The organism is Streptomyces sp. NPDC059696 (assembly GCF_042733745.1).
Taxonomy (GTDB): domain Bacteria; phylum Actinomycetota; class Actinomycetes; order Streptomycetales; family Streptomycetaceae; genus Streptomyces.
This window is the reverse complement of the sequence record NZ_JBHWFG010000002.1, coordinates 110,276-223,435: the sequence shown is the minus strand read 5'-3', so window position 1 is coordinate 223,435 and position 113,160 is coordinate 110,276. Positions and strand designations below refer to the sequence as shown.

At 70.4% G+C, this 113,160-nt stretch carries 107 protein-coding genes, 4 tRNA genes, 2 pseudogenes and 1 riboswitch (2 of these 114 only partly in view); of the genes and pseudogenes, 79 read left to right on the top strand and 34 right to left on the bottom strand.

What is annotated here, in order from left to right:
• A protein-coding gene (recQ, locus tag ACFV20_RS02915; protein ID WP_385651976.1) for a DNA helicase RecQ crosses the window boundary here: on the top strand, window positions 1-1,012 show its end. The gene continues 1,148 nt to the left of window position 1, outside the view; 1,012 of the gene's 2,160 nt are visible here — the last part of the coding sequence; its start codon lies off the left edge, out of view; its stop codon occupies window positions 1,010-1,012.
• Between the two features lie 44 nt (window positions 1,013-1,056).
• On the opposite strand, the gene ACFV20_RS02910 is transcribed toward recQ, so the two are convergent.
• The 8 genes from ACFV20_RS02910 to fahA form a co-directional block, all read right to left on the bottom strand.
• Entirely contained in the window at window positions 1,057-3,873 is a 2,817-nt protein-coding gene (locus ACFV20_RS02910; protein WP_385651660.1) for a fumarate reductase/succinate dehydrogenase flavoprotein subunit, read from the bottom strand.
• Window positions 3,874-3,956: 83 nt separating this feature from the next.
• Window positions 3,957-4,802 carry an ABC transporter ATP-binding protein gene (locus ACFV20_RS02905; RefSeq protein ID WP_385651658.1) on the bottom strand — a complete coding sequence of 282 codons (846 nt, stop codon included), beginning with the start codon at window positions 4,800-4,802 and terminating at the stop codon, window positions 3,957-3,959.
• The gene (locus tag ACFV20_RS02900; RefSeq protein ID WP_385651655.1) at window positions 4,786-5,664 is read right to left on the bottom strand and encodes an ABC transporter permease; all 879 of its coding nucleotides are present in this window, start codon (window positions 5,662-5,664) and stop codon (window positions 4,786-4,788) included. The genes ACFV20_RS02905 and ACFV20_RS02900 overlap by 17 nt, the downstream gene beginning before the upstream one ends.
• Window positions 5,661-7,004, bottom strand: coding sequence for an ABC transporter substrate-binding protein (locus tag ACFV20_RS02895; RefSeq protein WP_385651653.1), 1,344 nt, complete (start codon window positions 7,002-7,004; stop codon window positions 5,661-5,663). Before ACFV20_RS02895 ends, ACFV20_RS02900 begins: the two co-directional genes overlap by 4 nt.
• A gap of 15 nt (window positions 7,005-7,019) precedes the next feature.
• Window positions 7,020-7,247, bottom strand: a complete 228-nt coding sequence (locus ACFV20_RS02890) for a ferredoxin family protein (protein ID WP_003992261.1) — start codon at window positions 7,245-7,247, stop codon at window positions 7,020-7,022.
• Window positions 7,248-7,280: 33 nt separating this feature from the next.
• Entirely contained in the window at window positions 7,281-8,069 is a 789-nt protein-coding gene (locus tag ACFV20_RS02885) for a GntR family transcriptional regulator (protein ID WP_385651652.1), read from the bottom strand.
• A gap of 140 nt (window positions 8,070-8,209) precedes the next feature.
• The gene (locus ACFV20_RS02880) at window positions 8,210-9,148 is read right to left on the bottom strand and encodes a M56 family metallopeptidase (protein ID WP_385651974.1); all 939 of its coding nucleotides are present in this window, start codon (window positions 9,146-9,148) and stop codon (window positions 8,210-8,212) included.
• Between the two features lie 217 nt (window positions 9,149-9,365).
• Window positions 9,366-10,577, bottom strand: coding sequence for a fumarylacetoacetase (fahA, locus tag ACFV20_RS02875; RefSeq protein ID WP_385651650.1), 1,212 nt, complete (start codon window positions 10,575-10,577; stop codon window positions 9,366-9,368).
• A 310-nt stretch (window positions 10,578-10,887) separates the two neighbouring features.
• Between fahA and ACFV20_RS02870 the strand changes: the two genes are divergently transcribed.
• The 5 genes from ACFV20_RS02870 to ACFV20_RS02850 all read left to right on the top strand — a co-directional run bounded on the left by ACFV20_RS02870 (window position 10,888) and on the right by ACFV20_RS02850 (window position 18,044).
• Entirely contained in the window at window positions 10,888-12,147 is a 1,260-nt protein-coding gene (locus ACFV20_RS02870) for a DegT/DnrJ/EryC1/StrS family aminotransferase (protein WP_385651648.1), read from the top strand.
• A complete protein-coding gene (locus ACFV20_RS02865) occupies window positions 12,140-14,407 on the top strand; it encodes a lipopolysaccharide biosynthesis protein (RefSeq protein ID WP_385651646.1) in 2,268 nt (755 codons plus the stop codon). The genes ACFV20_RS02870 and ACFV20_RS02865 overlap by 8 nt, the downstream gene beginning before the upstream one ends.
• 246 nt (window positions 14,408-14,653) lie before the next feature.
• Window positions 14,654-16,471 (top strand): glycosyltransferase, encoded by a 1,818-nt coding sequence (locus ACFV20_RS02860; RefSeq protein ID WP_385651643.1) that lies wholly within the window; start codon window positions 14,654-14,656, stop codon window positions 16,469-16,471.
• Complete coding sequence (locus ACFV20_RS02855; RefSeq protein WP_385651642.1) at window positions 16,468-16,908, top strand: hypothetical protein; 441 nt, start codon at window positions 16,468-16,470, stop codon at window positions 16,906-16,908. The genes ACFV20_RS02860 and ACFV20_RS02855 overlap by 4 nt, the downstream gene beginning before the upstream one ends.
• Window positions 16,905-18,044, top strand: coding sequence for a glycosyl hydrolase (locus ACFV20_RS02850; protein WP_385651639.1), 1,140 nt, complete (start codon window positions 16,905-16,907; stop codon window positions 18,042-18,044). The genes ACFV20_RS02855 and ACFV20_RS02850 overlap by 4 nt, the downstream gene beginning before the upstream one ends.
• A gap of 11 nt (window positions 18,045-18,055) precedes the next feature.
• On the opposite strand, the gene ACFV20_RS02845 is transcribed toward ACFV20_RS02850, so the two are convergent.
• The 3 genes from ACFV20_RS02845 to ACFV20_RS02835 all read right to left on the bottom strand — a co-directional run bounded on the left by ACFV20_RS02845 (window position 18,056) and on the right by ACFV20_RS02835 (window position 21,443).
• A complete protein-coding gene (locus ACFV20_RS02845) occupies window positions 18,056-18,811 on the bottom strand; it encodes a polysaccharide deacetylase family protein (protein ID WP_385651636.1) in 756 nt (251 codons plus the stop codon).
• A gap of 83 nt (window positions 18,812-18,894) precedes the next feature.
• Window positions 18,895-20,340, bottom strand: coding sequence for a glycosyltransferase (locus ACFV20_RS02840; protein ID WP_385651635.1), 1,446 nt, complete (start codon window positions 20,338-20,340; stop codon window positions 18,895-18,897).
• Between the two features lie 32 nt (window positions 20,341-20,372).
• Complete coding sequence (locus ACFV20_RS02835; RefSeq protein WP_385651972.1) at window positions 20,373-21,443, bottom strand: GNAT family N-acetyltransferase; 1,071 nt, start codon at window positions 21,441-21,443, stop codon at window positions 20,373-20,375.
• A 249-nt stretch (window positions 21,444-21,692) separates the two neighbouring features.
• Here ACFV20_RS02835 and ACFV20_RS02830 point away from each other — a divergent pair, with 249 nt between their 5' ends.
• A complete protein-coding gene (locus ACFV20_RS02830) occupies window positions 21,693-22,541 on the top strand; it encodes an HAD family hydrolase (RefSeq protein ID WP_385651634.1) in 849 nt (282 codons plus the stop codon).
• Here ACFV20_RS02830 and ACFV20_RS02825 read toward each other — a convergent pair.
• Window positions 22,505-23,281, bottom strand: a complete 777-nt coding sequence (locus tag ACFV20_RS02825; protein WP_385651632.1) for a transglycosylase SLT domain-containing protein — start codon at window positions 23,279-23,281, stop codon at window positions 22,505-22,507. The genes ACFV20_RS02830 and ACFV20_RS02825 overlap by 37 nt on opposite strands.
• A 5-nt stretch (window positions 23,282-23,286) precedes the next feature.
• Window positions 23,287-23,462, bottom strand: a riboswitch (cyclic di-AMP (ydaO/yuaA leader).
• A 501-nt stretch (window positions 23,463-23,963) separates the two neighbouring features.
• On the opposite strand from ACFV20_RS02825, the gene ACFV20_RS02820 reads away from it, so the two are divergent.
• The 4 genes from ACFV20_RS02820 to ACFV20_RS02805 all read left to right on the top strand — a co-directional run bounded on the left by ACFV20_RS02820 (window position 23,964) and on the right by ACFV20_RS02805 (window position 28,385).
• Window positions 23,964-24,974: a polyprenyl synthetase family protein gene (locus ACFV20_RS02820; protein ID WP_385651630.1), complete on the top strand. Its 1,011-nt coding sequence runs from the start codon at window positions 23,964-23,966 to the stop codon at window positions 24,972-24,974.
• A gap of 231 nt (window positions 24,975-25,205) precedes the next feature.
• The gene (locus tag ACFV20_RS02815; protein WP_385651627.1) at window positions 25,206-26,456 is read left to right on the top strand and encodes an outer membrane lipoprotein carrier protein LolA; all 1,251 of its coding nucleotides are present in this window, start codon (window positions 25,206-25,208) and stop codon (window positions 26,454-26,456) included.
• Window positions 26,457-26,497: 41 nt separating this feature from the next.
• On the top strand, window positions 26,498-27,487 hold the full coding sequence (locus ACFV20_RS02810; protein WP_385651625.1) for an ATP-binding cassette domain-containing protein: 990 nt from the start codon (window positions 26,498-26,500) through the stop codon (window positions 27,485-27,487).
• Window positions 27,474-28,385 carry an ABC transporter permease gene (locus ACFV20_RS02805; protein ID WP_385651624.1) on the top strand — a complete coding sequence of 304 codons (912 nt, stop codon included), beginning with the start codon at window positions 27,474-27,476 and terminating at the stop codon, window positions 28,383-28,385. Before ACFV20_RS02810 ends, ACFV20_RS02805 begins: the two co-directional genes overlap by 14 nt.
• 3 nt (window positions 28,386-28,388) lie before the next feature.
• Here ACFV20_RS02805 and ACFV20_RS02800 read toward each other — a convergent pair whose 3' ends face one another.
• The gene (locus tag ACFV20_RS02800; RefSeq protein WP_385651622.1) at window positions 28,389-28,970 is read right to left on the bottom strand and encodes a flavodoxin family protein; all 582 of its coding nucleotides are present in this window, start codon (window positions 28,968-28,970) and stop codon (window positions 28,389-28,391) included.
• A 334-nt stretch (window positions 28,971-29,304) separates the two neighbouring features.
• Window positions 29,305-29,808 carry a DUF6668 family protein gene (locus tag ACFV20_RS02795; RefSeq protein ID WP_385651620.1) on the bottom strand — a complete coding sequence of 168 codons (504 nt, stop codon included), beginning with the start codon at window positions 29,806-29,808 and terminating at the stop codon, window positions 29,305-29,307.
• Window positions 29,809-29,967: 159 nt separating this feature from the next.
• On the opposite strand from ACFV20_RS02795, the gene ACFV20_RS02790 reads away from it, so the two are divergent.
• On the top strand, window positions 29,968-31,575 hold the full coding sequence (locus ACFV20_RS02790; RefSeq protein ID WP_385651617.1) for a tetratricopeptide repeat protein: 1,608 nt from the start codon (window positions 29,968-29,970) through the stop codon (window positions 31,573-31,575).
• Window positions 31,576-31,615: 40 nt separating this feature from the next.
• Here the strand turns inward: ACFV20_RS02790 and ACFV20_RS02785 are convergent, their stop codons facing one another.
• Window positions 31,616-32,566: a M28 family metallopeptidase gene (locus tag ACFV20_RS02785; RefSeq protein WP_385651615.1), complete on the bottom strand. Its 951-nt coding sequence runs from the start codon at window positions 32,564-32,566 to the stop codon at window positions 31,616-31,618.
• Window positions 32,567-32,719: 153 nt separating this feature from the next.
• Entirely contained in the window at window positions 32,720-33,196 is a 477-nt protein-coding gene (locus tag ACFV20_RS02780; RefSeq protein ID WP_385651614.1) for a VOC family protein, read from the bottom strand.
• Window positions 33,197-33,210: 14 nt separating this feature from the next.
• Between ACFV20_RS02780 and ACFV20_RS02775 the strand changes: the two are divergent.
• Window positions 33,211-33,537 (top strand): annotated as a pseudogene (locus ACFV20_RS02775) (CGNR zinc finger domain-containing protein); the annotation flags it as partial.
• Here the strand turns inward: ACFV20_RS02775 and ACFV20_RS02770 are convergent.
• The gene (locus tag ACFV20_RS02770; RefSeq protein WP_385651612.1) at window positions 33,524-33,973 is read right to left on the bottom strand and encodes a winged helix-turn-helix transcriptional regulator; all 450 of its coding nucleotides are present in this window, start codon (window positions 33,971-33,973) and stop codon (window positions 33,524-33,526) included. The pseudogene ACFV20_RS02775 and the gene ACFV20_RS02770 sit on opposite strands and share 14 nt — an antisense overlap.
• A 92-nt stretch (window positions 33,974-34,065) precedes the next feature.
• Here ACFV20_RS02770 and ACFV20_RS02765 point away from each other — a divergent pair.
• Window positions 34,066-35,220: pseudogene (locus ACFV20_RS02765) on the top strand (MFS transporter); the annotation flags it as partial.
• 80 nt (window positions 35,221-35,300) lie between these two features.
• Here the strand turns inward: ACFV20_RS02765 and rarD are convergent.
• Together rarD and ACFV20_RS02755 are read right to left on the bottom strand one after the other, a co-directional pair.
• Entirely contained in the window at window positions 35,301-36,251 is a 951-nt protein-coding gene (gene rarD, locus ACFV20_RS02760) for an EamA family transporter RarD (RefSeq protein WP_385651971.1), read from the bottom strand.
• 186 nt (window positions 36,252-36,437) lie between these two features.
• On the bottom strand, window positions 36,438-37,292 hold the full coding sequence (locus ACFV20_RS02755; RefSeq protein WP_385651609.1) for an SDR family oxidoreductase: 855 nt from the start codon (window positions 37,290-37,292) through the stop codon (window positions 36,438-36,440).
• 91 nt (window positions 37,293-37,383) lie between these two features.
• Here ACFV20_RS02755 and ACFV20_RS02750 point away from each other — a divergent pair, with 91 nt between their 5' ends.
• The gene (locus tag ACFV20_RS02750; RefSeq protein WP_385651608.1) at window positions 37,384-37,764 is read left to right on the top strand and encodes a winged helix-turn-helix transcriptional regulator; all 381 of its coding nucleotides are present in this window, start codon (window positions 37,384-37,386) and stop codon (window positions 37,762-37,764) included.
• Window positions 37,765-37,797: 33 nt separating this feature from the next.
• On the opposite strand, the gene ACFV20_RS02745 is transcribed toward ACFV20_RS02750, so the two are convergent.
• From ACFV20_RS02745 to ACFV20_RS02725, 5 genes are all read right to left on the bottom strand, one after another.
• The gene (locus tag ACFV20_RS02745; RefSeq protein WP_385651605.1) at window positions 37,798-38,877 is read right to left on the bottom strand and encodes a 2-oxoacid:ferredoxin oxidoreductase subunit beta; all 1,080 of its coding nucleotides are present in this window, start codon (window positions 38,875-38,877) and stop codon (window positions 37,798-37,800) included.
• Window positions 38,870-40,798, bottom strand: coding sequence for a 2-oxoacid:acceptor oxidoreductase subunit alpha (locus tag ACFV20_RS02740; RefSeq protein WP_385651603.1), 1,929 nt, complete (start codon window positions 40,796-40,798; stop codon window positions 38,870-38,872). Before ACFV20_RS02740 ends, ACFV20_RS02745 begins: the two co-directional genes overlap by 8 nt.
• Window positions 40,799-40,974: 176 nt before the next feature.
• Complete coding sequence (locus tag ACFV20_RS02735; protein ID WP_385651968.1) at window positions 40,975-41,634, bottom strand: LuxR C-terminal-related transcriptional regulator; 660 nt, start codon at window positions 41,632-41,634, stop codon at window positions 40,975-40,977.
• A gap of 388 nt (window positions 41,635-42,022) precedes the next feature.
• Window positions 42,023-43,384 carry a sensor histidine kinase gene (locus ACFV20_RS02730; RefSeq protein ID WP_385651600.1) on the bottom strand — a complete coding sequence of 454 codons (1,362 nt, stop codon included), beginning with the start codon at window positions 43,382-43,384 and terminating at the stop codon, window positions 42,023-42,025.
• A 150-nt stretch (window positions 43,385-43,534) separates the two neighbouring features.
• On the bottom strand, window positions 43,535-44,743 hold the full coding sequence (locus tag ACFV20_RS02725) for a sensor histidine kinase (protein ID WP_385651598.1): 1,209 nt from the start codon (window positions 44,741-44,743) through the stop codon (window positions 43,535-43,537).
• Between the two features lie 223 nt (window positions 44,744-44,966).
• On the opposite strand from ACFV20_RS02725, the gene ACFV20_RS02720 reads away from it, so the two are divergent.
• The 12 genes from ACFV20_RS02720 to ACFV20_RS02665 all read left to right on the top strand — a co-directional run bounded on the left by ACFV20_RS02720 (window position 44,967) and on the right by ACFV20_RS02665 (window position 56,905).
• Window positions 44,967-45,374: an NADH-quinone oxidoreductase subunit A gene (locus tag ACFV20_RS02720; protein ID WP_104785621.1), complete on the top strand. Its 408-nt coding sequence runs from the start codon at window positions 44,967-44,969 to the stop codon at window positions 45,372-45,374.
• On the top strand, window positions 45,365-45,979 hold the full coding sequence (locus tag ACFV20_RS02715) for an NADH-quinone oxidoreductase subunit B (protein ID WP_385651595.1): 615 nt from the start codon (window positions 45,365-45,367) through the stop codon (window positions 45,977-45,979). Before ACFV20_RS02720 ends, ACFV20_RS02715 begins: the two co-directional genes overlap by 10 nt.
• Window positions 45,976-47,583 (top strand): NADH-quinone oxidoreductase subunit C, encoded by a 1,608-nt coding sequence (locus ACFV20_RS02710; protein WP_385651593.1) that lies wholly within the window; start codon window positions 45,976-45,978, stop codon window positions 47,581-47,583. The genes ACFV20_RS02715 and ACFV20_RS02710 overlap by 4 nt, the downstream gene beginning before the upstream one ends.
• Window positions 47,580-48,548: an NADH-quinone oxidoreductase subunit H gene (locus ACFV20_RS02705; protein ID WP_385651591.1), complete on the top strand. Its 969-nt coding sequence runs from the start codon at window positions 47,580-47,582 to the stop codon at window positions 48,546-48,548. The genes ACFV20_RS02710 and ACFV20_RS02705 overlap by 4 nt, the downstream gene beginning before the upstream one ends.
• Before the next feature lie 2 nt (window positions 48,549-48,550).
• The gene (locus tag ACFV20_RS02700) at window positions 48,551-49,201 is read left to right on the top strand and encodes a NuoI/complex I 23 kDa subunit family protein (protein ID WP_385651589.1); all 651 of its coding nucleotides are present in this window, start codon (window positions 48,551-48,553) and stop codon (window positions 49,199-49,201) included.
• On the top strand, window positions 49,198-49,884 hold the full coding sequence (locus tag ACFV20_RS02695; protein ID WP_385651588.1) for an NADH-quinone oxidoreductase subunit J: 687 nt from the start codon (window positions 49,198-49,200) through the stop codon (window positions 49,882-49,884). The genes ACFV20_RS02700 and ACFV20_RS02695 overlap by 4 nt, the downstream gene beginning before the upstream one ends.
• Window positions 49,884-50,282, top strand: a complete 399-nt coding sequence (nuoK, locus tag ACFV20_RS02690; protein WP_385651587.1) for an NADH-quinone oxidoreductase subunit NuoK — start codon at window positions 49,884-49,886, stop codon at window positions 50,280-50,282. Before ACFV20_RS02695 ends, nuoK begins: the two co-directional genes overlap by 1 nt.
• Window positions 50,279-52,273, top strand: coding sequence for an NADH-quinone oxidoreductase subunit L (locus ACFV20_RS02685; RefSeq protein WP_385651585.1), 1,995 nt, complete (start codon window positions 50,279-50,281; stop codon window positions 52,271-52,273). Before nuoK ends, ACFV20_RS02685 begins: the two co-directional genes overlap by 4 nt.
• A gap of 6 nt (window positions 52,274-52,279) precedes the next feature.
• Complete coding sequence (locus ACFV20_RS02680) at window positions 52,280-53,854, top strand: NADH-quinone oxidoreductase subunit M (RefSeq protein WP_385651583.1); 1,575 nt, start codon at window positions 52,280-52,282, stop codon at window positions 53,852-53,854.
• On the top strand, window positions 53,851-55,374 hold the full coding sequence (locus ACFV20_RS02675; protein ID WP_385651582.1) for an NADH-quinone oxidoreductase subunit N: 1,524 nt from the start codon (window positions 53,851-53,853) through the stop codon (window positions 55,372-55,374). The genes ACFV20_RS02680 and ACFV20_RS02675 overlap by 4 nt, the downstream gene beginning before the upstream one ends.
• A 278-nt stretch (window positions 55,375-55,652) precedes the next feature.
• Complete coding sequence (gene htpX / locus ACFV20_RS02670) at window positions 55,653-56,516, top strand: zinc metalloprotease HtpX (RefSeq protein WP_385651581.1); 864 nt, start codon at window positions 55,653-55,655, stop codon at window positions 56,514-56,516.
• Entirely contained in the window at window positions 56,513-56,905 is a 393-nt protein-coding gene (locus ACFV20_RS02665; RefSeq protein ID WP_385651579.1) for a YccF domain-containing protein, read from the top strand. Before htpX ends, ACFV20_RS02665 begins: the two co-directional genes overlap by 4 nt.
• Before the next feature lie 267 nt (window positions 56,906-57,172).
• Here the strand turns inward: ACFV20_RS02665 and ACFV20_RS02660 are convergent, their stop codons facing one another.
• Window positions 57,173-58,429, bottom strand: coding sequence for an APC family permease (locus ACFV20_RS02660; RefSeq protein ID WP_385651577.1), 1,257 nt, complete (start codon window positions 58,427-58,429; stop codon window positions 57,173-57,175).
• A 194-nt stretch (window positions 58,430-58,623) separates the two neighbouring features.
• Between ACFV20_RS02660 and ACFV20_RS02655 the strand changes: the two genes are divergently transcribed.
• A complete protein-coding gene (locus ACFV20_RS02655) occupies window positions 58,624-58,890 on the top strand; it encodes a GlsB/YeaQ/YmgE family stress response membrane protein (RefSeq protein ID WP_385651575.1) in 267 nt (88 codons plus the stop codon).
• A gap of 106 nt (window positions 58,891-58,996) precedes the next feature.
• Here ACFV20_RS02655 and ACFV20_RS02650 read toward each other — a convergent pair whose 3' ends face one another.
• Window positions 58,997-59,485, bottom strand: coding sequence for a YajQ family cyclic di-GMP-binding protein (locus ACFV20_RS02650; RefSeq protein WP_385651572.1), 489 nt, complete (start codon window positions 59,483-59,485; stop codon window positions 58,997-58,999).
• Between the two features lie 220 nt (window positions 59,486-59,705).
• Between ACFV20_RS02650 and ACFV20_RS02645 the strand changes: the two genes are divergently transcribed.
• From ACFV20_RS02645 to ACFV20_RS02630, 4 genes are all read left to right on the top strand, one after another.
• Window positions 59,706-59,787: transfer RNA gene (locus tag ACFV20_RS02645), tRNA-Tyr, on the top strand.
• A gap of 318 nt (window positions 59,788-60,105) precedes the next feature.
• Window positions 60,106-60,933 carry a hypothetical protein gene (locus ACFV20_RS02640; protein ID WP_385651569.1) on the top strand — a complete coding sequence of 276 codons (828 nt, stop codon included), beginning with the start codon at window positions 60,106-60,108 and terminating at the stop codon, window positions 60,931-60,933.
• A 356-nt stretch (window positions 60,934-61,289) separates the two neighbouring features.
• Window positions 61,290-62,723 carry a rifampin monooxygenase gene (gene rox / locus ACFV20_RS02635; RefSeq protein ID WP_385651567.1) on the top strand — a complete coding sequence of 478 codons (1,434 nt, stop codon included), beginning with the start codon at window positions 61,290-61,292 and terminating at the stop codon, window positions 62,721-62,723.
• A gap of 367 nt (window positions 62,724-63,090) precedes the next feature.
• A complete protein-coding gene (locus ACFV20_RS02630; protein WP_361109488.1) occupies window positions 63,091-63,303 on the top strand; it encodes a hypothetical protein in 213 nt (70 codons plus the stop codon).
• A 28-nt stretch (window positions 63,304-63,331) separates the two neighbouring features.
• Here the strand turns inward: ACFV20_RS02630 and ACFV20_RS02625 are convergent, their stop codons facing one another.
• Together ACFV20_RS02625 and ACFV20_RS02620 are read right to left on the bottom strand one after the other, a co-directional pair.
• Window positions 63,332-63,988 (bottom strand): SDR family oxidoreductase, encoded by a 657-nt coding sequence (locus ACFV20_RS02625; RefSeq protein WP_385651564.1) that lies wholly within the window; start codon window positions 63,986-63,988, stop codon window positions 63,332-63,334.
• Between the two features lie 198 nt (window positions 63,989-64,186).
• The gene (locus ACFV20_RS02620; protein WP_385651562.1) at window positions 64,187-65,446 is read right to left on the bottom strand and encodes an amidohydrolase family protein; all 1,260 of its coding nucleotides are present in this window, start codon (window positions 65,444-65,446) and stop codon (window positions 64,187-64,189) included.
• A 301-nt stretch (window positions 65,447-65,747) separates the two neighbouring features.
• Between ACFV20_RS02620 and ACFV20_RS02615 the strand changes: the two genes are divergently transcribed.
• The 9 genes from ACFV20_RS02615 (at window position 65,748) to ACFV20_RS02575 (ending at window position 70,965) form a co-directional block, all read left to right on the top strand.
• Window positions 65,748-65,820: transfer RNA gene (locus ACFV20_RS02615), tRNA-Thr, on the top strand.
• Window positions 65,821-65,865: 45 nt separating this feature from the next.
• Window positions 65,866-65,938, top strand: a tRNA-Met gene (locus ACFV20_RS02610).
• Window positions 65,939-66,026: 88 nt separating this feature from the next.
• Window positions 66,027-66,191 (top strand): 50S ribosomal protein L33, encoded by a 165-nt coding sequence (gene rpmG / locus ACFV20_RS02605; RefSeq protein ID WP_003948671.1) that lies wholly within the window; start codon window positions 66,027-66,029, stop codon window positions 66,189-66,191.
• Window positions 66,192-66,291: 100 nt separating this feature from the next.
• Window positions 66,292-66,744: a MaoC family dehydratase N-terminal domain-containing protein gene (locus ACFV20_RS02600; RefSeq protein WP_385651558.1), complete on the top strand. Its 453-nt coding sequence runs from the start codon at window positions 66,292-66,294 to the stop codon at window positions 66,742-66,744.
• 8 nt (window positions 66,745-66,752) lie between these two features.
• Window positions 66,753-67,181 carry a MaoC family dehydratase gene (locus ACFV20_RS02595; RefSeq protein WP_345661004.1) on the top strand — a complete coding sequence of 143 codons (429 nt, stop codon included), beginning with the start codon at window positions 66,753-66,755 and terminating at the stop codon, window positions 67,179-67,181.
• Between the two features lie 136 nt (window positions 67,182-67,317).
• Complete coding sequence (locus ACFV20_RS02590; protein ID WP_385651557.1) at window positions 67,318-67,872, top strand: TetR/AcrR family transcriptional regulator; 555 nt, start codon at window positions 67,318-67,320, stop codon at window positions 67,870-67,872.
• 92 nt (window positions 67,873-67,964) lie between these two features.
• Window positions 67,965-69,401 (top strand): MFS transporter, encoded by a 1,437-nt coding sequence (locus ACFV20_RS02585; protein WP_385651555.1) that lies wholly within the window; start codon window positions 67,965-67,967, stop codon window positions 69,399-69,401.
• Window positions 69,402-69,431: 30 nt separating this feature from the next.
• On the top strand, window positions 69,432-69,812 hold the full coding sequence (locus tag ACFV20_RS02580; RefSeq protein WP_385651554.1) for a DUF3291 domain-containing protein: 381 nt from the start codon (window positions 69,432-69,434) through the stop codon (window positions 69,810-69,812).
• 97 nt (window positions 69,813-69,909) lie between these two features.
• The gene (locus tag ACFV20_RS02575) at window positions 69,910-70,965 is read left to right on the top strand and encodes a UDP-N-acetylmuramate dehydrogenase (RefSeq protein ID WP_385651551.1); all 1,056 of its coding nucleotides are present in this window, start codon (window positions 69,910-69,912) and stop codon (window positions 70,963-70,965) included.
• Between the two features lie 515 nt (window positions 70,966-71,480).
• Here the strand turns inward: ACFV20_RS02575 and ACFV20_RS02570 are convergent.
• The gene (locus ACFV20_RS02570; RefSeq protein WP_385651549.1) at window positions 71,481-72,512 is read right to left on the bottom strand and encodes an adenosine deaminase; all 1,032 of its coding nucleotides are present in this window, start codon (window positions 72,510-72,512) and stop codon (window positions 71,481-71,483) included.
• 158 nt (window positions 72,513-72,670) lie between these two features.
• Window positions 72,671-73,897, bottom strand: a complete 1,227-nt coding sequence (locus ACFV20_RS02565) for a pyridoxal phosphate-dependent aminotransferase (RefSeq protein ID WP_385651547.1) — start codon at window positions 73,895-73,897, stop codon at window positions 72,671-72,673.
• 306 nt (window positions 73,898-74,203) lie between these two features.
• Between ACFV20_RS02565 and ACFV20_RS02560 the strand changes: the two genes are divergently transcribed.
• From ACFV20_RS02560 to tuf, 16 genes are all read left to right on the top strand, one after another.
• Window positions 74,204-74,276: transfer RNA gene (locus tag ACFV20_RS02560), tRNA-Trp, on the top strand.
• 108 nt (window positions 74,277-74,384) lie between these two features.
• On the top strand, window positions 74,385-74,669 hold the full coding sequence (secE, locus tag ACFV20_RS02555; RefSeq protein ID WP_104785540.1) for a preprotein translocase subunit SecE: 285 nt from the start codon (window positions 74,385-74,387) through the stop codon (window positions 74,667-74,669).
• 80 nt (window positions 74,670-74,749) lie between these two features.
• Window positions 74,750-75,574: a transcription termination/antitermination protein NusG gene (gene nusG / locus ACFV20_RS02550; RefSeq protein ID WP_385651544.1), complete on the top strand. Its 825-nt coding sequence runs from the start codon at window positions 74,750-74,752 to the stop codon at window positions 75,572-75,574.
• Window positions 75,575-75,740: 166 nt separating this feature from the next.
• Complete coding sequence (rplK, locus tag ACFV20_RS02545) at window positions 75,741-76,175, top strand: 50S ribosomal protein L11 (RefSeq protein WP_003992325.1); 435 nt, start codon at window positions 75,741-75,743, stop codon at window positions 76,173-76,175.
• A gap of 77 nt (window positions 76,176-76,252) precedes the next feature.
• Complete coding sequence (rplA, locus tag ACFV20_RS02540) at window positions 76,253-76,978, top strand: 50S ribosomal protein L1 (protein WP_385651541.1); 726 nt, start codon at window positions 76,253-76,255, stop codon at window positions 76,976-76,978.
• A gap of 128 nt (window positions 76,979-77,106) precedes the next feature.
• A complete protein-coding gene (locus tag ACFV20_RS02535) occupies window positions 77,107-77,961 on the top strand; it encodes a hypothetical protein (RefSeq protein WP_385651538.1) in 855 nt (284 codons plus the stop codon).
• A gap of 110 nt (window positions 77,962-78,071) precedes the next feature.
• Window positions 78,072-78,899, top strand: coding sequence for a DUF1396 domain-containing protein (locus ACFV20_RS02530; RefSeq protein WP_385651535.1), 828 nt, complete (start codon window positions 78,072-78,074; stop codon window positions 78,897-78,899).
• A gap of 310 nt (window positions 78,900-79,209) precedes the next feature.
• Window positions 79,210-79,740, top strand: coding sequence for a 50S ribosomal protein L10 (gene rplJ / locus ACFV20_RS02525; RefSeq protein WP_234849661.1), 531 nt, complete (start codon window positions 79,210-79,212; stop codon window positions 79,738-79,740).
• Between the two features lie 114 nt (window positions 79,741-79,854).
• Window positions 79,855-80,244: a 50S ribosomal protein L7/L12 gene (gene rplL / locus ACFV20_RS02520; RefSeq protein ID WP_385651532.1), complete on the top strand. Its 390-nt coding sequence runs from the start codon at window positions 79,855-79,857 to the stop codon at window positions 80,242-80,244.
• Between the two features lie 571 nt (window positions 80,245-80,815).
• Complete coding sequence (rpoB, locus tag ACFV20_RS02515) at window positions 80,816-84,301, top strand: DNA-directed RNA polymerase subunit beta (protein ID WP_362047083.1); 3,486 nt, start codon at window positions 80,816-80,818, stop codon at window positions 84,299-84,301.
• Window positions 84,302-84,395: 94 nt separating this feature from the next.
• A complete protein-coding gene (locus ACFV20_RS02510; protein ID WP_385651529.1) occupies window positions 84,396-88,307 on the top strand; it encodes a DNA-directed RNA polymerase subunit beta' in 3,912 nt (1,303 codons plus the stop codon).
• A 266-nt stretch (window positions 88,308-88,573) separates the two neighbouring features.
• Window positions 88,574-89,095 (top strand): DUF1707 and DUF4190 domain-containing protein, encoded by a 522-nt coding sequence (locus tag ACFV20_RS02505; RefSeq protein WP_385651526.1) that lies wholly within the window; start codon window positions 88,574-88,576, stop codon window positions 89,093-89,095.
• Window positions 89,096-89,415: 320 nt separating this feature from the next.
• Window positions 89,416-89,787 carry a 30S ribosomal protein S12 gene (gene rpsL / locus ACFV20_RS02500; RefSeq protein WP_003948652.1) on the top strand — a complete coding sequence of 124 codons (372 nt, stop codon included), beginning with the start codon at window positions 89,416-89,418 and terminating at the stop codon, window positions 89,785-89,787.
• Window positions 89,788-89,789: 2 nt separating this feature from the next.
• Window positions 89,790-90,260 carry a 30S ribosomal protein S7 gene (gene rpsG, locus ACFV20_RS02495; protein ID WP_003998848.1) on the top strand — a complete coding sequence of 157 codons (471 nt, stop codon included), beginning with the start codon at window positions 89,790-89,792 and terminating at the stop codon, window positions 90,258-90,260.
• 39 nt (window positions 90,261-90,299) lie between these two features.
• Window positions 90,300-92,426: an elongation factor G gene (gene fusA / locus ACFV20_RS02490; RefSeq protein ID WP_366710353.1), complete on the top strand. Its 2,127-nt coding sequence runs from the start codon at window positions 90,300-90,302 to the stop codon at window positions 92,424-92,426.
• A 157-nt stretch (window positions 92,427-92,583) separates the two neighbouring features.
• Window positions 92,584-93,777, top strand: a complete 1,194-nt coding sequence (gene tuf, locus ACFV20_RS02485; protein ID WP_003992342.1) for an elongation factor Tu — start codon at window positions 92,584-92,586, stop codon at window positions 93,775-93,777.
• Window positions 93,778-93,903: 126 nt separating this feature from the next.
• On the opposite strand, the gene ACFV20_RS02480 is transcribed toward tuf, so the two are convergent.
• The 3 genes from ACFV20_RS02480 to ACFV20_RS02470 all read right to left on the bottom strand — a co-directional run bounded on the left by ACFV20_RS02480 (window position 93,904) and on the right by ACFV20_RS02470 (window position 95,585).
• Window positions 93,904-94,068 carry a hypothetical protein gene (locus ACFV20_RS02480; RefSeq protein WP_385651521.1) on the bottom strand — a complete coding sequence of 55 codons (165 nt, stop codon included), beginning with the start codon at window positions 94,066-94,068 and terminating at the stop codon, window positions 93,904-93,906.
• Window positions 94,065-94,931 carry a helix-turn-helix domain-containing protein gene (locus ACFV20_RS02475; protein ID WP_385651520.1) on the bottom strand — a complete coding sequence of 289 codons (867 nt, stop codon included), beginning with the start codon at window positions 94,929-94,931 and terminating at the stop codon, window positions 94,065-94,067. Before ACFV20_RS02475 ends, ACFV20_RS02480 begins: the two co-directional genes overlap by 4 nt.
• A 201-nt stretch (window positions 94,932-95,132) precedes the next feature.
• A complete protein-coding gene (locus tag ACFV20_RS02470; RefSeq protein WP_385651518.1) occupies window positions 95,133-95,585 on the bottom strand; it encodes an ATP-binding protein in 453 nt (150 codons plus the stop codon).
• 155 nt (window positions 95,586-95,740) lie between these two features.
• On the opposite strand from ACFV20_RS02470, the gene ACFV20_RS02465 reads away from it, so the two are divergent.
• Together ACFV20_RS02465 and ACFV20_RS02460 are read left to right on the top strand one after the other, a co-directional pair.
• Entirely contained in the window at window positions 95,741-96,619 is an 879-nt protein-coding gene (locus ACFV20_RS02465) for a helix-turn-helix domain-containing protein (RefSeq protein ID WP_385651516.1), read from the top strand.
• Window positions 96,616-96,807 (top strand): DUF397 domain-containing protein, encoded by a 192-nt coding sequence (locus ACFV20_RS02460; protein ID WP_385651514.1) that lies wholly within the window; start codon window positions 96,616-96,618, stop codon window positions 96,805-96,807. Before ACFV20_RS02465 ends, ACFV20_RS02460 begins: the two co-directional genes overlap by 4 nt.
• Here ACFV20_RS02460 and ACFV20_RS02455 read toward each other — a convergent pair.
• Window positions 96,804-98,189, bottom strand: coding sequence for a S41 family peptidase (locus tag ACFV20_RS02455; RefSeq protein ID WP_385651512.1), 1,386 nt, complete (start codon window positions 98,187-98,189; stop codon window positions 96,804-96,806). The two genes, ACFV20_RS02460 and ACFV20_RS02455, sit on opposite strands and share 4 nt — an antisense overlap.
• A gap of 138 nt (window positions 98,190-98,327) precedes the next feature.
• On the opposite strand from ACFV20_RS02455, the gene ACFV20_RS02450 reads away from it, so the two are divergent.
• The 20 genes from ACFV20_RS02450 to rplX all read left to right on the top strand — a co-directional run.
• Entirely contained in the window at window positions 98,328-99,023 is a 696-nt protein-coding gene (locus tag ACFV20_RS02450; protein WP_385651510.1) for a hypothetical protein, read from the top strand.
• A 48-nt stretch (window positions 99,024-99,071) separates the two neighbouring features.
• Window positions 99,072-99,719, top strand: coding sequence for a hypothetical protein (locus ACFV20_RS02445; RefSeq protein ID WP_385651507.1), 648 nt, complete (start codon window positions 99,072-99,074; stop codon window positions 99,717-99,719).
• Window positions 99,719-100,186, top strand: coding sequence for a hypothetical protein (locus ACFV20_RS02440; protein WP_385651505.1), 468 nt, complete (start codon window positions 99,719-99,721; stop codon window positions 100,184-100,186). Before ACFV20_RS02445 ends, ACFV20_RS02440 begins: the two co-directional genes overlap by 1 nt.
• Window positions 100,187-100,342: 156 nt before the next feature.
• Window positions 100,343-104,890, top strand: a complete 4,548-nt coding sequence (locus ACFV20_RS02435; protein ID WP_385651503.1) for an RHS repeat-associated core domain-containing protein — start codon at window positions 100,343-100,345, stop codon at window positions 104,888-104,890.
• Window positions 104,891-104,917: 27 nt separating this feature from the next.
• Complete coding sequence (locus ACFV20_RS02430) at window positions 104,918-105,349, top strand: SMI1/KNR4 family protein (protein WP_385651501.1); 432 nt, start codon at window positions 104,918-104,920, stop codon at window positions 105,347-105,349.
• 20 nt (window positions 105,350-105,369) lie between these two features.
• Window positions 105,370-105,882 (top strand): hypothetical protein, encoded by a 513-nt coding sequence (locus tag ACFV20_RS02425; RefSeq protein ID WP_385651499.1) that lies wholly within the window; start codon window positions 105,370-105,372, stop codon window positions 105,880-105,882.
• Window positions 105,873-106,574 (top strand): hypothetical protein, encoded by a 702-nt coding sequence (locus ACFV20_RS02420; RefSeq protein ID WP_385651497.1) that lies wholly within the window; start codon window positions 105,873-105,875, stop codon window positions 106,572-106,574. The genes ACFV20_RS02425 and ACFV20_RS02420 overlap by 10 nt, the downstream gene beginning before the upstream one ends.
• Window positions 106,575-106,989: 415 nt before the next feature.
• Window positions 106,990-107,298, top strand: coding sequence for a 30S ribosomal protein S10 (gene rpsJ / locus ACFV20_RS02415; RefSeq protein ID WP_003948644.1), 309 nt, complete (start codon window positions 106,990-106,992; stop codon window positions 107,296-107,298).
• A gap of 17 nt (window positions 107,299-107,315) precedes the next feature.
• Window positions 107,316-107,960, top strand: coding sequence for a 50S ribosomal protein L3 (gene rplC, locus ACFV20_RS02410; protein WP_033308969.1), 645 nt, complete (start codon window positions 107,316-107,318; stop codon window positions 107,958-107,960).
• 7 nt (window positions 107,961-107,967) lie between these two features.
• Entirely contained in the window at window positions 107,968-108,624 is a 657-nt protein-coding gene (gene rplD / locus ACFV20_RS02405; RefSeq protein ID WP_234848874.1) for a 50S ribosomal protein L4, read from the top strand.
• On the top strand, window positions 108,624-109,043 hold the full coding sequence (rplW, locus tag ACFV20_RS02400) for a 50S ribosomal protein L23 (RefSeq protein WP_333932837.1): 420 nt from the start codon (window positions 108,624-108,626) through the stop codon (window positions 109,041-109,043). Before rplD ends, rplW begins: the two co-directional genes overlap by 1 nt.
• A gap of 40 nt (window positions 109,044-109,083) precedes the next feature.
• Window positions 109,084-109,920, top strand: a complete 837-nt coding sequence (gene rplB / locus ACFV20_RS02395; protein ID WP_006130778.1) for a 50S ribosomal protein L2 — start codon at window positions 109,084-109,086, stop codon at window positions 109,918-109,920.
• 12 nt (window positions 109,921-109,932) lie between these two features.
• Entirely contained in the window at window positions 109,933-110,214 is a 282-nt protein-coding gene (rpsS, locus tag ACFV20_RS02390; protein WP_053759516.1) for a 30S ribosomal protein S19, read from the top strand.
• Window positions 110,215-110,256: 42 nt separating this feature from the next.
• Window positions 110,257-110,604, top strand: coding sequence for a 50S ribosomal protein L22 (gene rplV, locus ACFV20_RS02385; protein ID WP_053674521.1), 348 nt, complete (start codon window positions 110,257-110,259; stop codon window positions 110,602-110,604).
• Entirely contained in the window at window positions 110,604-111,431 is an 828-nt protein-coding gene (gene rpsC / locus ACFV20_RS02380) for a 30S ribosomal protein S3 (RefSeq protein WP_030839666.1), read from the top strand. Before rplV ends, rpsC begins: the two co-directional genes overlap by 1 nt.
• A gap of 5 nt (window positions 111,432-111,436) precedes the next feature.
• Window positions 111,437-111,856: a 50S ribosomal protein L16 gene (rplP, locus tag ACFV20_RS02375; RefSeq protein ID WP_062928590.1), complete on the top strand. Its 420-nt coding sequence runs from the start codon at window positions 111,437-111,439 to the stop codon at window positions 111,854-111,856.
• On the top strand, window positions 111,856-112,080 hold the full coding sequence (gene rpmC, locus ACFV20_RS02370) for a 50S ribosomal protein L29 (protein ID WP_010036720.1): 225 nt from the start codon (window positions 111,856-111,858) through the stop codon (window positions 112,078-112,080). Before rplP ends, rpmC begins: the two co-directional genes overlap by 1 nt.
• Window positions 112,080-112,367: a 30S ribosomal protein S17 gene (gene rpsQ, locus ACFV20_RS02365; RefSeq protein WP_010036717.1), complete on the top strand. Its 288-nt coding sequence runs from the start codon at window positions 112,080-112,082 to the stop codon at window positions 112,365-112,367. The genes rpmC and rpsQ overlap by 1 nt, the downstream gene beginning before the upstream one ends.
• Before the next feature lie 103 nt (window positions 112,368-112,470).
• Window positions 112,471-112,839, top strand: coding sequence for a 50S ribosomal protein L14 (rplN, locus tag ACFV20_RS02360; RefSeq protein ID WP_003992364.1), 369 nt, complete (start codon window positions 112,471-112,473; stop codon window positions 112,837-112,839).
• A gap of 2 nt (window positions 112,840-112,841) precedes the next feature.
• Window positions 112,842-113,160: the 5' portion of a 50S ribosomal protein L24 gene (rplX, locus tag ACFV20_RS02355; RefSeq protein ID WP_003992365.1), read on the top strand. 5 nt of this gene lie beyond the right edge of the window; 319 of the gene's 324 nt are visible here — the first part of the coding sequence; the start codon lies at window positions 112,842-112,844; the stop codon falls past the right edge of the window.

Genomic DNA, 113,160 nt, shown 5'->3' with positions numbered 1-113,160 from the left:
CTGGATGGCCTACGGGCTGAACGACGTCATACAGCAGCGCAAGCTGATCCAGTCCGGCGAGGGCGACGAGGCCTTCCGGCGCCGGGCCCAGGCCCACCTGGACTCGATGCTGGCGCTGTGCGAGACGGCCCAGTGCCGCCGGGGCCAGCTCCTGGCCTACTTCGGCCAGGACCCGGACCCGTCCGGCTGCGGCAACTGCGACACCTGCCTGACCCCGCCGGAGACGTGGGACGGCACCGTCGCGGCGCAGAAGGCGCTGTCGACGGTCGTCCGGCTGCAGCGCGAGCGCGGGCAGAAGTTCGGCGCGGTGCAGATCATCGACATCCTGCTGGGGAAGCGGACCGCCAAGGTCATCCAGTTCGACCACGACCAGCTGTCCGTGTTCGGCATCGGCCAGGAGCTCACCGAGGGCGAATGGCGGGGCGTCATCCGGCAGTTGCTCGCCCAGGGGCTGCTCGCGGTGGAGGGCGAGTACGGCACGCTGGTGCTGACCGAGGCCAGCGGGGCGGTGCTGCGTCGGGAGCGGGAGGTGCCGCTGCGCAAGGAGCCGAAGAAGCCGGTGTCCTCGCGGTCGGGGTCCTCGTCCACGGGCTCCGGGCGGGGCGAGCGCAAGGCCAAGGCCGTCGCCGCCGAACTGCCCGAGGAACTGCTGCCGGCGTTCGAGGCGCTGCGCGCCTGGCGCGCCGAGCAGGCCCGTGAGCAGGGCGTCCCGGCGTATGTGATCTTCCACGACGCCACACTGCGGGAGATCGCCACGGTGTGGCCGACGTCGGTGCGCGAGCTCGGCGGGATCAGCGGAGTGGGCGAGAAGAAGCTCGCCACCTACGGGGAGGGCGTGCTGGAGGTGCTCGCGTCGCTGGGCGGGCCGTCGGGCCCCGCCCCGGCGGGCGACTCGTCCTCGGCCCCCACGGCGTCCGGCCAGGGACCGGCCGACACCCCCGGCCATGACGCGGGCGATCCGCATCACTGGCCGGAGATGGACGAGGAGCCGGAGCCCGACGACTGGATATAGGGCCGGGCCCCGGCCGGGTCAGACGGATCCGGAAGCCGTGCCGGTCACAGTGCCCGCCCCGCGTACGCCCTGACATCCGCGTCGGAGTCCGTCGTCGCCGTGGCGAGGGCCGCCCGGGCCTCCTCGGTGCCGCGGTGCCGGGTCAGTGCCAGGACGGCGGCCTTGCGGACGTCGGCGTTGGCATCCGCCAGGGCCTTGGCGAGCGCGGGGACGGCCACAGCGGGGTCGGCGACGGACAGGGCGGTGGCGGCTCCGGCCCGCACCTGCCAGGCCGGCTCGGACAGGGCCGCCACCGCGCGTGAGGTGAGGGGCGCCGGGCAGCCGGTGGTGCCCAGTGCTCCGTAGGCCGCTGCCCGCACCAGGGCGTCGGGGTCGTCGAGGAGGCCGGTGAGGGCCGCTTCGATGGCATCGGTGGCGGGACCGGTGTCGGCCGGGGCGTCACTCGCCGACTGCTCGGCACCCACCGTCGCGAGGCCCTTGGCGATGGCGACCCGGACCTCGCGGGAGGGGTCGGAGAGGGCCGCACCGGCCAGTTCGCCGGCGGCGTCGACCGACACCAGGGCGCGGACGGCCTCGATGCGCACGGCGATGTCGGCGTCGGCGAGGGCGGCCGCGAACAGGGCGGCGTCCCCGAGGCGCAGGGCGCGCAGGACGTCCAGGGCCGCGGCGCGGACCACGGGATCCGGCTCGGCCAGGGCGGCGGCGAGGCCGTCGCGCAGGTCGGGCTCGGCCGGGAGCGTCTCGACGAGCTCACGCAGGGAAGCGGCCGCGGCGGCCCGCACCTCCGCGGCGGTGTCGCGCAGGGCGGCGGCCAGCGCGGTGCCCGTCCCGGGCGGCAGGGTCTCGGTGAGCACGGCGACGGCCTCGCGGCGGACGGCGGCCACCGGGTCGGTCAGATACGGCCGCAGGGCGTCGAGTTCGGGCTCCTCCTCGGCGAGGGCGACGAGTTCGAGAAGGCGGGTGGAGGACTGCTCACCGGATGCCGCGGTGACCGGGGCGTGCGCTGCCGGAGCAGGCTCCGGCAGTGGGGCTCCCGCGGCGGAGGCGACCGGTGCCACGTCCCGCGAGCCGGCCGTGGCCACCTCCTCGGCATGCACCTCGCCGAGGGCACGAGGGGGGCCGCCGACGGGGTCGAAGCCGTCGACGGGGACGAGATAGGGAGCCACGGGACGTGCCGTGAACTCCATCGCACCAGAGGGGGACTTGTGCAGATCGAGATGGTGGAACCAGGACGCGTCGTCCCGCCGGGGATGGTCGAGGCGGTCGTGGTAGAGGCCCCAGCGGGACTCCGTGCGGGCCAGGGAGGAGCGCGCGGCCATCTCCGCGCAGTCCCGGATGAAAGTGACCTCGGCGCAGCGCATCAGCTCGTGCGCGGTGCGGGCACCCATCTCGGCGATGTCGGTGTGCATCCGCTGGAACGCCTCCAGGGCCAGCGACAGCCTGGCCCCGGACTTGGGCGGGGCCACGTAGTCGTTCACGAAGCGGCGCAGCTTGTACTCGACCTGGGGCTGCGGCGGGCCGTCGGGGTTGCGCAGCGGGCGGTAGATCAGCTCGTGCGCCTCGCGCAGCTGGTCGCCCGGCAACTCCCCCTCGTACGCGGAGTACTGGGAGGCGTCCGCTCCCGCGAGGTCGCCGAAGACGAACGCGCCGATCATGTAGTTGTGCGGCACGCAGGCCAGGTCGCCGGCCGCGTACAGGCGGGGCACGGTGGTGCGGGCGTGCTCGTCGACGCGGACACCGGAGGCGGAGTGGCCGCCGCACAGGCCGATCTCGGAGATGTGCATCTCGATGTCGTGGGTGCGGTAGTCGTGTCCGCGGCCGGAGTGGAAGGTGCCGCGGGTCGGGCGCTCGGTGGAGTGCAGGATCGTCTCCAGGGCCGACACCGACTCCTCGGGGAGGTGGCTCAGCTTCAGGTAGACGGGGCCCCGGTCGGACGCCACCTCGGCGGCGAACTCGGCCATCATCTGGCCCGACCAGTAGTCGGAGTCGACGAAGCGCTCGCCGTGCCGGTTGACCTGGTAGCCGCCGAAGGGGTTGGCGACGTAGGCGCAGGCCGGGCCGTTGTAGTCCTTGATCAGCGGGTTGATCTGGAAGCACTCGATGCCGGTGAGCTCGGCGCCCGCGTGGTAGGCCATGGCGTAGCCGTCGCCGGCGTTGGTGGGGTTCTCGTAGGTGCCGTAGAGGTAGCCGGAGGCGGGCAGGCCGAGACGGCCGCAGGCGCCGGTCGCGAGGATCACCGCGCCCGCGCGGACCTGGACGAACTGCCCCGTACGGGTGTTGAAACCCGCCGCTCCCACAGCTCGCCCGTCCGCCGTGAGGACCCGCACCGGCATGACCCGGTTCTCGATGCGGATCCGCTCCCGCATCTCGCGCCGCCGCAGCTGCCGGTACAGGACCTTCTTGACGTCCTTGCCCTCCGGCATCGGCAGCACGTAGGAGCCGGAGCGGTGCACTTGGCGGACGGCGTAGTCGCCGTACTCGTCCTTCTCGAACTTCACGCCGTAGGACTCCAGGCGCTGCACCATGCCGAAGCCGCGGGTGGCGGTCTGGCGGACGGTGGACTGGTCGACGATGCCGTCGTTGGCGCGGGTGATCTCGGCGACGTAGTCGTCGGGTTCGGCCCGGCCCGGGATGACCGCGTTGTTGACGCCGTCCATGCCCATGGCGAGCGCGCCGGAGTGGCGGACGTGCGCCTTCTCCAGCAACAGGACGTTCGCGCCGTGCTCGGCGGCGGTCAGGGCGGCCATGGTGCCGGCGGTGCCGCCGCCGATGACGAGGACGTCGCAGGCCAGTTCCTCGGCGTCGGCGAGGGACGGGACGGCCAGGGGGGTGTCCGCAGGGGGATTCACGGAGGTGGTCACCGGGGTGCCTTTCACGTACCGAGCGAGATTCGTGTACCGAGCGGGGCTCGTGCGCGCGGCCGGGCTGACATGCGGAGCCGGGCTCACGTACCGAGCGAGGTGAGGACGTCGCGTCGCAGGGACACGCGCGCCGGGTCGTCGTGTGCGCCGCGCTCGCGCGGGCGGGGGATGTCCCGGACGCCGACGAGGCCGCCCGCGCCGAGCAGGGCCACCCGGTCGCCGAGGAACAGGGCCTCGTCCACGTCGTGGGTGACGAAGACGACGGTGGCGCCGGTGCCCTGGAGCACCTCCACCAGCAGGTCCTGCATCCCCGCGCGGGTCTGTGCGTCGAGCGCGCCGAACGGCTCGTCCATCAGGACGGCCCGCGGACGTCCGGCCAGGGCCCGGGCCAGCTGGACACGCTGGCGCTGCCCGCCGGAGACCCGGTGCGGCAACTGCCGTGCCTGCGCGCCGAGCCCGACCCTTTCCAGCCAGGACTCGGCCTGCTCCCGGCGCCCGGAGCGGGGCACGCCGCGGATGGCGAGGGGCAGTTCGACGTTGGCCCGCAGGGTGCGCCAGGGGAGCAGGGCGTCCTCCTGGAAGACCAGGGCCCGGTCCACCGAGGGGCCGGTCAGCGGCTGCCCGTCCTGGGTGATCCCGCCCGCGAGCGGTGGCAGCAGGCCGGCCAGGGTGCGCAGCAGGGTCGACTTGCCGCAGCCGGAGGGGCCGACGACGGTGAGGATCTCGCCGGGGGCGACGTCCAGGTCGACCTTGTCCAGGGCGGTCGCGCCGGGGCGGCCGAGACAGGCGCCGGTGAGGGTGAGCCGGGTACCGCGGACGGGCGAGCCCGGGGCGGCGGTTCCGGGTGTGGTTCCCCGGACGGCCTTCGGGGAACGGGTCGGGGCAGTCACGGGCGGGCTGTTGGGAACGGTCTCAGACGAGGTGCTCATCGCGTGCCTCCTCGGATCGGGCCCCGCCGGTGACCGTGGCGGGGGCGGCCGGTGCCGGCGTCGAGGGCCGGGCGGGCCGGGGCGTCCGGGCCCCGGGCACGGACGCCGTGCGGGGCAGCCAGCGGGTGAGGCGGCGGCCCAGGAGCTCCACCGCGGTGGAGGTGAGCCAGCCGAGCACGCCGATGGTGACCATGCCGACGAACACACCGGGGTAGTCGACGACGGTGTAGTCCTGCCAGGTGCGGTAACCGACGCCGTACTGGCCGGAGATCATCTCGGCGGAGATCACACAGATCCACGAGACGCCGATGCCGACGGACAGCCCGCCGAACACACCGGGCAGCGCGCCCGGCAGGACGACCGAGCCGAGGATCCGCCACCGGCCGCCGCCCATGGTGCGCACGGCCTCCTCCCACACGGGGGTCAGGGCGCGCACCGCGTGCCGGGTGGAGACCAGGACCGGGAAGAAGGCGGCGGTGCAGGTGATGAAGACGATGCCCTGCTCGTTGGAGGGGAACAGCAGGATCGCGACGGGCACCAGGGCGATGGCCGGGATCGGGCGGATCACCTCCAGGACCGGGCCGAGCAGGTCCTCGGCGAGACGCGAGCGCGCCACGAGCACGCCCGTGGCCACGCCGAGGACGGCGGCCAGCAGGAAACCGGTGAGGATCCGGGTGAGGCTGTCGGTGAGGTCCGTCCAGTAGTCCGGTCCGGACACCCGGGCGGCGAACGCCCGGGCCACGTCGGTGACCGTCGGGAACTGCGAGAAGCGCAGCCACAGGTCGACGTCCAGACTGGTCAGCGCCTGCCACAGGCCGAGGGCGGCGGCCAGGGACGCCACACGGAGCGCGTACCGCTTCACGACGCCCGCTCCAGGGCGTCGGCGTACGGGACGACCCGCGCTCCGCCGTGCCCGGCGACGTACGCCCGCGCGGTGTCGGGGGCGACGAAGGGCAGCAGATGGTCGCCGTCGGCCACCCACACGGCCTTGTCGGCGAACCAGAGGGTGCCGGTGGTGGTGTCGGGGACGTAGGCGGCGCGCAGGTCGTCGCGGTGTCCGGCGAGGTAACGCAGCAGTTGGGAGGGGGAGTCGAACGTGACGGTCTTCGAGGCGCCTTCGGGCCAGGCCTCGCTCGTGGCCGGTGCGGGCTTCGTGGCCAGATGCCGGGAGTACGCCGCCGCTCCGAGGGCCTTCTTCACGTACTGGTCGTCGACGAAGGAGTCGACGTCCACGTCACCGGTGAGCTTCGCCGACTTGAGGACCGACACGTCCTTCTTGAGCGCGGAGACGAGCTGGGGCTTGATGGCCGGGTCGAACGTGGCGATGCCGTGAGCGCCGTTGTAGAGGTAGACGACCTCGGCGGGCAGGCCCGTCGCCTTCGCGACCTTCTCGGCGGCGTCCACCGGGTGGTCGTTCAGGTAGTCGGTCGCCTCCGCCTGGGCCTTCAGGAACGCCTCCAGCACGGCGGGGCGCTGCTTCGCGAAGTCCTCGCGGGCGGTGACGCCGTGGAAGGTGGGCAGGTTCAGCCGGGCCCCGTCGTAGAGCGCCTTCGCCTTGCCCTGGAAGGCGAGCAGGCCCGGCCAGGCGACGAACTGGGACAGGGCGTCCGTGCTGCCCGCGGTGAGGGCGGAGGCGCCGACGGAGGGCTGCTGGTTGAGCTTCTCGATGCCGCTGTCCGGATCGATGCCCGCGCGCTGGAGTGCCCGGACGAGGGTGCCGTCGGCGGCGGAGCCGACGCTCGTGGAGACCTTCTTGCCCTTCAGGTCCTTCAGGGAGGTCAGCTCGGAGCCGGGTGCGGTGACGATGGTGTTGAGGCCGCCCCGGAGGTTGTAGCCGGTGACCGACACCAGCCGGGTGGGGTTGTTGAGCTGCTTGCCGCGGGCCGCGTTGATGAGGAGCGGGAAGTCGCCCATCGAGCCGATGTCGATCTTTCCCGCGGTCATCTGGGCGGTGATGGGGGCGCCGGTGGCGTAGTCCTGCCAGTTCACCTCGTAGTGGACGCCGTCGTGCAGGGAGTTCAGCTGCTTCTCGAAGGAGCCGAGGGAGCGGAGCAGGGTGCCCGCGGTGACGGTGTTGATCGTCCGGGACTGGTAGCCGACGGTGACGGTGACCGTGGAGCCGCCCGCCTCCGCGTCACCGCCGCAGGCGCTCAGCGGCAGCAGGAGGACGACGGCGGACATCGCGACGACTGTGCGTTTCATGATGGTTCGGGCCTCTCACCGGAGCAGATAGGGCATGTTGACCGTGACGGCTCCGGTGGGGCAGCGGGCCGCGCACGGGCCGCAGTACCAGCACTCGTCGACATGCATGTAGGCCTTGCCGTTGCGCTCGTCGATGGCGAGGGAGTCCAGCGGGCACATGTCCACGCAGAGTGTGCAGCCGTCGATGCACTTCGACTCGTCGATGGTCACGGGCACGTCGGCCCGCTGGGGCGCCAAGGGCATGGCTGTCTCCAGGGATGTGCGCGAGCGGGTTGGCTATCGGTTCCGGTGCAGCAGGCCGCTCATGGTGATGCGGTCGCCGCGGAAGCGGATGAACTCCAGGTCGACCGGGCGGCCGTCCGCGAGGTGGGTGAGGCGTTCCAGCATGAGGACGGCGGCACCGCGCGGCGCCTCGAGCACGGAGGCCGAGTGGCTGTCCGCGCTGACCGCTTCCAGGGTGATCTCGGCATGGCCGAGGCGCCGGCCGGTGACGGCTTCCAGGAGGCGGAAGACGTCGGTGTTCTCCAGGTCGGCGCCGAGCAGTTCGGTGCCGATGTCGAGGGGGATGTAGGTGAGGTCGAGGGACAGGGGCAGTCCGCCGAGCCTGCGCAGGCGTTCGATGTAGAGGACGTCGGTGCCGGGCGCGAGCCGGAGGCGGTCGGCGACGGGCGCGGGTGCCGGGGTAGGGCCCATGGTGCGGACCTCGTTGGTGACGCGGCCGTGCTCGCGGAGGGTCTCCGCGAGGCCCATCAGGCGATCGAGGCCATGGGGGTACTTGTGGGCCACGACCACCGTGCCGACACCGGGCTGACGTTCCACGAGGCCCTCGGCCCGCAGCAGGTCGAGCGCCTCGCGGACCGTGTTGCGGCTGGCGCCGTACTCGGCGGCGAGAGCCGACTCGAGGGGGAGGACCCCTTCGGGGAAGGCGCCGGTCAGCAGCAGCCGCCGGAGCAGGTCGGCCAGCTGCCGTGCCCGGTCGGCGCGCAGCCGTCGCCGCGCGCGGTGGGCGGCGACGGTGGTCGCGGCTCCCTGTCCGGCGTGGTCTCGGATGCGGTCACTGGGCATGGATCGGACCATACCTATCCGATAGGAAAAGTGGTGTTGCGGGAATGTTGCGCCACCGGGAGTGTGACCGGATCGACGGTTGAGCTGCGATGTCGGCCGGCCCGCGAGGAGATCTGCCACCCCGGCACGGGCCCGCCCGGCTACGACAGCGCCGTCAGGCCCGGGGCGAAGACGATCAGCAGGGGCAGCAGCGGTACGAGCGCGGCCGTCGTGGTGGTCAGGGCCCGGTGTCGGCGTCCCAGCCGGGGCGGCGGTTCCAGCAGCCGGTCGACCCGCTCGCCCAGCAGGCGGTGGCTGGAGGCACAGGACAGCACGCCGCGGTGCTGGTTGAGCTCGATCAGGGCCAGGGCGGTGGTCAGGTGGCCGCAGCGGCGGGAGGCCGTGTCGTCGGCGGCCAGTTCGACCAGGCGGTGGGTCTGGTCGCAGAAGTGGGTGAACAGCGGGACCCGGGGGAAGCCGGTGGCCAGGGCGGTGGACAGGTGCAGCAGCCAGTCGTGGCGGGCCCGGGCGTGGCCCCGCTCATGGGTGAGGACCGCGTCGAGCTGGTGGCCGGTGAGGCGGTGCAGGGCGCCGGTGGTGACGATCAGCTGGGGCGGATGGCCGGGCATCCACCAGGCGTCCGGGTACTCGTCCTCCAGGACCAGCAGCGGGCCGCGCGCCGCGGGCAGACCGGCCGGCAGGTCGGGAGCGCGCTCGCGCAGATGGGCCCGGGCCTGGGCCCGGCGCCGGCGGGCCTCGACCAGTTCCCGCGCGAGCATCGCGGTCGTCCAGGCGGCGCCGCAGGCCAGCAGCAGGGTGAGGGCGGCGGCCCACGGCGGGGCGGCGGACAGGTCGTACGCGGCGGTCACCGCGGCCGGTGCCGGGGCGAAGAGCTGCGCGCGGACCGTGCCGAAGACAGCGGCGGCGCCCAGGGCCAGTGCCGTCACGCACGCCAGCAGGACGGTGGCCACCAGGCACTGCCACACCCACAGCGCGACCACCGGTTCCCGCTCGGGCCAGGACGCCCGGGTCAGCGCACGGGGAACGGGGACGGCGGCCGTCACGGCGACGACACTCAGCAGGAGCAGGCAGACGGTCATGGCCACGGGCTCCGGTTCCTCGTCACATGAGGGGCGGCTACGGGTCGTGCGGGGGAGGGCGGCCGCCGTGCGCACTGGCGGCCACGACGAGCGTGGCGGACGTGCGGGCACACCGCCCCGCGCCCAGTATGACGGGCCGGGCGGTGTGCGTCAGGGGCCTGGCGGCAACCCGGGAAGCGGGAGCGACGGCCGTCGGCCTGCTCCCGGCCGGGTCGCGTCAGCCCTGGACCACCCGCCCCGTCACCTCGCCGAGCCCCACCCGCACACCGTCGGGCCCCGGGGCCCAGGCCGAGAGGGTCACCTCGTCGCCGTCCTCCAGGAACGTCCGCTTGCCGTCCGGCAGTTCGAGCGGATCGCGGCCGTTCCAGGTCAGCTCCAGCAGCGACCCGCGCTCCCGCTCCGTGGGGCCGCTGACCGTGCCGGAGCCGTACAGGTCGCCGGTGCGCAGGGAGGCGCCGTTGACGGTCATGTGGGCCAGCTGCTGGGCGGCCGTCCAGTACATGGTGGAGAACGGCGGCTCGGAGATCACGTGACCGTTGACGGCGACGCTGATCCGCAGGTCGTAGCCGCCGGGCTCCTCGTCGCTGTCGTCCAGGTACGGCAGCAGCTCGTGCGTCCGTGCCGGGGGCGCCACGAGGGCCTCCTCCAGGGCGTCCAGCGGGGTGATCCACGCCGAGACCGACGTGGCGAAGGACTTGCCGAGGAACGGGCCGAGGGGCACGTACTCCCAGGCCTGGATGTCGCGCGCGGACCAGTCGTTGAGGAGACACAGCCCGAACACGTGCTCGCGGAAGTCCCCGAGGGCCACCGGCGCGCCCATCCGGGAGGGCACGCCGACGACGAAGCCGACCTCGGCCTCGATGTCCAGGCGCACGGACGGGCCGAAGACCGGGGCGGCGTCCGAGGGGGCCTTGCGCTGCCCGGACGGCCGCGGGACCTCGGTGCCGGAGACGACGACCGTGCCGGAGCGGCCGTGGTAGCCGATGGGCAGGTGCTTCCAGTTGGGGGTGAGGGAGTCCTCCGCGTCGGGGCGGAAGATCTGCCCGACGTTGCGGGCGTGGTTCTCCGAGGCGTAGAAGTCCACGTAGTCCGCGACCTCGAACGGCAGGTGCAGGGTCACCGACGACAGCGGGTGCAGCAGCGGTGCGACGGTCTCCCGGTGGGACGGCACGGTCACCCAGGCCGTCAGCGCCCGGCGCACGTCGGACCAGGCCGTGCGGCCGGCCGCCAGCAGCGGGTTGAGGGTGGGCTGCGCGAGCAGGGAGGCGTAGGGCGAGCCGAGCGCGTGGGCCGCCGCGCCCGCGTCCAGCACGTGGTCCCCGAGCCGGACGCCCACGGTCCGGTGGGACGAGCCGGGCAGGGAGAACACGCCGTACGGCAGGTTGTGCGGGCCGAAGGGGTCACCCTCGGGGACATCGAAGGGGGGCATCGGGTGCTGCCTCGCTTTCGGGTGTGCCATGTCGTCGCCACGTGTTCGTGGTCGTGCCACACGTTACGGGTGACACACCCGTCCTGGGCAGAGTCCGAGGAGACGGACAGGGGCGAACGGGGCAGGTGGGCCCGGGTGGGACCGGCCGGGGCGACTCCGGCGCGCCGGACGGGACGCCGCATTCGTACGTGCCGGAAGTTATCCACAGGACGCGACGCAATCTTGACGGAGCGGTGCGAACGGGGCGACTCTGGGCGGGTGCCGGAAGGCCTCGGGGAGGGGGCTTTCCCACGGCACATCTGGGGGGCGGATGGCCATAGGGGAGGCCGGTCCGGGTTCGGTGCGGCGTGGTGCACAGCCGAAGCGGCTGGAAGAGACCATGAGCACCCGGCTCGGCCGGGAATGTGTGTACGTACCGTCGTGCCGTTTCGGGCTGTACGTGGCGCTGCGCCACTGGTGCCCGCCCGGCGGACGGGTCCTGATGTCGCCGGTCAACGACGACGTGATCTTCTTCGTCGTGCTCGCGGCCGGACTGCGCCCGGTGCAGGCGCCGTTGAACCCGCTCGACGCGTCCATCGACATGGATGCCGTGCCGGACGAGGTGTGGGGCTCGGTGTCGGCCGTGCTCACGACGAACCTGTACGGGAACCCGGACCCGGCGCCGCGCCTGAGACAGAAGTGCGACGCCCTGGGCATCCCACTGTTCGAGGACGGAGCGCACGCGATCGGCAGCCGGGCCGGGGACCGGCCGGTCGGGGCGTGGGGCGAGGCCTCCGTGTTCAGCCTGTCCAAGCACGTCGGGGCCAAGGCCGGAGGCATGCTGTCGCTCGCCGACCCCGGCCTGACGGAGCCGGTCCGCAAGACCTGCGAGGGACTGCTCGCACCGCGCCGGACGAGCGCCGAACTCGCCTTCCTGGTCCGCCCGTACGCGGAGGCGGCGGTGCGCGGGCTGCGACTGCGGCGTGCCGCCTGGGCGGCGGTGCGGCTGCTCGGGCTGGCGGACCGCGAGGAGATCCGCATGCCGCTGCGCCCCGACGAACTCGCCCTCGCCGCACACCGGACGCCCGGGCTCGACGCCCACCACCCGTGGGTGCGCGTCGACATGCACGACTACCGGCTGGAGTCCGGCCGGCTGCGACTGCGCCGCATCGGGCACAAGCTCGACCGGCTGGACGAGGTGCTGGACGCCCACCGGGCGGGCACGGAGCTGCTGCTGTCCACGCCCTGGGCCAAGCCGCGCGAGGGCCACGGCACGCAGCCGCTGTTCCGCGTCCCGCTGTTCGTGGCCGACCGGGACGCGGCGATCGCGGCACTGGCGCGGCAGGGCCTCGTCGTCGGCTACCTCTACGACCCGCCGCTGGACGACTACGCCGGTGCGGAGTTCACCGATCCCTCGCCGGCCCCCGAGGCGGCGCGCTGGTTCGCGCGGCACGCCCTGCCCGTGGACCCGCTGCGGGCGCGGACGGTCGTCGAGGTGCTGGAGCGCTCCGGGGCGCGGCCCGTCCCGGCGCCGGGAGAGCTGCCCGGGACCAGCCCGGCACCGGGAGGGCCGGGACGGTCCCGTGGCTGAGATTCAGGTGCACGAGCCCGCCGCCGCGCGCACCGACGGCGACGGGCCGAAGCCTGCCGACGGCGACCACACCCACGACTCGCTGTTCAAGAACGCCTACTTCCTCATGCTCAGCACCGGCGTCTCCGCCGTACTGGGCCTGGGGTTCTGGCTGGTGGCCGCCCGCTACTACACGGAGGAGGCCGTCGGTCAGGGCTCGGCCGCGATCGCCGCGATGCGGCTGCTCGCCAGCATCACGGCGACGACGATGATCGGCGCCGTCGTCCGCTTCGTCCCGCGCGCGGGCCGGGAGACCGGCCGGCTGGTGTGGGGCACGTACGTGGCCAGTTCGCTGGTCGTGGCGCTCGCCGCCGCCGTCTTCCTGCTCACGCTCGACGCGTGGGGAGCCTCCTACGCCCCCCTGGGCACACCGATGGCGGGGGCGGTGTTCGTCGCCGCCTGTGTGGCCTGGGCGCTGCTCACCCTCCAGGACGGGGTGCTCACCGGCCTGCGCAAGGCGGAGTGGGTGCCCGCCGGGAACGCCGTCTTCTCGGTCGGGAAGCTGGCCCTGCTGGGCGTCTTCGCCGGCGCGCTGCCCGTGCTCGGCATCTTCGTCTCCTGGGCGGTGGCGATCGCCTTCTCCACGCTGCCGCTGGGCTGGCTGATCTTCCGCCGGCTCATCCCGCGCCAAGCGGAGGCCGACCGCGACAAGGAACCCCCGAGGATCCGGGACATGGGCCGCTTCCTCGCCGGGGACTCGCTGGGCGCCCTGTTCAGCCTGGCGATGATCAACCTGCTGCCGGTGATGGTCGCGGTCCGCTTCAGCGCCGCCGAGAACGGCTACTTCTACGTGGCCTACACCGTCGGCGGCACGATGGAGTTCATGGCCATCAACATGGCCTCGTCGCTCACCGCGCACGCCTCGCACGACCCGCGCCAACTCGCCGACGGCGTCCGGGGCGCCCTGCGGCGCATGACGCTGCTGCTGGTCCCGGTCGTGGCGGTGCTGGTCGTCTTCGCCCCGCAGATCCTCACACCCTTCAGCCCCGACTACGCCGAGCACGGCTCGACCGTGCTGCGGCTGCTCGCCCTCGGCGCCCTGCCGCGGGTCGTGGTGGAGCTGTACATCGGCGTACTGCGCGTGCAGGGGCGCACCGGAGTGCTAGCCGCGCTCCAAGGCGCCATGTGCGCCCTGGTCCTGGGCAGCGCGGCCGTGCTGTTCACACCGTCGGGCATCGCCGGCGCAGGCTGGGCGGTGCTGCTGAGCATGACGCTGATCGCCGTGGTCTCCATGGCCGGGCTGCGCGCGGCCCTGCGCCCCGGCGAGACCACCCCCGCCGCCCGCGCACCCGCCGACACCGCCTACGGCACCCGCTGGGCGAAACTCAACGCCACCGCCGGATACGGCACGACCTGGGCCCGCCGGGCCGCCTACCAGCCCAGGGAGGGCGACCAGGACACCGTCACGCTGTTCATCGGGCGCCCCGGCTACGAGCGCGAGGCGCTGCAGGCCGACACCCTGGCGCTGATCGTGCGGTCCGAGGGACCGACCGGGGAGCCATCGCGCCACGAGCCGGGGGAAGCGGACCCGCAGCCGTGGGAGCGCCGGCTGAGGGGCGCCCTGTGGAGCCTGCTCGGTGTCGGCGTCGTGTTCTTCTGCGCTCCGCTGCGGGACCTGCCGTGGCTCGACCGGCCCTCCGAAGCGGCCCTGAGCGGACGTCAGCTGCTGTCGGGCCTGCCCCTGCCGTCCCTCATGGCGGGCGGCCTGCTGCTCGTGGTGTTCGTCGCCGCCGTCACCCTGAGCACCCGGCGCGACGCGTGGTTGCCCGGCACGGCACTGGGCGCCGTCCTGTGCGCCCTGTACGCCTCCCCGATCGCCCTCGGACGGGAACCGCGGCCGGTGGACGGGGCGTTGTACGAGAAGACGGCCGGCTTCCTGGCGGACGCGGTGGGGTTCGGGGGGCCCGAGCCGTTGCTCCGCTGGGCCCCGCCGGTCTGCCAAGTGCTGTGCCTCGTCCCACTGGGGCTGCTGCTCGCGAGCGCGGGCGGCCGTCTGACGTGGCCGGGGCGCTGGGGGGTCCTGTATCTCGTCGCGGTCGGCGGCTGGGTGTGGCGTGACGCGCTCGCGCCCCTCGCGCCGCCCCTGCTCGTCGCCCTCCTGCTGCTCCTGCCGCTGCACCGCGCCGCGTCGACGTGGTGGCGCTCCCGCACTCCAGCCCCGACAGAACCGATGCCCCACCGAACGGCCGGCGGATCACCGGACGACCGGCCCCGCCACTGATCACACCCGAAGCCGAGACCGACCCGGGCCGGGCCCGGACCAGAGCCGACAGAGCCGAGCACAGCCGAAGAGAGCAACCGCCAGGGGGGAACCACCGTGCGTCCGCCAGCCACACCGAGGGAGAGATCCACGCCGGAGCCGACACCCCCACGCGACGGCGCGCACACCCCTGCCGCCGGCCCCGAGACGGCCAGTCAGTCCTCCAGCCCCTCCTCCTCGGAGTCGTCGAGCGCCGCCCATGAGCCCGTGACGGATCTGTCCGACCTGGCCCCCGCCTGGTCCGGGCGCCGCGCACCGGCCCGGCCGGCCGTTCCGCTGCTCGTCGCGCTCGCGCTCTGGGCGTACGCCGTGCGGCACACCGACGTCTCGCGGCTCGACGACTACGGGCTGCTCAGCGCGCTGCATCCGGCCTTCTGGGCGGGACTGGCGGTGCTCACCACAGGCTTCTGGTTCACCGTCCGCGACCCGCGCCGCGCGGGTGCCTGGCCGGCGGCCTACGTACTGGGCCTGCTGGTGATGGAGCGGGCCACGCAGGCCGTGCTCTACCCGACACCGCTGTACGCGTGGGCGTGGAAGCACGAAGCGGTCATCGACCATCTGCTGACGGCAGGCGGGCTGCAGACGGCCGACCAGATCGGCGACATGGCGGTGTACGACCAGTGGCCGGGCTTCTTCGCCGCCCAGGCCGCCCTGCAGCGGCTGCTGGGCGTGGACTCGGCGGCGATGTTCATGGCCTGGTGGCCCCTGGTCTCCAGCCTGATGCTGCTGCTCCCGCTGCTGCTGATCTACCGCACCTTCACCGAGGACCGGCGGCTGATCTGGACCGCGGTCTGGCTCTTCTACGTCGCCAACTGGGTGGGGCAGGACTACTTCTCCCCCCAGTCCGTGGCGTACGCGCTGCACGTGGGAGTGCTCGCGGTGGTCCTGCGCCGCTTCGGCCGGTCCGCCGTGCGGCGCGGACAGCCTCGCCAGGCGGTGTGGACGGTGGTGCTCACCGTCATGGTCGTGGCGATCGTCATCTCCCACCAGCTCACGCCGGGCATGCTGGTCGTCTGCCTGCTCGCCCTGTGCCTGAGCCGCCGTTACCGCGACTGGGTGCCGGTGGTGACGACCGTCGTGACCTTCCTGGCGTGGTGCCTCACGGCCGCGCTGCCCTTCCTGTCCGCGGCGATGCCCGACATGATCCGCTCCATCGGCGACGTCGGCGCCAACGTGGAGACGGGGTACGGAGCCACCCCGACGGGTGCCGGAGCGATCGCGACGTCCTGGGCGGCCCGGCTGCTGTCCGCTTCCGTGCTGCTGCTCGCGGCCGTCGGCGTGTGGCGCCAGCGGGTCCTGCGCTACCGCGCGTGGCCCCTGCTGCTGATCGCGGCGGCCCCGCTGCCGATGTTCGCGGCGAGCAGCTACGGCAGCGAGATGATCTTCCGGGTACTGCTGTTCATGCTGCCCGGCGCCGCCTTCTTCGCCGCCGCGGCGCTGCTGCCGGAGGTCCGCACCCTGGCCGCCGACGCCGCCGCGCAGGAAGCGGGCCGACGGCCGACCGCCGGCCCCGCCGAGCACCGCCGGTGGGGCCTCGGCACCTGGGTGCCGCTGGCCGCGCTGCTCGGCACCACCCTGGCGTTCGTCCCCGCCTACTCCGGCAAGGACCGGATCAACTACTTCCCACCACAGGAAGTGGCCCTTGTACGACAGCTCTTCGACCAGGCGCCCGACGGCTCCCTGGTCGTGGCCGCCAACCGCAACTACCCGGACGCGTACGCCTCCTACGGGAGCGTCGACCACTACTGGTTCCTCGACGACGGCCGCAGCCACGTCGACCGGATCGTCAGGAGCCCCGCCGCCACCCTCGCGCGCGACATGGCCGGAGTGGAGCGGCCGGGCCGGGCCTACTTCCTGCTCACCCAGGGGCAGCTGGCCAACTCGGAGATGAACGGGCAGCTCGACCAGGCCCAACTGCGGCGCGTCCAGCGGTCCGTCGCCGCATCGCCGCGCTTCCGGCTCGTGGCGGAGAACAGCGCCGGATGGCTCTACGAGCTGAAGCAGTCAGGGGGAGTGGAGCGATGACACCGCAGGAACTCGTGATCCGGATGCTGCCCCCGTTCGGCGGCTGGCTGGCGCTCGCCGCGCTGGCCCTGCCCGGCGGGTCGCCGCTGCGGGGCGCCGCGGTCGTGCTGTTCCTGGCGGCGGGGCCGGGCGCAGCCATGGTCAGAGTCTGTGCCCCCGCCCTGGGGGCGCGGCCCGCCGAGGGGCCCGTGGAGCGCCGGGAACCGGACTTCGCGCGCCACTCCGACCTGCTGGAGCGGCTGATGCTGACGCTGTTCCTGAGCATCGGCGCCGTGATGCTCGTCGCGACCGTGCTCATCGCCACGCACACCTTCAGCGCGCAGCGGGTGCTGCTGACGCTGACGCTGCTGACCACACTCGCCGCGTTCTGTCCGCCGCTGCGCGCCTCCCCGCCGCCGAGGACGACACCCAGGACACCGAAGGGTTCCGCTCAGTGAGGTTCGACCGTCCCTTTCGCCGCTGGCCGAGCACGACCGGAGGACAGCACCGCAAAGACCCGCAGGGCGAGGAGCGGTCCGTCCGCCCGTCGGCATCGGGCCGGCGCCGGCTGCTGATCATGTCCGTCACGGTCGTCAGCGCCGTGCTGGTCGCCGCGTTCGCCCTGCGGGACGCATCGGGGCCGGACTCGGGCGCCGCCGGCTCCAAGGGGGACTGCCGCCCCACGGCCCTCCTCGAACCGCCGTGCGGCGCCTGGTTCGGCGCGTTCGTGCCGCACGAGCGCGACGACCTGCCGGAGAAGGTGCGCGCCTACGAGAAGCGCGTGGGCCGCGAGCTGGACATCGTGTACACGTACCACGACATGTCCCTGCCCTCGGGCACCCGGCGGGAGGGCCAACTGCTCACCCCTGAGGAGCGGCGCGTCGGCGAGGACCACCTCCTGCTGCTCTCCTGGGAGAGCAAGTGGTGGGGCGGCACCGGGCGGCAGCAGCCGACCTGGAAGCAGATCGCGGCCGGCGAGCTGGACGACCGGGTGATCGACGTCCAGGCCCGGCGCATCAAGGACTACGGCAAGAAGGTGTTCCTCTCCTTCGACCTGGAGATGGACACCCGCACCCCGCGAAGCGGCATGCCCGCCGACTATGTGAAGGCCTACCGGCACATCCACGACCGGTTCAGAGCCCTGGGCGTGGACAACGTGGTGTGGACGTGGATCACCACCGGGTACCTGGACCACGCCGACGAGATCAAGAGGATGTACCCGGGCGACGACTACGTCGACTGGATCGGCTACAACCAGTACAACTACTACCGCTGTCACGACGCGGGCTGGCTCTCCTTCGCGCAGACGCAGCACGCCACGCACGACTGGATCCGCGCGAACATCTCCGACGACAAGCCGCTCATGCTCTCCGAGTTCGGCACCGCCGCGGACGCGAACCGCCCCGACCGGCAGGCCGAGTGGTACGCGCAGGTCCCCGGCGTGCTGAAGGACCTGGACGGCGTCAAGGCCGCCCTGCAGTGGAACTACCGCGACCCCGGGCCGCACTGCAACCTGGCCCTGGCCAACAACGCGGCCTGGCACAGCCTGCGCGAGGCCGTCTCCGACCCGTACCTCAACCAGCCGCTCAGGTGACCCGGCCGGGGTCACCCCGCGAACTCGGGCCCGTGCACGGCCGCGCGGGCCCGCCGGTACCACCGCCACGCGATCGTCTTCGGCCCGTCGCGGTACGGCGCCACCCGCGCGCCCGACCCGGCGAGCCAGGTCTCGACGTCGGCGACGGTGTGGGTGCGCCGGACGATGAGCCGGGCGATGCGGTACCGCTCGTCGCGGTCCGAGCTGAGCGCGTGCCGCACGGCGGTCGCCGTCTCGTAGCCGGCCCGTGCCGACATGGCCCGTACCCGGGGGCTGTTGTAGCCGTGCGGGTAGGCGAGGTGCCGGATCTCGTGCCCGAGGGCGTCCTCCAGCACGGCCTTGGAGGTGCGCAGTTCGTACGCCAGGGCCTTGGCGGGCAGGGTGTCGAGCTGTGCGTGCGTCACGGTGTGGCTGCCGATCTCCATGCCGGAACGTTCCAGCTCCGCCGCGCCGGCCAGGCTCATCATCGGCGCGGGAGGCAGCAGGCTGCGGCCCCCCGGGGCGATGGCGCCGGTGGTCAGATAGGCGGTGGCGGGCAGCGCGCGGTCGGCCAGAGCCTCGGCGGTGGGGCCGGGCAGGTCGGCGAAACCGTCGTCGAAGGTGAGCAGCACGGGCCGGGGTGGCAGCGGTGCCCGCCCGGCCAGATGATCGGCGATCGCGCTGATCGTGACGGGCGTACGCCCGCTGCGGACGACGGCGTCGAGATGCGTGGCGAACTGCTTCGGCGTGACCGTGAACTCGGCGATCCAGTCCGGCGGATCGTCCATCACCGCGTGGTAGAGGAAAACCGGGACGGCCGGGGTATCCGAGGGCGATATCGGCCCCTCGCCCCGCGCCCGTGCCGACGTCGTCATCTCGCCCCCCGACCGGTCGCCCCCCGCTGAGCCGCCTTCTCGCCCTGAGCGCTCTTCTCCTGCTGAGCGGTCTGCTCCCCCTGAGGGGTCTTCGCCTGCTGAGCGGTCTCCTCCCGCCGAGCGGTCTGCTCCCCCTGAGCGGTCTCCTCCCGCTGAGCCGTCTTCTCCCGAACCGCCGCGCGCAGCGCGTACCGCGCCCGCAGATAGCCGACAGGCCCGTAGACCATCCCCCGGCGCTGCAAGCGCGACAGCCGCCGCGGCCAGGGATGCGTCCGCGCGTCGTGGTCGCCCGGCGTGCCCGGGCCGCCCGCCCCGTCCGTCGCGCGCACCGCCGTCAGCGTGCGGGCGTGGGCGAGGCCGCGGGGCAGCCGCGCGAGGAACGCGGGCAGCAGCGCGGGCCGGTTCACGAGCACCGCGGTGAGGTAGGCGGTCAGCCCGGCGCCGTAGCCGTAGGCCTGGGTCTCCAGATCCCGCCACGTCTCCCGGTGGTGGTGCCACACCAGCGCGTACGGCGTGTAATGCAGCCGGTGGCCCTGCGCCAGGACGCGCACGAAGCCGTAGAGGTCGTCACCGCCCCGGGCTGCCGTGCCGGCCCCGGTGGCCGGGTCGAAACCGCCGACGGACCGCAGCACCGCGGTGCGGAACGCCATGTTCGCGCCCGAGCCGAACCGTCCCGCCGTGAACGGGAACAGCGGCTCGTCGCCCGGCGGGTGCGCCGGGTCGTACGTCCTTGGAGTGAAGCCTTTCGCGAAGCCGCCGTGGCTCTCCAGCAGCACCTGGGCCGGGGTGGTCAGCCGCGCGGGCAGGATCAGCCCGGTGGCGCACCCGAGCCCGGGGTCGGCGGCGAAGGGCGCGGTCAGCTCGGTCAGCCAGCGCGGATCGGCGACCACGTCGTCGTCGGTGAAGGCGACCACCTCGCCGTCGACCGCGTCCAGCCCGGCGTTGTGGGCGGCTGCGAGCCCCGGAACGGGCTCACAGACGTACCGCACGCGCTCGGCGTACTTCCGCTCGACCAGCTCCCGGGTCTCGCTCGTGACGGGCGCGTTGTCGACGACGACGATCCCGAAGCGGGGATGGTCCTGTGCCAGCAGCGAGTCCAGCGCACGGGCCAGTTGCCCGGCCCGCTCCCGGGTCGCGACGACGACGGTCGTGGACGGCGGTTCCCCGGGCCCGCCGAAGACCGCCGGCCCGCACTCCGCCTGCGCCCGTCGTGCCAGCACGGCCTTCGGATCCGCCCCCTCCGGCACCCGCCCGAGCAGCGTGCCCACGGGCCGGCCGCCCCTCCTGACCAGCACGAACACCTCTCCGTGCGTCACGGGCGGACCCCCCGGGCCGGGTCTGAGCACCGCCTCGTCACCGTCGAGGTCCAGCTCGGCGACCTGGACCGCCCCGATGTCCAGGAACCGCCGTATCTCCTCCCGCGCACGCACCGAACGGGCCATGCGCCCACCCCCCTCGTGTGTCAGGTCGTGTCTCAGGTGCGGCGCAGCCGGGCCGCGCCCTTCAGCGTCCGCGCGGCCAGCGACGCGAGCCGCGGCCTGCTGCGCACGAAACTGTGCGCGCGGCGCGCCGGTTCGCGGCTCAGCCAGTGCAGTGCCGCGCCGACCCCCGGGCGGGTCACCGCGCCCTCGTACACGGGAAGTTCACCCGTCTTCAGCGCGTCCTTGTACTCGGCCGCACCCCGCCCCAGGTCGAGCGTGCCGATGCCGGCGGCGGCCGCCGCCTCCGCCATCCGCAGGTGCAGCACCAGACCCGGCGAGAACTTCGCGAACTCCGGGTCGTAGGCCGGGAACCAGCAGGCCAGCACGGAGGCCGAGCGCAGTCCGAAGTGCGCGGCGACGGGCCGCTCACCGGCGTACAGCACGGACAGTGTGCCGCTGCACTCCGTGGCCCGGGTCTCGGCCAGCCGCCCGACGAGCCGGGTGATCCACTCTTGGGCGAACCGGTCCCGGCGGCCGGTCCTGCGGTACTGCGCGGACTTCCACTCCATGAGCGTGCGCAGCGCGGCAGGCTCGCGTTCGTCGAAGACGAACCGCAGCTCACCGGCCTGCCGGCCCAGCCTGCGCTCCTTGGCCAGCGTGGTCTTCAGGAACTTCGGCGACTGCGCGCGCAGCACCGACTCGTACGTCTCGTAGCCCTTCTCCACGTCGATGACGTAGGTGGCGTACTCCTCGGCCGCGTACCGGACGAACAGCCGCTGCTCGGCCTCCAAGTTGTCGAAGGCGAAGCTCGACAGGGAGCAGGCCTTCAGCAGTTCGCCCGTCTCCACGTCCAGGCCCGGCCGCAGGATGGCGCCCTGCGCGTCCGAGACGCCCAGGCCGATCGCCCGGCCCTGGCCCAACGGGCCCCGCTCATAGGGCAGGAATCCGGCCGGCTCCGCCCCCTCGTACACCACCGCGATCCGTGCCCCCGGCCTGACCAGACCGACGGCCTCGGTGAACTCCGGCTCCATGAAAGGGTTGCGCGGTGCCTCCGAGGCGGCGCGCAGCGCACGCCAGCGCTCCCTCTCCCCTTCGCCGAGCTCCCCGGGCCCGGCCACGCGAATGCGCCCACTGCTCAACCCGACCCCCCGATCAAGTCCCCCCTGGACACATGGAAGGTACCGCTCTATGCGGCCCCACGGGTAGGTAGCGGAGCATGTTGTTGCCAATCGGTGCAGAGGCCTTCAACCGGGCAATCGGCGTCCGCCGTGCGGTGATCGGCGTCCGCCGTGCGGTGATCGGCGTCCGCCGTGCGGTGATCGGCGTTCGCCGTGCGATGAAACGAAGGGCCGCACTGTCCGTATTCTCTGATCATGGCCGCACCCCTCGCATATTCACTCATCGCCACCGATCTGGACGGGACGCTGCTGCGCGGCGACGACACCCTGTCCGACCGGTCCCTCGCCGTCCTCGCGCGGGTGGCGGACGCCGGTGCGCAGCACCTCGTGGTGACGGGCCGGCCGGCGCCGAGAGTGCGGCCGCTCCTGGACGACCTCGGCTGCACGGGGCTCGCGGTGTGCGGGCAGGGCGCGCAGGTGTACGACGCCGGCGCGGACCGGCTGCTGTGGTCCATCACCCTGGACCGGGAGTTGGCGGAGACCGCCCTCGGCAAGATCGAGGCCGAGGTGGGACAGGTGTACGCGGCGGTCGACCAGGACGGGGTCGACGGCCTCACGCTGATCGAGCCGGGCTATCTGATGCCGCACCCGACGCTGCCCGCGGTCCGGGTCGACCGGCGAGAGGAGCTGTGGGGCGAGCCCATCAGCAAGGTGCTGCTGCGGCACCCCTTCCTGACGGATGACGAGTTGGCGGCGACGGCCCGCTCGGTGGTCGGCTCACTGGCCACGGTGACGATGTCGGGACCGGGCACGGTCGAGCTCCAGCCGTGCGGGATCACCAAGGCGACCGGCCTGGCCCTGGCCGCCGAGCATCTGGGGCTGCGGCCGGCGGACACCATCGCCTTCGGCGACATGCCCAACGACATCCCGATGTTCGACTGGGCCGGCCACGGCGTCGCGATGGCCAACGCCCATCCCGAACTCAAGGCCGTGGCCGACGAGGTCACCCTGTCGAACGAGGACGACGGCATCGCCGTCGTCCTCGAGCGACTGCTGGGCGGGGCGGCTCAGTACGGGCCGTTGACGTTGTCGATCGAGCCGTAGCGGTCGGCCGCGTAGTTGCAGGCCGCCGTGATGTTGGCGACCGGGTCGTACGGGTCGAAGGAGGTGCCGGGCACGTGGTAGGCGGCGAACGTCGGGTCGATCACCTGGAGCAGGCCCTTGGACGGGGTGCCCGCGGCGGCGTTGGAGTCCCAGTTGTTGATCGCCTGGGGGTTGCCGGACGACTCGCGCATGACGTTGCGGTAGATGCCGTCGTAGGAGCCCGGGATCCCCTGCTGCGCCATGATGTCCAGCGACTCGCGGATCCATCCGTCGAGGTTGTTCGCGTAGGTCTTCGCGGACGCCTGGGTGGCCTGCGCGACCCCGCCGGCGGGCTTGGCGGCCGGCTTGGCGGGGGCCGACGACTTGGTCGCCGTCTTCTTCGGGGCGTCCGCCTTCGCGGTCTTCACCGTCAGCTTCAGACCCGGGTGGATCAGCTTGGGGTTGCCGCCGACGGCGGCACGGTTGTCCTTGTAGAGCTGCTTCCAGCCGCCCGATACGTCGTACTTATCGGCGATGCGGGCGAGCGAGTCGCCCTTGACCACGGTGTACGTGAGGGACTTGGCGGGCTGGGCCGCCTGCTTCACGGACTGCACGGCGGGGGCGCTCTGGGGCTCGGCGGCGCTCGCGTGCGTGGCTCCGAGGAGCGGAAGGGTGAGTGCGGCTCCACCGGTACCGACGGCGACGATGCCTCGGGTGAGCGGGTTGGTTCTGGGGCGACGGTGCTTGCCTCGTCCGGCCATGGCGATGTTCCTCTCCGGCGCCTGCGAGGTGAGCTGTCGGGTTCGGGCCGGGAGGTGCCCGGCCGCGCACGGCGCTGTGTGCCGTACGCGGCTTCACCCCGAGCCGGGCCGCTGTGCGGACCGGCGACTTACCTGGGTCCCCCGCTCCTGCCACGCGTGAGTGAGTCGGTTCAGTCGGGAGTCCGGGCGGCGGCAGGATTAGGCGTCCGCCGGACAGGGCCGGAACGTATGCGAGAGCACATGTCGGGAACAAGCGCCTCAATCACATATCGCGCGGTTGACCTTGGTCGGGGCGGTTTGAGTCGCTTGATCCTTTGCGGGAGTCAAGCTTCAACTGGCTTTCGGGGCACGGTGGTACGGGTCGTCGCCGGGCAGGGGTGGAGCAGGGGGAGAAGTGATTGACCTCACTGATCACGAGCCCAGAGGGCAATTTCCGCCAACGGGAATTCACCGACTCATCACGGCAAATCGTGCATAGTTCGCTACCCCTGGGTAAGTCGATAAATATCTGTTCTTATAGGTTGATCGAAAACATAGCGGTCGTGATCGGATACCACCCGGCCTGTAACCATGGGCGCTGGCGGTGATCGAAACGTGACCGGATACGCTGACTCGAGTGAGAGCGGCGACCTATCGACAATCCGCGTAATCACCGGCAGACACAGCAGACAGGAGACCCCTCGTGACCGACGTCGGGCCGTTCGGGCTGAGCGTGCGGGACCAGGATCTGGAAGCCGACGTCCAGGCCGGGCTGGCGGCTGTCGAGGAAGGCTTGCTCGAGGCCACCAAGAGCGCGGTGCCCTTCATCACGGAGGCCGCCCAGCATCTGGTGCGGGCCGGCGGCAAGCGGTTCCGCCCGCTGCTCGTGATGCTCTCCGCCCAGTTCGGCGACCGCCACGCGCCCGGGATCGTGCCGTCGGCCGTCGTCGTGGAGCTGACCCACCTCGCCACGCTGTACCACGACGACGTCATGGACGAGGCCGCCGTGCGCCGCGGCGTCGCGAGCGCGAACACCCGCTGGGGCAACTCCGTCGCGGTCCTCACCGGCGACTTCCTCTTCGCCCGCGCCTCGCACATCCTGGCCGACCTCGGCCCGGAGGCCGTGCGGGTGCAGGCCGAGGCGTTCGAGCGCCTGGTGACCGGCCAGATCCTGGAGACGGCCGGACCGCAGGACGGCCGGGACCCGGTCGAGCACTACCTGGACGTGCTGGGCGGCAAGACCGGCTCGCTGATCGCCGTGTCGTGCCGGTTCGGCGCGATGATGTCCGGCGCCGACGACACCGTCGTGGACGTGCTGACCCAGTACGGCGAGCGGCTCGGCGTCGCCTTCCAGCTCGCGGACGACGTCCTCGACATCGCCTCCGACTCCCACGAGTCCGGCAAGACCCCCGGCACCGACCTGCGCGAGGGCATCCCCACCCTGCCGGTGCTGCGGCTGCGGGAGCGCGCGGCCCGGCTCGGGCTCGCCGAGGACCTCGCCCTGTGCGAGCTGCTCGACTCCGACCTCACCGACGACGACCGGCACTCCGAGGCCCTGCGCCTGCTGCGTGCCCACCCGGCCCTGGAGCAGGCCCGCCGGGACACCGTCCGCTATGCCCAGGACGCCCGTTCGGCGCTGGCACCGCTGCCGGAGTGCACCGCGAAGACGGCGCTCCTGGAGCTGTGCGACGCGGTGGTGCACCGGGCCGGCTAGCGCGTCCTGCCCGTACGCCCCCTACGGGTCGGGGGAGAAGCCGCCCCTGCGTGTCATACCCCAGCAGTAGGCGCAGTTGAGTCCGGGGTCTGACGTATCTCCCTGGCCGATTTGGTCAGATGGATGCACGGAAGAACACCACTCCTCACCTGTTCGGGTGAGAATGGCGGCTCAGGGACGAGTGCGTGGACGACACGGACAGCCGCCGCCGACCACGGAGGTAGGGCACACATGGCACCGTACGCATCCGACGACAGCACGACCGCCGGAGAGGTCGACGAGCAGCGCTCCGGGCGGCAGAAGGCCGCGCGGTACATCGTCCCGGTCACGGTGGTGGGGGTGGCGGCCGCGACGATCGGGCTGGTGCCCGCCCTCGCCGACTCCGGCGACCCCGACCTCCCGAAGATCACGGCACAGCAGCTCATCGAGAAGATCGCGAAGTCGGACGTGCAGCAGCTGTCCGGCACGGTGAAGATCAGCACGGACCTCGGTCTGCCGAACCTCGGCGGCCTGGAGTCCGGCCTGCTGTCCGGCGCCGCGGGCCAGGGCGGGGACGGCTCCTCGGCCGACCCGTCGGCCAAGCTCACCGAACTGGCCTCCGGCACGCACACCCTGCGCGTCGCCGTCGACGGCCCGGACCGGCAGAAGCTGTCCCTGCTGGAGAAGGCCGCCGAGTACAGCGTCGTCCACAACGGCAAGGACGTCTGGGGCTACGACAGCAAGTCCAACGAGGTCTACCACGGCACCTCCGCCGAGAGCCCGGAGCGCGGCAAGGACCAGCAGCCGCCGGCCACCCCGAAGGACTTCGCCGAGGAGGCCCTGAAGGCGGTCGACGACACGACGTCCGTGACCGTGGACGGCACCGCCCAGGTCGCCGGCCGGGACGCCTACAAGCTCGTCGTCCAGCCGAAGCAGTCCGGCTCGACGGTCGGCGCGATCACCGTGGCCGTGGACGCGAAGACCGGCATGCCGCTGAAGTTCACGCTGACCCCGGCCAGTGGCGGCGCCGCCGTCGTCGACGTCGGCTTCACCAAGGTGGACTTCGCCGCACCGGCCGCCTCGACCTTCGACTTCACCCCGCCCAAGGGCGCGAAGGTCACCGAGGAGAAGGACGCCCCCCAGGGCGGAGACAAGCACTTCGGCGAGGAGTTGGGCCGGGGCGGGGCGAAGGACCGCGCCCCGAAGACCGGGGAGAACGCCGGTAAGGGCCTCGGCGGCCCCGACGGGATGAAGACCATCGGGGAGGGCTGGAACGCCATCGCCACCTTCGACACCGGCGGCGAGGGCGTGCCCTCCGGCAAGGCCGGCGGTGAGTTCGGCGGCTTCCTCGACTCGCTCGGCGACAAGGTCCACGGCACGTTCGGCTCGGGCACGGTCTTCTCGACCCGCCTCGTCAACGCCCTCGTCACCGACGACGGCAAGGTCTACGCGGGCCTGGTCACCAAGGACGCGCTCGTGAAGGCGGCCGACGCCGGGAAGTGAGTCCCGCAGGCGTACGGGACACCGAGACAACGAGGAGGCCGATGGGCGAGGTGTCCGCCACGGAACCGGAGCAGCGCGGGACCCGGGCCGAGGCCGGCGACGAACCGGTCATCGTCACCCGCGCGCTCACCAAGCGCTACCGCGGCGGGCAACTCGCCGTGGACGGTCTCGACCTGACCGTCCCGGCGGGCAGCGTCTTCGGCTTCCTCGGACCCAACGGCTCCGGCAAGACCACCACCATCCGCATGCTGATGGGGCTCGTCGCACCCACCTCCGGCACGGCCCGGGTCCTGGGGCGGCCCATGCCCCGGGCCACCCGCGCCGTACTGCCGCACGTCGGCGCCCTCATCGAGGGCCCGGCCCTCTACGGCTTCCTCTCCGGCCGCGACAACCTCGTCCGCTACGACAGCGCCGACCCGGCCGCAGACCCCCGCACCCGGCGCGCCCGTGTGGCGCAGGCCCTGGACCGGGTGGGCCTGACGGCCGCCGCGGGCAAGAAGGCCAAGGCCTACTCGCTGGGCATGAAACAGCGCCTGGGTCTCGCCGCCGCCCTGCTCCAGCCCCGCAGGCTCCTGGTCCTGGACGAACCGACCAACGGCCTCGACCCCCAGGGCATGCGCGAGATCCGCGCCCTGGTCCGGGAACTGGCCTCGGACGGCACCACGGTCTTCCTCTCCTCCCACCTCCTCGACGAGATCGAGCAGGTCTGCACCCACGCGGCGGTGATGGCCCGGGGCCGTCTGATCATCCAGGGCCCGGTCGCCGAGCTGTCCGCCGGGGCGCGCGGCCGGCTGGCCGTGACCACGCCGGACACGGCGGAGGCGGCCCGGGCGCTCAAGGAGCAGGGCGTGGGCGACGTCGTCGTCACCGACGGCCGGGTGACCGGCGAACCACCGGACCGCGACCTCGCCGAGGTGAACGCCGCGCTGGTGACGGCCGGGGTCCGGGTACGCGGCTTCACGGTCGAACGGGCCTCACTGGAGGACGCGTTCGTGGCGCTGACGGGGGAGGGCTTCGATGTCGCGGGCTGACCTGAGCGCCCTTCAGGGGCGCGGGGAACCGCGCGAGGGGCCACGGACGGCCCGCATCCGTCGTACGACCTTCCGGGCCACTCTCCTCCGCAACGAACTCCGCACGACGTTCCGCCGCTGGCGCACCCTCGGCCTGCTGGCCGTCCTCGCGGCGGTCCCGATCCTGGTGGGCATCGCGGTGAAGCTCGAGACCGGCGACGGATCCTCGGCCGGCCCCGGAGGCGGCGGGCCGGCCTTCATCTCGCAGGTCACCAACAACGGCCTGTTCCTCGTCTTCACCGCCCTGGCCGCCACACTGCCGTTCTTCCTGCCGATGGCGGTCGGGGTCGTCGCGGGCGACGCGATCGCCGGCGAGTCCGGCTCCGGCACGCTCCGCTACCTCCTGGTCGCCCCGGCCGGCCGCAGCCGCCTGCTGCTCACCAAGTACGCGGCGGTCGTCGTCTTCTGTCTGGCCGCCACGCTCGTGGTCGCCGTGTCCGCGCTGGCGGTGGGCGCGTTGCTCTTCCCGCTCGGGGACCTGACGACCATCTCCGGCACGCGGATCGGTTTCGCCGAGGGCCTGGGCAGGGCCCTGCTGATGGCCCTGGCGGTCGCCGCCTCCCTGCTCGGCGTCGCCGCGCTCGGTCTGTTCGTCTCGACGCTGACGGGCAGTGGCATCGCGGCGATGGCGACGACGGTCGGCCTGCTGATCACGGTCCAGATCCTCGACCAGATCCCGCAGCTGCACGCCCTCCAGCCCTACCTCTTCTCCCACTACTGGCTGTCCTTCGCCGACCTCGTGCGCGAGCCGGTCTACTGGGACGACCTGACGAGGAACGCCGAGGTGCAGGCCCTGTACGCGGCGGTGTTCGGGTCGGCGGCGTGGGCGCGCTTCACCACGAAGGACATCACCGCGTAGCGGTCAGTCCTCGTACAGGAACCTGGCCGGCGGTGCCTCCTGGGCGAAGAAGGTCTTGGCGCGGGTCAGGGCCGCGTCGTCGCTCAGCACGTCACCGGGCTTGCTGCCGTTGCCGAGCAGCACCCCGCCGAAGCGCATCCCCATGTACGCCGCCGAGTTGTGCAGCGTCCCGACGAGCGGGTCGGCGACCACCTCCTGCGTGTGCGCGAGGGCGGTGACGCCCCACAGGGTGCGGCCGGCCAGGGTCTCCTTGAAGTCCAGGCCGGGTGTGCGCAGCCAGCCCGACCAGTAGTCCAGGTAGCGCTTGGTCTGCGCGGAGACCGAGTACCAGTACAGGGGCGAGACGATCACGATGTCCGTCGCCGCGAGCGTGGCGTCGAGCAGCCGGGCCACGTTGCCCTCGGTCGGGCGGACGTGGTCGCTGTCGTGCCGCAGGTCCTCGAAGTCCGGCACCGGGAACTCGGTGAGGTCCAGCCACTCCTGCTCGACGTCCGGGGGGAGTTGTTCGGCGGCCCGGCGGGCCAGCAGCTCGGAGTTGCCCTCGGCGCGAGCGCTGCCCAGGACGAAAAGGAAACGGCGGGTCATGGGTGCCCCTCAAAGTCGGCGTACATCAATTACACGCGTGTGCATCATATGCGCACGCAAGTAAATGTGCCAGGGGTGCCGCACCGGCGCCCAGTGGCCCGAAGCCGCGCCCCACCGGCCGAGCAGCGTGTCCAGCTCACGCGCCCGCCGCAACGCCTCCTCGCCCCCCCCACCTCGACGAACGCGCACAGGTGCGGATCGGCGCGCTCGATCCGGTCCGGGGCCGCCGCGACCACGTCCGTCGCGCGCAGCTCCCGGGCCCGGACGGTCGCCGCGATCTCTCCCGCGGGCCGGGGCACGGCCGACGCGTGCACGTCCGCCGGGGGACCGGCCGTCAGCGTGCCGCTCCCGTCAGCCGGGCCAGGTCCTCCGTCTCACGGGGCGGGCGGCCCGGCTCGCCGAGCCGCCAGGACGGCACCCACGGCACGCGGTACACGTCGATGACCGACTCCAGGGACTTGACCCGCTGGGCGAGCGGGCGCGGCAGCCGGCCCGGCGCGTCCGCCACGAGGACGACGGCGTCCAGGTCGAGCCCCGGTGGGGCCTGGCCGCGCCGGAAGAGCTCCACCGCTCCGGCGACCGTGTCGAGTCCGGCCGCATGGGTCCGCGCGACCAGCAGCACCGACGGGGGATCGCCGGGCCCGGGCCACGAACGGCCGCTGTCGTGGCCGCCGTAGACCGCGGCGAGGGTGGAGACGCCCGCGCCGCCGTGTGTGCCGACCCAGGAGAAACGCCGCGCCGCGGCATGGGCGTGCGCGGGCTCCGGCGGCCCCGGCTCCGGGGTCGTCACCGGGCCGCGCAGCCAGATCTCGGGCCCTTGTCGCATGCCTGTGTGCATGCCCCTCTCCTCCCTCGTACGCCCGGTCCTCATGCCCTCCCCGACGTCCGTGCCGGGGCCGACGGCCCTTGGGACGAGCCTGTGACACCGTGGTGACGTGAGAAACGGGGGCGAGCGGACACACTCGACAGTAGGTGTACGACGCCCAGTGAGGGGACGATGTCGCGACTCAGCCGCGAGAAGAAGCGGGAACAGAAGCAGGCCGCGCACGCGGCGACCCCGGCGGCGCCGATCGACGTCCATGTCCCCCGGGCCGGTACGGACGTGGGCGGGGGAGCGGCCGGGGGGTCCGACGGCGCCTCCGTCGGCGGGGTCCCGGTCTTCGCGGCCCCCGGTGAGGAGATCCAGCGGGCCGTCCTGAACCGCCTCCACCACATCGCCCTCGCCACCGGCCATCCCGTCCTCGCCACGATCCGCGACGAGCGCATCGGCTACGTCGTCCCGCTCCAGGTCGACCCGGACGGCTCCAGCCACTTCACCTCCGAGCCCATCGCCACACCCCCACGCCCCCAGCAGCACCCACGCGGCCCCGAAACACCGACCGCGCAGGGACCGCAGCAGGCCGGGGTCGCCGAGGTCGCGTCCGCACAGGGGCCGCAGCAGGCCCGAGTCGCCGACACGGCGAGTGCGCAGGGACCGCAGCAGGCCGCAGTCACCGACTCGGCGTCCACGCAGGGTCCGCAGCAGGCCCGACTCGCCGATCCGGCGCGTGCGCAGGGGCCTCAGCACACTCCCGGAGCCGGCATCACGGCGCCGCCGGCCGAGCCGCCGCACCCGCCGGCCGAGCCGCCGCACTCGCCGGCCGAGCCGCCGCACCCGTCGGCCGAGCCGCCGCACCCGCCGGCCGAGCCGGCCCACCCGTCGGCCGAGCCGCCGCACCCGTCGGGTGACATGGCCACGCATGTGCTGCGTCCCGCGTCCGCGTCCGGCCGCGGCTCCGCCCCGACGTTCCGGTTGCGGGCCGTGCCCGAGCCGCAGCCGGCCGCCGAACCCGTACCGACCTTCGAGCTGCGAGCCGTACCCGAGTCGACGACGGAACCCGCGCCGCAGGACGCGCCCCCGGCCCCGGACACGGCGACGCCGCCCGGCACCGTCGCGCCGCCCACCGGCGCCTTCGGCCCGCCCCCGCCCATGGACGCCAGGCCGCTCCCGGTCCCCGAGGCCCAGCCGGCTCCGCGCCCCGCACCGGCCCCCGAAGACGCCCTGATCGCCGCCGACCCCGACCCCAAACCCACCCCTCCCCGCGGCTTCGACGCCGTCGCCGAGGCCGTGCTCGGGGACGAACCCCTCACCGCCCCGGGCGCGTCCGACGCGCCCGCGCTCCTCGCGGAACCGGTCGGCCGGATCAACGAGGCCGTGAAGGAGGGCAGGATCGAAGCGGCCGCCGGTCTGGCGGAGCAGACCCTCGTGCAGGCGTCGGGGACGCTGGGGCCGGAGCACCCGGAGGTGCTCCGGCTGGGCGAACTCACCGCTTACATCGCCTACTTGGCCGGTGACCCGCTCCGCGCCTTCCGGCTGTCGCTCGACCTGGCCGGTGCTCGCCGGCGCGCGGGCGACGCGGAGGCCGCCTACGGCAACGTGGAGAGCGCGGCCACCGCCTGGCGCGCCGTGCGCGACCCGGCGCTCGGGCTGGACCTCGGGCGCGACCTGATCGGCCTGTGGACGGAACTCGCCGCCGAGGACGGCCCCGCCGCCGAGGAGGTCGAGCAGCTGGAGTCGGCCCGCGCCCGCATGGGCCGCCTCACCGCACGCGCCCGCAACCGGTAGCTGTCGTAGCTGCGGTGGCCGTGGTGGGTGGGCCAGAGAGCTACTCCGACAGCTCCCACACCGCGTACGCGAGAGCGTCACTGTTGCGGTCCAGGGCGGTGTCGTTGATGTTGGCGGTCGTGTCGCAGGAGGAGTGGTAGCACCGGTCGAAGGACTGCCCGGCCGTACCGCCCCACTTGGCCGCCTGCGCCGCCGTCTTCGTCCGGCTCGCCCCGGTGAACAGTCCGCCCACCGGCACGCCCGCGCTCTTGAAGGGAGCGTGGTCGGAGCGGCCGTCGCCCTCGGTCTCGATCTCGGTGGGGACGCCGATGCCGCCGAAGTAGTCCTTGAAGGTCTTCTCGATGGCCGGGTCGTCGTCGTAGACGAAGTAACCGGGGTTCGGGGAGCCGATCATGTCGAAGTTCAGATAGGCGCTGATCCTCGAACGGTCGCCGGTGGCCAGCCGGTTGACGTAGAAGCGGGAGCCGACCAGGCCCAGCTCCTCCGCTCCCCACCAGGCGAACCGCAGGTGCGCGGTGGGCTTGTACTGCGCCCGGGACACGGCCAGGGCGGTCTCCAGGACGGCGGCGGAGCCCGAGCCGTTGTCGTTGATGCCGGGCCCGGAGGTGACGCTGTCGAGGTGCGAGCCGGCCATCACGACCCGGTTCGCGTCGCCGCCCGGCCAGTCGGCGATCAGGTTGTAGCCGGTGCGGCTGGAGGCGGTGAACTGCTGGACCGTGGTGGTGTACCCGGCCGCGTCCAGTTTGGCCTTGATGTAGTCGAGGGAGGCCTTGTAGCCGGCCCGGCCGTGCGCCCGGTTGCCGCCGTTGGCGGTGGCTATGGACTGCAGCTGGGCGAGGTGGGTCTTGACGTTCGCCACGGGTATGTCCGGGGCGGCGGCGGATCTGGAGGGAGCGGATGACGCGGCGTCCGCCACGGCGCCGCCGGTCAGGAGCATGGCGGTCGCCATGCCGCCTGCGGCGACGGCGCGCGCGGAAACGGAGAGCTTCATGTGGGGGCTCCGGATTCCGTCGGGCGGCCCGTGGGGTGTCCACGGGCCGCCCACAGTGAATGGGGTGCCTGGATGGTGAAGCTGTTACTGACTCTCCGTCAAGGTGCCTATTCGGCCAGGGGCGTTGCGGAGCGCCGACCGCCGCCGCGCGGGTCAGTGCACGCAGAACTCGTTGCCCTCCGGGTCCGTCATCACGACCCACTCACCGCCCTGTTCCCTCACCCGCCGCAGCACGCCGGCCCCGAGTCCCTCCAGCCGCGCGACCTCCTCGTCGCGCCGGCCCCCGCCCGGGTGCAGATCGAGGTGCAGCCGGTTCTTGACCGTCTTCGCCTCCGGCACCCGCTGGAAGAGCAGCCGCCGCCCCAGCCCCGTCCCGCTCTCCTCCTCGAAGGGGTCCTCGGGATGCCGTACGGCGACCAGATCCCGGAAGGCGTGGCGCCCGTGGAAGTCGACCGTGGCCTCCTCGGGCAGGGCGCCGAGGCCGAGCAGCCTCCCGATGAGGGCGCTGTTGTCCTCGACCTCGTACCCCAGGGCGGCGGCCCAGAAGTCGGCCTGGGCGTGCGGGTCGTTGGCGTCGATGACGAGCTTCCAGTGCACGGGCGCGGGCGAAGCGGCGGGTGTCTGCGTCATGTAACCACTTATACCGGCCGTTGCAGGCCGCCCACCTGGACGTCGTCAACGCCGCCGCGGCCGGTCCGCCGCTCGTCGCCCGCATCGCGCCCGACGGCACCCGCGCCTGGGCCCCGGGCGCCACCGGCAGCCGGCTGCTCGCGACGGTCGCCCGCGATGCGGTCGACCTGTTCACCGGGCCCTTCGCCGACCGCGTCCGCGAGTGCGGCGCGCACGACTGCCGCCTGCTCTTCGTCGACACCTCCCGCCCCGGCCGCCGCCGCTGGTGCGCGATGGAGCACTGCGGGAACCGCGAGAAGGTCCGGGCGCACCGGTCGCGCCACACGGCTACGGAGTCGTAGCCTCCGCGGCCTGAGCCGCACGGGTGTCGTACGCGGTCCGGGCCGCGGCGATCTCCTCCTGGTGCTTCTCCGTCCAGGTCACCAGGGACTGGATCGTGGCGTGCAGCGTCCTGCCGAGGGAGGTCAGCTCGTACTCGACCCGCGGCGGCACCACCGGGTGCACCGTCCGTTTCACTAGGCCGTCCCGCTCCAGCGAGCGCAGGGTCACCGTCAGCATCCGCTGGCTGACCCCGTCGATCTCCCGGCGCAGCTCCGTGAAGCGCAGCCGCCGGTTCTCCAGCAGCGCGATGACCAGCAGCGACCACTTGTCGGCGATCCGGTCGAGGATCTGCCGGACCTGGCAGTCCTCGCGGGTGTCCCACTGGAAGGGATCGGCGTCGCCGTGGTCCACGGTGCTCCGGCAGGTACTCGGTGACTTCGAAGTGCCTTCTTCCATGTCCGTCGATGCTGCCGCAGGGTGAGCCGTGGTTACAAGAGGGAACCGACCCTCGCTTGCGTAACCGTCACCGACCGGAGGAGTGTTGACCTATGGGCACCCGTGCCTGGGCGCTGCTGCTCGTTCTGTGCGGAACGATCTTTCTCGAAGGCACCGACGTCGCGATGATGGCGGTGGCGATCCCGGCCGTCCGCGCCGATCTGGGCCTGGCCACCGGCACCGCGGCCTGGGTGATGAGCGGCTATGTGCTCGGCTACGCCGGCTTCACCCTGCTGGGCGGGCGCGCCGCCGACCTGCTGGGGCGCCGGCGGATGTTCCTGCTCTGGCTGACCGTCTTCCTCGCGTTCTCGGGGCTCGGCGGTCTCGCGACGGACGGCTGGATGCTGATCGTCGCCCGGTTCGTCACGGGTGTGGCCGCCGCCTTCATGACCCCGGCCGCGCTCTCCCTGATCACCACGTCGTACGCGGAGGGACCGCAGCGCAACAAGGCGCTGCTGGTCTTCGCCGGCACGGGCGCGGCCGGCTTCTCCCTCGGCCTGGTGATCGGCGGTCTGCTCACCGAGATCGGCTGGCGCTGGGTGTTCTTCGCCCCGGTGCTGCTGGCCGCCGCGCTGCTCGTCGCCGCCGTACGCCTGATCCCCCGGCAGGACGCCCCGCCGAAGCTCCGCCGCACCTTCGACCTTCCCGGCACGATCACCGTCGCCGGCGCCATGCTGCTGGCCGCCTACACCGTCGTACGTCTGGAGCACGGCCTGCACCACTGGCCGCTCACGCTGGCCTCCGGTCTCGCGGCCGTGCTGCTGGCCGGTGCGTTCGTCGCGGTCGAACGCCGCTGTCCCGACCCGCTCGTCCGGCTCGCCATGCTGCGCTGGAGCCCGGCCGTGCGCGCCGACCTCGGCGCGCTGCTCTTCCTCGGCGCCTTCTTCGGCTTCCAGTTCATCGTGACGCTCTACCTGCAGGAACTGCGCGGCTGGTCGTCCCTGGAGACGGCGGTGGCCCTGGTCGTCATGGGCATCGACGCCGTGCTCGCGCCGACGCTCACGCCCCGGCTGGTCACCCGCTTCGGCCACCCACGCGTGATCACCGGCGGTTTCCTGCTGGCCGTGGCCTCCTACGCGCTGTTCCTGCCGGTCGGCATGGAGTGGTCCTACGCCATGATGTTCCCGACCCTGCTGCTCTCCGGCCTCGCCTTCGCCCTGGCCTACGGGCCGCTGACGATCGCGGCGACGGACGGGGTGGCGGGGTCGGAGCAGGGCCTGGCGGGCGGGCTGCTGACCACGGCGACGCAGTTCGGCGCCGCCATCGGCATCTCGGCCGTGACCGCGGTCTACGGCCTGGCGTCCACCGGGTCCGGCCCCGAGGCCACGCTCTCGGCGTTCCGCGCGGCGCTGACCGTGCCGGTCGTCCTGGTGGTGCTGGGCACGCTGATCTCGCTGGTGAGCGTCCGGGAGGCGCGGCGCGCGGCGCGCAACGCGTCCCAGGTGAGCAGCGTCAACGCCAGCCAGACCAGCGCGAAGCCCGCCCAGCGCTCCGGCGGCATCTCCTCGTGGAAGTAGAGGATGCCGAGCAGGAACTGCAGGACCGGCGTCGAGTACTGGAGCAGTCCGATGGTGGACAGGGGCACGCGGATGGCGGCCGCGCCGAAGCAGACCAGGGGGAGCGCGGTGACGATGCCGGCCGAGGCGAGCAGCGCCGCGTGCCCGGCGCCCTCGCCGGCGAAGGTGGACTCGCCCCGCGCGGACAGCCACACCAGGAAGCCGAGTGCGGGCAGGAACTGGATCGCGGTCTCGGCGGCCAGCGACTCGATGCCGCCGAGGCCCACCTTCTTCTTCACCAGCCCGTAGGTGGCGAAGGAGAACGCGAGGCAGAGCGAGATCCACGGGGGCCGGCCGTAGCCGACGGTCAGCACGACGACCGCGACGACGCCGGTCCCGACCGCCGCCCACTGCGCCGGCCGCAGCCGCTCCTTCAGCAGCAGCACGCCCATCGCGATGGTGACCAGCGGGTTGATGAAGTAGCCGAGGGAGGCCTCGACGACGTGCCCGGAGTTCACGGACCAGATGTACAGGCCCCAGTTGACGGTGATGACCGCAGCGGCGACCGTGATCAGTGCCAGTTTGCGGGGCTGACGCAGCAGCTCACCGGCCCAGGCCCAGCGGCGCATCACCAGCAGGGCGGCGCCCACGAAGACCAGCGACCACACCATCCGGTGGGCCAGGATCTCCACGGCGCCGGCCGGCTTCAGCAGGGGCCAGAACAGGGGGACGAGCCCCCACATCCCGTAGGCCGCGAAGCCGTTCAGCAGTCCTATGTGCCGCTCACCCCTCGGCTTGCCGCTCACATGCCCCTCCTTCGCGCCTGGCGTGCGTCCGCGTGCACGACGGTAACGCCCGGCACCCCCGGATGTCATGCCCGTATCGCCATACGGTCATGACATCCGGGGGTCGGTGCGCGCGAGAAGGTGTCAGTCCTTGAGCGCGGCGGCGATGGCCTCGGAGAACGGGGTGGCCGGACGGCCGATCAGTCGGGACAGGTCACCGGAGGAGACGACCAGCTCGCCCTTCGCGATGGAGACGTCGACGCCCGCGAGGATCCGCGCGAACGGCTCGGGAAGGCCCGCGCCGGTCAGGATGCCGACGAGCGCTTCGGGGGAGACGGCGTTGTAGGCGATCTCCTCGCCGGTCTGCCGGCTCAGCTCGGCCGCGTACTCGGCGAAGCTCCACGGGGTGTCGCCGCCCAGCTCGTACGTCTTGTTCTCGTGCCCCTCGCCGGTCAGTACGGCGACGGCGGCAGCGGCGTAGTCGGCGCGGGCGGCGGAGGAGACCCTGCCCTCGCCGGCCGCGGCGACGACCGCGTGGTGCTCCAGCACCGGGGCGAGGTTCTCGGTGTAGTTCTCGTGGTACCAGCCGTTGCGCAGCAGGGCGTAGGGCACACCCGAGGCCAGCAGGATCTGCTCGGTGCCGCGGTGGTCGTCGGCGAGGGCGGCGGTCAGGGTGCCCGGGGCGCTGGTGTAGGCGAGCAGGGCGACACCGGCGGCCTGGGCGGCGTCGATGACGGCCTTGTGCTGCTGCACGCGGCCCTTGTCGAACTCGTTGCCGGAGACCAGCAGCACCTTGTCACCGGCGGAGAAGAGTCCGTCGAAGGAGGCGGGGGTGTTGTAGTCGGCGAGGGCGATCTTCACGCCGCGGGCCGCGAAGTCGGCGGCCTTCTCGGCGTTGCGCACGACCGCGGTGATCTGCTCGGCCGGGACCTTCTCCAGCAGCTGCTCCACGACGTGGCGGCCGAGGTGTCCGGTGGCTCCGGTGACGACGATGCTCATGGTGGTGACTCTCCTTGTGGGGTGCGGTGTCACTAACGCTAGGGCATGCGCTAACTTCTGGAAAGTACCCACTTTGAAGTAAGGTACTGGCATGGCAGTAAGTGACATCGAAGGTCTGTGCCCGTACCGGCTGGTCCTGGAGCACGTCACCAGCCGCTGGGGCGTGCTCGTCCTGATCGAGCTCCTGGACCGGCCCCACCGGTTCAGCGAACTGCGCCGCGCGATCAGCGGCTACGGAGGCCGGGGCGTCAGCGAGAAGATGCTGACCCAGACCCTCCAGACCCTGGAGCGGGACGGCCTCGTCCACCGCGACGCCAAGCCCGTCATCCCGCCGCGCGTCGACTACTCCCTCACCGGCCTGGGCCGCGAGGCCGCCGAGCAGGTCAAGGCCCTCGCGGCCTGGACCCACCGGCGCATGGACGACGTGGAGCAGGCGCGGCGGACATACGACGAGGCCCGGGCCGCCTCCTAGCGGTCCCGGGCCCCGTGGGCGTACGCGAGAAGGTCAGCCCACGACCGTCCAGGTGTCGCCGCCCGCCAGCAGCGCCCCCAGGTCGCCCTTGCCGTGCTGCTCGATCGCGGTGTCCAGCTGGTCGGCCATCTGCGTGTCGTAGACGGGCCGCTCGACCGAGCGAAGGACGCCGATCGGCGTGTGGTGCAGGGTGTCCGGGTCGGCGAGGCGGGACAGCGCGAACGCCGTGGTCGGGGACGGGGAGTGCGCGTCGTGGACGAGCACCTGGTCCTCGTTGTCCGGCGTCACCGCCACCACCTTCAGATCACCGGTCAGCGGATCCCTCACCACACCCTTGGCCAGGCCGGCGCCGAAGCGGATCGGCGCACCGTGCTCCAGCCGGATCACGGCCTCCTCGGCCTGCTGCTTGTCCTTCAGGGCGTCGAAGGCGCCGTCGTTGAAGATGTTGCAGTTCTGGTAGATCTCGATCAGCGCCGTGCCCTGGTGGGCGGAGGCCTGCCGCAGCACCTCGGTGAGGTGCTTGCGGTCGGAGTCCACCGTCCGCGCCACGAACGACGCCTCCGCGCCGATCGCCAGCGACACCGGGTTGAACGGCGCGTCCACCGAACCCATCGGCGTCGACTTGGTGATCTTCCCGACCTCGGAGGTCGGCGAGTACTGGCCCTTGGTCAGACCGTAGATCCGGTTGTTGAACAGCAGGATCTTGAGGTTGACGTTGCGGCGCAGCGCGTGGATCAGATGGTTGCCGCCGATGGACAGCGCGTCGCCGTCCCCGGTGACGACCCACACCGACAGATCCCGGCGGGAGCTCGCCAGACCCGTGGCGATGGCCGGGGCGCGGCCGTGGATCGAGTGCATCCCGTACGTGTTCATGTAGTACGGGAAGCGCGAGGAGCAGCCGATGCCCGAGACGAAGACGATGTTCTCCTTCGCCAGCCCCAGCTCGGGCATGAAGCCCTGCACCGCGGCCAGGATGGCGTAGTCACCGCAACCGGGGCACCAGCGCACTTCCTGGTCGGACTTGAAGTCCTTCATCGACTGCCTGCCCTCGGCCTTCGGGACGAGGGACAGCGCCTCGACGGTGCCCGTGCCGTGCGTGGACGTGTCAGGCATCGATGGCCTCCTTCAGCGCCGCGGCGAGCTGCTCCGCCTTGAACGGCATGCCGTTGACCTGGGTGTACGAGCGGGCGTCGACCAGGTACTTCGCCCGGATGAGCGTGGCGAGCTGCCCGAGGTTCATCTCGGGGATCACCACCGTGTCGTAACGCTCCAGCACCGCGCCCAGATTCCGCGGGAAGGGGTTGAGATGGCGCAGATGCGCCTGCGCGACGGACTCCCCGGCCCGGCGCAACCGCCGCACCGCCGCCGTGATCGGCCCGTACGTCGAGCCCCAGCCCAGAACCAGCGTCCTGGCCCCGTGGGGGTCGTCCACCTCGATGTCCGGGACGTCGATGCCGTCGATCTTCGCCTGCCGGGTGCGCACCATGAAGTCGTGGTTGGCCGGGTCGTAGGAGATGTTGCCCGTGCCGTCCTGCTTCTCGATGCCGCCGATGCGGTGCTCCAGACCCGGCGTGCCCGGGATCGCCCACGGACGGGCCAGCGTCTGCGGGTCCCGCTTGTACGGCCAGAACACCTCGGAGCCGTCGTCGAGCGTGTGGTTCGGGCCCTGCGCGAACTGCACCCGCAGATCCGGCAGCTCCTCGATGTCCGGGATCCGCCACGGCTCGGAGCCGTTGGCCAGATAGCCGTCGGACAGCAGGAACACCGGCGTGCGGTAGGTCAGCGCGATCCGCGCCGCCTCCAGCGCGGCGTCGAAGCAGTCCGCCGGCGTGCGCGGCGCGACCACCGGCACCGGGGCCTCGCCGTTGCGCCCGTACATCGCCTGCAGCAGGTCCGCCTGCTCGGTCTTCGTCGGCAGACCCGTCGACGGGCCGCCGCGCTGGATGTCCACGACCAGCAGCGGCAGCTCCAGCGAGACCGCCAGGCCGATCGTCTCCGACTTCAGCGCCACACCCGGACCGCTGGTCGTGGTCACCGCCAGCGAACCGCCGAAGGCCGCGCCCAGCGCGGCCCCGATGCCTGCGATCTCGTCCTCCGCCTGGAAGGTCCGCACGCCGAAGTTCTTGTGTTTGGACAGCTCGTGCAGGATGTCCGAGGCCGGAGTGATCGGGTACGACCCCAGGTACAGCGGCAGGTCCGCCTGCCGGCTCGCCGCGACCAGCCCGTACGACAGGGCGAGGTTGCCGGAGATGTTGCGGTACACACCCGGCGGGAACGCCGTGGCCGCCGGGGCGACCTCGTAGGAGACGGCGAAGTCCTCCGTCGTCTCGCCGAAGTTCCAGCCGGCCCGGAACGCCGCGATGTTGGCCGCCGCGATGTCGGGCTTCTTCGCGAACTTCGACTTCAGGAATCTCTCCGTGCCCTCGGTGGGCCGGTGGTACATCCAGCTCAGCAGGCCCAGCGCGAACATGTTCTTGCTGCGCTCGGCCTCCTTGCGGCTGAGGTCGAACTCCTTCAGCGCCTCGACCGTGAGCGTGGTCAGCGGCACGGGATGCAGGTGGTAGCCGTCCAGCGACCCGTCCTCCAGCGGGGACGTCTCGTAGCCGACCTTCTGCATCGCCCGCTTGGTGAACTCGTCCGTGTTGACGATCACCTCGGCGCCGCGGGGCAGGTCGCCGATGTTGGCCTTCAGCGCGGCCGGGTTCATCGCCACCAGCACGTTCGGCGCGTCACCGGGCGTGAGGATGTCGTGGTCGGCGAAGTGCAGCTGGAAGGACGACACACCCGGCAGGGTTCCGGCGGGCGCCCTGATCTCGGCCGGGAAGTTCGGCAGCGTCGACAGGTCGTTGCCGAACGACGCGGTCTCCGAGGTGAAGCGGTCACCGGTGAGCTGCATGCCGTCACCCGAGTCCCCCGCGAACCTGATGATCACCCGGTCGAGGCGGCGGACATCCTTCCCGCCCGCCGCTTTGCGCTGCTCTCCCACGACTGCTTCGTCGGCCTGCTCCGCTGGGCTACTGACCTGGCTGGTCACTGAACTGGACCTCCCTCGAGGACGCTGTCCGGGACAGGCCCTCCCGCAGGCCCTCCCGGGATCAACACTACGACCGCAAGGGCCGCCTTCTGCGGGTCATTCGCATCTTGGACACGACTTCTGTATGGCTATGCGTCCCTGTTTGTCCGGGTTTCCAAGGCCGGGCATCGTGAACGTCAGGAATTGAGATACGTCAGAACGGCCAGAACCCTGCGGTGATCGCCCTCGCTCGGGGACAGCCCCAGCTTCAGGAAGATGTTGCTGACGTGCTTCTCGACCGCGCCGTCGCTGACCACCAGCTGCCGCGCGATCGCCGAGTTCGTCCGCCCCTCGGCCATCAGCCCCAGCACCTCGCGCTCCCGCGGGGTGAGCCCCGCCAGCACGTCCTGCTTGCGGCTGCGGCCCAGCAGCTGCGCGACCACCTCCGGGTCGAGCGCCGTACCGCCCTGCGCCACCCGGACCACCGCGTCCACGAACTCCCGCACCTCGGCGACCCGGTCCTTCAGCAGATAGCCGACACCCCGGCTGGACCCCGCGAGCAGCTCCGTGGCGTACCGCTCCTCCACGTACTGCGACAGCACCAGCACCCCGAGACCCGGGTGCGCCTTGCGCAGCTGCACCGCCGCCCGCACCCCCTCGTCGGTGTGCGTCGGCGGCATCCGCACGTCCGCCACGACCACGTCCGGCAGCTCGCCCTGCGCGTCGAACTCCGTGATGGTCTTGATCAGCGCCTCGCCGTCACCCACACCGGCGACGACGTCGTGCCCGCGGTCGGTCAGCAGCCGGGTCAGGCCCTCCCTGAGCAGCACTGAATCCTCGGCGATGACCACCCGCACCCTGTCCTCCACGATGTCCGGCCCCCCACAGCCCGATGCCGCCCGTCCGCAGCCCACAACGGCTTCGCGCCCACCCGTGCGACGGGTACAGCATTTCAGGGTCGGGGCGGGGATGGGGGGAGGAGCGTCTTCTTGCCCGCCGCCGGAACCGGGAAGGGGGGGGGCTTGCTTTCCTTCTCATCGCGTCGGGTGGCGGGCGGGCGAAGGCCGGACCCCCTGGAGGATCCGGCCGGAGGTCACCTCACCTGCGCCCCGCGCCACGGCAAGTCCGCGGTCACCGCACCTGCGCACCGCGCCACGGCAAGTCCGCGGTCACCGCACCTGCGCCCCGCGCCACGGCAAGTCTGCGGTCACCGCACCTGCGCCCCGCGCCACGGCAAGTCTGCGGTCACCGCACCTGCGCCCCGCGCCACGGCAACTCCGCTGTCACCCGCGTCGGCCCGCCCTCCGGTGAATCGACCACCAGAATCCCGTCCACCGCGTCGAGCCGGTCCGCCAGACCCGCCAGCCCCGACCCGCCCGCCGCATCGGCCCCGCCCACACCGTTGTCCACGACCTGCAGCATCAGCCGGTTCTCCGTCCGCCACACCTCCACGCCGGCCCACGTGGCCCGCGCGTGCTTGCTGACGTTCTGCAGCAACTCCGACACCGTGAAGTACGCGATCCCCTCGATCGCGGGCGCCGGCCGCTCCGCCAGGTCCACCTCGACCCGCACCGGCACCGTGCACCGCGACGCCACCGCCGACAGCGCCGCGTCCAGCCCGCGGTCCGTCAGCACCGCCGGATGGATCCCCCGGGCCAGGTCCCGCAGCTCCTGCAGCGCCGTCTTCACCTCGCCGTGCGCCTCGTCCACCATCCGCGCGGCCGCCCGCGGATCCTCCTGCAGCTTCTCCTTCGCCAGCCCCAGATCCATGGCCAGCGCCACCAGCCGGGCCTGCGCCCCGTCGTGCAGATCCCGCTCGATGCGCCGCAGGTCCGCCGCCGCCGTGTCCACCACGACCCCCCGGTCCGACTCGAGCTCCACCACCCGCGAGACCAGCAGCGACGGCCCGAGCAGCCCGTGCACCATCACCCGGTCCACCGTCGTCAGCGCCCGCACGATCCACGGCGTGGCCATCGTGAACAGCAGGCCCACCAGCGCGGTCACCGTGATCTCGAACGGGTTGTCGAGGTAGATCAGATGCGCCTCGTCCCCGTACAGCTGGATGCCGTCCTGCCCCGCGTACACCGGGAACACCCAGAACCACAGCGGATACGTCAGCAGCGCCCAGCCCAGCGCCCACACGGTCACGGAGACGACGAACGAGAACACCGCCCACGGCAGATGAAGCACCGCGTACAGCAGGGCCCGCCACGAGGCACCGCTCTTGAGGACGGCTCCCATCCACGCCATCGCCCCCGGCTTCCTCGCCCGCAGCGGCTCCGGCTCGGCCACCTCCAGGCCCAGCAGCCTCCGCGCCCGCACCCGTTCCAGCGCCCCCAGACCGCGGCACCCGGCGAGCGCCGCCGCCAGCACCGGTATGCCGAGGAACGTCACCAGCAGTCCCACCCCCAGCGACACCATCGTGACCGCGTAGGTGAACAGCAGGATGCCGATCGGCAGACCGAGCAGCACATGGGTCAGCTCCCGCCAGGTGCGGAGCTCGACCGGCGCCCGCAGCGCGGCCGGCAGCCGGTGCCGCCGCTCGGTGCTCCCGGGAAACCCGGACCCGCTGTCGAGCCCGTACCCCTGTCCGTACTCCGTGGCCATCGGCGTCGTCCTTCTCCTCGTCCGGCGGCTGTGCTGTCGTACCTCCACCCTGCTCCGCCGCAGGTCGGCGGGCCATGGAGTCCGTCGGCGTCTTGGACGGGGGGTTTTCCCCACCCCGGGCGCCCGGCCAGGGGCTCTGTCCCGGGGCCCCTATCCCGCGGCCTCCGACCGGTCCCGCCACGGCAGCTCCGCCGTGACCGTCGTCGGGCCGCCCTCGGGCGACTCCAGCACGAACAGGCCGTCGACGGCGTCCAGCCGCTCCGCCAGGCCCCTCATCCCCGTACCGCCGTCGAGGCTCGCGCCCCCGACCCCGTCGTCCCACACCTGAATGAGCAGCCGGGTGTTGGTCCGCCACACATCCACCGAGGCCGATCGCGCCCCGCTGTGCTTGCTGACGTTCTGCAGCAGCTCCGAGACCGTGAAATAGGCGATGCCCTCGATGGCCGCGGCCGGCCGCTCCGGCAGATCCACCGTCACCTTCACCGGGACCGTGCAGCGTGTGGCCACCGACGACAGGGCCGCGTCCAGGCCACGGTCGGTCAAGACGGCCGGATGGATGCCGCGCGCCAGATCCCGCAGCTCCTGCAGCGCCAGCTTCACCTCGCCGTGCGCCTCCTCGACCATCGCCGCCGCCGCGTCGGGGTCCTCCAGCACCTTCTCCTTGGCCAGGCCCAGCCCCATCGCCAGATTGACCAGTCGGGCCTGCGCCCCGTCGTGCAGATCCCGCTCGATGCGCCGCAGGTCGGCTGCGGCCGTGTCCACCACGACCCCCCGGTCCGACTCCAGCTCGGCGATCCGCCGCTCCAGCTCGTCGGAGGGCGACAGCAGCGCCCGCACCATGGCCCGGTCGGCGTTGGTCAGCCCCCGCGCGATGAACGGCAGCACCGGCCACAGCACGAACAGCGAGACCAGCGTGACCGTGAAGGTCAGCACGCCCCAGGGCAGCCGGATGAACTCGTACAGCACCGTGCGCCAGCCCACCGGGTCCTTCAGTTGCATCCACAGCCGCTGGAAGAAGCCGCCCCCACCGCGCAGCCGCAGCCGGCTCGGCTCCTCGATCCGCACCCCGAGCAGCGCCCGGGCCCGCGCCCGCTCCAGCCTGCCCAACTGCCGCGCCCCCGCCAGTCCCACCGCGAGAAGCGGAAACCCGACCACCGTGACGGTCAGGCCGAAACCGGTGGACAGCATCGTCACCACATAGGTGAAACCGAGCAGCGCGACCGGAAGGTTGGCCAGCAGGTGCGCGATCTCTTTCCAGGTGTGCCGGTCATAGGCGAGCCGGGCCGGCGGCGGACGGTCGTCCGGCGACGCGGCCGACCGGGCCGCCGTCGTGCCCGGGGACGGGATGCGTTGGGTCATGTGCGTCAGCGTGCCCGGTGGCGGGCCGCCGCGCCATGAGGGGGGCCGCCACGATCCACTGAGGAAAACCCCACCCCCCTGTCCCAGGCGGTGACGGGCTGCTTACCCTGCCCTTATCAGGGCCTAGACTCCCGTGCGTACAGATCGTCGAACGGCTGCGTCCCGTTGAGCCGCAGCATCGTCGCAGGATCCAGTCCGAATTTTGAGGGAGCGAGGGACGGACGTGCCGGAACCGACCGTCGTCACCACGACCGTCGTCGCGGCGGACTACTTCCAGTCCTACTCGGTCGTCGGACTGCTCGCCGTGATCGGCGTGCTGTTCGTCGCCGTCGCCTTCGGGGCCGGCCGCCTGCTGCGACCCGTCGTCCCCACCCCCGAGAAACTCCTGACCTACGAGTGCGGCGTCGACCCCGTCGGCGAGGGCTGGGCCCACACCCAGGTCCGCTACTACGTGTACGCCTTCCTCTACGTGATCTTCGCCGTCGACTCGATCTTCCTGTTCCCCTGGGCGACCGTCTTCGCCGCCCCCGGCTACGGCGCGACGACCCTGGCCGAGATGTTCATCTTCCTCGGCTTCCTGGCGGTCGGCCTGCTCTACGCCTACAAGAAGGGCGTCCTGGCATGGACGTGAACCCCACGGTGTCCGAGCCTGTCCTGCTGCCCGAGCCCAAGCGGCTGGGCGCCCTGGCCCGCCTCGCCCCCGAGCCGATGAAGGTCGTCCTCAACTGGGGCCGCCGCTACTCCCTCTGGGTCTTCAACTTCGGCCTCGCCTGCTGCGCGATCGAGTTCATCGCCGCGTCGATGGCCCGCCACGACTTCATCCGCCTCGGCGTCATCCCGTTCGCCCCAGGGCCCCGCCAGGCCGACCTGATGGTCGTCTCCGGCACGGTCACCGACAAGATGGCCCCGGCCGTGAAACGCCTCTACGAGCAGATGCCGGAACCGAAGTACGTCATCTCCTTCGGCGCCTGCAGCAACTGCGGCGGCCCCTACTGGGACTCCTACTCCGTCACCAAGGGCGTCGACCAGATCATCCCCGTCGACGTCTACGTCCCCGGCTGCCCGCCCCGCCCCGAGGCGCTGCTCCAGGGCATCCTCAAGCTCCAGGAGAAGATCGCCCGCGAGTCCCTGGGGGAGCGCTACGGCACCGCCGCCCAGCGCCCCTCGGCCGCGGCGCTGCAGAGCGGACTCGTGCAGCCGCCCGCAGCGGGCCCGGCCGCGGGGGAGGGCCGATGACCGCCGTCGGCTGGCTGCCCGCCGGCGCCGAGGAACTCTTCGGCACGGACGCCACCGCCGAGGAGTCCTACGAGGTCCTCACGGTCGACGTGCCCCCGGCCGCCTGGATCACCGCCCTGGAGACCGCCCGCGACCGCCTCGGCTGCACCTACTTCGACTGGCTGAGCGCGGTCGACGAACCCGGCACCGGCTTCCGCGTCACCGCCCACGTCGCCGCGCTCGCCCCCGTACGACGCCTCCTGCTGCGCACGACCGTCCCGCACGAGGCCCCCACCCTCCCCTCGGCCGTCGACGTCTACGCGGGTGCCGCCTGGCACGAACGCGAGACGCACGAGATGTTCGGCATCACCTTCGAAGGCCACCCGGCGCTGGACCACCTGCTCCTGCCCGAAAACTTCGAAGGCCACCCCCTGCGCAAGGACTTCGTCCTGGCCGCCCGCGTCGCCAAGGCCTGGCCCGGCGCGAAGGAACCGGGCGAGTCGGAACACGGCGGCCCCAAGCGACGCCAGATGCTGCCGCCCGGCGTTCCCGACCCGAACGAATGGGGCCCCCTCAAGGGCCAGCTCCCCCCGGCCCCCGCCCGAGGCGCGGGCCGCGCGGCAGGCGAACGCCCGGCCCGCGGCGCCGCACGCCCCGCGGGAGAACGCCCCGTACGACGGACTCGCTCGGTGTCGGAGGGCTCGGCCAGCCAGTCCGCCGCCGGTGCGGAGACCCCGGCGGGGACCCCGGCAGCCGGAGAGGCCCGTCCCGCTGCCCCGCGCCGGGCACGGTCGGCGTCGGAGGGCTCCGCGAGCCAGTCCGCTGCTGCCGCCGCCGGTACTCCGGATGCAGCCCGGCGTACCCGCACGGCCGCAGAAGGCTCACCGAGCCGCCCCACCACGGGCACGGAAACCCCGGCCGCGGGCACGGAAGCCCCGGCGGCAGGCCGGGAAGCCCAGGTGGCAGGCACGGAAGCCCAGCGCGCAGGCGCGGAAACCTCGACCGCAGGCACGGAAGCCCAGGTGGCAGGCACGGAAGCCCAGGGCGCAGGCGCGGAAACCTCAACCGCGGGCACGGAGACCCCGGCGGCAGGCACGGAGACCCCGGCCGCCGGGACGGAGGCTGCGGCTGCGGAGGCGCAGGCTTCGGCTGCCCGGGCGGAAACTGCAGCCACCGGGGTGGAGGCCTCGGCTGCCGACGTGACCGATGCGGCTGCCGACGTGGACACTTCGGCTGCCCGGGCTTCCTCGGGACCTCGGCGGAACCGTTCCGCAGCGCAGGGATCGGCGAGCCAGCAGCTCAACCGGCCGGCGCCGCCGCCCGACCCCGCGTCCCCGAGGTCCGCCTCCACACCGTCGAGCGCCCCGCGCAGCTCGGACGCCCCCTGGCACCACGCCCGCCCCGCCTTCGACGAACCGGCCCCCGAACCGTCCCCCGAGGCAGCGCCGTTGCCGACGGAGGAGCCCGGAGACCAGCCCCAGGGGTCCGAGCCGCAGTCCTCCGAGCCGCAGTCCTCCGAGCCGCAGGGCAACCCGGACGACCACGAGCACCGGGAAGACCCCGAAAGCCCCGGAAAGCCCGATCATCCCAAGAACCCCGAGGACCCCGCTGGAGGCCCGCAGTGAACGACGTGCTCGACGTCGCCCTGCGACTCCTGGTCGTCTTCGTCGTCTTCCTCACCCTCCCCCTGGTCATCGGCCAGACCGAACACAAGGTCATGGCCCACATGCAGGGCCGCCTGGGCCCCATGTACGCCGGCGGCTTCCACGGCTGGGCGCAGCTGATCGCCGACGGCGTGAAGTTCGCGCAGAAGGAGGACGTCGTCCCCGCGGGCGCCGACCGCCGCATCTTCCAACTGGCTCCCGCCGTCGCCCTCCTGCCCTACCTCCTCGTCCTGCTCGCCATCCCCATCGGCCCCGGCGAGGGAGCCGTCGGCCAGGTCATCGACGCCGGTGTCTTCTTCGTCCTGGCCGTCATGGGCGTCGGCGTCCTCGGCTCGCTCATGGCCGGCTGGGCGTCCGCGAACAAGTTCTCCCTGCTCGGCGGCCTGCGCACCGCCGCACAGCTCCTCGCCTACGAACTGCCGATGCTCCTGACGGCCGCCTCGGTGGCGATGGCGGCCGGCACCGTCTCCCTCCCCGGCATCCTCGACGCCTTCGAGTGGTGGTGGCTGCCCTGGCAGATCGTCGGCGCGATCGTCTTCTTCGTGGCCGGCCTCGCCGAACTGCAGCGCCCTCCCTTCGACATGCCCGTCGCCGACTCGGAGATCATCTTCGGCGCGTACACCGAGTACACCGGCCTCCGCTTCGCTCTCTTCCTCCTCGCCGAGTACGCCGGAATCGTGGTCCTGTGCGGTCTGACCACCGTCCTCTTCCTCGGCGGCTGGCACGGCCCCTGGGGCGCCGACGGCCTCGGCTGGATTTGGACGCTGCTGAAGACCGCCGTCCTCGCCTTCCTCGTGATCTGGCTGCGCGTCACCTACCCGCGGCTGCGCGAGGACCAGCTCCAGAAGCTGTCCTGGACCCTGCTCGTCCCCCTTTCCCTCGCTCAGATCGCCCTCACCGGCATCGTCAAGGTGGTGATCCAGTAACCATGGCCCCCCTTCCCGGCAGTGGCCTCGCCAAGGGCCTGGCCGTCACCCTCCGCACGATGACGAAGAAGTCCGTCACCGCGCAGTACCCGGACGCCCAGCCCGACCTCCCGCCCCGCACCCGCGGTGTGATCGGCCTGTTCGAGGAGAACTGCACGGTCTGCATGCTGTGCGCCCGCGAGTGCCCGGACTGGTGCATCTACATCGACTCCCACAAGGAGACGGTCCCGCCGGCGGCCCCGGGCGGCCGCGAGCGCAGTCGCAACGTCCTCGACCGCTTCGCCATCGACTTCTCCCTGTGCATGTACTGCGGTATCTGCATCGAGGTCTGTCCTTTCGACGCCCTGTTCTGGTCTCCCGAGTTCGAGTACGCCGAGACCGACATCCGCGACCTCACCCACGAACGCGACAAGCTCCGCGACTGGATGTGGACCGTCCCGGCCCCGCCGGCCCTCGACCCCGGCGCGGAGGAACCGAAGGAACTCGCCACCGCCCGCAAGGCCGCCGACAAACTCGCCGCCCAGCAGGCCCCGCCGGCCACCGCACCCCACGCCGACGAGCAGGCCCGCGCCGCCGAACAGCCCACCCGGCGCCAGGGCGACTCCAAGCAGCAGACCGACCAGCCGAAGCCGGGGCAGGAGGGCTCGGCATGACCCTCGCTCTCAGCACCGCTCTCCTCGCTACGGGCCCGACCACCGGCGCCGCCGGAACGCACGGCTTCCTCTCACCGACCGGCGTCGAGATCGCCTTCCTCCTCGTCGGTCTGGTGACCTTCGGCGCGGCCCTCGTCACCGTCACCACCCGGCAGCTGGTGCACGCCGCCCTGTGGCTGGTGGTCACCCTCGGCGGCCTCGCCGTCGAATACCTCCTGCTCACCGCCGAGTTCATCGCGTGGGTGCAGGTCCTCATCTATGTCGGTTCCGTCGTCGTCCTCCTCCTGTTCGGTCTGATGCTGACCAGAGCCCCCATCGGCCGCTCCCCGGACGCCGACTCCGGCAACCGCTGGGCCGCCCTCGCCGTGGCCGTCGCCGCTGCCGCCGCCCTGGTCTGGGTCGTCGTCGACGCCTTCCGCACGACCTGGATCGACCTGGACGGTCCCGCCGCCGGCTCCACCGAGGCCACCGGCGCGAGCCTCTTCCAGAACTGGGTGCTCCCCTTCGAGGCCCTCTCCGTCCTCCTCCTCGCCGCCCTGGTCGGCGCCATCGTCCTGTCCCGCAAGGCGAAGGCGGAGTCGAGCTCTCCCCCCGTGAACGCCCCGGCCGCCACCAAGAGTTCCCGAACGGTCACGGAGAGTTCAGGGAGTTCGGGGCGTTCCGAGCAGGAAGGGGCCCGCTGATGCACCTCGCCTACCCCGCCGTCCTCTCGGCCCTCCTCTTCTGCACGGGCCTGTACGGCGTCCTCGCCCGCCGCAACGCGATCCTGGTCCTGATGTCGGTCGAGCTGATGCTCAATGCCGTCAACCTCAACCTGGTCGCCTTCGACGTCTGGCTCAGCCGGGCCGCCGAGGAGACCCTGCACTCCGGACAGGCCCTGACCCTGTTCACCATCGCCATCGCCGCCGCGGAGATCGGCATCGGCCTGGCGATCGTCCTCGCCGTCCACCGCAACCGCGGCACCGCGGACATCGACAAACTCCGCGACACCGCCGAACGGCACGACCCCGACGGCCCCGACCCCGACGCCCTCATGGCGGAGCGGTCCGACGAGGCCCAGAAGGCTGAGGCCACCGCGTGACCACGACCACCCTCGCCGTCCTCGTCCCGCTCCTTCCGTTCCTCGGCGCCGTCGTCGGCCTGCTGCTGGGCCGCACGGCACCCGGCTTCGTCCGCCCGCTCGCCGTCCTCCCGACGCTCACCTCCCTGGTGCTCGCCGCGGTGGTCGCCGTACGCCAGGGCGGCGGCGCGGCCGTGGACTCGGCCACGGAACTCACCCCCACCGGCTCGGTCCCGATCGAGCTGGCCCTGCACATCGACGGCTTCGCCGCCCTCGTCGCCGTCCTGGTGGGTCTGGTCGCCTCCTGTGTGCAGATCTACTCGACGGGCTACCTGCGCGACGACCCGCGCTACCCCTCCTACGCCGCCCTCGTCTCGCTGTTCACCTCCGCGATGTTCCTGGTCGTCTACTCCGGCGACCTGATCGTGCTGCTGGTGGGCTGGGAGGTCATGGGCATCTGCTCCTACTTCCTGGTCGGCCACTACTGGGAGACACCCGAGGCCCGCGCCGCCTCCCTCAAGGCCTTCCTGGTCACCAAGCTCGGCGACGTCCCCTTCCTCATCGGCCTGTTCGCCCTGGCCACCGACGCCGGATCGTTCCGCATCACCCGGATCCTCGGCACCGTCGCGAGCGGCGGACTCGACCATCCGACGCTGATCGCCCTGCTGCTCCTGGCGGGCGTGGCGGGCAAGTCGGCGCAGTTCCCGCTGCACACCTGGCTCCCCGACGCGATGGCGGGCCCGACCCCCGTCTCCGCGCTGATCCACGCCGCGACGATGGTCGCCGCCGGCGTCTACTTCATCGCCCGTCTCCTCCCGGTGTTCGAGGCCTCCCAGGCCGCGATGGTCGTCCTCGCCGTCATGGCTGCCGTCACGATGACCGGCTCGGCGCTCGCCGCGCTCGCCCAGGACGACATCAAGCGGGTCCTCGCCTACTCGACGATCGGTCAGCTCGGCTACATGACCGGCGCCCTCGCCGTCGGCGACCGCGGTGCCGCCGTCTTCCACCTCCTGTCCCACGGCGCCTTCAAGGCGCTGCTGTTCCTCGCGGCCGGCGTGATCATCCACGCCGCCGGCACCAACTCGCTCGCCGCGATGTCCCGCATGCGGAACCTGCGCGACCGCATCCCCGACGCCTACTGGACGATGACCGTGGCGCTGCTCGCGCTCGCCGCGATCCCGCCGTTCAGCGGCTTCTTCTCCAAGGAGGCCGTGCTCGGCGTCGCCGAGCACGTCGTCACCGGACACACCGAGCACGCCCCGGCCGCCGCCGGCTGGCTCGTCCTCGTCGCCGGTCTGCTCACGGCCGTGCTCACCGCCGCCTACGCGATGCGCCTGTGGCTGCTCGCCTTCCGGGGCCGGGGCATCGAAGCCCCCGACCACGGCAGGCAGCCGCTGACGATGACCGTCGTGCTGTGGGTCCTCGCCGTCCCGTCCCTGGCCCTGGGCGGATTCGCGTTCCGCCTGCTGCCCGACTGGTTCGACGGCCGGGACCTCGGCCCCACCCTGACCACCTCCGTGCTGGGCACGGGCCTGGCCCTGGTCGGCGGCATCGTCACCTACGCGGCCTGGCGCCACACCACCGCCCTCGCGGCCCGTGTCCCCTTGGGCGCCGTCGCGGCCCACCCCGAGGGCGACGCCGCCCAGGTCGAGGCGGAGGCCATCGCCACCCACGTGCCGGCCTACGGCGACATCGCCTACGCCCCCGACCCCGCCGACCCGGGACGGCTGCTGCTCGGCCCCCTCCACCGCCACGCGGCCGCCGGCTTCCACCTGGACGCCGTGTACACGGTCCTCTTCGTCCGCCCCGTCCAGGCCGGAGCGAGCCTCGTCCGGTTCCTCGACCGTGAGGTCGTCGAGACCTACGTCCGCGGTGCGGGTGCGTTGCCCCGCTGGCTCGGCGCCGCCGTACGGCGTGCCCAGACCGGCAACGTCCAGACCTATGTGAGCGCGCTGCTCGCCGGCACCGTCGTCCTCGCGGTCGCCGCCGTCCTCGTCGCCACGGGAGCGTGAGCAGGCGTGATCGATATCAACGAGTCCGTGATGCAGTTCCTCCTGGCATTCGTCGTCGTCGGCCCGCTTCTCGGCGCCGTCGCGGCTCTCCTGCCCGCCCCGCCCGGACTGAAGGGGAAGTCACCCGAGCAGGCCGTGCTCCGGCACGGCGTGACCGTGACCGGCGCGATCCTCATCGCCGCGATCGTCCTCGCGCTCGGCTTCGACCACGACCATCCCTCGAAAATGCAGGCCACGACCGACATCAGCTGGATCCCCGCACTCGACGTGCGCATCCACCTCGGCGTCGACGGCATCTCCCTCCCCCTTCTGGTCCTGACCGCGCTGCTGACCTTCCTCTGCGCGCTCTACTCGTACTTCAAAATGCCCGAAGGCCCGGCCCCGAAGGCCTTCGTCGCCCTGCTGCTCGTCCTGGAGGGCGGCACGCTCGCGACCTTCGCCGTCCTGGACCTGCTGCTGTTCTTCCTCGCCTTCGAGACGGTCCTCATCCCGATGTACTTCCTCATCGCCCGCTGGGGCGGCGAGGACAGGATCCGCGCCGCCTGGCGGTTCATCCTCTACACGCTGCTCGGATCCGTGGTCATGCTGCTCGGCCTGCTCCTGATCGGGATCAAGGCGGGCACGTTCGACATGGTGGCACTCGCCACTGACAACGGCCGGTCACTGACCGCATCCGTGCAGCTCATCGCCGTTCTGGCGATCGGGATCGGGCTCGCGGTGAAAACGCCGATGTGGCCGCTGCACAGCTGGCTGCCCGACGCGCACACCGCCGCGCCCACCGTCGGCTCGGTCCTCCTGGCCGGCGTACTGCTCAAGATGGGAACGTACGGATTCGTCCGGATCCTCCTCCCCATCGCGCCGGACGGCTTCCGCACCTTCGCGCCCTACCTCGCCGCCCTCGCCGTCGTCGGCATCATCTACGGATCCCTGGCCTGCCTGGCCCTCGCCAAGCAGGGCGCGAAGGGCGACCTCAAGCGCCTCATCGCCTACTCGTCCGTCGGCCACATGGGCTTCGTCCTGCTCGGCATCGCCACGATGACCCCGACCGGCGTGAACGGTGCCCTGTTCGCCAACATCGCCCACGGCCTCATCACCGGCCTGCTCTTCTTCCTGGTCGGCGCCCTGAAGGACCGCACCGGCACCACCGACCTCGACACCCTCGCCCAGGAGACCGGCGCCGCCCTCTACGGCAAGGCCCCACGCCTCGGCGGCCTCCTCGCGTTCGCCGCCGTCGCGTCACTCGGCCTGCCGGGCCTGGCCGGCTTCTGGGGCGAGATGCTGGCCCTGTTCGGCGCGTTCCGGCCCGCCGAGGGCCTCAACCGCGCGGCCTTCCTCACCTTCATGGCGATCGGCGCGTTCGGCACGCTGCTGACGGCCGCCTATCTGCTGATCGTGGTCCGCCGGGTCTGCATGGGCGCCCTGCCCCAGGACGCCCCGACCCTCACCGACGTCCGCTCCTACGAGTTCGCGGCGTGGACCCCGCTCGTCGTCCTCACCGTCGTCGCGGGCCTGTGGCCCAGGGCTCTCCTCGGCCTGAGCGACCCGGCCGTCCAGCAGCTCCTCGCAGGAGGCACCCGATGAGCTCCCCGGCCCAGCCCCTGGCGTCGTCGCTGGTCCAGTCCGTCGACTGGCTCGCCATCGCTCCGCCCACCATCGCCGCGGTCGTCGGACTCGTCGTCCTGGTCGCCGACCTGTTCGTCGCCGAGCACCGCAAGGCCCTGCTCGGCTGGACGTCGGTGGCAGGCCTGGCCGCCGCCACGGCGATGCTGCTGCCCCTCCTCGACGGCGACCGCTCCACCTTCTGCCTGACCGGTGACGCCGCCGTGTGCAGTTACACGGCCGACCGCTTCACCCTGGTCATCCAGTTCCTGGTCCTCGGCGGCGCCCTCCTCGCCGCCCTCCTGTCGGTCACCGCCCTGAAGGACGCCCGCAAGGACCTCCCCGAGGGCGAGTACTGGTTCCTGCTGCTGTCCTCCGCGGCCGGCGCCGCCCTGCTGCCCGCCTCCCGCGACCTCGCGACCCTGATCGTCGCCCTGGAGGTGGCCTCGCTGCCCGCCTTCGCTCTGGTCGGCCTCAGGTACGGCGACCGGAAGTCCTCAGAGGCGGCCCTGAAGTTCTTCCTGTCCTCGGTCACCGCGACCGCGGTCAGCCTGATGGGCATCAGCTTCGTGTACGCCACCACGGGCACCCTCTACCTCACCCAGGTCGCCGACCGCATCCAGCACGTCGACGGGCAGTTCCACACCCTCGCCCAGACCGGCGTCGTCCTGACCCTCGTCGGCTTCGCCTTCAAAACGGCCGCCGTGCCCTTCCACTTCTGGGTGCCCGACACCTACGTGGGAGCGCCCCTGCCGATCGCGGCCTATCTGTCGGTCATCGGCAAGGCGGTCGGCTTCAGCGGCCTCATCCTCGTCACGGTCGTGGCCCTCCCCTCGTACGCCGATGTCTGGGGCCCCGCCCTGGCAGTCCTGGCCGCGCTCACCATGACCGTGGGCAACGCCGGAGCCCTGCGCCAGCAGGCCACGCGCGCGTACAGCGCGGTACGCCTGCTCGCCTGGTCCTCCGTCGGCCAGGCCGGCTACCTCCTGGTGCCGATCGCCGCCGCCGCGTACTCCGGCGACGCCGAGAAGTCGATCGGCTCCACCGTCGCCTACGCCCTGATGTACGGCGCCGTGAACCTCGGCGCCTTCGCCGTGGCCGCGCTCGTCGGCCGGACGAAGGTCCTCAACCGAGTCGCCGACTACCGGGGTCTGTACGCCTCCAGCCCCCTGTCCGCGCTGCTCCTGGCGTTCTTCCTGCTCTGCCTCGCCGGGCTGCCGCCGGGCATCATCGGCCTCTTCGCCAAGGTCACCGTCTTCTCCGCGGCCGTCGACGCCGGCCTCGGCTGGCTCGCCGTGGTCATGGCCGTCAACGTCGTCATCGCGCTGTTCTACTACCTCCAGTGGACGGCCCTGCTGTTCCGCGCCCCCGAGGGGGAACCCGAGAAGCACCGCGTCCCCGGCCCTGTCACCGCCGCGATCGCTCTGACCGGTGTCCTCGGCATCGCCCTGTCCGGCGCCCCCCAGCTGGTCCTGCGCTTCACCGACACCGGCCTCTTCTGACGCCGCTCCGGGCGGAGCCGATCCCCGGAAAGGCGGGCCGTCCACACCGCCCGCTTACATCGCGCGCGTGCGGGCACTCGGCCCCACGCGCGCGTGCCGTCTCCCCGTGCCGTCACCCGGACGGCCCACACCGGCCGCCGCCCGCACCAGGGAACTCGAACCTCCCGCCTGGCGTTGACCAGTACGGGAGGGTCCACTGGACGTGACGACGCGGCACCAGTGGCACCGCAGACACCGCAAGCGAGGGTCCCCCTGCCGCACCACTAGGAGGGCGTACCGTGCACCGCCGGCACAACGGGCTCAGGACAGCCATCCTCCTGGGAGGACTGTCCGCACTCATCATCGTCATCGGCAGCTTCTTCGGCCGCATGGGGCTCGTCATCGCCGTCCTGGTAGCACTGGCCACCAACGCGTACGCGTACTGGAACAGCGACAAACTGGCACTGCGCGCGATGCGCGCCCGCCCGGTGAGCGAGTTCGAGGCACCGGCGCTCTACCGGATGGTCCGCGAGCTCTCCACCCAGGCCCGCCAGCCCATGCCGCGCCTGTACATCTCCCCGACGGAGGCACCCAACGCCTTCGCCACGGGCCGCAACCCACGCAACGCCGCCGTGTGCTGCACCGAGGGCATCCTGCGGCTGCTGGACGAGCGGGAGCTGCGCGGCGTCATCGGCCACGAGCTCAGCCACGTCTACAACCGCGACATCCTCATCTCGTCGGTCGCGGGCGCCCTCGCCTCCGTCATCATGTTCCTGGTCAACTTCGCCTGGCTGATCCCCATCGGACGCTCGGACGACGACGACGGCCCCGGCCTCCTCGGCATGCTGCTGATCATGATCCTCGGCCCGCTCGCCGCCTCAGTCATCCAACTCGCCATCAGCCGCTCCCGCGAGTACCAGGCGGACGCCTCCGGAGCCCAGCTCACCGGAGACCCGCTCGCCCTGGCCAGCGCCCTGCGCAAGCTCGAACGCGGCACCAAGCAGCTCCCGCTGCCGCCCGAACCGCGCATCGAGACCGCCAGCCACATGATGATCGCGAACCCGTTCCGGCCCGGCCAGGGCCTCTCGAAGATGTTCTCCACACACCCGCCGATGGCGGAACGTATCGCCCGGCTCGAGAAGATGGCAGGTGGGAACCAGTGAGGACCATACTCAACGTCATATGGCTCGTCCTGAGCGGTTTCTGGCTGTTCCTCGCCTACATGCTCGCGGGCCTGCTGCTCTGCATCACGATCATCGGCATCCCGTTCGGCATCGCGGCCTTCCGGATCGGCGTCTACGCCCTCTGGCCCTTCGGCTACACGACGATCGAGCGCCATGACGCGGGTGCGCCCTCCTGCGTGGGCAACGTGCTGTGGCTGGTGCTCGCGGGCTGGTGGCTCGCCCTCGGCCACATCACCACCGGCATCGCCCTGTGCGTGACGATCATCGGTATCCCGCTGGGCATCGCCAACTTCAAGCTCATCCCGGTCTCGCTCTTCCCGCTCGGTCGCGACATCGTGCGGACGGACGAGCCGTTCGCGGTGCGCTGACAGCGGAACACCGGCCCTGCGGTGTCCACAGGTCAGGGGTTATCCACAGGCCGGCCCGGCTGTCGGCGCCTGCCTGCATCATGAATCCATGACCGCGATCGAGCAGTTGCCGCCCCGAGTGACGGACGCACCCCACAACCCGCACACGGGAAACCACACTTCGAGCCCGTGCCCCCCGCCCAGACACAGGGCCGCCCGCCCTGGCCCGTCGATGGGCAACGGGCCGCCCAAACCGGCCCTTCACCGATCGGCTACGGGCCGCCCGCCCTAGCCCTTCTCTTCCCGCGCCCGCATCCACCGCCGCGCCGCGTACGCAACCACCCCGACCGCCAGCACCCCCGTGCCCACCACCACCGACACCGCGGGCAGCGAGAACGCCAGCACCACGCATCCGGCAAGCCCCACCGCGGGCACCACCCGTGCCGTCAGCGCCGAAGACAGCGTCCAGGCCGACGCATTGGCCACCGCGTAGTACGCCAGCACACCGAAGGAGGAGAACCCGATCGCGCCCCGGACGTCCACCGTGGCGGCCAGCACCGCGACCACCGCGCCCACGGCCAGCTCAGCCCGGTGAGGCACCTGGAACCGCGGATGCACGGAGGCCAGTACTCCCGGAAGATGCCGGTCCCGGGCCATGGCGAGCGTCGTCCGCGACACCCCGAGAATCAGCGCGAGCAGCGAGCCCAGTGCGGCCACCGCCGCGCCGATCCGCACCACCGGCACGAGCCAGGGCGCTCCGGCCGCGCGCACCGCGTCCGCCAGCGGTGCCGTCGCGTCCCCGAGAGCATCCGGCCCCAGGACGGAAAGGACAGCCACCGCCACACACACGTAGACCACCAGCGAGATGCCGAGCGCCAGCGGAATCGCGCGCGGAATGGTGCGTGCCGGATCCCGTACCTCCTCGCCGAGGGTCGCGATCCGGGCGTACCCGGCGAAGGCGAAGAACAGCAGACCGGCCGCCTGCAAGACCCCGTCTGCCCCGCCCGAGGTCCCGATGTCCAGCCGCCCGGCATCGGCCCCACCCGACGTCAGGCACACCACCACCACGGAAGCGAGGACAGCCAGGACCACCGTCACGATCAGCCGCGTCAGCCACGCGGACTTCTGGACACCGCCGTAGTTCACCGCGGTCAGCGCCACCACGGCCGCGACCGCCACCGCGTGCGCCTGCTCCGGCCAGACGTACGTACCCACGGTGAGCGCCATCGCCGCACAGGAGGCCGTCTTCCCGACCACGAACGACCAGCCGGCGAGGTACCCCCAGAACCGGCCGAGCCGTTCCCTCCCGTACACGTACGTGCCGCCCGAGGCCGGGTACAAGGCGGCGAGGCGTGCCGATGACATGGCGTTGCAGTACGCGACGACGGCGGCGACGGCGAGCCCGAGGAGCAGCCCGGTGCCGGCGGCGTGCGCGGCCGGCGCGAGGGCGGCGAAGATCCCGGCTCCCACCATCGAGCCGAGTCCGATGACGACGGCATCGCCGACACCGAGGGTGCGGCGCAGCCCGGGACCGGAGGAAGTCATGCGCCGCACCCTACTGATCAGCGCAACCGGCGGATGCGGGCGGGACGTCTTCCCCACCAACACGGTGTGAACGTGCGCGGCGAGGAGACCGCGCTCAAAAACACCGGACGAACGACGCACGGACCCGGCCTGCCAGAAGCAAGATCACACGGCCGGGACGGTGCCGGCACAGCGTGAAAGGGCAGGTTCACGGCATGACCATCATCAGCTGGATCATCCTGGGACTGTTGGCCGGAGCCATCGCGAAGTTCCTGCTGCCCGGGCGCGACCCGGGCGGTCTCGTCGGCACGACCCTGATCGGCATCGCGGGCGCGTTCATCGGCGGCTGGATATCGGCCCGCTGGATGGACCACCCGATCTCCAAGAGCTTCTACGACGGTGCGACGTGGGCGGCGGCGATCGGCGGCTCGCTCGTCCTCCTGATCGCCTACCGCCTCCTGTTCGGCCACTCGCGCGACTGACCGCGTGTCCGGGCGCGTCCCGGCTCCGGCAGACGCGACGAAGGGCGGGCACCGGAAGTGCCCACCCTTCTCGTATGCGTGCGGGCGGCAGCCCGGGGGACCGGACCTACCGGTAGTTCACAAACTGCAGCGCGAAGTCGAAGTCCTTGCCCTTCAGCAGGCTGATGACGGCCTGGAGATCGTCACGGCTCTTGGAGCTGACCCGCAGCTCCTCGCCCTGCACCTGCGCCTTCACGCCCTTGGGGCCCTCGTCACGGATGATTTTCGCGACCTTCTTCGCGTTCTCCTGGGAGATGCCCTCCTCGATCGACGCGAAGATCTTGTACTCCTTGCCGGAGAGCTGGGGCTCGCCCGCGTCCAGGGCCTTGAGCGAGATGCCCCGCTTGATCAGCTTGGACTGGAAGACGTCGAGGATGGCCTTGACCCGGTCCTCGGAGTTCGCCTCCATGAGGATCTTCTCGCCGGACCACGAGATCGAGGCACCCACGCCCTTGAAGTCGTAGCGCTGCGAGATCTCCTTGGCGGCCTGGTTGAGTGCGTTGTCGACCTCCTGCCGCTCGACCTTCGAGACGATGTCGAAACTGGAGTCGGCCATGTCCTGTGGCTCCTTGTATCAGGGTGCGTATCGTGCGTACCGGCGTATGCGGGCGGCCGCAGGGCCCGTTCGGGTCATGGGCCGCATCCGGACCAGCCTAGCCACCCCCGGCCCCCGGAGCGCCGATCAATCGGGTGGCGAAGCACCCCTCGGCATCAGGTATTGTTTACGTCGTTGCCACGGAGCACCGCCGAAAAGCGGTTCGAAGGGCAGCAACCCCGGCGGTGTGCCCGAGCGGCCAAAGGGAGCAGACTGTAAATCTGCCGGCTCAGCCTTCCCAGGTTCGAATCCTGGCGCCGCCACACTGGGGAAGACCCCCTCTGATCAGATGATCATCTGGTCGGAGGGGGTCTTTGCGTTGTCTCGTCCTGGGTCTCCCGTGAGGGGCCGGGCGTGGACGCATGCCCACTCGTACCGGCCCTGGTCCTTGTACCGGCCCTGGTCCTTGTACCGGCCCTGGTCCCCGTACCAACCTTCGGTCTCGCACCAACCCGCGCCCCGCCCGCGAACGGCGCACGCCCCCCCGGGTGAGCATGATCACTCCCGTTCCCCAGGTGGAGGGCATGAACGCGTCAGTTAGGCTGCCGCCTCTTGTAACGCCATCCTCCTGAAGAGGTGCAATGAAAACAGGCAGACGAACCGTCGCGGTGGCCGCGCTCGTGGGGGCGCTGGGGCTCTCGGTGCTGAACGCGCCGACCGCTCAAGCGGCGGACACCGGTATCACCGTGTCGGACATCGTCATCAACAACGGCAAGCCGATCGTCGTCGGCACGTCGAAGGTGGTGGAGCCGTCGATCAGCTTCGCCATCGCACTGCCCTCCGGCTACAGCACCGCCGACCCCTCCCGCTACGACGCCTACCCCTTCCTCTACCGGGGCAGCATCAAGACCGCGGCCGACACGGGTGAGAACTTCATCCAGCCGGGCAGCTACACCTGCTACGAGACCGACGCCAAGCACGCTCGCTGCGAGGGCACCCTCTACATCGACCCGCACCCGAGCCAGGAGCACGTCGACTCCAACAGCGACGCCACGACCTGGAAGGTCGGCGTCTCACTGAAGCTGTGGAAGGCCGACGGTGGCCTCAAGACCGGCGAACTGGAGACGCGGTCCACGACCGTCCAGCTCAAGCGCGCGGCCAAAGCCACCACCAACGCCTCACCGGAGCCCGTCACCAAGGGCAAGGCGATCACCGTCACGGGCAAACTGACCCGGGCGAACTGGAGCACCAAGAAGTACGACGCCTACAGCGGTCGTACGGTGAGCCTCCAATTCCGCGCCAAGGGCAGCGACACCTTCAAGACGGTCAAGAAGTCCACCACCAGCAGCACCGGGGGACTGAAGACCACGGTCACCGCCTCGGTCGACGGCTCCTACCGCTGGGTCTATTACGGCAATTCCACGACCGGCGTCGCCACCAGCACGGCCGACTACGTCGACGTGCGCTGACACAAGCAGCGGCGGGTCGGGATCCCGCGCCCCGTTTCCCCAGGCCACTGCACGTCCTGACCTGCCGTTACATCCAGACGGGAGGCCTGAAGCCGCGCAGGGGTCAAAGCCCGTCAGGGAAAGGACAAAGGGCCCGAGGATAAAGGACCCTAGGACAAAGGATCCCGACCCGTAGCGCAGTGGGAAGAGGTAAGGGCGTCAGCAGAGAAGTGGTGTGGCGCCCATAGGAAAGGCAAGGGCGCATCAGCTCCTTGCCACTCTCAACGTATAGCGCAGGGGGGACCTTGCGGCAAGACCCCCTGGGTGCCGCAGAATCTTCGCTCCGAAGCCAGAAACGGGCGAAAATGGGGTCTGCCTTGATCGATGTGGTCATTACCGGCGGTGGTCCGACCGGAATGATGCTGGCCGGGGAGCTGCGGCTGCACGGCGTGCGGCGCGTGCTCGTGCTGGAGAAGGAGGCCGAACCGCCCCCGTACGTGCGTGCGCTCGGTCTGCATGTGCGCAGCATCGAGGTGCTCGACCAGCGCGGTCTGCTGGAGCGCTTCCTCGCCGAGGGCAGCAAGCACCCTCTCGGCGGCTTCTTCGCCGGCCTCGCCAAGCCGTCACCCGAGAGGCTGGACACCGCGCACGGGTACGTCCTCGGCATCCCGCAGCCCGTCACCGACCGTCTGCTCGCCGAGCACGCCACCGAGCTCGGCGCCGAGGTCCGGCGCGGTTGCGAACTGGTCGGGCTGAGCCAGGACGAGGACGGTGTGACGGCCCGGCTGGCGGACGGCACACGGTTGCGCGCCCGCTACCTCGTGGGGTGCGACGGCGGCCGCAGCACGGTGCGCAAGCAGCTCGGCGTCGGGTTCCCGGGTGAGCCCTCCCGGGTCGAGACGCTGATGGGCGAGATGGAGGTGGCCGCGTCGCCGGAGGAACTGGCCGCCGTGATGGCGGAGGTCCGCAAGACCCACTTCCGGTTCGGCGCCATGCCGGTGCGGGACGGGGTGCACCGCGTCATCGTGCCCGCCGAGGGAGTGGCCGAGGACCGGACGGTCCCGCCGACCTTCGACGAGTTCAGGCAGCAGCTGCGAACGTACGCCGGCACCGACTTCGGTGTGCACTCCCCGCGCTGGCTCTCCCGGTTCGGCGACGCCACCCGGCAGGCCGAGCGGTACCGCACGGGCCGTGTCCTGCTGGCCGGCGACGCCGCGCACATCCACCCGCCGACCGGTGGGCAGGGGCTCAACCTCGGCATCCAGGACGCGTTCAACCTCGGCTGGAAGCTGGCCGCCGAGCTGCGCGGCAGCGCTCCGGAGGGTCTGCTGGACAGTTACCACTCCGAACGCCACCCGGTGGCCGCCTCCGTCCTCGACAACACCCGGGCGCAGATGCACCTGTTGGCGCCCGAGCCGGGACCGCAGGCCGTGCGCCGGCTGCTGGCGGAGCTGATGGACTTCGACGAGGTGAACCGGTACCTGATCGAGAAGGTCACCGCGATCGACGTCCGCTACGACTGCGGCGAGGGCCACGAACTCCTCGGCCGGCGGCTGCGGGACGTCCGCTTGCGGCAGGGCCGCCTCTACGAGCGGATGCGCGACGGGCGCGGCCTGCTGCTCGACCGGACCGGCGGCATGCTGTCGGTGGCGGGCTGGTCGGATCGGGTCGGCCATCTCGTCGACGCCGGCGAGGAACCCGACGTGCCCGCGGTGCTGCTGCGACCGGACGGGCACGTGGCCTGGGTCGGCGACGACCAGCGGGAACTACAAGACCGGCTGTCGAGGTGGTTCGGAGCGCCAACCGGCTGAACGGGCTTCGTACGGTCGGTGGGACGGGTGCCGCGGGGGTGGGGTTCCCGACCCGCACCCGACCCGCACCCGACCCGCACCCGAGCCGAAGCCCGCGCAGCGACACCAGCAACAACAGCGTCACAGCCCCTTCGCCACCGCCGCTCCGCTCACTCCGTCTTCCGCCGCTCCGCCTTCCGCCGCCCCGGCCCCCGCGTCCCCCTGCCGCGGAATGAACGAGGCGACCGCGAAGGCGAGCAGCGCGGCCCCGGCGCCGATGGCCAGGACGACCTCGAACTCGTTTTGGGCCGCGAGGCAAGTCCGTAGAAACGCGACAGCCCCGCAGGGGAGGGGCGTGGCCGGCTCGTTCGCGCGGCACACTGGCCCCATGTCCTCCCGCCGCAGACTCTGCCCCGAGTGCCGCCGCGAGATCGCCGTCGTCGCCGGGCGGTACGCGCGCCACGACCCGCCCGGCGCCCGCGAGCACGGCGAACTCACCTCATGCCCGGGCTCCCGCCGCCCGGCACGTCCCGGCCCGGAACAACCGTCCCTGGACGGCTACACGGTCCCGGACTTCCCCGGCCAACTACCCCTGTTCTAGGCCCTGCCGAGGCGGCCGACCGTGAACCTCAGTTGCCCGCCACCGACTTGACCGCCACCGACACCGGCACCGACCCGCTGATCAGCTCCAGGGTGAGTCCGGCCGTGGCCGGGGTGTCCACCAGTTCCGCCAGTACGGCGGCCACGTCGTCGCGCGGGATCGGGCCGCGGCCCGTGCGGGCCTCCAGCCGTACGAGGCCGGTGCCGGCGTCGTCGGTGAGCTGACCGGGACGCAGGATCGTCCAGTCCAGGGCGTCCAGCCCGCGCACGTACGCGTCCGCCTCGCCCTTGGCGCGCAGATACACGTCGAAGATCTCGTCACCCTGGTGGCGCGGGTCGGCGCCCATGGACGACACGATCACGAACCGCCGCACCCCCGCCCTCACCGCCGCGTCCGCGAAGAGGACCGCCGCGGCCTTGTCCACCGTGTCCTTCCGGGCCACCCCGCTGCCCGGGCCCGCGCCCGCCGCGAAGACCGCAGCGTCGGCACCCCTGAGCTGCTCCGCGACCTCCTCCACGGACGCCGACTCCAGGTCGAGCACGACCGGTTCGGCACCCGCCTGCCGCAGGTCGTCGGCCTGTTCGGCCTTCCGGATGATCCCCGCGACCTCGTCCCCGCGCGCGGCGAGCAGCCGCTCCAGCCGCAACGCGATCTGACCATGACCACCAGCGATGACAATGCGCATGCTTTCGACCGTACGCCTCGACGGCACCCTCCGCCGCACGACCGAGCCGCGCCCCGCCGCCCGACCGAGTCGTGCCCCGCCACACGACCCGAGCCCCGCCCCGCCGCACGTCTCGCGGCGCCCCACCGCCGGCCTCAACACCTCAGCCCGCAACACTCGGCCCGCCCCACCCCGCCCCGCCCCACCCCCGCACCAGCCCTACGGCATCTCCCCCCGCCCCTGCCGCGGCAGCCCCAGCTCGACCGAGGACGCCGAACTGCAGTACTCCCGCACCGCGCTGGTCCGCGCCACCACGCGCCCCTGGTGCACGACGATCCGGCTGTACGCCAGGGACAGCACGCCCGCGAGCCGTTCCCCGCGCACCGCGAGCAACTCGGCCGGGAAACCCGCCTCCACCCGCACCTCCGGCAGCCCCAGCACCGCCCGCGCCGAGGTGCTCACCGCCTCGTACGCCTCCTCGGGAGGCAGCCCGTAGCGCGAGGCCAGCAGGAACGCGGCCTCCAGCGGGTCGCCGCGCCCCACCGGGTTGGACACGTCCCGCAGTGCCCCGCTCCCGGCGGCCACCCGCACCCCGGCCGCGCGCAGCAGCCGTACCGGAGCCGCCCCGCGCCGGTCCACGCCGCCGCAACCGCCCTGCGGCAGGCAGGTCACCGCCACCCCGGCCGCGGCGAGTTGGTCGGCCGTCCGGGAGGCCACCTCGGAGGGCAGCCGGCCGAGGTCGCCGCACGGGCTGAGGGCCACCCCGGGACGCAGTCCGCCCGCCATCGCCGCGAGCCGGGCCAGCCGGGCCGGGTCCCCGGCGTCCGTGTGCAGGTCGACGGGGCAGCCGTGCTCGGAGGCCAGCTCCAGGACCGCCTCCACGTACCCCGTCGGATCCGGGTCGAGGTCCGGCCGGCCGCCCACCACCGAGGCGCCCATCTTCACCGCGTCCCGCAGCATCGCCAGCCCGTCGGCGCCGGCCACCCCGGTCAGCACCCGGGGCACCGCCACCGTCGTCAGCTCCGCCAGCCCGCGCAGTGCCCGCCGCGCCTGCAACACGGCCGCCAGCGCGCCGAGACCCTGTACGTCCCCGATGCGCACATGCGCCCGCAGCGCCGTCGCGCCGTGCCCGAGCTGGAGCAGCGCTGCCTCCGTCGCCCGGCGCTGCACGTCCTGCGGCTCGTAGGAGACCGGCCCCTCGGTGTCGGCCGACAGGGCCGTGTCGGCGTGGGCGTGCGGCTCGGCGGGGGCCGGCAGCAGCAGATAGCCGTTGAGGTCCACGCGCGCCCCGCACGCGCGGGCGGAGCCCGCGCGCAGGCTTCCGGCCGTGCCGACCGCCTCGATGCGCCCGCCGCCCAGCCGTACGTCCACGGTCCTGCCGTCGGTGAGCCGCGCCCCGCACAGCAGCAGCGACGACGGGTCCGCCGGACCCGGTGAGGACGACGGGGGCGGTGGTGGCTGCGGCCGGCTGTCGGGCATCGCACTCCAGGGGCTCGGGCTGCGCACGGGAGGACGCGTGATCACGCAGAGTGAGACGAGCCTAGGGGGGCCTCACGCCCCCGGCCGGGAGGAGCGCAATAGTCGTACCGGCGTGGTCCGCCCGGATCGCCGGCGATGCCCCACGGGCCGGGAGCGACCCGGCCACGGGACGCAAGGCGGTCTCCTCATGGGGCGGGAGGCGTGCGCGAGGCTGCCGGGAGGACGGTCCGGGCGTCCGGGGCGGGGGCATCGAAACGGATTTGGGCGAACGGCGGGCGAGCGTGTAATGTCTTCATCGCTCGCCCCAATAGCTCAGTCGGCAGAGCGTCTCCATGGTAAGGAGAAGGTCAACGGTTCGATTCCGTTTTGGGGCTCTGGTGTGACTGGTTCCGTCGCGAGGCGGAGCCGGACCACATCAAAGCGGTGTAGCTCAGTCGGTAGAGCAAGCGGCTCATAATCGCTGTGTCACCGGTTCAAGTCCGGTCACCGCTACTCACAGTAGCCGATTGCGGGGTCGGTCCTTCGATCGGCTACTCTTTCTTGCGTTAATAGTCCATCCGTTCGTCTTAGGAGCACTCACGTGGCTGCCACCGACGTCCGCCCGAAGATCACGCTGGCCTGCGTGGAGTGCAAGGAGCGGAACTACATCACCAAGAAGAACCGGCGTAACAACCCGGACCGTCTTGAGATGAAGAAGCACTGCCCGCGTTGCAACGCGCACACCGCGCACCGCGAAACGCGATAAATCAGGCTCGTACGCGAGGCCGTTCCCGAGTGATCGGGGGCGGCCTCGCGTCGTTGAGGTACCCGTACCGATCAGTAGAGCTACCAGGAGGTGCCGGGCCATGGCGCTCGACCAGTCCTTCGTGGGGCGGACGTACCCGCCCACCGCGCCGTACGAGGTGGGCCGGGAGAAGATCCGTGAGTTCGCCGAGGCGGTCGGGGACGCCAATCCGGCGTACACGGACGCGGAGGCCGCCAAGGCGCTCGGTCACCCCGATGTGATCGCCCCGCCGACCTTCGTCTTCGCGATCACCTTCAAGGCCGCCGGCGAGGTCGTCCAGGACCCCCAGCTCGGCCTGGACTACAGCCGCGTCGTGCACGGCGACCAGAAGTTCGCCTACCGCCGCCCGGTCCGCGCCGGCGACCGGCTCTCGGTCACCTCGACCATCGAGGCGATCAAGTCCCTCGCGGGCAACGACATCATCGACATCCGCGGCGAGGTGCACGACGAGGCCGGCGAGCACGTCGTGACCGCGTGGACCAAGCTCGTGGCCCGCGCGGCCGAGGAGGCGTGAGCGACCCCATGACCGCGAAGATCTCCTACGCCGACGTCGAGGTCGGCACCGAACTGCCCGCGCAGACCTTCCCCGTGACCCGCGCGACCCTCGTGCAGTACGCGGGTGCCTCCGGCGACTTCAACCCGATCCACTGGAACGAGAAGTTCGCCAAGGAGGTCGGCCTGCCGGACGTGATCGCGCACGGCATGTTCACCATGGCCGAAGCGATCCGGGTGGTCACCGACTGGACCGGTGACCCGGGCGCGGTCGTCGAGTACGGCGTCCGCTTCACCAAGCCGGTCGTCGTCCCGAACGACGACCAGGGCGCCGTGATCGAGGTGGCGGGCAAGGTCGCCGCCAAGCTCGACGACAACACCGTCCGCGTGGACCTGACGGCGACCAGCGCCGGGCAGAAGGTGCTGGGCATGTCCAGGGCGGTCGTACGACTGGCCTGAGCCGGCCGCGGCACGAGGTAAGGGGCGCTCGCCAGGTGGGCGCCCCTTACGCATGACCTGGCAGAACACCGCGGGACCCGACCCTGGGCAGACCACCGCTTGACATAGTTAGTGATTGAGCACTAACTTCGTTCGCATGGCAAGGATGAGTGCGGAAGAGCGGCGCGAGAGCGTCATCCGGGCCGCGACGACCGAGTTCGCCCGCGGTGGCTACCACGGCACCTCCACCGAGGCGATCGCCCGCCGGGTCGGCGTCTCGCAGCCCTATCTCTTCCGGCTCTTCCCGGGCAAGAAAGCGATCTTCCTGGCGGCGGCCGAGCGGTGCGTCGAGGACACCATCCGGATGTTCGCGGAGGCGGCCGAAGGGCTGGAGGGCGAGGAAGCCCGCCACGCCATGGGTGCCGCGTACGTCGAGACCATCTCCGAGCAGCCCGAGCGGCTGATGATGCAGATGCAGATGTACCTCGCCGTCGCGGCCGCCGAGGAGGAGGGCGACCGCGAGTTCGGTGAAGCGGTGCGCACGGGCTGGATGCGGCTGTGGGACACCATTCACCTGCCGCTGGGCGCCGACGCCCACGAGACGACGACCTTCCTGGCCCAGGGCATGCTCATCAACTGCCTGGTGGCCATGGGCTTCCCGGCCGATCACCGGGTCTGGGCCGGACTGGGCGCGCCGGAGTCCGGCGGCTGACACCACAGGGCCTGAAGGCGGGCCCTTTTCATGACCTCGAAAGTTAGTAATCAATAACTAATCGATCACGGCACACACTCCATGGGGGAGCGATGTCACAGCAGACCGCACGTCGCGGGGGAGCCGCCTGGGCCCTCGTCATCACCAGCGTCGCCGGATTCATGGCGGCCCTCGACAACCTCGTCGTCACCACCGCCCTGCCCTCCATCCGCGAGGACCTCGGCGGCGGCCTGCACGACCTGGAATGGACCGTGAGCGCCTACACGCTCACCTTCGCCGTCCTGCTGATGTTCGGCGCGGCCCTCGGCGACCGCTTCGGCCGCCGCCGGCTCTTCATCGCGGGCATCACCGTCTTCACCGGCGCCTCCGCAGCCGCCGCGATGGCGCCCGGCATCGACTCCCTCATCGCCGCCCGCGCCGTCCAGGGCGCCGGTGCGGCGGTGATGATGCCGCTGACGCTCACCCTGCTGACCGCAGCCGTGCCCGTCGCCAAGCGCGGCATGGCGTACGGCATCTGGGGCGCCGTCAACGGGCTCGCCGTCGCCTCCGGACCGCTCGTCGGCGGCAGCCTCACCGAACACATCTCCTGGCAGTGGATCTTCTGGCTGAACGTCCCGCTCGGCCTGGCCCTGCTGCCGCTCGCCCGCCTCCGGCTCGCCGAGTCCCACGGCACCGGAGCCCCGCTCGACGTCCCCGGCACCCTGCTGGCCAGCGGCGGCCTCTTCGGCGTCGTCTACGGCCTGGTCCGCGGTCCCGCCGACGGCTGGACCTCGTCGCTGGTGCTGACCGGACTGTTCGCGGGCGGAGCCCTGCTCGTCGGGTTCATCCTCTACAGCACCCGCGCCAAGAACCCCATGCTCCCCATGCGGCTGTTCCGCTCCCGGGCCTTCTCCGGCATCAACGCGGCGAGCCTGCTGATGTTCCTCGGCATGTTCGGCTCGATCTTCCTGCTCAGCCAGTACATGCAGGGCGTCCTCGGCTACTCGCCCACCGAGGCCGGCCTGAGGATGCTGCCCTGGACCGGCATGCCGATGCTGGTCGCCCCGATCGCCGGCATCCTGGCCGACCGCGTCGGCGGCCGCCCGGTCGTCGCGGCGGGCCTGTTCCTGCAGTCCCTGGGCCTCGGCTACATGGCGGTGGTGGCCACGGCCGACGCCTCCTACACGGTCCAGCTGCCCGCCCTGATCATCAGCGGCATCGGCATGGCACTGTTCTTCGCCCCCGCCTCGCACCTGGTGATGTCCAGCGTCCGCCCCACCGAGCAGGGCATCGCCTCCGGCGCCAACAACGCCCTGCGCGAGGTCGGCGGCGCGCTCGGCATCGCGGTCATGGCCTCGATCTTCGCCGCCCAGGGCGGCTACGAGACCGGCCAGACCTTCGTCGACGGCATGCGGCCCGCCCTGGTGACCGGCTCCGCGGTGGTCGCCGTCGCCGGCGTCGCAGCCCTGCTGATACCGACCCGGCGGCGCACCGAACAGCAGCCCGCCCCGGCCGAACCGGCACCGGTCCTGGAGACGGCCGCCCACTGACCCCGCCGGACCCCGACAAGGAGACGTGGCATGCCCACCCTTCCCTGGACCGTCCCGAACCCCCCGCCCCACGGCACCGAGGTGTACGTCTTCGCCTCCCGCTTCGAGACCCGCACGCTGTGGGGAGCCCTCAGGTTCCTCGCCGGTACGCCCGCCGTCTGGCGGCAGATCCGCCGAAGCCCCGGCGCCTGTGGAGCCACCCTGAAGGCCGCGCCCCTGAAGCGCACCTTCTGGACCCTGTCGGCCTGGGAGTCCAAGGACGCCCTGCACGCCTTCGCCCGTGCGGGCGCCCACGGCCCGGCCTCCAGGGGCCTGGCCGCGCAGATGAAGGACTCGGCCTACGCCACCTGGCAGGCGAGCAGCGACGACCTCCCCCTCTCCTGGCCCGAGGCGCTCCGCCGCCTGCCCTGAAGGCCACCACGCGCGTGCGGCCCCCTTCCTTCTCCTGGAACGGGGCCGCACGCACGCGTGCCCGACGCCGTCGGTGCCGTCTCGTACGCTTGGGCCCGTGCAGGTACTCCACGACGCCCCCCTCGCCCCGCTGACGACCTTCCGCCTGGGCGGCCCCGCGACCCGGCTGATCACCGCCACGACGGACGACGAGGTGATCGCCGCCGTCCGCGAAGCCGACGGGACGGGCACCCCGCTGCTGCTCATCGGCGGCGGCTCGAACCTGGTCATCGGCGACAAGGGCTTCGACGGCACCGCCCTCGTCATCGCCACGAAGGGCTTCTCCCTGGACGGCACGAGCCTGGAGCTCGCGGCCGGCGAGATCTGGACCGACGCGGTCGCCCGTACGGTCGAGGCGGGCCTGGCCGGCATCGAGTGCCTGGCCGGCATCCCCGGCTCGGCGGGCGCGACGCCCATCCAGAACGTCGGGGCGTACGGCCAGGAGGTCTCCGCGACGATCACCGAGGTCGTCGCCTACGACCGCCGCACCGGCGACACGGTCACCCTCTCCAACGAGGAGTGCGCCTTCTCCTACCGCCACAGCCGCTTCAAGTCCGACCCCGAGCGGTACGTCGTCCTGCGCGTCCGCTTCTCCCTGGAGGACGCCGAGGGGCTCTCCGCCCCCCTCCGGTACGCCGAGACGGCCCGCGCCCTCGGTGTGGAACCGGGCGACCGCGTGCCCCTCGCGCAGGCCCGCGAGACGGTGCTGAAGCTGCGCGCCGGCAAGGGCATGGTCCTGGACCCCGAGGACCACGACACCTGGTCGGCGGGCTCCTTCTTCACCAACCCGATCCTCACGGACACCGACTTCGAGACGTTCCGCGCACGGGTCCGCGACCGGCTCGGCGACGGGGTGGAGCCCCCGGCCTACCCCGCCGGCGAGGGCCGTACCAAGACCTCCGCGGCCTGGCTGATCGACAAGGCGGGCTTCACGAAGGGCTACGGCGAGGGCCCGGCGCGCATCTCGACGAAGCACACGCTGGCGCTCACGAACCGGGGGAGCGCGACGACCGAGGATCTCCTGGCCCTGGCCCGCGAGGTCGTGGCCGGAGTCCACGAGGCCTTCGGCATCACCCTGGTCAACGAGCCGGTGACAGTCGGAGTCAGCCTGTAGGCACCCGACGTCGGTGCCGATGCCGGGTGGATCCGCAACCCGGCGGAACGGGGTGCCGCTGCGCCCACCCGTGCCGCCCCAGGCGGCACGCATGCCCGCAGCGGGGGGATGGAAAGCCCCCACGCACCCGCACCCGCCGGCGTGCGTGGGCGGACGCCACGACGCTCCCGCACCCGCCGCCGTGCGCAAGGGGACGTGTCGGGGGGTGTCCGCCCGCAGCGGCACGCATGCCCGCAGCTAAGCGCGAGCCACGACGCACCCGCACCCGCCGCCGTGCGCAAGGGGACGTGTCGGGGGGTGTCCGCCCGCAGCGGTTGGCGCGTCAACGAGCAGTCAGTCGGCACGCAACCCCATCGCGCCGTTCCGAGGACGGACACCCCCCGACGCGGCCCCGACCCCCACCCGGCGCAAGGCGAAACCACGGTCAGCCGGGAAGCCGCAGTCAGCCAGCCAGCCGGTCAGCCGACTGCGGCCCGGGAAGCCGCTGTCGGTCGGTCTGCCGCGGTCTGCCGCGGTCAGCCCGTCAGCCAGTCGTCGACCCCCGCCAGCAGCTTCGTCTTCACGTCCTCCGGCGCAGCCGACCCCCGTACCGACTGCCGCGCCACCTCCGCCAGCTCCGCGTCCGTGAACCCGTGATGCCGCCGCGCGATCTCGTACTGCGCCGCCAACCGCGACCCGAACAGCAACGGATCGTCCGCGCCCAGCGCCAACGGCACCCCCGCCTCGAACAACGTCCGCAGCGGCACGTCCTCCGGCTTCTCGTACACCCCCAGTGCCACGTTCGACGCCGGACACACCTCGCACGTCACCTGCCGGTCCGCCAGCCGCTTCATCAGCCGCGGATCCTCCGCCGCCCGCACCCCGTGCCCCACCCGGTTCGCCCCCAGGTCGTCCAGACAGTCCCGCACCGACGACGGCCCGGCCAGCTCGCCCCCGTGCGGCGCCGACAACAGCCCGGCCTCGCGGGCGATGCCGAACGCCCGGTCGAAGTCCCGCGCCATCCCCCGCCGCTCGTCGTTGGACAGCCCGAACCCGACGACCCCCCGGTCCGCGTACCGCGCAGCCAGCCGTGCCAGCGTCCGCGCGTCCAGCGGGTGCTTCATCCGGTTCGCGGCGACCAGCACCCGCATCCCGAGCCCGGTCTCCCGCGACGTCGTCTCCACCGCGTCCAGGATGATCTCCAGCGCCGGGATCAGCCCGCCGAGCCGCGGCGCGTACGACGTCGGGTCGACCTGGATCTCCAGCCACCCCGACCCGTCCCGCACATCCTCCTCCGCGGCCTCCCGCACCAGCCGCTGGATGTCCTCCGGCTCCCGCAGGCACGAGCGCGCCGCGTCGTACAGCCGCTGGAAGCGGAACCAGCCCCGTTCGTCCGTCGCCCGCAGTCTCGGCGGCTCCCCGCCGACCAGCGCCTCGGTCAGCGCGTCGGGCAGCCGCACCCCGTACTTGTCGGCCAGCTCCAGCACGGTCGAGGGCCGCATCGATCCGGTGAAGTGCAGGTGCAGATGGGCTTTCGGCAGCTCAGAGACATCACGTTCACGCTCCATCCAAAGATCCTGCCGTACGCCCCAGCCGTCCCGGTAGCCGTTTCCCCTTTCGTGGTCTTGCTCGCACAAACAATCTGGCGAAAGCAGAGGGGGCACCCACCGAACTCGGCAGATGCCCCCAGGCCGTAAGACCGGCGCGGCGGACGGCGCAGCGGACGTCAGTCCCGCGCCTCCGCCAGCAGCTTCTGGATCCGGCTCACGCCCTCCACCAGGTCCTCGTCGCCCAGCGCGTAGGACAGCCGCAGATAACCGGGCGTGCCGAACGCCTCGCCCGGCACCACCGCGACCTCGGACTCCTCCAGGATCAGCGCGGCCAGCTCGACCGTGTCCTTGGGCCGCCGGCCCCGGATCTCCTTGCCGACCAGCGCCTTCACCGACGGGTACGCGTAGAACGCGCCCTCCGGCTCCGGGCACACCACGCCGTCGATCTCGTTCAGCATCCGCACGATGGTCTTGCGGCGCCGGTCGAAGGCCTCGCGCATCTTCGCCACGGCGTCCAGGTTCCCGGACACGGCGGCCAGCGCGGCGGCCTGGGCGACGTTGGACACGTTGGACGTGGCGTGCGACTGGAGGTTCGTCGCGGCCTTGACGACGTCCTTCGGGCCGATGATCCACCCGACACGCCAGCCGGTCATCGCGTACGTCTTCGCGACACCGTTGACCACGACACACTTGTCGCGCAGCTCGGGCAGCACCGCCGGCAGCGACACCGCGGAGGCGTCGCCGTAGACCAGGTGCTCGTAGATCTCGTCGGTCATGACCCACAGACCGTGCTCGACGGCCCAGCGGCCGATCGCCTCGGTCTCCTGCTCGCTGTAGACCGCGCCGGTCGGGTTCGACGGGGAGACGAAGAGGAGGACCTTCGTCTTCTCCGTGCGGGCCGCCTCCAGCTGCTCGACGGTCACCCGGTAGCCGGTCGTCTCGTCGGCGACGACCTCCACCGGGACACCGCCGGCCAGCCGGATCGACTCCGGGTAGGTCGTCCAGTACGGCGCGGGGACGATGACCTCGTCGCCCGGGTCGAGGATCGCGGCGAAGGCCTCGTAGATGGCCTGCTTGCCGCCGTTGGTGACGAGGATCTCCGAGACGTCCGGCTCGTAGCCCGAGTCGCGCAGCGTCTTCGCGGCGATCGCGGCCTTCAGCTCGGGGAGGCCGCCGGCCGGCGTGTAGCGGTGGTACTTCGGGTTCTTGCAGGCCTCGATCGCGGCCTCGACGATGTAGTCCGGGGTCGGGAAGTCGGGCTCACCGGCGCCGAAGCCGATCACCGGCCGCCCGGCGGCCTTGAGGGCCTTGGCCTTGGCGTCCACGGCGAGGGTGGCGGACTCGGAGATCGCGCCGACTCGGGCGGAGACCCGGCGCTCGGTGGGAGGGGTTGCAGCGCTCATGGGCCCCATCGTTCCAGACCGGAAACGCGCGCGGCACGGGGGTTTCACAGACTGAACAACGTCGGGCAAACCCTGGAACAACCGTGCGGATCGCCCGCGCGGCCTGCGCGATCTTCGGCTGATTCACGTCAGCCCGGCCCCCGCCCGCGCGGCGATCCGCCGCCAACGAGCCCTCCCGCGGGCCCTATCTGTTCGACGACCGGCCGCGGAGCACGTACACTCTCACCTCGTTGGCCTTCGGCAGGCCGCGCCCGTTCGGTGCACACCAAGCATCCGGACAGATGCGGTACGTTGGGGGACACACAAAGGGTCGTAGCTCAATTGGTAGAGCACTGGTCTCCAAAACCAGCGGTTGGGGGTTCAAGTCCCTCCGGCCCTGCTACACACTCCATCGCCAGGATGTGTGCGCATGTACGTACAGCAATGCATCGCCGTGCGGCTCAGACCGGGCGCGGCACGGCCACGACCCGGAATCAGGTGAGGACGAGTGACGGACGCCGTGGGCTCCATCGACATGCCTGATGCCCAGGACGAGGCGCCGGAGTCCAAGAAGGCCCGCAAGGGCGGCAAGCGTGGAAAGAAGGGCCCGCTCAAGCGGCTCGCCCTCTTCTACCGCCAGATCGTCGCGGAGCTGCGCAAGGTCGTCTGGCCGACCCGCAACCAGCTGACGACCTACACGACCGTGGTGATCATCTTCGTCGTCATCATGATCGGCCTGGTCACCGTGATTGACTATGGGCTCAGCAACGCCGCGAAGTACGTGTTCGGCTGAGCAGTCCGCGAAGAGCGCCGAGGTACCCGGCGCTCCTTTCGCATGTTCCACCCCCATGTATCCAGGAAGAAGCAGCCACCGTGTCTGACCCGAACGTGAACGACGCCATCGAGCCGGTCGAGTCCGTCGAGGACGAGCTCGACATCGTCGAGGGCGCGGACAGCGAGGACACCGAGGCCTCCGCCGAGGTCGAGGCTGCCGACGCCGTCGCGGACGACGCCGCCGAGGCGGAGTCCGAGGACGCCGAAGAGGCCGCGGAAGAACTCGAGGAAGAGCCCGAGGACGACCGCGACCCGATCGAGAAGCTCCGCGAGGAACTGCGGGTCCTGCCCGGCGAGTGGTACGTCATCCACACCTACGCCGGCTACGAGAACCGCGTGAAGACCAACCTCGAGCAGCGCGCCGTCTCGCTGAACGTCGAGGACTACATCTTCCAGGCCGAGGTGCCGCAGGAAGAGGTCGTCCAGATCAAGAACGGCGACCGCAAGACGATCAAGCAGAACAAGCTCCCGGGCTACGTCCTGGTCCGCATGGACCTGACGAACGAGTCCTGGGGCGTCGTCCGCAACACTCCCGGCGTCACCGGCTTCGTGGGCAACGCCTACGACCCGTACCCGCTGACCCTGGACGAGATCGTCAAGATGCTCGCCCCCGAGGCCGAGGAGAAGGCGGCACGCGACGCCGCCGAGGCCGAGGGCAAGCCCGCCCCGCAGCGCAAGGTCGAGGTCCAGGTGCTGGACTTCGAGGTCGGCGACTCGGTCACCGTCACCGACGGCCCGTTCGCCACGCTGCAGGCGACCATCAACGAGATCAACGCGGACTCGAAGAAGGTCAAGGGCCTCGTCGAGATCTTCGGCCGCGAGACGCCGGTCGAGCTCTCCTTCGACCAGATCCAGAAGAACTGACTTCCGGACTCACCGCTTCCGCGCAGGTCAGGCGATCGCTCCGGCGCTTGCCTGACCTGCTCGGTTTTCAGCCGCGCATCCATACCCGTTATCGTTGTGCGGTATGCCTGCATCCGGGTGGTCCCCGGGCGTGGGCAGGACCCGAATCGAAAGGACCCGGAGAGCTATGCCTCCCAAGAAGAAGAAGGTCACGGGGCTCATCAAGCTCCAGATCCAGGCCGGTGCCGCCAACCCGGCCCCGCCGGTCGGCCCCGCGCTGGGTCAGCACGGCGTGAACATCATGGAGTTCTGCAAGGCCTACAACGCCGCGACCGAGTCGCAGCGTGGCTGGGTGATCCCGGTGGAGATCACGGTCTACGAGGACCGCTCCTTCACCTTCATCACCAAGACGCCGCCGGCCGCCAAGATGATCCTGAAGGCCGCGGGCATCGAGAAGGGCTCCGGCGAGCCGCACAAGACCAAGGTCGCGAAGATCACGCGCGACCAGGTCCGTGAGATCGCCACGACCAAGATGCCCGACCTCAACGCCAACGACCTGGACGCCGCCGAGAAGATCATCGCCGGCACCGCCCGTTCCATGGGCGTCACGGTCGAGGGCTGAGCCCCAACCCCCATCAGCAGAAGTGGCAGGGCCTGCTCGGCCCGGACCACGACTCCTAAGAATCCACAGGAGCAGTAGTGAGCAAGCGCAGCAAGTCCCTTCGCGCTGCGGACGCCAAGATCGACCGGGAGAAGCTCTACGCCCCGCTCGAGGCCGTCCGTCTCGCCAAGGACACCTCCACGACCAAGTTCGACGGCACCGTCGAGGTCGCCTTCCGCCTGGGTGTCGACCCGCGCAAGGCCGACCAGATGGTCCGTGGCACCGTGAACCTTCCGCACGGCACCGGTAAGACCGCCCGGGTCCTGGTCTTCGCGACCGGTGACCGTGCCGAGGCCGCGCGTGCCGCGGGCGCCGACATCGTCGGCGCCGACGAGCTCATCGACGAGGTGTCGAAGGGCCGTCTGGACTTCGACGCCGTCGTCGCCACCCCGGACCTCATGGGCAAGGTCGGCCGCCTCGGCCGCGTGCTCGGTCCGCGTGGTCTGATGCCGAACCCGAAGACCGGCACCGTCACCCCCGACGTCGCCAAGGCCGTCACCGAGATCAAGGGCGGCAAGATCGAGTTCCGTGTCGACAAGCACGCGAACCTGCACTTCATCATCGGCAAGACGTCGTTCGACGACACCAAGCTGGTGGAGAACTACGGCGCGGCCCTGGAGGAGATCCTCCGTCTGAAGCCGTCCGCCGCCAAGGGCCGCTACATCAAGAAGGCCGCGGTCAGCACCACCATGGGCCCGGGCATCCCGGTCGACCCGAACCGCACCCGCAACCTCCTCGTCGAGGAGGACCCGGCCGCGGTCTGAGCCTCCCGGCTCACCCAACCGGTCACGGGCCCCGCACCTCTTACAGGTGCGGGGCCCGTTCCCTTTTCCGGTACGTACGCCGGTGGCCTGGGTTAACGTGCGGGAACCGGATGGGAACGGGGGGACGCATGCAGGGCACGACCGTGCGCCGCGTGGGCCTGGTGCTCGCGGCGACCACGCTGACGGGGGTGACCGCCTGCACGTCCCAGGACTCCTCCGACGGCCCCGGCCGCGGTGACCGCGCCGCACACGGCCGGGCCCTGGCGGCGCTGCGCTCCGCCGAGCGCGCCACCGAGTCCGCCCGGTCCGCGCGGGTCGAGTCCACGACGACCATGGGCTCGCTGATGTCCATGACGGCCGACGGCACCCTCGGCTGGAGCGACGGCATCACCGGCACCTTCACCATCAGATACACCGGCGGCACCGTCGCCGACACCATGCGCCGGCTCGGCACCACCTCGATGGAGGCCCGCTACCTGCCCGAGGCGTACTACGCGCGACTGGGCGAGAAGTTCGCCGAGCGGACCGGCGGCAGACGCTGGATCCGGTACGCGTACGAGGACCTCGACGCCCTCGCCGGCGGCTCCGGTGCCCACCTCGGCGACCAGATGCGCAGCACCACGCCCAACCAGTCCGTGAAGCTGCTGCTGTCCTCGGGCGACGTCAGGAAGGTCGGCGAGGAGACCGTCCGCGGCCGGTCCGCGACGCACTGGTCCGGCACGGTGGCGGCCGCCGACGTCACCGACACCGCTCTGCGCAAGCAGCTCACCGAGGCCGGTGTCACCACCGAGACCGTCGACATCTGGGTCGACCGGCGGAACCTGCTGGTCAAGAAGGTCGAGAAGGCACGGACGACCACCGGCCCGCTGACCCAGACCGCGCACTACGCCGACTACGGCGTGCCGGTCCGGGCCGAGCGGCCCCCGGCGTCCGACACCGGCGACTTCCAGGATCTGGTGCGCGAGCAGTCCGGCACACCCTGACCTCTGCGGCCTCTGCGACCTCTGCGCCGAATTCCGATGAACACGTGTGCCTGCTGGGATAGGCTCGCCGCCTTGCTGTGAAGCGAGCATGTATTCCTTGGGGGGAAACGATGAGGACATCCTTACCTGCCGCCGGCGCGTGCGCCCTGCTCCTCGCCGCCGGTGCCGTCGGCTGCGGATCCGCGGAGTCGCCGGAGATGACGCCCGCCGCGGCCGTCGCCAAGGCGGCGAAGAACACGGAGGACATCACGTCCCTCCGGTACCGCATGAAGGGCACGGTCCCGGAGTCGGGCCGCGTCGAGGGCGAGGCGTCCATGCGCCTCAAGCCCACGATCGCCATGAGCATGAAGATGCAGGCTCCCGACCAGGCCGCGGGGGAGTCCGTGGAGATCCGTCTCGTCGACAAGGCCATGTATCTCGGTGGGGGAGCCGAGATGGCCAAGGAGATGGACGGCAAGAAGTGGCTGAAGTTCGATCTGTCCGGCTCCGAGGCGGCCAAGGAGATCGACAAGATGGGGTCGCCGACCCAGGCCGAGCAGAACCCGGCGGCCGAGTCCACCTTCCTCACCGGCGCCAAGGACGTGAAGAAGGTCGGCAGCGAGGAGGTCGAGGGCGTCGAGACCACCCACTACTCGGGCACGGTCACCCTGGACGACCTGCGCGCCTCGCTCAAGGACGACAAGGCGGAGACCCGCAAGCAGCGCGAGAAGAGCGTCAAGCAGTACGAGAAGCTCGGCATCGACACGTTCACGATGGACATGTGGGTCGACGGCGAGGACCACACCAAGCAGTTCCGTATGAAGGGCCAGGCCGACAAGGGCCCGATGGACATGACCATCACCTTCCTCGACTACAACAAGCCGGTCACCGTCACGGCCCCGCCGGCCGAGGACGTCGCGGACCTGAGCGAGATGTTCAAGGAGCTGGACGAGGGCTGAACCGCCCCGCGCTGATCAGCCGTACGGGCGGATTTGCTTGACGGCGATCCGTTCCCGTACTCTCCTACAGAAGCCAAAGACCGCTGGTCGTTTACCGCGCGCTCATCAGAGGGCGCGGTGGCCGAAGGATCCGCTGACACGGCGGACGGCCCGCGCAGGTGACACAGGAGAAGCTCCCGGAGCCCGCCGCCTCGTGCGTGCGTGAAACCGGTCGAGCTACGCCCCGTGCGCTTGCGCCGGGGCGTTTCGTTTTCCCCAGTCCTCCTTCGGGTCCGCGCGGTCCGAATCACCCGGAAGGAGGCCGAGGCTCATGGCGAGGCCTGACAAGGTCGATGCCGTCGAGGAGATGCGGGACAAGTTCCGCAACTCCAACGCTGCTGTCGTTACCGCGTACACCGGTCTCACCGTCGCGCAGCTCCAGCAGCTGCGTCGTTCACTCGGTGAGAACGCTCAGTACCGTGTGGCGAAGAACACGCTGACCAAGATTGCGGCCAACGAGGCCGGGATCACGACGCTGGACGACCTCTTTGCGGGTTCGTCGGCCGTCGCCTTCGTGACCGGTGACCCGGTCGAGGCGGCGAAGGGTCTCCGTGACTTCGCCAAGGACAACCCCAACCTCGTCATCAAGGGCGGCGTCCTTGACGGCAAGGCGTTGTCCGCCGATGAGATCAAGAAGCTTGCGGACCTCGAGTCCCGCGAGGTTCTGCTCTCCAAGCTGGCCGGTGCCTTCAAGGCGAAGCAGTCCCAGGCTGCCTCCGTCTTCCAGGCGCTGCCGTCGAAGCTCGTCCGCACCGTGGACGCGCTCCGTGCCAAGCAGGACGAGCAGGGCGGTGCCGAGTAACTCGGCTCGCATCCCGGCCGCCGCTGCCTGAACGCGGCGACCGTCGCGGGCCAGTAGTACGCCCGCCTCACATGTACATCCGGCACCTGCCGAATTAGTGGAAGGACCGCCATCATGGCGAAGCTCAGCCAGGAAGACCTGCTCGCGCAGTTCGAGGAGATGACCCTCATCGAGCTCTCCGAGTTCGTGAAGGCGTTCGAGGAGAAGTTCGACGTCACCGCCGCCGCTGCCGCGCCGGTCGTCGTCGCCGGTGGTGCCGCTGGTGGCGCCGCCGCCGAGGCCGCTGAGGAGCAGGACGAGTTCGACGTCATCCTCACCGGTGCCGGCGACAAGAAGATCCAGGTCATCAAGGTCGTGCGTGAGCTGACCTCCCTGGGTCTGAAGGAGGCCAAGGACCTCGTGGACGGCGCCCCGAAGCCCGTTCTCGAGAAGGTCGCCAAGGACGCCGCCGAGAAGGCCGCCGAGGCCCTCAAGGGCGCCGGCGCCTCCGTCGAGGTCAAGTAAGACCCTCGGATCCGTCAGGGTCCACAACACGTCCCGCTGGACGTGTAACGCGTAAGCGCGGAAGAGCGATCATCCATCCGGGTGGTCGCTCTTCGGCGTTCTCGGGGGCGGGCCGCGGTTGCCTTGAAGCCCCGGTGACGGGGGGTATGGTGATCTTCGTCGTGTCTCCGGGCGGCCCCGGATCGGGCAGAGGGGCCTTGACGAACCGCACGCAGCGCGCAATTCTCAGGACGCGTCGTCACAGGATCCGAATCCGAGGCATGGATCGGCGACGAAGAGGGCAGTACTAACGTGCGTTGAGGGCAGCGCCTTGTCGCAGGAGTGGAACAACGAGGGTGAACACGGGTTCCAGAACCCGCACTGGACATCAGTGTGCCAAGTGGCTACACTGACCCTTTGCGCTGCCTGTTAGCTGTCCCCTGCCCGTCACCAGGGGTCTGCCCTCGCCCGAGCATCGATGACAAGACATGCCTGACCTGGCCTTTCGGCCCTGTGGGCACAGCTTGTCTCCATGTACGGGAGAGGGGCCGGTACGCGCGTAGTGAGTCCGAGCCCTCGGAAGGACCCCCTCTTGGCCGCCTCGCGCAACGCCTCGACCGCGAATACGAACAACGCCGCCAGCACTGCCCCGCTGCGCATCTCTTTTGCAAAGATCAAGGAGCCTCTTGAGGTTCCGAACCTGCTCGCGCTGCAGACCGAGAGCTTCGACTGGCTCCTCGGCAACACCGCCTGGCAGAGTCGGGTCGAGGAGGCTCTCGAGAACGGTCAGGACGTCCCCACCAAGTCCGGGCTCGAGGAGATCTTCGAGGAGATCTCCCCGATCGAGGACTTCAGCGGGTCGATGTCGCTGACCTTCCGCGACCACCGCTTCGAGCCGCCGAAGAACTCCATCGACGAGTGCAAGGACCGCGACTTCACGTACGCGGCCCCGCTCTTCGTCACGGCTGAGTTCACGAACAACGAGACCGGCGAGATCAAGTCCCAGACGGTCTTCATGGGCGACTTCCCGCTCATGACGAACAAGGGCACCTTCGTCATCAACGGCACCGAGCGTGTCGTGGTGTCGCAGCTCGTCCGTTCGCCCGGTGTCTACTTCGACTCCTCCATCGACAAGACGTCCGACAAGGACATCTTCTCCGCCAAGATCATCCCGTCCCGGGGTGCCTGGCTGGAGATGGAGATCGACAAGCGCGACATGGTCGGTGTGCGCATCGACCGCAAGCGCAAGCAGTCCGTCACCGTCCTGCTCAAGGCGCTCGGCTGGACCACCGAGCAGATCCTCGAGGAGTTCGGCGAGTACGAGTCCATGCGCGCCACCCTGGAGAAGGACCACACCCAGGGCCAGGACGACGCGCTGCTCGACATCTACCGCAAGCTGCGTCCGGGCGAGCCCCCCACCCGTGAGGCCGCGCAGACGCTGCTCGAGAACCTCTACTTCAACCCCAAGCGCTACGACCTGGCCAAGGTCGGCCGCTACAAGGTCAACAAGAAGCTGGGTGCGGACGCTCCGCTCGACGCGGGCATCCTGACCGTCGAGGACATCATCTCGACGATCAAGTACCTGGTGAAGCTGCACGCGGGCGAGACCGAGACGGTCGGCGACAGCGGTACGAACATCGTCGTCGAGACCGACGACATCGACCACTTCGGCAACCGCCGCCTGCGCAGCGTCGGCGAGCTCATCCAGAACCAGGTCCGTACGGGTCTGGCGCGTATGGAGCGTGTCGTCCGCGAGCGGATGACGACCCAGGACGTCGAGGCGATCACGCCGCAGACCCTGATCAACATCCGGCCGGTCGTCGCCTCCATCAAGGAGTTCTTCGGCACCAGCCAGCTGTCGCAGTTCATGGACCAGAACAACCCGCTGTCGGGTCTCACCCACAAGCGCCGTCTGTCGGCTCTTGGCCCGGGTGGTCTCTCCCGTGAGCGGGCCGGCTTCGAGGTCCGTGACGTGCACCCCTCGCACTACGGCCGCATGTGCCCGATCGAGACGCCCGAAGGCCCGAACATCGGTCTGATCGGCTCGCTCGCCTCCTACGGCCGGGTCAACGCGTTCGGTTTCGTCGAGACCCCCTACCGCAAGGTGTTCGAGGGCCAGGTCACCGACGAGGTCGACTACCTGACCGCCGACGAGGAAGACCGCTTCGTCATCGCGCAGGCCAACGCGCCGCTCACCGACGACCTCCGCTTCGCCGAGGCGCGCGTCCTGGTCCGCCGTAAGGGCGGCGAGGTCGACTACGTCGGTGGCGAGGACGTGGACTACATGGACGTCTCGCCGCGCCAGATGGTGTCGGTCGCGACCGCCATGATCCCCTTCCTCGAGCACGACGACGCCAACCGTGCCCTCATGGGCGCGAACATGATGCGTCAGGCCGTGCCGCTGATTAAGTCCGAGGCCCCGCTCGTCGGCACCGGCATGGAGTACCGCTCCGCGGTCGACGCCGGCGACGTGGTCAAGGCCGAGAAGCCCGGTGTGGTCCAGGAGGTCTCCGCGGACTACATCACCACCGCCAACGACGACGGCACGTACATCACGTACCGGCTGGCCAAGTTCGCCCGCTCCAACCAGGGCACCTCGGTCAACCAGAAGGTCATCGTCAACGAGGGCGACCGGATCATCGAGGGCCAGGTCCTCGCCGACGGTCCGGCCACCCAGAACGGCGAGATGGCGCTGGGCAAGAACCTGCTCGTGGCGTTCATGCCGTGGGAGGGTCACAACTACGAGGACGCGATCATCCTGTCGCAGCGCCTCGTGCAGGACGACGTCCTCTCCTCGATCCACATCGAGGAGCACGAGGTCGACGCCCGTGACACCAAGCTCGGCCCCGAGGAGATCACCCGGGACATCCCGAACGTCTCCGAGGAGGTCCTCGCCGACCTCGACGAGCGCGGCATCATCCGTATCGGTGCCGAGGTCGTCGCCGGTGACATCCTCGTCGGCAAGGTCACGCCCAAGGGTGAGACCGAGCTGACCCCGGAGGAGCGCCTGCTGCGCGCGATCTTCGGTGAGAAGGCCCGTGAGGTCCGTGACACCTCGCTGAAGGTGCCGCACGGCGAGATCGGCAAGGTCATCGGCGTTCGTGTCTTCGACCGCGAGGAGGGCGACGAGCTTCCCCCCGGTGTGAACCAGCTGGTGCGCGTCTACGTCGCGCAGAAGCGCAAGATCACCGACGGTGACAAGCTCGCCGGCCGTCACGGCAACAAGGGCGTCATCTCGAAGATCCTGCCGATCGAGGACATGCCGTTCCTGGAGGACGGCACCCCGGTCGACATCATCCTCAACCCGCTCGGTGTGCCGTCCCGAATGAACCCGGGTCAGGTCCTGGAGATCCACCTCGGCTGGCTCGCCAGCCGCGGCTGGGACGTCTCCGGTCTCGCGGACGACTGGGCGCAGCGCCTGCAGGCCATCGAGGCCGACCAGGTCGCGCCGGGCACCAACGTCGCCACCCCCGTCTTCGACGGTGCGCGTGAGGACGAGCTGGCCGGTCTGCTGAACCACACCATCCCGAACCGCGACGGCGAGCGCATGGTGCTCCCGACCGGTAAGGCGCCGCTGTTCGACGGCCGCTCCGGCGAGCCGTTCCCGGAGCCGATCTCGGTCGGCTACATGTACATCCTCAAGCTGCACCACCTGGTCGACGACAAGCTGCACGCCCGGTCGACCGGTCCGTACTCGATGATCACTCAGCAGCCGCTGGGTGGTAAGGCCCAGTTCGGTGGCCAGCGCTTCGGTGAGATGGAGGTGTGGGCGCTGGAGGCTTACGGCGCCGCGTACGCCCTCCAGGAGCTGCTGACCATCAAGTCCGACGACGTCACCGGCCGCGTGAAGGTCTACGAGGCCATCGTCAAGGGCGAGAACATTCCCGAGCCCGGCATCCCCGAGTCCTTCAAGGTGCTCATCAAGGAGATGCAGTCCCTGTGCCTCAACGTGGAGGTGCTGTCCTCGGACGGCATGTCCATCGAGATGCGCGACACCGACGAGGACGTCTTCCGCGCTGCGGAGGAGCTTGGCATCGACCTGTCCCGGCGCGAGCCGAGCAGCGTCGAAGAGGTCTGACGGGAGTCCGGAGGCCTTCGCGATGAAGGCCTCCGGCCCCAGGACCCCCGTATCAGACCCCATGACTTACAACCCTGAGAGGGATTGACGCATAGTGCTCGACGTCAACTTCTTCGACGAGCTCCGGATCGGTCTGGCCACCGCTGACGACATCCGTCAGTGGAGCCACGGCGAGGTCAAGAAGCCCGAGACCATCAACTACCGCACCCTCAAGCCCGAAAAGGACGGACTCTTCTGCGAGAAGATCTTCGGTCCGACCCGGGACTGGGAGTGCTACTGCGGCAAGTACAAGCGCGTCCGCTTCAAGGGCATCATCTGTGAGCGCTGTGGCGTCGAGGTCACCCGCGCCAAGGTGCGCCGTGAGCGGATGGGCCACATCGAGCTCGCCGCGCCCGTCACGCACATCTGGTACTTCAAGGGTGTTCCGTCGCGCCTGGGCTACCTGCTCGACCTGGCGCCGAAGGACCTCGAGAAGGTCATCTACTTCGCGGCGTACATGATCACGTACGTCGACGAGGAGCGCCGTACGCGCGACCTGCCCTCGCTGGAGGCCCACGTCTCCGTCGAGCGCCAGCAGATCGAGCAGCGCCGCGACGCCGACCTGGAGGCCCGCGCCAAGAAGCTCGAGACCGACCTGGCCGAGCTGGAGGCCGAGGGTGCCAAGGCCGACGTGCGCCGCAAGGTGCGCGAGGGTGCCGAGCGCGAGATGAAGCAGCTGCGCGACCGCGCGCAGCGCGAGATCGACCGTCTCGACGAGGTGTGGAACCGCTTCAAGAACCTCAAGGTCCAGGACCTGGAGGGTGACGAGCTGCTCTACCGCGAGCTGCGTGACCGCTTCGGCACGTACTTCGACGGCTCGATGGGTGCCGCGGCGCTGCAGAAGCGCCTGGAGTCCTTCGACCTCGACGAGGAGGCCGAGAAGCTCCGCGAGATCATCCGCACCGGCAAGGGCCAGAAGAAGACCCGTGCGCTCAAGCGCCTGAAGGTCGTCTCCGCGTTCCTGCAGACCAGCAACAGCCCCAAGGGCATGGTGCTCGACTGCGTGCCGGTCATCCCGCCGGACCTCCGCCCGATGGTGCAGCTGGACGGTGGCCGCTTCGCGACCTCCGACCTGAACGACCTGTACCGCCGTGTGATCAACCGCAACAACCGCCTGAAGCGGCTTCTCGACCTCGGTGCGCCCGAGATCATCGTGAACAACGAGAAGCGCATGCTCCAGGAGGCCGTCGACGCGCTGTTCGACAACGGCCGCCGCGGTCGCCCGGTCACCGGTCCCGGCAACCGCCCGCTGAAGTCCCTCAGCGACATGCTGAAGGGCAAGCAGGGCCGCTTCCGTCAGAACCTGCTCGGTAAGCGTGTGGACTACTCCGCGCGTTCCGTGATCGTCGTCGGTCCGCAGCTGAAGCTGCACCAGTGCGGTCTGCCGAAGGCGATGGCGCTGGAGCTGTTCAAGCCGTTCGTGATGAAGCGCCTGGTCGACCTGAACCACGCGCAGAACATCAAGAGCGCCAAGCGCATGGTCGAGCGCGGCCGCACGGTCGTGTACGACGTGCTGGAAGAGGTCATCGCGGAGCACCCGGTTCTGCTGAACCGTGCGCCCACGCTGCACCGCCTCGGCATCCAGGCCTTCGAGCCGCAGCTGGTCGAGGGCAAGGCCATCCAGATCCACCCGCTCGTCTGCACCGCGTTCAACGCGGACTTCGACGGTGACCAGATGGCCGTGCACCTGCCGCTGTCCGCGGAGGCGCAGGCCGAGGCCCGCATCCTGATGCTGTCCTCGAACAACATCCTCAAGCCGGCCGACGGCCGCCCGGTGACGATGCCGACCCAGGACATGGTCCTCGGTCTGTTCTTCCTCACCACCGACGGCGAGATGCGCGACCTCAAGGGCGAGGGCCGGTCCTTCGCCTCGGTCGCGGAGGCGATCATGGCCTTCGACGCGGGCGAGCTGTCGCTCCAGTCGAAGATCGACGTCCGCTTCCCGGTCGGCACCATCCCGCCGCGCGGCTGGACCCCGCCGACGCCCGAGCAGGGTGCCGAGGGCGACAGCGGCGAGTGGCAGCAGGGTGACCCGTTCCGGCTGAACACCACCCTGGGCCGCGCGCTCTTCAACGAGCTGCTGCCCGAGGACTACCCGTTCGTCGACTACGAGGTCGGCAAGAAGCAGCTCTCCGAGATCGTCAACGACCTCGCCGAGCGCTACCCGAAGGTCATCGTGGCGGCGACGCTCGACAACCTGAAGGCGGCCGGCTTCTACTGGGCGACCCGTTCCGGCGTCACCGTGGCCATCTCCGACGTCGTCGTCCCCGAGGCGAAGAAGGAGATCGTCCGCGGCTACGAGGCGCAGGACGAGAAGGTCCAGAAGCAGTACGAGCGCGGTCTGATCACCAAGGACGAGCGCACGCAGGAGCTCATCGCGATCTGGACCAAGGCGACCAACGAGGTCGCCGAGGCGATGAACGACAACTTCCCGAAGACCAACCCGATCTTCATGATGGTGAACTCGGGTGCACGAGGCAACATGATGCAGATGCGTCAGATCGCCGGTATGCGTGGTCTGGTGTCGAACGCGAAGAACGAGACGATCCCGCGCCCCATTAAGGCCTCCTTCCGTGAGGGCCTGTCCGTGCTGGAGTACTTCATCTCCACGCACGGTGCCCGTAAGGGTCTGGCGGACACCGCTCTGCGTACCGCCGACTCGGGTTACCTCACCCGTCGTCTGGTCGACGTCTCCCAGGACGTCATCATCCGCGAGGAGGACTGCGGCACCGAGCGCGGTCTGCGCCTCAAGATCGCGGACCGGAACGCCGAGGGCGGTCTGGTCAAGACCGAGGACGTCGAGACGTCCGTGTACGCGCGCTGCCTCGCCGAGGACATCGTGGTCGACGGGCAGGTGCTGGCCCCGGCCGGCACCGACCTGGGCGACGTCCTCATCGAGGAGCTCGTGCAGCGCGGTGTCGAGGAGGTCAAGACCCGCTCGGTCCTGACCTGCGAGTCCGCCGTCGGCACCTGCGCGATGTGCTACGGCCGTTCGCTGGCCACCGGCAAGCTGGTCGACATCGGTGAGGCGGTCGGCATCATCGCCGCCCAGTCCATCGGTGAGCCCGGTACCCAGCTGACGATGCGTACCTTCCACACCGGTGGTGTGGCCGGTGACGACATCACCCAGGGTCTGCCGCGTGTCGTCGAGCTCTTCGAGGCCCGTACCCCGAAGGGTGTCGCCCCGATCTCCGAGGCGTCCGGCCGCGTCCGGATCGAGGAGACCGAGAAGACCAAGAAGATCGTCGTCACCCCGGACGACGGCAGCGACGAGACGGCCTACCCGATCTCGAAGCGTGCCCGTCTCCTGGTCAGCGAGGGCGAGCACGTCGAGGTGGGCCAGAAGCTCACCGTGGGTGCCACCAACCCGCACGACGTGCTGCGCATCCTGGGCCAGCGTGCCGTCCAGGTCCACCTGGTCGGCGAGGTCCAGAAGGTCTACAACTCGCAGGGTGTGTCGATCCACGACAAGCACATCGAGATCATCATCCGGCAGATGCTGCGCCGTGTGACGATCATCGAGTCCGGCGACGCCGAGCTGCTGCCCGGCGAGCTGGTCGAGCGCTCGAAGTTCGAGACCGAGAACCGTCGTGTGGTCCAGGAGGGCGGTCACCCGGCCTCCGGTCGTCCGCAGCTGATGGGTATCACCAAGGCCTCGCTGGCGACGGAATCCTGGCTGTCGGCCGCCTCCTTCCAGGAGACGACCCGAGTCCTGACGGACGCGGCGATCAACGCCAAGTCCGACAGCCTCATCGGCCTCAAGGAGAACGTCATCATCGGTAAGCTCATCCCGGCCGGTACGGGTCTGTCCCGCTACCGCAACATCCGGGTCGAGCCGACCGAGGAGGCCAAGGCCGCGATGTACTCGGCCGTCGGCTACGACGACATCGACTACTCGCCGTTCGGCACGGGCTCCGGCCAGGCCGTTCCGCTGGAGGACTACGACTACGGTCCGTACAACCAGTAAGCGAGTCGCTTGAGTCGAAGGGCGGTCACCCTCAGGGGTGGCCGCCCTTCGGCGTTCCCGGGCGGGTGGGGAAGGGCCCCTACGCCGTCTCACCGGGCGTCTGCGGGCGTGCGGCCACGGGGGCGCGCCCGAGAGGCGCGTGCGTGTGCGGGAGCGCCGCTGTCGGCTGCCTGGCCGACATGCGACGGCCTGCCTCAGACGCACCGGTGCCGGAACCGCCGCTTCGGCGCATCATGGAAGGACTCCGGCCCTCGGGGAGGTGCTCCGTGTCGCAGCCGCACTATCCGTCTTGGCAGCCCTGGCAGGGCTCCGGCGCTCCGTCGATGCTGGCGTCGCACGCCGACCGCGAGCGGGCCGTGGACGTGCTCAGGGCCGGCTACGGCGAGGGGCGGATGGAGCAGGGCGAGTTCGAGAAGCGGGTCGGGAGGGCGTACGCGGCGCGGACGGTGGGGGAGCTGGCGCTGCTCGTCGCGGACCTGCCGCAGGGGCCGCTGCCGCAGCCGTCCCCGGTCCTGCCCGTGCCGGGGACGTTCCTGCCGGTGCCGCGGCCCAGGACCAACGGGAAGGCCGTCGCGGCCGGGGTGTGCGGGCTGTTGTGTGTGCCGACCATGGGGCTGACCGGTATTCCGGCCGTGGTGCTGGGGCATGTGGCCCGGGCCGAGATCCGCAGCCGGGGCGAGCTGGGGGACGGGCTGGCGCTGACCGGTCTGGTGCTCGGGTGGTTGTCCACGGCGGGTTGGGCACTCGTTCTGGTGTTGCTCACGGTGGTGTCCGTCGTAGCATCGTGAAGGTATGCAAAACGGACAGTCGCCGTCGAATTGAAGATCGGCAACGGCCGGGGGGCTTGACATGTCCCGCATGGCGATGCGGGCGGTGCCCATTTGTTTTGACCGCAGCGAATGCGGTAGGTACGCTCAGACCTTGTGCCTGGGGTGTGCCCTGGCTCGCGTGTGTGCCATGAACCGCACGGCGAGCCGAGACCGGCCACCGTAATCTGCGCTGTTTCTGCCTGGCGGCGGGAGTCCGCGGGATTCGACACACCCGACCGCGTGGGTCGGCGACGTTCCAGGTTAGCTTCACCATTCGGCACACAGAAACCGGAGAAGTAGTGCCTACGATCCAGCAGCTGGTCCGGAAGGGCCGGCAGGACAAGGTCGAGAAGAACAAGACGCCCGCACTCGAGGGTTCCCCTCAGCGCCGGGGCGTCTGCACGCGTGTGTTCACGACCACCCCGAAGAAGCCGAACTCGGCCCTGCGTAAGGTCGCGCGTGTGCGTCTGACCAGCGGGATCGAGGTCACCGCTTACATTCCGGGTGAGGGACACAACCTGCAGGAGCACTCCATCGTGCTCGTGCGCGGCGGCCGTGTGAAGGACCTGCCGGGTGTTCGCTACAAGATCATCCGTGGCTCCCTCGACACCCAGGGTGTCAAGAACCGCAAGCAGGCCCGTTCCCGCTACGGCGCCAAGAAGGAGAAGTAAGAATGCCTCGTAAGGGCCCCGCCCCGAAGCGCCCGGTCATCATCGACCCGGTCTACGGTTCTCCTCTGGTCACGTCGCTCATCAACAAGGTGCTGCTGAACGGCAAGCGCTCCACCGCCGAGCGCATCGTCTACGGCGCCATGGAGGGCCTGCGCGAGAAGACCGGCAACGACCCGGTCATCACGCTGAAGCGCGCTCTTGAGAACATCAAGCCGACCCTCGAGGTCAAGTCCCGCCGTGTCGGTGGCGCCACCTACCAGGTGCCGGTCGAGGTCAAGCCCGGCCGCGCCAACACCCTGGCGCTGCGCTGGCTGGTCGGTTACTCCCGCGCCCGTCGCGAGAAGACCATGACCGAGCGTCTCCTCAACGAGCTTCTCGACGCCTCGAACGGCCTCGGTGCGGCCGTGAAGAAGCGCGAGGACACCCACAAGATGGCCGAGTCCAACAAGGCCTTCGCGCACTACCGCTGGTAGTCGCTACCCACATCGAGACCGAGAGAAGACTGAAGCCTTATGGCTACCACTTCACTTGACCTGGCCAAGGTCCGCAACATCGGGATCATGGCCCACATCGACGCGGGCAAGACGACCACCACCGAGCGGATCCTGTTCTACACCGGCGTGTCGTACAAGATCGGTGAGGTCCACGACGGCGCCGCCACCATGGACTGGATGGAGCAGGAGCAGGAGCGTGGCATCACGATCACGTCTGCTGCGACCACCTGTCACTGGCCGCTCGAGGGCGACGACTACACCATCAACATCATCGACACCCCGGGTCACGTCGACTTCACCGTCGAGGTGGAGCGCTCCCTGCGTGTGCTCGACGGTGCCGTGACGGTGTTCGACGGTGTCGCCGGTGTCGAGCCGCAGTCCGAGACGGTGTGGCGTCAGGCCGACCGCTACGGCGTGCCGCGTATCTGCTTCGTCAACAAGCTGGACCGTACCGGCGCCGAGTTCCACCGCTGCGTGGACATGATCTCGGACCGCCTGGGCGCGCAGCCGCTGGTCATGCAGCTGCCGATCGGTGCGGAGGCGGACTTCAAGGGCGTCATCGACCTCGTGACGATGAAGGCCCTGGTCTGGTCGGCCGAGGCGACCAAGGGCGAGATGTACGACACCGTCGACATCCCGGACACCCACGCCGAGGCTGCCGAGGAGTACCGCGGCAAGCTGCTCGAGGCCGTCGCCGAGAACGACGAAGAGCTGATGGAGCTGTACCTGGAGGGCACCGAGCCCACCGTGGAGCAGCTCTACGCCGCGATCCGTCGTATCACCATCGCGTCCGGCAAGGGCGGCGGCACCACCGTCACCCCCGTGTTCTGCGGCACCGCGTTCAAGAACAAGGGCGTTCAGCCCCTGCTCGACGCGGTCGTGCGCTACCTGCCCACCCCCCTGGACGTCGAGGCCATCGAGGGCCACGACGTCAAGGACCCGGAGCAGGTCATCGCGCGCAAGCCGTCGGAGGACGAGCCCCTCGCCGCGCTGGCGTTCAAGATCATGAGCGACCCGCACCTCGGCAAGCTCACCTTCGTCCGCGTGTACTCCGGCCGTCTGCAGTCCGGCACCGCTGTGCTGAACTCGGTCAAGGGCCGCAAGGAGCGCATCGGCAAGATCTACCGCATGCACGCCAACAAGCGTGAGGAGATCGAGTCGGTGGGCGCCGGCGACATCGTCGCCGTCATGGGCCTGAAGCAGACCACCACCGGTGAGACGCTGGCCGACGAGAAGAACCCGGTCATCCTGGAGTCCATGGACTTCCCGGCGCCGGTCATCGAGGTCGCCATCGAGCCCAAGTCGAAGGGCGACCAGGAGAAGCTCGGCGTCGCGATCCAGCGCCTGGCCGAGGAGGACCCCTCCTTCCAGGTGCACACCAACGAGGAGACCGGCCAGACCGTCATCGGCGGTATGGGCGAGCTTCACCTCGAGGTGCTCGTGGACCGCATGAAGCGCGAGTTCAAGGTCGAGGCCAACGTCGGCAAGCCGCAGGTCGCGTACCGCGAGACGATCCGCAAGGCCGTCGAGAAGGTCGAGTTCACCCACAAGAAGCAGACGGGTGGTACCGGCCAGTTCGCTCGCGTCATCATCGCGATCGAGCCCATCGAGGGTGGCGACGCCTCGTACGAGTTCATCAACAAGGTGACCGGTGGCCGTGTGCCGAAGGAGTACATCCCTTCGGTGGACGCCGGTGCGCAGGAGGCCATGCAGTTCGGCATCCTCGCCGGTTACGAGATGACCGGTGTGCGCGTGACGCTGCTCGACGGTGCCTACCACGAGGTGGACTCCTCCGAGCTCGCGTTCAAGATCGCCGGTTCGCAGGCCTTCAAGGAGGCCGCGCGCAAGGCCAGCCCCGTGCTGCTCGAGCCGATGATGGCCGTCGAGGTCACCACGCCCGAGGACTACATGGGTGAGGTCATCGGCGACATCAACTCCCGCCGTGGCCAGATCCAGGCCATGGAGGAGCGGGCCGGTGCCCGCGTCGTGAAGGGCCTCGTGCCCCTCTCGGAGATGTTCGGCTACGTCGGCGACCTGCGCAGCAAGACGTCCGGCCGTGCGAGCTACTCCATGCAGTTCGACTCCTACGCCGAGGTTCCGCGGAACGTCGCCGAGGAGATCATCGCGAAGGCCAAGGGCGAGTAACGCACCGCGTCTACACGCCGTAGGCTTGACTCCGGAGCCTCGTGGGGCATTCCGCCGCAACAGCGGAGGGAATGCCCCGCGGATCCGGGCCATCCAGCAAAGATCACCTGGCGCCGATGAGTAAGGCGTACCAGAACCACTCCACAGGAGGACCCCAGTGGCGAAGGCGAAGTTCGAGCGGACTAAGCCGCACGTCAACATCGGCACCATCGGTCACATCGACCACGGTAAGACGACCCTCACGGCCGCCATTACCAAGGTGCTGCACGACGCGTACCCGGACCTGAACGAGGCCTCGGCCTTCGACCAGATCGACAAGGCTCCTGAGGAGCGCCAGCGCGGTATCACCATCTCCATCGCGCACGTCGAGTACCAGACCGAGACGCGTCACTACGCCCACGTCGACTGCCCCGGTCACGCGGACTACATCAAGAACATGATCACGGGTGCGGCGCAGATGGACGGCGCCATCCTCGTGGTCGCCGCCACCGACGGCCCGATGCCGCAGACCAAGGAGCACGTGCTCCTGGCCCGCCAGGTCGGCGTTCCGTACATCGTCGTCGCCCTGAACAAGGCCGACATGGTGGACGACGAGGAGATCCTGGAGCTCGTCGAGCTCGAGGTCCGTGAGCTCCTCTCCGAGTACGAGTTCCCGGGCGACGACGTTCCCGTCGTCAAGGTCTCCGCTCTGAAGGCCCTCGAGGGCGACAAGGAGTGGGGCAACTCGGTTCTCGAGCTCATGAACGCCGTCGACACGGCGATCCCCGAGCCCGAGCGTGACGTCGACAAGCCGTTCCTGATGCCGATCGAGGACGTCTTCACGATCACCGGTCGCGGTACGGTCGTCACCGGCCGTATCGAGCGTGGTGTCCTGAAGGTCAACGAGACCGTCGACATCATCGGCATCAAGCCGGAGAAGACCACCACCACGGTCACCGGCATCGAGATGTTCCGCAAGCTCCTCGACGAGGGCCAGGCCGGTGAGAACGTCGGTCTGCTCCTCCGTGGCATCAAGCGCGAGGACGTCGAGCGCGGCCAGGTCATCATCAAGCCGGGCTCGGTCACCCCGCACACCGAGTTCGAGGCGCAGGCCTACATCCTGTCCAAGGACGAGGGTGGCCGCCACACGCCGTTCTTCAACAACTACCGCCCGCAGTTCTACTTCCGTACGACGGACGTGACCGGCGTGGTGACCCTCCCCGAGGGCACCGAGATGGTCATGCCGGGTGACAACACCGAGATGAAGGTGGAGCTCATCCAGCCCGTCGCCATGGAGGAGGGCCTGAAGTTCGCCATCCGTGAGGGTGGCCGGACCGTGGGCGCCGGCCAGGTCACCAAGATCAACAAGTGAGTCCTCGGACTGGCTTGAGGGTCTACTGACCTGAGTGGCTCGAAGGGGCCCGTACGACTTCGGTCGTGCGGGCCCTTTTGCGTTGTCCCGCAACGGGCGCCGGCGAGCTGCGTTTCGTGTGGCGAGTCAGAAGCCCAGGTACGTGTTCTGGACGACGCAGATCCGCTCGGTGCGGACGACGTGGTCGGCCTGAGTGCTCATCGTGTCCACCTCCAGGGAGTGCCCTGGCCAGGCTGTCCCGCCCGGGTGGCAGGGGAGCGCGGCAACGTCGGCGGCAGTTGCTCTCCTCATGCGGCTTCCATGAGTTCGGTTCGACTGGCGCGGCAGTCGCGGCAGTGGCCGGGTTTCGGGGCGCGGAAGGCGCGGTCGCAGCCGTCGCAGGTCTGGAGGGGGTGCCGGGTGGGCGGCGATGGCGCCTGCGGTGCCCCGAAGGGCGGCGGTGGCGGCAGCTGGGCGGTGAGGCGGTGGGCGAGGAGGGCGGCCGGGCGGTGCAGGGGCTCCGGTGGGAGATCGGTCGTCAGGGCGTGCCGTACGGCGGCCGGGGTGACGTCCCGCTCCAGCCAGGCGGCGACGCCCGGGGCGAGGTGGGCGGTGTCGCTCGTGGACAGGAGGAGACGGGGGTCTTCGCGGCGGAGCCGGCTGAGGAGGTCCGTGGCCTGTTGAAGGAGGGCGGGGGCGGGGCAGGCCGGGCGCGGTACCGCGGGGAGGGGTTTGCCACCGGGTTGCCTCGTCCGCTTCCCCGGCGCCGGGCGCGGGGTGTCCGTACGGCTGTGGCCCGGCTGGTTGCAAGAGGTCGTGCGAGTGATGATCCGGCCGTCCGGGACGCGCTCGCGGGCGCGGCGCAGATAGCCGTGCGCCTCCAGCTCGCGCAGGGCGGCGGCGATGCGGGTGGTGCCCTCAGGGAACCGGGCCGCCAGGGACTTGATGTCGATGCGGGAGCCCGCCGGGAGCGACTGGATGTGCACCGAGAGCCCGATCGCGAGCAGCGACAGCTCCGGGTGCTGGGCCAGGTGGTTGCCGATCACCGTGAAGCGGGTGGTGTGGCGGGTGTTGTCGTGAACCAGGCCGCCGTGGGGGTTCCGTCGGTTCGGGTGCTTCTTTGCGGCAACCCGGGTGTGGGCGTGCGAGGGCACGTTAGGGTTCTGCGTATCCATCGGGAAGCTCCTACTTCCTCGGTGGTCAGGCCCTCGCACTGGGATTGCCGTCCCGGCGGGGGCCGTCGCATGTCTGCGGTTGTGTTGCGCTGAGCGTAGGGCAGGCAAGGGCCGTCGAATCCAGCTGAGTTGGCGATGTTCACCCGCGAGGGTGAGGCGGCCCGGCGGCTGGGAGGAGGGGTGGGGTTTGGTCGGGTTCTTTCACCCTTGTGGTCCTTGGGGGAGGGTGCCTGTGCTGCCGGAACTCAGACTTTCGGGCTCCGGTGAGAAGTCGATCTCCGCCCAGACCGTCTTGCGGGGCGGCAGGCCCCGGGTGACGCCCCAGCGGTCGGCGAGTGCGTCGACGAGGAGCAGGCCCAGGCCGAGTCGGGCCGTCGGCAGCCGATCTGCGCGGGTGTCCGTCACCTCGACGCGGAGGGTTCCGGCGACGACGTAGAGGAGCAGGCGGAAGTCGCGGCCGGGGGTTCGGCCGTGTGTCGCCGCGTTGACCGACAGCTCCGCGACGATCTGCCGCCCCGGGTCCAGCGGCAGTCCCCAGGTGCGCAGTTGTTCGGCGGCCAGGAGACGGGCCAGGCGGGCGCCGCGCGGGGTGGCGGAGAGCTGGAGGCTGAAGTGGCGGACAGAGGTGCGGAGTTCGGGGAAGTTCTGCTTCACGTCACTCAGCGTGGCCGTCCGCGCTTACCGTGAACAGTGACTCAGCGGGTGCGTACGGTGACTGTCCGGAGCTTGTCCGGCGTTGTCCGGGCTGTCGGGGCCGGGCGTAAGGGTAGGGCGCCGGGCACGGTCGTACGACGGCGGAAGGGTGCGGGATGACGGCGGTCGAGGCGGACTCGGGGCGGCTCAAGGGTGAGGCGGACGAGCCGGGTTGGGAGGTCGATCCCGACGACGAGTGGGGTGTCGCGGTCATCACGACCGTGGGGCGGCAGCTGAAGCTGCGGCGTGAGGCGGTGGGGATGCGGGCCGCGGAGTTCGGGGCGGCGGTGGGGTACGGCGAGGACATGGTCTACAAGATCGAGGGCGGGAAGCGGATTCCCCGGCAGGACTATCTGGTCAGGGCGGATGAGGTGCTGGGGGCGGGTGGGCTGATCGCGGCGGCTTGGGAGGACGTGAAGAGGGTTCGGTATCCCAAGAAGGTGCGGGAGCTTGCCAAGTTGGAGGGGCAGGCGGTGGAGATCGGGGTGTACGAAAGCATCAGCATCAACGGTTTGCTGCAGACCCCGGACCATGCACGTGCCCTGTTCGAGTCCTGGCAGCCCACGTACTCGGCGGACGAGGTGGAGCAACTGGTCGCCGCTCGCACGGCCCGGCAGTCCGTATTCGATCGGGCCCCGGCACCAGCGCTCAGTTTCATCCAGGAGGAGGCGACGCTGCGACGCCCGGTCGGGGGCACAATGGTCTGGCGTCAGCAGCTTGAGCGCCTGCTGGAGGTGGGGCGGTTGCGCAACGTCAGGCTCCAGGTGATGCCGACGAGCAGCGACGCCCACCCCGGTCTGAACGGGAGGATCGAGGTGCTGAAGTTCGGGGACGGCACTGCTGTGGGCCGGTCGGATGGTGCGTTCAACGGTCGACCGAGCAATGATCCCAAACAGGTCCGGATCCTCGAACTGCGGTATGGCACGATCCGGGCTCAGGCCCTTCCGCCACGGGAGTCGCTGGCCTTTATCGAGCAACTGCTGGGAGAGACATGATCCGCAACGCTGAACTGGCGTGGTTCAAGAGCAGCTACAGCAGTGGCCCCGACGGCGACTCCTGCGTCGAGATCGCCATAGGCCCCGAGACCGCCACCATCCACGTCCGCGACTCCAAGCACGCCACCCAGGGCCCCCGGCTCGCGCTCACGCCGGAGGCCTGGTCGGACTTCGTGGCCTTCGTCTAGTCCTCGTTCCTCAGGACGCGCACCGCGCGGTCGAACGCCGAGTCACGGTTCTTCGCGAACTCCTCCTTCGTGAAGACCGGTTCGGTCAGGTGGGGCGGGATGCCCGTGCCGTCGTAGGTCCGGCCCGTCCGGTTCAGGAACTCCTCGTTCGGGAGGATCGTCGTCATGCCGTTGGGCAGGTTGCGCACCATGACGTCGGAGAACACCCCCTGGGTCGGCTGCCCGACACGGACCGTGCCGCCCGGCCGGTCGATCAGGGCCTGCGTGAAGGACTCACCGGCGCTGACGGTCGTGCCCGAGGTCAGTACGGCGATGGGCCCGGTGTAGCGGGGCCCGGCCGCCGGTACGACCCGGATGGGCTCGGGGCGGGTGTGCCGGTCCGGGTCCGTGGGGTGGTTGCGGGCGCGCTTGGCGTAGGCGACGTAAGGCTTGTCCGTGAGGCGTTCGGCGATGTGGATGCCGAGGGCGTCGGAGCCGCCGCCGTTGATACGCAGGTCGATGATCAGGCCCTTGAGCCGCCGGATGCGGTCGGTGGTGAGGATCGTGTCCAGGGCCTTGTCGAGTTCGGCGAGGTGGACGGGATAGGGGGCGCCGTCAGGGGCGTAACCGCCGAAGCCGGAGATGCGGAGGTAGCCCTGGCCGGTGGCGCGGCCGGCCAGGTCGGCGTAGGTGATGCGGCCGTTGGCGAAGTCCTGGCGGTACGGGGCGCTCTTGAGGTCGCGTTCGGTGATGAACTTCTTGACCTTGGTGTCCAGTTCCTCACTGGGCGGTTGGGTGCCCGGCCGGACCTGGGCGAAGACCTGGTTCCCGTCCCGGACGGCGACATGGGCGTCGTGGAGGGGCCGCACCATGTCGCTGAAGATGCCGAAGAGCTCCTTGCGGGTGGTGTCCTGGTGCACCTTCGGCCGGTACCGGTCCCTCATGTCCTGCCAGTCGACGCCCTTCGCGGCGAAGAAGGGGTAGTTCTCGGCGAAGGAGTGCCAGAAGACGTCGAAGGCGGTGCGGGGGTCCTGGGGGGTGGGGCGGGTGCAGGCGGCCGGCAGTTCCTGGATCCGCCGCAGCGAGCGGTGTCCGACCGAGGTGTCGTAGCCGAGGGTGGCGCGGTTGGCGCCGGGGCCGGGCCGGACGGTCAGCGTGGCGCCGTCGGCGGTCGCGTAGGTGCGGGGGCCGGTCCGCCGAGCACTGTCACCTTTGAGGCAGCTGACGGACGTCGTCTGGAACTCCTGGAGGGTGTCGCCGTCGAGGGAGAGGACGGTGCCGTAGCCGTCCATGCGCCAGAGCGCGCCGGTGCCCGGTGCGTCGGGGGCGGAGGTGGCCGTGGCGGGCGCCGTGGCGACTGCGGTGAGGGCCAGGGCGAGTGCGGTGGCGGTGGTGGTGCGCACGGATGGGTTCCCCCTGCTGTGTGGTCGGTGCCCCTACGGTGCCTGGGGGAGTGGGCCGCGAGCCATCCGGTGGGCCGGAGGGCGGGGGTGGGGACATCCCCCGGCAGGTTCGCCCCTGCCGGGCCGTGACACTGGAGCATGACTTCAGATGCGTCGCGCGACGAACTCGACCTGGACGCGATCGAGGACCTGTGCAGGTCCGCCACCCCAGGGCCGTGGCACGTCAGGAACCTCGACGACGACCACGCCATGAACCTGGTGGCGGTCAGCACGGTGCCGGACACGGGCCGTGCCGAGCGGTGGCCCGCCTTCGACCACCGGGAACTGATCGCGGCCACCCTCGTCCAGCAACCTCGTTACGTCGACTGCGCCGACGGCCTCTGGGACCAGAACGCCGCGTTCATCGCCATGGCCAGGCAGGCGGTGCCAGAGCTCGTGGCAGAGGTCAGGCGCCTGCGGTGGCTCGTGGAATTCGGGGCGTGCCCCACGGCCGGCACGACAGGCACGGAGTTCGTGATGCCCCTCGACGACGAGATGCTCGTGTACTTCCGGCAGATGGTGGACGTACTGGTGGAACGCGTCGGCGTCGGCCGCGCGGAGGCGGTGGCCAGGATCAACGCGGTGTACGGGACGCGGGAGTCGGTTGCTTTCGGTGTGGGCCTGATGGGTCACGAGCTCCCGGAGTACTGGGCCTACGGGACCTACTACAGCCCGGACCACCGGGACCGTCTTCCCATCGGAGACCCGACCGCCGACGCGGACATCGACTTCGGCACCCACCCTGTCCGCCCGGCACCTCCGAAGGACTCACCGTTCTGGACACTGGATGAGTAGTGGCACGATGTGCGCACACGTGATCGAGCGAACGGGGAGACCGGCGTCATGGCCCGCTACATGGAGACACTGACCGTCGAGCGGGGCGGTTTCCGGATCAAGGTGCCGGAGTCCTGGTGGGAGTTCGACGTACGGCCGGAGTCGCGGGACGACTCGATCCGGCGGATGGTGAGCGAACGGGTGCGGCAGCGCCCGGAGTTGGGTCAGTACCGGGACGCCTACGTCGACTTCCTCCAGAAGGCCGCGGCGGACGCCTGGAAGTCGGGCGCGATGTACTGCGGCTGCATGGCGGAGAGCTTCGGCGGGGACACGCCGATCACGGGTTCGGTGACCGTCTCCCTCGTCGGCGGCCGCAACGAGCGCGGTGAGCCGCTGTCGAACGACCCCGCCGTCATCGCGAGCCAGCTCGCGGTCAAGGAGGCGAAGCGGGAAGGCGACTCCTGGCGGAAGGTCACGACCGTCGACATCCCGGGCGTCGGCCCGGCCGCGCGCACGCACGGCATCGAGGACGTCGAGGTTCCCGGCGACGCCCTCAACCGCACCATCCGAGCCGTCCTGATGCAGACGTACATCCCTGTCCCGGGCCAGGAGGGCAAGGTCGCCCTGGTCGCCGGCAGCAGCCAGGTCCTCGACCTCGCGGACTCGTTCTTCGACATCTTCGACGCGATCACGTCGACGTTCCGGTTCACGGGCTGATGTCCCCCGGGTGGGACTGGGAGCGTGGCGAGAGCCTGCTGGCGCTCGACAACCCCGAGGAGTGGGACGCCGCATTCGAGCGTGGCGAGGCCGGTCTCGGGACGGCGGTGATCGGCCTGGCGTTTCACTGTCCGCTGGCGGACGTGTCCCCGAGGATCGTCAGGGCGATGTGGTTACCGGACCCCGGTCAGCGCGGGTTCGCGTTCACGGCGGCGGGACATGCGGCCAGGCTCAACGGGGAGCTGACCCCGGAGCTGTACGCGGCTCTGCGCGCCGAAGGCCCCGGTGGTTTCGCCGAGAACGCCATCGGGGACACGCTCACCTTCGTGCCGTTCCGGGAACTTCCGGCATGGTTCAAGTGGCGGTGGGCGTACGAGGCCGTGCGGAACAAGCTGGAAGCCTGGTGGTTGCGGTCCGTGTATGCCGTCGAGGACGTCTGGAGGGCTGCGCGCGGACGCGGCGCTTGATGCCGGTCTTCGTGGTTCAGGATCCGGACCCTGCCTTTCCGTCGAACGGTTGTGCCTTGTAAGTTCACGTGTGCATACGGTTGTTGACGTTGGTGTGCGCGTGACGGGGGTTGCGGTATGGCGGGGCACAGGCCTTCGGACTGGCATGTCCTGGACTTGGACAAGGATCCGACGCCGGGTGATCCGCAGCGGGTGCGCACACTCGCGAAGACCCTGCACGACTTCGCCGATGATGTCTCCGACGCGTTGCGTCTGGTCAAGGGGATGGCGGGGGAGGGCACGCTCCTGGAGTGGGCGGGGAAGTCGGCGGATGTCTTCAAGGAGGACTTCGCGGATGTGCCGAAGAACCTCAAGAAGCTGAAGAAGTCCTATGAGATGTGCGGGGATGCGCTGGCGGACTTCTGGCCGAAGCTGGAGCGGGCGCAGTCGCTGGCGGACAAGGCCCTGCGCAAGGGCCGTGAGGCGCGGGACACCCTCTCCTCGGCCCAGTCCCGTCTGACGTCGGCGGACTCGTGGGTGACGCGGGCCGGCAAGGAGGCGGACAAGTACAAGGACGACCCGCCGGGCAGTAAGTCCGACGCGGACAAGCCGGATGAGGCGAAGGTCCGCGCCGCGACCCGGGACGTCCAGCACGCCAAGTCGGCCCAGTCCAAGGCGCAGTCGGACGTCTCCGACGCGCAGGACGCGCTGGCGGCGGCGAAGAAGATGGCCGAGGACGCGCGCAAGATGCGTGACGAGGCGGCCCGCGAGGCGAAGTCGAAGATCGACGAGGCCTCCGACGCCGGCATTCAGAACCGGTCGTGGTGGGAGGAGGTCGGTGACTGGTTCACCGACAACTGGGACACGATCGTCGCGGTGTGCAAGGTCGTCGTGACCGTCGTAGGCATCGTCGCGATGATCATCGGCGGTCCGATCCTGGGTGCGATCGTGCTGATCGCGGCCGCGGTGGTCCTCGCGGACACGCTCTACAAGTACTCCAAGGGGCGGGCGTCCCTCTGGGATGTGGGGCTGGCAGCGCTGGACTGCATACCGGGCATGAAGGGGCTGACCACGCTCGGGGGGCTGGCCAAGGGACTCAAAGTGCTCGGCAGGGGCGGCCTCAAGGGCATGGCCCTGGGCGTCAAGGGACTCGGCAGGAGTGCCAAGGGCCTGGTCGGGGACGGTGCCGGGGGGGCTTACAACCGTCTGAAGACCAAGATCTTCGGTTGCGGTGACCCCGTCGACATAGCAACGGGCGCGATGTATCTGCAACAGACGGATGTCGAACTTCCCGGCCTGTTGCCTCTCGTGTTCACACGCCGTGGCTCCTCGAACTTCCGCTGCGGATGGTGGTTCGGTCCGACATGGTCCTCGACGCTGGACCAGCGGCTTGAGGTGTCCGGCGACAGCGCCGTCTTCGTGACCGAGGACGGCATGTTGCTCACCTATGAGACCCCCTCCACCACCGGCGCTTGCTCCTATCCGGACCAGGGACCTCGCTGGCCGCTCACCCTCCTCGACGGCGGCGGCTTCGAGATCCAGGACCACGACACCGGACTCACACGGACCTTTGCGCCCGCGGTACGAGGTCTCTCACTGCTGCACGAGATATCCGACCGGAACGGCACCTCCATCACGTTCGACTACGACCCGGACGGCACGCCGCTCGCCATGCGGCACTCCGGTGGGTACCACCTGACGTTCATGGTGGCCGACGACAGGGTTCGTGCGCTGCATCTGCGTGGGGCCGGCGAGGGCGGAGCCGACGTCACCGTCAAGCGCTTCCTCTACACGGACGGTCGACTCACTGGAATCGTCGGATCCGCCGGGGCCCCGCTGAGACTCACCTATGACGACCAGCATCGGATCACGGCGTGGACCGACACCAACGGCAGTTCGTACCGCTACTCCTACGACGAGCACGGCCGTTGCACGGCGCAGGGCGGTGAGGCCGGCCATGTCTCCTTCACCTTCGCCTACGACGGCATCGATGGAGACCGGCCAGGTCATAGGGTCACGACGGTGACGAGCGCTTCCGGCGCTCAGAGCCGCTACGTCATCAACGCCGACTCGCAGGTGGTGGCCGACGTCGACCCACTCGGCGGCCGGCGGACAAGGACGTACGACAGTAACCATCACCTCCTGTCGCACACCGATCCGCTGGGCAGGACCACGCGGGTCGATTACGACGATGAGGGCCGCTGCGCGGCGGTCGTGCGTCCTGACGGCGCTCGCAGCGAGTACACGTACAACGCACTCGGCCTGGCCGTGCTGGTCGCTCTACCCGACCGCACGTCTGTCCGGAGTTCCTACGACGAGAAGGGGAACCGCACAGCGGTAACAGACCCCGATGGTGCCACGATCAAGTACGCGTATTCGGCGGGTGGGCACCTGCGTGGAGTGACGGACGCCCTTGGGCACACGACGACGATCCGCACCGACACGTTGGGGCTACCCGTCGAGATCACTGATCCGCTGGGGGGTGTGATCCGCCACGAACGCGACGCGTTCGGACGCACTGTCAGGTTGACGGACCAGATGGGGCACGTCACGAGTCTTGAATGGTCCGTCGAAGGATGGCTGACCCGACAGACGGATGCCGATGGCACGGAGACGTGGGAGTACGACGGTGAGGGAAACTGTCTCCGCCACGAGGACACCGCCGGTCATGTGACCACTTACGAGTACACGCACTTCGACCTGCTGTCGGCCCGTACGGATTCCGCAGGAACGCGGTACACCTACTCATATGATGCGGATCTGCGCCTCAACCAGGTGACCGCGCCCACAGGCGATACTTGGCAGTACATCTATGACGCCGCCGGCCGAATGGTGTCGGAGACGGACTTCGACGGTGCGACCACCCGATGCGCCTATGACCTTGCTGGGCAGCTCATCGCGCGAACGAATTCCATGGGCCAGACCATTCACATGGAACACGACGTTCTGGGTCGCATGCTCCGAAAGCGCCTCGATGGAAGGACCACACACTTCCGATACGACATGGGCGGCCGCCTCACCGAGGCGATGAGTCCGGATGCAACGGTCACCATGACCCACGACGAGACGGGGCGGATCCTCACCGAGACGACCAACGGCCGTCGTCTGACTCACACTTACGACCTGACGGGGCGTCGGCGGAGCCGCGTCACCCCCAGCGGTGCCGTGAGCAGCTGGAGCTATGACTCGGCGGGCAGCGCCGTCGAGCTCGTCAGCTCGGGAAACCCCATGAGCTTCGACCGGGACGGTCTGGGACAGGAACTGGCACGCCGGTTCGGCGACCGCACGGTACTCGCCAGCACGTACGACCCGCGCGGACGTCGGCTCACCCAATCTCTGGTTCACGACGGACACACGCGAGGACGGCGTCGCTACAGCTACCGGTCCGACGGATACCTCACCGGCATCGAGGATTCGGCCGAGGGGCGCAGTGGCTACGAGACGGACCCGACGGGACGCGTGACCGCGGTGCATGGCCCGAAGGGCACGGAACGTTACGGCTACGACGCACAGGGGAACCAGACGCAGGCGTCCTGGCCGGCCGTGTTCCCCGGGCAGGAAGCGGTGGGCGACCGCAGGTACCGGGGGTTGCGTCTGGAGAGGGCCGGCGGCGTGCGTTACGAGTACGACGCGCAGGGACGCATCACGCTGCGGCAGAAGACACAGCTGTCGCGCAGGCCGGACACCTGGCGTTACGAGTGGGATGCCGAAGACCGTCTGACGGCAGTCACAACCCCCGATGGCACCCGCTGGACGTATCTCTACGATCCGCTCGGGCGTCGTATCGCCAAGCAACGGCACACCGCGGACGGTGTCGGCGTCGCGGAGCGCACGGACTTCGTGTGGGACGGCACCACGCTGTGCGAGCAGAAGACGTGGTCCGCCGATCAGCCGCAGGCAGTCGTCTTGACGTGGGACCACCAAGGGCAGCACCCCGTAGCCCAGACCGAACGCATCCTGGATGCGGACGCCGGACACCAAGAAGTCGATCGACGATTCTTCGGCATCGTGACCGACCTCATCGGCACCCCCACCGAACTCGTCGATGAGGAAGGCGAGACAGCTTGGTACGCGCGGGCGACTCTCTGGGGCGCCACCACCTGGAGTCGCACCGCGCGCGCTTACACCCCACTGCGTTTCCCCGGGCAGTACTTCGACCTGGAAACCGGTCTCCACTACAACGTCTTCCGTTACTACGATCCCGAGACCGCTCGTTACCTCAGTAGTGATCCTCTGGGCTTGGCCGCGAGCCCGAACCCCGCCACCTATGTCCACAATGCGTTGACGTGGTCGGATCCGCTGGGGCTCACTCCTTGCGAGGACGCCGCCAGACAAGCCGCGGCCCGAAACGAGACGGTGCTGGGCCCGAACGTGCCCGCGCGGACCGAAGCATCCGTCGGCAGCGCCGCGAGTCACAATTACAAGAAGACATTCTTCGATGCGCATCCCGGGCTCAAGGGGAAGGTTGTCGTCCATCACGCAATCGAGCAGCAGGTACTGAAACGATACCCTGGTCTGTTTTCGGCGGACGAAATGCACTCCTTGGAAAATCTGCGAGGAATACCAAAGGGTGACATCAACAGCAGGGTCCACCTGAGTCAGATCCGTGTCGAGTGGAACAGGTTTTACGATGCGAACCCTAACCCGACTCGGCAGGAAGTGCTGGATCAAGTGACGCGGGTCGATGATATGCTCGGCAACTGGTTCAGCCCGCGCATCCGTTAGTCGTGCACGGAAAGATTGGTCCGAAATATGTGGCGTGAGATCCTTGAGGCATTCCCGTCGGCGGAACTTCGTGGCCCCGTTGATCCCAGTGCTCTCGAGCGGATCGAAGGGGCCCTCGGTCAGTCGCTTCCCGGTGATCTCCGGTCGTTCTTGCTCGAGAGCGACGGACTTTCCGACGAGTACGGCACCGAGGTCGTATGGTCCGCAGAGCGGATTATGGATGACAATCTCTCGTTTCGCGGCGATGAGCAGTACCGCTCGCTGTACATGTCTTTCGACCCTCTGATCTTCTTCGGCGACAACGGCGGTGGTGATCAGTTCGCCTTCGTGCGGCTGCCTGAACGTAATGAGGTGTTTGTCTGGGACCACGAGACGGACAGCCGAAATCTCGTGGCTCCGACTCTCGAGAGCTACGTGCGCAGCGCGCTCGAGAGTGATGGCGAGGACTGGTACCGGTAGTTGGGTGACGAGTTCCGCACATGACGGACATAAGCGGGGAACTGAGTCGCCTTTCCGCCCTCGGTGTGCTCACCGGCCAAACCGTCGAGAGGGTTCTCGATGCCTCCGGCTGGGAAGGCGAGCGCAGGAATCCGGCGAAGCAGTGGGCGACGACGTGGCGCCGCGATGACGCGCACGCTTGGATCCAGGGCGACGGCCCGGTGGAGGTGGAGTTCACGCTCTGGTACCGGGAGGTCGAGGACGAGCGGCCGGACCCGGACACCTACATCGACGAGCTGTACGACGCCGCGTCCGCCGAACTCCCTCGCGTTGCCGCCCAGTTGGAGTCTGGAGTGCTCGGGGCGCGCCTCGAGACCGTGGACGAGGACCTGACGGACGGGGCGGACTACATCGATCACACCGCCTGGCGGATCGGGGACAAGGTCCTCCTGGCCGGCGTCAAGCATGACGACACCGACGCACCCGTTCAGCTGGTGGTCGTGATGCGGGGCCACGACACAGGCGAGCAGGACGACGCGGGGGAGTGGCTCTGACGCGCAGCCTGGAGTGCGGCGACGACCGGGTCGCCCCGGCCCGAGCCGAGCCCCTTGCGCGGGCGGTCTTCGCCGCCCTGGGAGGCGTCGTGGAGATCGGCGCCGTCCGGGCTGCCGGAACCTGGCTGCTCCCCGACGTCTCGGTCGGGGCGTTCCTCGCACCCCGGCAGGAGGACCTGCGCCGTCTCCTGGAGGGCGTGCGGGTGGTCGGGCGGTTCTCCGGAGAGGTCATGGCCGTCGCCGACGATCTCGGGTACTTCGCGGACCACGAGGTGCCCGCGGCCTCCCTGCTGCTCTGGTCCGAGGGGATCACCGGCGTTCCCGAGCCCTCGGAGCGGCTGGAGGAGCCCGAGCCGGTGCGGCGCATGTGCCGTATCGGGGCCGATCTTCAGCTGACCCGGCTGCTTCAGGCCCTGGTCACCGCCGCCCTCGCCGCCGGCACCGAGCCGGGGGAGGGAGCCGCCGGGATCGCGGAGATCCTCCGTGTCGCGTGCGGCCTCGTCGAGCCGGGCCGGGCCGGGGTCACCCCCGCCGATGTCCACCGCATGTGGCGCGTCGCCCACCTGCCCGGCATCCTGCGCCCGGCGTCCGACGCACCCGAGTGGGGGAAGGCCGGCTTCCGGGCCTACGACGCAGACCTGGAGCGGCTCCTGCGGGGGCAGGAGCCCGGGGCGGTCCGGGCTTGTGTTTGACCTGCGTCACCCCCGGGGTATTCTCCTCGGCTCGATTGGCGTCGGCCCTGCCCCATATGGCAGACTGTCCGAGTTGCTCGGTCGAGTGTTGATGCTGTGCGCCTCCCGCCGGGGGGACCGGAAGCGAGTCCCACAGTACTCGTCGCCCTAACTGCCACCACGGCAGCGCTGGGGCGGACGTACGGGAATCTTTCGGGAAGTGCGGTGCGGCACTGGCCAGGCACCCGGTGGGCCTTCGCCCCCGGTCTGCGGTTCCGGAAGGGCCGTGCGCATGCCCAGCAGGGATGTTCGAACAAGGGACATCTGTGTCAGCGGCAGTGCGACACGCCCGACCGCGTGGGTCGGAGGAGCGAAGGCAGCAGAAGGAATCCGCCGGGTTCCAGAGCGTAAGAAGAGACAGGACTACTGAGTAGCCATGGCGGGACAGAAGATCCGCATCCGGCTCAAGGCCTACGACCACGAGGTCATCGACTCCTCGGCGAAGAAGATCGTCGAGACGGTGACCCGCACTGGTGCGTCGGTCGCGGGCCCGGTGCCGCTGCCCACTGAGAAGAACGTGTACTGCGTCATCAAGTCGCCGCACAAGTACAAGGACTCGCGCGAGCACTTCGAGATGCGCACGCACAAGCGCCTGATCGACATCCTCGACCCGACCCCCAAGACCGTTGACTCTCTGATGCGACTCGACCTCCCGGCCGGTGTCGACATCGAGATCAAGCTCTGAGGCCGGTGATCTGAACGATGGCTAAGCAGATCAAGGGCATCCTGGGCGAGAAGCTCGGCATGACGCAGGTGTGGGACGCGAACAACCGTGTTGTTCCGGTCACCGTCGTCAAGGCCGGCCCCAACGTCGTCACCCAGGTCCGCACGAACGACGTCGACGGCTACGAGTCCGTCCAGATCGCGTTCGGCGAGATCGACCCGCGCAAGGTGAACAAGCCCCTCAAGGGCCACTTCGCCAAGGCCGACGTCACTCCCCGCCGCCACCTCGTCGAGATCCGTACCGCTGACGCCAGCGAGTACACCCTCGGCCAGGAGATCACCGCCGAGGTGTTCGAGGCCGGCATCAAGGTCGACGTGACCGGCAAGAGCAAGGGCAAGGGCTTCGCCGGTGTCATGAAGCGTCACAACTTCAAGGGCCTCGGCGCCGGACACGGCACCCAGCGCAAGCACCGCTCGCCCGGTTCCATCGGTGGCTGCGCCACCCCGGGCCGTGTGTTCAAGGGCCTCCGCATGGCGGGTCGCATGGGCAACGAGCGGGTCACCACCCAGAACCTGACCGTCCACGCCGTTGACGCGGAGAAGGGTCTGCTGCTCATCAAGGGCGCGGTTCCCGGTCCGAACGGCGGCCTCGTCCTGGTCCGCACCGCGGCCAAGGGGGCCTGAGGTACCGATGAGCACTGTTGACATCCTTTCGCCTGCCGGCGAGAAGACCGGTAGCGTCGAGCTCCCCGCGGAGATCTTCGGCGTGGAGAAGATCAGCATCCCGCTGATCCACCAGGTCGTCGTCGCGCAGAACGCCGCTGCCCGTCAGGGCACGCACAAGACCAAGACCCGCGGCGAGGTTCGCGGTGGCGGCAAGAAGCCGTACCGCCAGAAGGGCACCGGTCGCGCCCGTCAGGGTTCGACCCGCGCGCCGCAGTTCGCCGGTGGTGGCGTCGTGCACGGTCCCGTGCCGCGTGACTACTCGCAGCGGACCCCGAAGAAGATGAAGGCTGCCGCCCTGCGTCACGCCCTCACCGACCGGGCCCGCCACAACCGCATCCACGTCGTCTCCGGCGTCGTCGAGGGTGAGAACCCGTCGACGAAGGCCGCCAAGACGCTGTTCGGCAAGATCTCGGAGCGCAAGAACCTGCTCCTGGTCGTCGACCGCGCCGACGAGGCCGCGTGGCTGTCCGCCCGCAACCTGCCCCAGGTCCACATCCTGGAGCCGGGCCAGCTGAACACGTACGACGTTCTCGTCTCGGACGACGTGGTCTTCACCAAGGCCGCCTTCGAGTCCTTCGTGTCCGGCCCGAAGGCCAATGACACCGAAGGGAGCGAGGTCTGATGGCCATCCGTCACCCCGCAATCGCCTCCAAGGCCGCGAAGAAGGCCAAGGCCGCTCGCGTCGCCAAGGCGCGTCGCCACGCGACCGAGGGCAAGAACACCGTCGAGACCCCGCTGAGCAAGTCCTTCACGGACCCCCGTGACGTGCTGCTCAAGCCGGTCGTCTCCGAGAAGAGCTACGCGCTCCTCGACGAGGGCAAGTACACGTTCATCGTGGACCCGAGCGCCAACAAGACCCAGATCAAGCAGGCCGTCCAGGCGGTCTTCTCGGTCAAGGTCACCGGGGTCAACACGATCAACCGCCAGGGCAAGCGCAAGCGGACCCGCACCGGCTTCGGCCAGCGCGCGTCCACCAAGCGCGCGATCGTGACCCTCGCTGAGGGCGACCGTATCGACATCTTCGGCGGTCCGACCGCCTGAGGGCGGTCCGGATCGTCCGATATCGGACGAGGACTGAGAAATGGGAATCCGCAAGTACAAGCCGACTACGCCGGGCCGTCGTGGCTCGAGCGTCGCCGACTTCGTCGAGGTCACGCGGTCCACGCCGGAGAAGTCGTTGGTCCGCCCCCTGCACAGCAAGGGTGGCCGTAACAACTCCGGTCGTGTGACCGTCCGCCACCAGGGTGGTGGCCACAAGCGCGCCTACCGCGTGATCGACTTCCGTCGTCACGACAAGGACGGCGTGCCGGCGAAGGTCGCGCACATCGAGTACGACCCCAACCGCACCGCGCGCATCGCGCTCCTGCACTACGCGGACGGCGAGAAGCGCTACATCCTCGCGCCGCGTGGCCTCAGCCAGGGCGACCGCGTCGAGAACGGTCCCGGGGCCGACATCAAGCCGGGCAACAACCTTGCCCTGCGCAACATCCCGGTCGGTACCACGCTGCACGCCATCGAGCTGCGTCCGGGCGGCGGCGCCAAGTTCGCCCGCTCCGCCGGCGCCTCGGTGCAGCTGCTCGCGAAGGAGGGCCAGATGGCCCACCTGCGCATGCCGTCCGGTGAGATCCGCCTGGTCGACGTCCGCTGCCGCGCCACCGTCGGCGAGGTCGGCAACGCCGAGCAGAGCAACATCAACTGGGGTAAGGCGGGCCGTAAGCGCTGGCTGGGCGTCCGCCCGACCGTGCGTGGTGTGGTCATGAACCCGGTGGACCACCCGCACGGTGGTGGTGAGGGCCGTACCTCCGGTGGTCGCCACCCGGTGTCCCCGTGGGGCAAGAAGGAAGGCCGTACTCGTTCGCCCAAGAAGGCGTCGAACAAGTACATCGTCCGCCGCCGCAAGACGAACAAGAAGCGCTAAGGACGGGTTGAGATGCCTCGTAGCTTGAAGAAGGGGCCCTTCGTCGACGACCACCTGATGAAGAAGGTGGACGCCCAGAACGAAGCCGGCACCAAGAACGTCATCAAGACCTGGTCCCGTCGCTCGATGATCGTGCCGGCCATGCTCGGCCACACGCTCGCGGTGCACAACGGCAAGACCCACATTCCGGTGTTCGTCACCGAGTCGATGGTCGGCCACAAGCTCGGCGAGTTCTCGCCGACCCGCACCTTCCGGGGTCACGTCAAGGACGACCGGAAGTCGAAGCGCCGCTAAGCGCGGGGTGGAATGACCATGACAGACACTGGAAGGACAACCATGGAAGCCAGGGCCCAGGCGCGGTACATCCGCGTCACGCCCATGAAGGCCCGCCGCGTGGTGGACCTCATCCGTGGCCTCGACGCCACGGAGGCTCAGGCGGTCCTGCGTTTCGCCCCGCAGGCCGCGAGCCAGCCGGTCGGCAAGGTGCTGGACAGCGCCATCGCCAACGCCGCGCACAACTACGACCACACCGATGTCGACAGCCTCTTCGTCTCCGAGGCCTACGTCGACGAGGGCCCGACCCTGAAGCGGTTCCGTCCGCGCGCCCAGGGCCGTGCCTACCGGATCCGCAAGCGGACCAGCCACATCACCGTGGTCGTCAGCAGCAAGGAAGGAACCCGGTAATGGGCCAGAAGGTAAACCCGCACGGGTTCCGGCTCGGTGTCACGACCGACTTCAAGTCGCGTTGGTACGCCGACAAGCTGTACAAGGACTACGTCAAGGAAGACGTCGCCATCCGTCGGATGATGACGTCCGGCATGGAGCGCGCCGGCATCTCCAAGGTCGAGATCGAGCGCACCCGTGACCGCGTGCGTGTGGACATCCACACCGCTCGTCCGGGCATCGTCATCGGCCGCCGTGGCGCCGAGGCCGACCGCATCCGCGGTGACCTCGAGAAGCTCACGGGCAAGCAGGTCCAGCTGAACATCCTCGAGGTCAAGAACCCCGAGACCGACGCTCAGCTGGTTGCCCAGGCCGTCGCCGAGCAGCTCTCCTCCCGCGTCTCCTTCCGCCGCGCCATGCGTAAGAGCATGCAGTCGGCGATGAAGGCCGGCGCCAAGGGCATCAAGATCCAGTGCGGTGGCCGCCTCGGTGGCGCCGAGATGTCCCGCTCGGAGTTCTACCGCGAGGGCCGCGTGCCCCTGCACACGCTCCGCGCGAACGTGGACTACGGCTTCTTCGAGGCCAAGACGACCTTCGGCCGCATCGGCGTGAAGGTCTGGATCTACAAGGGCGACGTCAAGAACATCGCCGAGGTCCGCGCCGAGAACGCCGCTGCCCGTGCGGGTAACCGCCCGGCCCGTGGTGGCGCCGACCGCCCGGCCCGTGGTGGCCGCGGTGGCGAGCGTGGCGGGCGCGGTCGTAAGCCGCAGCAGGCTGCCGGCGCCGAGGCCCCCAAGGCCGAGGCTCCCGCCGCCGCTCCGGCTGAGAGCACCGGAACGGAGGCCTGACCGTCATGCTGATCCCCCGTAGGGTCAAGCACCGCAAGCAGCACCACCCCAAGCGCAACGGCATGGCCAAGGGTGGCACTCAGGTCGCGTTCGGCGAGTACGGCATCCAGGCGCTGACCCCGGCGTACGTGACGAACCGCCAGATCGAGGCCGCCCGTATCGCCATGACCCGCCACATCAAGCGTGGCGGCAAGGTCTGGATCAACATCTACCCGGACCGCCCCCTCACCAAGAAGCCCGCCGAGACCCGCATGGGTTCCGGTAAGGGTTCTCCTGAGTGGTGGATCGCCAACGTCAAGCCCGGACGTGTGATGTTCGAGCTGTCGTACCCCAACGAGAAGATCGCGCGCGAGGCCCTGACCCGTGCGGCTCACAAGCTGCCGATGAAGTGCAAGATCGTCAAGCGCGAGGCAGGTGAAGCGTGATGTCGGCCGGTACCAAGGCGTCCGAGCTGCGCGAGCTGGGCAACGAGGAGCTCCTCAACAAGCTCCGCGAGGCCAAGGAAGAGCTGTTCAACCTCCGCTTCCAGGCGGCGACGGGCCAGCTCGAGAACCACGGCCGGCTCAAGGCCGTCCGTAAGGACATCGCGCGGATCTACACCCTGATGCGTGAGCGCGAGCTGGGCATCGAGACGGTGGAGAGCGCCTGATGAGCGAGAGCAACGTGACTGAAGAGACCAAGACGGACCGCGGCTTCCGCAAGACCCGTGAGGGTCTGGTCGTCAGCGACAAGATGGACAAGACCGTCGTCGTCGCCGTCGAGGACCGCGTCAAGCACGCGCTGTACGGCAAGGTCATCCGCCGTACGAACAAGCTCAAGGCCCACGACGAGCAGAACGCCGCGGGTGTCGGCGACCGCGTCCTCCTCATGGAGACCCGGCCGCTGTCCGCGACGAAGCGCTGGCGCGTCGTCGAGATCCTCGAGAAGGCCAAGTAATCCCTCCTAGGGGGATTCCCTAGGAATCGTTCCGCCAGGCTCGGGGCGGGTGTGCGCGTGTCGCAGCCCGCCCCGGGAACCGGCAGACAATCAGGAGATAGACGTGATCCAGCAGGAGTCGCGACTGCGTGTCGCCGACAACACTGGTGCGAAGGAAATCCTTTGCATCCGTGTGCTCGGTGGCTCCGGTCGCCGCTACGCGGGTATCGGTGACGTCATCGTCGCCACCGTCAAGGACGCGATCCCCGGCGGCAACGTGAAGAAGGGTGACGTCATCAAGGCCGTCATCGTTCGCACCGTCAAGGAGCGCCGCCGTCCGGACGGCTCGTACATCCGTTTCGACGAGAACGCCGCTGTCATTCTCAAGAACGACGGCGACCCTCGTGGCACCCGTATCTTCGGCCCGGTCGGCCGGGAGCTGCGCGAGAAGAAGTTCATGAAGATCATCTCCCTCGCGCCGGAGGTGCTGTGAGCATGAAGATCAAGAAGGGCGACCTGGTTCAGGTCATCACCGGTAAGGACAAGGGCAAGCAGGGCAAGGTCATCGCGGCCTTCCCCCGCGAGGACCGCGTCCTGGTCGAGGGTGTCAACCGGGTCAAGAAGCACACCAAGGCCGGTCCGACGGCTCGCGGTTCGCAGGCCGGCGGCATCGTCACCACCGAGGCGCCGATCCACGTCTCCAACGTCCAGCTGGTCGTGGAGAAGGACGGCAACAAGGTCGTGACCCGCGTCGGTTACCGCTTCGACGACGAAGGCAACAAGATCCGCGTTGCCAAGCGGACGGGTGAGGACA

Coding starts and splice junctions, on each gene's coding strand:
- ACFV20_RS02880 (WP_385651974.1), bottom strand. CDS start 9,148: ATGACCGTCTGCCTGCTCCTGCTGAGTGTCGTCGCCGTGACGGCCGCC.
- ACFV20_RS02445 (WP_385651507.1), top strand. CDS start 99,072: ATGGCCCGCTACATGGAGACACTGACCGTCGAGCGGGGCGGTTTCCGG.
- ACFV20_RS02640 (WP_385651569.1), top strand. CDS start 60,106: ATGAAAACAGGCAGACGAACCGTCGCGGTGGCCGCGCTCGTGGGGGCG.
- ACFV20_RS02785 (WP_385651615.1), bottom strand. CDS start 32,566: ATGAAGCTCTCCGTTTCCGCGCGCGCCGTCGCCGCAGGCGGCATGGCG.
- fahA (WP_385651650.1), bottom strand. CDS start 10,577: ATGCCCCCCTTCGATGTCCCCGAGGGTGACCCCTTCGGCCCGCACAAC.
- ACFV20_RS02770 (WP_385651612.1), bottom strand. CDS start 33,973: ATGGAAGAAGGCACTTCGAAGTCACCGAGTACCTGCCGGAGCACCGTG.
- ACFV20_RS02460 (WP_385651514.1), top strand. CDS start 96,616: ATGATCCGCAACGCTGAACTGGCGTGGTTCAAGAGCAGCTACAGCAGT.
- ACFV20_RS02810 (WP_385651625.1), top strand. CDS start 26,498: ATGGGCGAGGTGTCCGCCACGGAACCGGAGCAGCGCGGGACCCGGGCC.
- ACFV20_RS02895 (WP_385651653.1), bottom strand. CDS start 7,004: ATGAAACGCACAGTCGTCGCGATGTCCGCCGTCGTCCTCCTGCTGCCG.
- nuoK (WP_385651587.1), top strand. CDS start 49,884: ATGCACCTCGCCTACCCCGCCGTCCTCTCGGCCCTCCTCTTCTGCACG.
- rplV (WP_053674521.1), top strand. CDS start 110,257: ATGGAAGCCAGGGCCCAGGCGCGGTACATCCGCGTCACGCCCATGAAG.
- ACFV20_RS02755 (WP_385651609.1), bottom strand. CDS start 37,292: ATGAGCATCGTCGTCACCGGAGCCACCGGACACCTCGGCCGCCACGTC.
- ACFV20_RS02590 (WP_385651557.1), top strand. CDS start 67,318: ATGGCAAGGATGAGTGCGGAAGAGCGGCGCGAGAGCGTCATCCGGGCC.
- rarD (WP_385651971.1), bottom strand. CDS start 36,251: ATGTGGGGGCTCGTCCCCCTGTTCTGGCCCCTGCTGAAGCCGGCCGGC.
- ACFV20_RS02580 (WP_385651554.1), top strand. CDS start 69,432: ATGCCCACCCTTCCCTGGACCGTCCCGAACCCCCCGCCCCACGGCACC.
- ACFV20_RS02530 (WP_385651535.1), top strand. CDS start 78,072: ATGAGGACATCCTTACCTGCCGCCGGCGCGTGCGCCCTGCTCCTCGCC.
- rpsG (WP_003998848.1), top strand. CDS start 89,790: ATGCCTCGTAAGGGCCCCGCCCCGAAGCGCCCGGTCATCATCGACCCG.
- ACFV20_RS02790 (WP_385651617.1), top strand. CDS start 29,968: ATGTCGCGACTCAGCCGCGAGAAGAAGCGGGAACAGAAGCAGGCCGCG.
- ACFV20_RS02855 (WP_385651642.1), top strand. CDS start 16,468: ATGACACCGCAGGAACTCGTGATCCGGATGCTGCCCCCGTTCGGCGGC.
- ACFV20_RS02425 (WP_385651499.1), top strand. CDS start 105,370: ATGACGGACATAAGCGGGGAACTGAGTCGCCTTTCCGCCCTCGGTGTG.
- ACFV20_RS02885 (WP_385651652.1), bottom strand. CDS start 8,069: ATGCCCAGTGACCGCATCCGAGACCACGCCGGACAGGGAGCCGCGACC.
- ACFV20_RS02745 (WP_385651605.1), bottom strand. CDS start 38,877: ATGCCTGACACGTCCACGCACGGCACGGGCACCGTCGAGGCGCTGTCC.
- ACFV20_RS02430 (WP_385651501.1), top strand. CDS start 104,918: ATGTGGCGTGAGATCCTTGAGGCATTCCCGTCGGCGGAACTTCGTGGC.
- rplC (WP_033308969.1), top strand. CDS start 107,316: ATGGCTAAGCAGATCAAGGGCATCCTGGGCGAGAAGCTCGGCATGACG.
- ACFV20_RS02535 (WP_385651538.1), top strand. CDS start 77,107: ATGCAGGGCACGACCGTGCGCCGCGTGGGCCTGGTGCTCGCGGCGACC.
- ACFV20_RS02905 (WP_385651658.1), bottom strand. CDS start 4,802: ATGAGCACCTCGTCTGAGACCGTTCCCAACAGCCCGCCCGTGACTGCC.
- ACFV20_RS02630 (WP_361109488.1), top strand. CDS start 63,091: ATGTCCTCCCGCCGCAGACTCTGCCCCGAGTGCCGCCGCGAGATCGCC.
- ACFV20_RS02475 (WP_385651520.1), bottom strand. CDS start 94,931: ATGGATACGCAGAACCCTAACGTGCCCTCGCACGCCCACACCCGGGTT.
- ACFV20_RS02600 (WP_385651558.1), top strand. CDS start 66,292: ATGGCGCTCGACCAGTCCTTCGTGGGGCGGACGTACCCGCCCACCGCG.
- ACFV20_RS02480 (WP_385651521.1), bottom strand. CDS start 94,068: ATGAGGAGAGCAACTGCCGCCGACGTTGCCGCGCTCCCCTGCCACCCG.
- ACFV20_RS02715 (WP_385651595.1), top strand. CDS start 45,365: ATGGACGTGAACCCCACGGTGTCCGAGCCTGTCCTGCTGCCCGAGCCC.
- ACFV20_RS02840 (WP_385651635.1), bottom strand. CDS start 20,340: ATGGCCCGTTCGGTGCGTGCGCGGGAGGAGATACGGCGGTTCCTGGAC.
- ACFV20_RS02890 (WP_003992261.1), bottom strand. CDS start 7,247: ATGCCCTTGGCGCCCCAGCGGGCCGACGTGCCCGTGACCATCGACGAG.
- rplP (WP_062928590.1), top strand. CDS start 111,437: ATGCTGATCCCCCGTAGGGTCAAGCACCGCAAGCAGCACCACCCCAAG.
- ACFV20_RS02725 (WP_385651598.1), bottom strand. CDS start 44,743: ATGACCCAACGCATCCCGTCCCCGGGCACGACGGCGGCCCGGTCGGCC.
- ACFV20_RS02565 (WP_385651547.1), bottom strand. CDS start 73,897: ATGAGCGCTGCAACCCCTCCCACCGAGCGCCGGGTCTCCGCCCGAGTC.
- ACFV20_RS02655 (WP_385651575.1), top strand. CDS start 58,624: ATGACCATCATCAGCTGGATCATCCTGGGACTGTTGGCCGGAGCCATC.
- ACFV20_RS02675 (WP_385651582.1), top strand. CDS start 53,851: ATGAGCTCCCCGGCCCAGCCCCTGGCGTCGTCGCTGGTCCAGTCCGTC.
- ACFV20_RS02700 (WP_385651589.1), top strand. CDS start 48,551: ATGGCCCCCCTTCCCGGCAGTGGCCTCGCCAAGGGCCTGGCCGTCACC.
- rplJ (WP_234849661.1), top strand. CDS start 79,210: ATGGCGAGGCCTGACAAGGTCGATGCCGTCGAGGAGATGCGGGACAAG.
- ACFV20_RS02595 (WP_345661004.1), top strand. CDS start 66,753: ATGACCGCGAAGATCTCCTACGCCGACGTCGAGGTCGGCACCGAACTG.
- ACFV20_RS02625 (WP_385651564.1), bottom strand. CDS start 63,988: ATGCGCATTGTCATCGCTGGTGGTCATGGTCAGATCGCGTTGCGGCTG.
- ACFV20_RS02750 (WP_385651608.1), top strand. CDS start 37,384: ATGGCAGTAAGTGACATCGAAGGTCTGTGCCCGTACCGGCTGGTCCTG.
- rplL (WP_385651532.1), top strand. CDS start 79,855: ATGGCGAAGCTCAGCCAGGAAGACCTGCTCGCGCAGTTCGAGGAGATG.
- rplB (WP_006130778.1), top strand. CDS start 109,084: ATGGGAATCCGCAAGTACAAGCCGACTACGCCGGGCCGTCGTGGCTCG.
- ACFV20_RS02730 (WP_385651600.1), bottom strand. CDS start 43,384: ATGGCCACGGAGTACGGACAGGGGTACGGGCTCGACAGCGGGTCCGGG.
- ACFV20_RS02870 (WP_385651648.1), top strand. CDS start 10,888: ATGGCCATAGGGGAGGCCGGTCCGGGTTCGGTGCGGCGTGGTGCACAG.
- ACFV20_RS02650 (WP_385651572.1), bottom strand. CDS start 59,485: ATGGCCGACTCCAGTTTCGACATCGTCTCGAAGGTCGAGCGGCAGGAG.
- ACFV20_RS02710 (WP_385651593.1), top strand. CDS start 45,976: ATGACCGCCGTCGGCTGGCTGCCCGCCGGCGCCGAGGAACTCTTCGGC.
- ACFV20_RS02805 (WP_385651624.1), top strand. CDS start 27,474: ATGTCGCGGGCTGACCTGAGCGCCCTTCAGGGGCGCGGGGAACCGCGC.
- rplW (WP_333932837.1), top strand. CDS start 108,624: ATGGCCATCCGTCACCCCGCAATCGCCTCCAAGGCCGCGAAGAAGGCC.
- ACFV20_RS02570 (WP_385651549.1), bottom strand. CDS start 72,512: ATGGAGCGTGAACGTGATGTCTCTGAGCTGCCGAAAGCCCATCTGCAC.
- ACFV20_RS02620 (WP_385651562.1), bottom strand. CDS start 65,446: ATGCCCGACAGCCGGCCGCAGCCACCACCGCCCCCGTCGTCCTCACCG.
- ACFV20_RS02450 (WP_385651510.1), top strand. CDS start 98,328: ATGACTTCAGATGCGTCGCGCGACGAACTCGACCTGGACGCGATCGAG.
- ACFV20_RS02815 (WP_385651627.1), top strand. CDS start 25,206: ATGGCACCGTACGCATCCGACGACAGCACGACCGCCGGAGAGGTCGAC.
- rpsC (WP_030839666.1), top strand. CDS start 110,604: ATGGGCCAGAAGGTAAACCCGCACGGGTTCCGGCTCGGTGTCACGACC.
- fusA (WP_366710353.1), top strand. CDS start 90,300: ATGGCTACCACTTCACTTGACCTGGCCAAGGTCCGCAACATCGGGATC.
- ACFV20_RS02795 (WP_385651620.1), bottom strand. CDS start 29,808: ATGCACACAGGCATGCGACAAGGGCCCGAGATCTGGCTGCGCGGCCCG.
- ACFV20_RS02780 (WP_385651614.1), bottom strand. CDS start 33,196: ATGACGCAGACACCCGCCGCTTCGCCCGCGCCCGTGCACTGGAAGCTC.
- rpsJ (WP_003948644.1), top strand. CDS start 106,990: ATGGCGGGACAGAAGATCCGCATCCGGCTCAAGGCCTACGACCACGAG.
- rpmC (WP_010036720.1), top strand. CDS start 111,856: ATGTCGGCCGGTACCAAGGCGTCCGAGCTGCGCGAGCTGGGCAACGAG.
- ACFV20_RS02830 (WP_385651634.1), top strand. CDS start 21,693: ATGGCCGCACCCCTCGCATATTCACTCATCGCCACCGATCTGGACGGG.
- ACFV20_RS02825 (WP_385651632.1), bottom strand. CDS start 23,281: ATGGCCGGACGAGGCAAGCACCGTCGCCCCAGAACCAACCCGCTCACC.
- ACFV20_RS02660 (WP_385651577.1), bottom strand. CDS start 58,429: ATGACTTCCTCCGGTCCCGGGCTGCGCCGCACCCTCGGTGTCGGCGAT.
- ACFV20_RS02800 (WP_385651622.1), bottom strand. CDS start 28,970: ATGACCCGCCGTTTCCTTTTCGTCCTGGGCAGCGCTCGCGCCGAGGGC.
- rplD (WP_234848874.1), top strand. CDS start 107,968: ATGAGCACTGTTGACATCCTTTCGCCTGCCGGCGAGAAGACCGGTAGC.
- ACFV20_RS02845 (WP_385651636.1), bottom strand. CDS start 18,811: ATGGACGATCCGCCGGACTGGATCGCCGAGTTCACGGTCACGCCGAAG.
- rpsS (WP_053759516.1), top strand. CDS start 109,933: ATGCCTCGTAGCTTGAAGAAGGGGCCCTTCGTCGACGACCACCTGATG.
- ACFV20_RS02585 (WP_385651555.1), top strand. CDS start 67,965: ATGTCACAGCAGACCGCACGTCGCGGGGGAGCCGCCTGGGCCCTCGTC.
- ACFV20_RS02465 (WP_385651516.1), top strand. CDS start 95,741: ATGACGGCGGTCGAGGCGGACTCGGGGCGGCTCAAGGGTGAGGCGGAC.
- rplK (WP_003992325.1), top strand. CDS start 75,741: ATGCCTCCCAAGAAGAAGAAGGTCACGGGGCTCATCAAGCTCCAGATC.
- ACFV20_RS02695 (WP_385651588.1), top strand. CDS start 49,198: ATGACCCTCGCTCTCAGCACCGCTCTCCTCGCTACGGGCCCGACCACC.
- rpsQ (WP_010036717.1), top strand. CDS start 112,080: ATGAGCGAGAGCAACGTGACTGAAGAGACCAAGACGGACCGCGGCTTC.
- ACFV20_RS02440 (WP_385651505.1), top strand. CDS start 99,719: ATGTCCCCCGGGTGGGACTGGGAGCGTGGCGAGAGCCTGCTGGCGCTC.